Below are 115,106 nucleotides of genomic sequence, written 5' to 3'. Positions count from 1 at the left end.
AAAACGGTCAGGAAATCGCCCGCGCCGATGGACCTTACGGCGAAGAAGGCATGATCATTCAGCAGTTCTATCAACTGCCAAAATTTGGTGACAGCTATACGCTGATCGGCAGTTGGCTGATTGACGATCAACCTGCGGGAATCGGCATACGTGAAGATCGCGCGTTGATCACCCAAGATCTGTCGCGCTTCTATCCGCACACTTTTATTGAGTAATGGCTGAACCGCCCAAGTATATTGGGCGGTTCTGTTTAGCCAATCTGCACCGACATCATGCTGATCGCGCCCATTTCCATGCCTTCAACCGGAATGGTGATCGCTTCATCCGCAGCGCGCGCCCCCAGAATATACAGCAGCGGCAGATAATGCTCAGGTGTTGGGTTTGCTTGTTGTGCGTCCGGATGCTGCATAAAGTTCACCAGCGGATGATCCATGGCATCGCCCTGAAAATCCAAATTCTCACGCACGAACTGATCAAAATTCTCCGCCCACGGATAGGCAGTTTCTGCGCCCTGCCAGCGCAACATACGCAAGTTATGCACCACGTTGCCGCTAGCAACGATCATCACGCCTTCGTCACGTAAAGTCGCCAGCTTGCGGCCTAACTCAAAGTGCCACTCCGCCGGTTTGGTGCCATCGATACTGAGCTGCACCACGGGAATATCCGCTTCGGGATACATTTTTGCCAGCACGCCCCACGAACCATGATCGAAGCCCCATTCCTGATCGGCATGCACCGCAATTGGTTTTAATAAATCAATGACTTGTTGAGCCAATTCAGGCGATCCCGGCGCAGGATAACGCACATCAAACAGCGCCTGAGGAAAGCCGCCAAAATCATGAATGGTGCGGGGATTACTCATCGCCGTCACCGCAGTGCCACGGGTATACCAGTGCGCCGATACAGCAAGAATGGCGCGCGGACGCGGCAATGTCGCGCCCAAATGCTGCCACGTTTGGGTATAACGGTTATCTTCCAATACGTTCATTGGGCTGCCATGACCAAGGAACAGGGCTGGCATGCGATTGTGGCTCATGATTATTCCTCTAACGAAGTGTCGCTTTGTTAACCGCTACGATACGCGCTTTCCCTGTGGGATTAACGCTGATAAGCATGATGATCTCCATCAAGATATTTGAATGAATATTTCGTGAAACATTATCAGCAAGATTTGTCGCAATATTGTGATGGGACTTATTACATATCAGTAAGATAGGCCACTCAGTGGGTTGAGCGAGACCGGTCTTGTTACGCCACGCGGAAGGAATTCTTACACTCCACGCGATTTTATAAAAAAGAGCAGTGGAAAGTATGTTAATTCAGGGAGCAATACTTTGTTTGGCGATGAACATCTACCATGAAGCCCGCGGTGAGCCTGTGAAAGGGCAAATCGCGGTTGGAACGGTGACCATGAATCGCGCGAATTGGGATGTCAAAGAGATCTGCCCTGTGGTGTACGCACCCAAGCAGTTCTCCTGGACGTCTCTAAAGAAAAATCCTCATAGCTATCCACCCAAAGGAGATAAAAGTTGGCAACGCGCCAGGCAATTGGCAAAGAAGATTGTTGAAGGGGAATTACAAGACGTGACCAAAGGTGCAACTTATTTCCATGCACACAGCGTCAAACCGGTATGGCGTCATACTTTTCAACGTACCGTGGTGATTGGTAATCACGTGTTTTACGCCAGCCGTTAGGGCAAAAAGAGAGGCCGGATGATATTTCCGGCCTCTTTTTTTCGACATCAATTCAATTAGCTGGCTTGGCGCGTTTCACGCTGACGACGATAAGCAACCAAATCTTCAATGGTGACTACCGGCATATCATGTTGCTTGGCAAACACAATCGCTTCTGGCGCATGCGCCATGCTGCCGTCATCATTGGTCAATTCACACAGCACGCCGGCCGGCTTGAATCCAGCCAATGTCACCAGATCGATGGTGGCTTCAGTGTGGCCGCCGCGGGTTAATACGCCGCCTTCGCTGGCACGCAGCGGGAAAACATGGCCCGGACGATTGAGATCGCTCGGCTTGGTGCCATCAGCCACCGCAGTACGAATAGTCGTAATGCGATCGGCTGCTGATACACCGGTGGTCACGCCGCTTGCCGCTTCAATGGTGACGGTAAAACCGGTGCCATAAGCGCTGGTATTGGTTTCCACCATCATCGGTAATTCGAGTTGCTGACGGCGTTCTTCAGTGATGCAAAGACAAACAATACCGCTGCCGTGGCGGATAGTTAATGCCATCTGTTCTACGGTCATGGTTTCGGCGGCGAAGATCATATCGCCTTCGTTTTCACGATTTTCATCGTCAAGCACCATTACACCACGTCCATTACGTAGCGCATCAATGGCGCGTTCTACACGCTGTTCAGGCGTGCCAAATTCAGAAAGAAGCGTCTGATTCATGGTAAAAAAACCTTATATAGAAATATGAGTTACCAGAACCAGGGCGTGCTTAGGAGTGCGTACAAAACACATGGCAAAAACGAGACGCGGGCAAAGCCCGGCTGATGTCGTTACCCTCTCCCATCCGGACTCTAACCGTCGGCTCCGGAATTACACCGGATCTGCTGACCTTTCACTTTGCAGCGAAAGCGCTCGCGGGCTTTCAGCTAAAGCTGATTTACCGCCGGTGGGGAATTTCGCCCCGCCCTGAGAATAAGCGAAATAATCATAGCGCCAATCATCTGGACGGGCAATCGACAAAACTGCAATTGCTTTTGCATTTCCTGCGTTGTGGATTTCAGGTTTAACCTTTTCGTTTCAGGCATTACACTTAGTACTTATTGAGTCCGAACACGCGCAGCTATCGGCCACCGTAACCAGGAAATAATCATGATCGACACGAAAAAAATTGAACAACTGGCTCGCCAGGTACACGAAGCGATGCCGAAAGGAATCCGTGATTTTGGCGACGATGTCGAAAAGAAAATCCGTCAGGTATTGCAGGCACAGTTAACGCGCATGGACTTGGTTAACCGTGAAGAGTTCGATGTGCAGACGCAGGTGTTGCTGCGCACGCGTGAGAAATTGGCCGCGTTAGAACAACGCTTAGCCAAGCTGGAAAGTGAAAGTCCTGCGGCTCCGGCTCCAGCGGTTGTGACGCCCGATCCAGCAGGAAAGATCGATACGCCACAGTAATTTTTAGGGCGGGTGTCATCCCGCCCTTTTGCATTTAGTGGCTGCGAATGGTTTTGATGATGTTGGTAGTTGAAATGCCGTCTTCAAAATTCAGTACGCGCACATCGCCGCCATTGGCCCACACTTCCTTACTCCCCGCGATATCTTCCGGTTTGTAATCGCCACCTTTGACCAGCAGATCTGGCAATACTTCAGCAATCAAGCGCTGAGGCGTGTCTTCTTCGAACAATACCACCCAATCAACAGCTTCCAGTGCACCGAGCACAATCATGCGGTTTTCTTGCGGGTTAACCGGGCGCGTTTCGCCTTTCAAGCGCTTAGTTGAAGCATCGCTGTTCACCGCAACAATCAGACGATCGCCGAGCTTACGCGCATTGGCCAGATAGGAAACATGGCCAGCATGCAAGATGTCAAACACGCCATTGGTCATCACCACTTTCTCACCGCGTTGACGCGCCTGGGCTACAGCCGCTTTCAGTTCAGCTTCATTCATCACGCCGAATCCGCTATCTGGACGCGCATGAATTGCGTTCTCCAGTTCAACAGTGCTGACGGTTGAAGTACCCAGTTTGCCGACCACCACGCCCGCAGCGGCATTGGCAAGGAAACAAGCTTCTTCTAAGCTATCGCCCGCCGCCAGCACCGCCGCCAGCACACCAATCACGGTATCGCCAGCACCGGTGACGTCATACACTTCCTGCGCTTGCGTCGGCAGGTGCAGTGGCGCTTTGCCTGGCTGTAACAATGTCATGCCGTTTTCTGAACGCGTGACCAGCAGCGCAGAAAGATCGTAATCGGCAATTAACTGCATCCCACGGCTGACAATCTCTTCTACGGTTTTGCACTTGCCAACTACGGCTTCAAATTCAGAAAGATTTGGCGTCAATAGCGTCGCACCGCGATAGCGTTCGAAATCGGTGCCTTTTGGATCAATCAGTACTGGCACATTCGCTTCACGCGCTAACTGAATCATGGTCTGCACGCTGTTAAGCGCGCCTTTGGCGTAATCAGACAGCACCAACGCACCGGCTTGCGTCAAAGATTGGCGCATACGATCGTGAATCGGCTGTGGATCGATCTGCTCGAAACCTTCTTCAAAATCGAGTCGAATCAGCTGCTGGTTACGTGAAAGCACGCGCAGTTTGGTAATGGTGGGATGGCTTTTTAGTGCAACGAAATCGCAATCCACTTTCACCTTTTGCAACGTTTCGCTCAATACGCGTGCGGCATCATCTGCACCCGTCAGGCCAATCAAACGCGAAGCCGCGCCCAACGCAGCAATATTCATCGCGACGTTAGCCGCGCCGCCAGGGCGCTCTTCAATGGTATCCACTTTTACCACCGGCACCGGCGCTTCAGGAGAGATGCGGCTGGTAGGTCCATACCAATAGCGATCCAACATCACATCGCCAACGACCAGTACATTGGCCTTGCCAAAAGTGGGCAGTGTTACTTTCATTCAAGAGACTCCAGACTTCGGTCAAAAATAATTTCCAGATATTATCACATAAGCCATCAAGCTCATGGTTCCGCGCTGTTAGATTCGGTGGTGCTCAGCCAACGTTGCCAACTGGTGTTGACAACGGCGCGCTCGGCGGCAAACGCTTCTGGCGCAACATGGCCCGGCAGCTCTTGCAACGCCAGATGATGCAGAGCATCGCGCAGCGTGACGTAAGCATGGGTTAGCGCTTGAGCTTCTTCTTCCTGCATGATGCCGTGGCGCGCCATCAATTCAAAAATACGCACGTTATCGGACCAACGTGTTAAGGCTGGCTGAGCGGCAGCGTAATGTAGGACAAGATATTGCGCGATGAATTCAATATCGGTGATGCCGCCTTCATCGGTCTTAATTTCCCAGCGGCCTTTGTGTTTGTTACTGAGGTGCGATCGCATTTTTTCACGCATTTCACGCACTTCTTTTTGCAGCGTATTCACTTCACGCGGCAAGCAAAGAATGCCTCGACGAATGGCATCAAAACGCTCGCACAGTGCCGGTTCGCCAAACACAATGCGCGCGCGCACCAGCGCCTGATGTTCCCAGGTCCAGGCTTCGCTGCGCTGGTACTCATCAAAGGCCGAGAAAGTGCTTACCAACATACCGGCAGCGCCAGACGGGCGCAGGCGCGCATCCACTTCGTACAAAATGCCGGATGAGGTGCGAGTGCTGAACAGATGCATCACACGCTGTGCCAAACGCAGATAGAACTGGCGACCATCAATGACACGTTCGCCGTCAGTTTCTGCGTCATCCGGGCAATCGTGCAAGAACACCAAATCAAGATCTGAGCTGTAGCCCAATTCCCAACCGCCAAGTTTGCCATAGCCGACAACGGCAAAACCGCGCTCGCTGTCATTGGTGAGATGCGATGGACGACCATAACGTTGCACCATCATTTGCCAGGCTTGCTGTACCACCGATTCGATAATGGCTTCAGCTAACCAAGTTAAGTGATCGCTCACTTTCATCACCGGCAAGGTTTCAGCGATATCAGCCGCGGCAATGCGCAGATGCTGCGCTTGTTTAAATTGGCGCAGCGCTTCTAATTGCTGCTCTTCGTCATCGGTGGGAATGCGCAGCAAATACTGGCGGAGTTCATCGCGGTAAGCATCTGTCGCCGTCGCCTGATACAGCGTGGCCGGATCGAGCAATTCATCGAGCAGTAGCGGATAGCGCGCCAGTTGGCTGGCGACCATCGGCGATGCGGCGCACAGACGAATCAGGTGACGCAGCGCGCCATGATATTCGGTTAGCAGCTCAAGGTAGGTGCTGCGCGTGATTACGCCCAGCAGCAACGGCGTCAGGCGGCTGAGCAATACGTCCGCATCCTCGCGCGGACACACTTCACTCAGCAAACGCGGCATGAGTTGATCAAGTGCCAATCGTCCGCGCGGGCCAATGGTGCGACGACTGACATCCTGGCGGAAATTGTTGAGTGCATGATACAGCGCGTGGCGCTGAGCATCATCCAACTGTGGCACGACGGGAATCAGATCGCTCTCTTCCAGCGCGTCTTGCCACAAACCTGCGAATTCGGCCAACTGCGGTTGATCGTCAACATCAGGCGCGTCGTCGCCAATGAGTTCGTCAAAGATAGCGCGCACACCGGCCATTTGGCTTTCAAGCTGCACCATTAACGCATCCCAATCAGCTGCGCCCATTGCCCAGGCTAAACGCTGGCGATCAAGTTCATTTTCCGGCAGGGTTTGAGTTTGCTCGTCATTGATGCTTTGCAGCAGGTTTTCTAACCGACGCAGAATTAGGTAGGCAGCGCGCAGATGCTCGACTTGATGTGAGCTTAGTAAGGCCAGTTCGCCAATCGCTTCAAGTGTAGGCAGCAAGGAACGGAGTTGTAGTGAGCGCTCACGTCCACCACGAATGAGTTGGAAAACCTGGACGATAAATTCGGTTTCACGAATGCCGCCTGCGCCCAGTTTGATGTTGTCTTTCAAACCGCGGCGACGCACTTCGCGGGCAATCATGCCCTTCATGTTGCGCAGCGATTGAATCACGCTGAAATCGATGTAGCGGCGATAGACAAAAGGACGCAGCATTTGCTGCAATTCCTGGCTCCAATGGCCCTGATCGTCGCCCATCAGACGCGCTTTGACCATCGCATAGCGTTCCCAGTCGCGGCCTTGTTCCTGGTAATAATCCTCCAGTGCCGCGAAGCTCAACACCAGCGGGCCACTATCACCAAATGGCCGTAAACGCATATCTACGCGATAAACAAAGCCATCTACCGTAGGTTGATCCAGCACCTTAATCAGCCGCTGCCCCATGCGCGTAAAGAATTGCGCATTATCCAGTTCGCGTCGGCCACCTTGGGTAACGCCGTTTTCCGGCCAGGCAAAAATCAGATCGATATCAGAGGAGAAGTTGAGTTCACAACCGCCGAGTTTACCCATGCCAAGAATCAGCATCGGCTGAGCTTCGCCCGCGTCGTTGCACGGCGTACCAAAATCGCGGCTGCAATCCTGCCAAACCCAATCGCGTGCAGCTGCAATCAGAATTTCCGCCAGCGTGCTGAGTTGCTGCAAACTTTGCTCAGTGCTGGCATGGTGTAACGCCTGCATCCAGGCGATACGTACCAGCATATGACGGCGGAACAGACGCAGTTCGCGCATCAGAGCGTTTTCGTTAGCAACGTCTTGCAGCACGTCACTCAGCCAACTGGCGTAGTGTTGCCACTCATCCGGCACCGGCGCTTGCTGCTGCAATTGCTGCCACCATTCGGGGTGCTGCTGCAGGTTATCGAGGATAAAATCACTAAAGGTCAGCGCTCCAGCCTGCTCAGGCGTCAATGCTGAGGACGACAGATTCAATCGCTCTGCCACATTAGCTAATTGCGCCTGCATCAGCGCCGGTAACGGTAACAACATCTTCTCTCCCTGATTCGATTTTTCGTTAGCGTTTGGTTCCGCTATTAAGCCAGAACGGAGCCGGACGAATAGCAATATTCACCAGATGCATCAAACCACGCTCCTGCTTTTCGCGAATAGCATGTTGTAATTCCTGCCATCCTTCTAGCCAGCAATTCACTTCTTCGGCTGGATAAGCACCCGCCAGCAAGTTCACCGCCAGCAACTGGCGATTCAGCCGCGTAGCTTTATCCTGAAATTCATTGGCCAGTTGCACGCCATCAAAGGTTTCTCGCAGATCGGCGGCGATACGGCTCAACATAATATCGCTGAAGCGTTTAAACGAACCTTGCAGCTTGCTTTTACTCTTATCATCCAGCCAGCTTTGCCACTGAGACTCGACCAGCCAGTAAGTAAGTGCTAACTGGGCTTCAACCGAGATTAACGAGAAGCATGCCGCCTCTGCATTGTTCTCTTCTTCCGCCAGCAACTCTTCCTGACGGGTTAATTTCTGGCGCAGATCGCTACTTGCCTTGCGTGGCACCAGCGCACCAAATAATGAAAACGCCTGACGCAGCGTTTCCAGCGCTTCAATCACCGAAGCTTTAGCGGCTGCATTGCCGCGCAGCCACACTTCTTCGTGGTATTGCCAATGATTCAGTGCTGCGGTCATCGCGTTAATCATGCCCTGCTCAACCGACGCTTTCGCGGCGATTTTCTGCAATGGCAAGGTACGCAACGGGCGCGGCAGATTGCCCTGCGCCAATTGATAACCGCGCGCGGCTTTGCTCAAACTACCGAGACGCAATCCGCCCATGGCGATTAATTCTTCAGCGAATTTCAGCATGTCTTCACGCTGCCCGCTTTTCAGCTCCAGCTCCACTTCGTACAACGGCTCGCTGAACTCACCTGATGCCACTTCACCTTGGTCAAACGCCACTTCAATTTCGCTGTCGCCAAACTGCACCAACCACGCTTCGCGCTGGAAATGGGTGCTAAATAGTGGTTGTAAGCGCGATTGCAGTTCAGCGATATCGGTTCCTTGCGGCCAGATTTCTGCTGGCAAGCGCGCGATATCCAGCGTTGGCTCGGCGATATCAACGTTGTATTCCGGACGCTGATGCAGGCCACCAACGGTTTTACCGGCGGCTTTGAGCGTCATTTCATAGCGTTGGTCAACGCCACGAATGCGCAAGCCCATATCCCAACGACGCAGTTGGTTGTCGTCGGTTTCGTAATAGATGTTAGTCAGTTCGCGCGCGGCGAAGTGCTGATGTGGCCACGCGGCAAGCTTTTCCGCCAATTTTTCGGCGGCTTGCGGAGTGGCAATGAACTTTAATTCGATTTCGATGGTCATAATTTTTTATTCAATACGCTGCTGGCACTTACGAGTTTAATTTGGCGAAGAGTAATGCACCGGAAGCCCGCTGTCTCTGCTTTCTTGTGCTTTTACGACCCTTTTCGCACCAGATTGAGACCAGGATAGTTCTCATTCAGATTTATGAGAAGCGTCTCCAGACTGTGCCGGTAATTTTACGCCATTAAGAAAAAATGACATCGAATGAAAAAAATCACACTTGCTGCTCTTTCTTTGCTGGCTTTCAGCGCCATCGCTCCTGCTCACGCCGCTGACGAAAAGCGTTATATTTCAGATGAATTATCCACTTGGGTACGTAGCGGACCGGGCGATCAATATCGCCTGATCGGCAAGCTAAATGCCGGAGAGGAAGTGACCTTGCTGCAAACCAATAACGATTCTCAATATGGACAGATTCGCGATGCAGAAGGCAAGACCAACTGGATTCCCCTGTCTCAACTCAGTGCGAATCCTAGCCTGCGCACCCGCGTTCCACAGTTGGAACAACAGGTTAAAGATCTCACCGCCAAGCTGGCCAATATTGATAACAGTTGGAACCAGCGCACTTCTGAGATGCAAAACAAAGTCGCTAACAGCGACGGCACCATTGATGGCCTGAAAGCCGAAAATCAGAAGCTGAAAAATGAGCTGATTGTGGCGCAGAAGAAAGTCAGCGCCGCCAACGTACAGTTGGATGACAAGCAACGCACCATCATCATGCAGTGGTTTATGTATGGCGGCGGCGTGCTGGGCGTTGGCTTGCTGTTGGGTCTGTTGCTGCCGCACATGGTGCCGCGCCGTAAGAAAAACGATCGCTGGATGAACTAACACACCACGCAAATTTGTTCTTTTCTTTAAGGGGATCGTAAGATGCCCCTTTTGGCGTGCCCGATACTTAGCCAAAGTATGCAACAATAAAGCAACAAGCGTGCTCAGCACGCAATTTTTGATTGGCCTCTGGAGTGGTTGAGTGAAGACGTTTCTGGTCGGCGGCGCAGTGCGCGATGCCTTACTGCGATTGCCGGTAAAAGATAGAGATTGGGTGGTGGTTGGCGCTACGCCCGAAGCGATGCTGGCGGCAGGATATCAGCAGGTTGGCCGCGATTTCCCGGTGTTTTTGCATCCAGACAGCCGTGAAGAGCATGCCTTAGCGCGCACTGAACGTAAGAGCGGCAACGGTTACACCGGCTTTGTCACGCAATTCGCGCCCGATGTCACGCTGGAGCAAGATCTTCAGCGTCGCGATCTCACCATTAACGCCATCGCGCAAAGCGATGACGGTGAATTGATTGATCCTTATGGCGGTCAGCGCGATTTGGCGCAACGCCAACTGCGCCATGTCTCTGACGCATTTAATGAAGATCCGCTGCGCGTATTGCGCGTGGCACGTTTTGCTGCTCGCTTCGCCCACCTCAACTTCCGTATTGCTGATGAAACCCAGGCGTTAATGCGCGAAATGGCGGTTAGCGGCGAACTGTCGCACCTCACAGCAGAGCGCGTGTGGAAAGAGACAGAAAAAGCCTTGCTGACGCGCAATCCGCAAGTCTATTTCCAGGTGCTGCGTGATTGTGGTGCGCTACAAGTGCTGTTCCCGGAAATCGATAATCTTTACGGCATTCCGGCCCCCATCAAATGGCACCCAGAAATTGATACCGGCGTACATGCGCTGATGACGCTGACGATGTCGGCCGCGCTTTCCGATCAGCTTGATGTGCGTTTTGCCACGCTGTTTCACGATGTCGGCAAAGCCTTAACGCCGCCGGAAAAATGGCCGAGCCATCATGGCCACGGTTTGGCGGGCGTACCGATTGTTGAAGCGTTGTGCCAACGTCTGCGCGTGCCCAATCAAGTCCGCGATCTGGCATTAGTCGTCACCGAATTTCACGATGTGGTGCACACCATTGAGCGTCAGTCTGCTGAAGCGCTGATTGCCTTGTTTGATCGCATTGATGCGTGGCGCAAGCCCGAGCGGGTAGAAAAAATGGCGCTGACCAGCGAAGCCGATGCGCGCGGTCGTGCGGGATTAGAAAGCCTGCCATATCCGCAGGGCGACTATTTGCGTCAGGCATTTACCCTGACGCAAGCGGTTCCCACCAAAGAGGTGGTCGCAGCGGGTTTTAAAGGGGCGGAAGTGCGGGAAGAATTAACGCGTCGGCGTGTTGCGGTACTGCAAACAGAATTGATAGATGCGCGGCCAGCGTGACCGGCCGCGCACGGAAACTCACATAAACAGCGCGTACACCACACCCGCAACAATGAAGCGGTAGATGGCGAAGGAAACAAACGAGATCCGTTTAATCAGTTCCAGGAATACTTTGATTGCCAACAGAGCCACAACGAAAGCAGTCACGAAGCCTACCGCGAACATTGGGAAATCCTGCATCGTCAGGAAACTCATGCTCTTGTACAGATCCAAACCGGTAGCGCCAATCATCATCGGCACGGCCAGAATGAACGAGAACTCTGAAGCAGCATAACGGCTTACGCCCATCAGCATACCGCCAGAAATCGTTGCACCAGAACGTGAGAAGCCCGGCCACAGCGCCAGACACTGGAAGCAGCCAATCATAAACGCCTGAAGATAGGTAATATCATCAACGCCCACAGCTTTAGGTTGTTTCGGTTTGAAAAATTCCGCGACGAGCAGCAGTACACCACCGACAATCAACGCATACATCACGTTGATAGGATTGAATAAACTTTTAATTTGATCGTGTAACAACAAGCCAACAACCACCGCTGGCACCATACCTAACAGGATATGGATCAACGTCAATCTACCGGTGCCGACACCTTCGTGTTTGACCTCACCAAAGTGAATGCCGATCAAACCAAACAGTCGACGCCAGAACATCACTACCACAGCCAGAATGGAACCCAACTGAATCACAACTTCAAAAGTTTCGGCGGTTTGGCCTTCAAAACCCAACAAATGACCAACAATGATCATATGGCCCGTGGAAGAGACCGGCAGGAACTCCGTGAGGCCTTCTACGACCCCCAGGATTGCAGCTACCCAAAGCTGGTGAATGTCTGCCATCAAAATTTTTCCTCTATCCGTTTTAAACAGTAAAAAGGCGGTCGCAAAGGGCTACCGCCTAAAATTATGCCTGCGCCTCGCTGAAGGAAACCTTAAGAAATTCGGTAACTTCCCGCCGGTTAGCGCAACGGCCTCAAGTGAGACACACCATAATTTGGTTTGGTTTCATTGTGATGGCAATCACGTAGGATTTATTTAGGAATAGTCCCGCGCTCAATCCGCACGCCAACGCTGGCTGCTTGAGCCACAGCGCCCGGTTTTCCTACCTTTATACGTACTCCAGGCGTTTTGAAACGAATCATCAACAAATCGGCGATTTCTTCCGCCACACGTTCGACGAGGGCAAAACGCTGACCTTGCAGATGGTTAAGGATCACCTCGGTGACATCCGCGTAGCTCAAACAATCATTCACATCATCGCTAGCGGCCGCCTGGCGGTTGTCCCACGCCATTTCGACATCGAGCACCAGCTTCTGCTGCATACCCTGTTCCCAGTCGTAAACGCCAATAGTCGTGAATACGGTGAGTTGCTCGATAAATACAATATCCATGATGTCAGTCTCTGTTTTTGGCTTAGCCGGATACCACTTCCGGCGGATTATGCGTATTATCCACGCTTATCGAGAACAAAACGACCCAAAAGGAACGGTACGAAGCTATGAGTGCTATCGCGCTTGGTATGATTATTTTCGCGTATCTTTGCGGCTCGATTTCCAGTGCGATACTGGTTTGTAAACTGGCTGGTTTACCCGATCCGCGTACGCAAGGCTCAGGCAACCCTGGCGCGACCAATGTGTTGCGTATTGGTGGCAAAGCAGCCGCTGCGGCGGTACTAATTTTTGATGTAGCGAAAGGCATGTTCCCGGTGTGGATCGCTTATCTGCTGCACGTTGCACCGCTTTATCTTGGTCTCACGGCAATTGCCGCCTGCCTCGGTCACATCTATCCGGTGTTCTTTCGTTTTCGCGGCGGAAAAGGCGTGGCGACCGCATTTGGTGCGATTGCGCCGATTGGCTGGGATTTAACCGGATTGATGACCGGTACCTGGCTGCTGACGGTATTGCTGAGCGGATATTCGTCTCTCGGGGCGATTGTTAGCGCCTTGATCGCGCCGTTCTACGTTTGGTGGTTCAAGCCGCAATTCACCTTTCCGGTGTCGATGCTTTCCTGTTTGATTCTGTTGCGCCATCACGACAACATTCAGCGCCTGTGGCGCGGCCAGGAAAATAAGATCTGGAAGCGGAAGAAGAAATAAAAAAAACCGGCGCGATGCCGGTTTTTTCGTTTTAGATGGCGGGCAACTCGGCCAGCGGCCAACGTGGTCGGACGCTGACGCCCAGTTCACCGCGCGTGCCGCCTTTCAGCCGCACCATGCCCGCATAGGCAATCATCGCGCCGTTATCGGTGCAAAACTCAGGGCGCGCGTAAAATACTTCGCCGCCGCGTTTTTGCATCATTTCCGCCATACGCTCGCGTAATGTGCGATTGGCACTAACGCCACCCGCAATCACCAGACGTTTAAAACCGGTTTGCTCCAGCGCACGCTTGCACTTAATCATCAGCGTATCGACAACCGCATCTTCGAATGCGCGAGCAATATCAGCACGCGCTTGTTCGTCGCCTTGATGTTCGCGGATGGTATTCGCTGCGAAGGTTTTCAGACCGGAGAAGCTGAAATCCAGTCCTGGACGATCGGTCATTGGACGTGGGAATTTGAAGCGGTTTGGCGTGCCCTGTTGCGCCATACGCGACAGCATCGGCCCGCCCGGATAATCCAGCCCCAGCAACTTAGCGGTTTTATCAAACGCTTCGCCAGCCGCATCATCAATTGATTCGCCCAGCAAGGTGTATTCACCAATGCCGGTGACGCTAATCAACTGCGTATGACCGCCGGAAACCAGCAGCGCGACAAACGGGAATTCCGGTGGATTCTCTTCCAGCATTGGCGCCAGTAGATGCCCTTCCATATGATGAACCGGTACCGCCGGGACATTCCAGGCAAAGGCTAACGCACGACCAATGGTGGCGCCGACTAACAAAGCGCCAACTAATCCAGGTCCTGCCGTGTAGGCCACACCATCAATTTGATTGGGTTCCAGACCGGCTTCTTTTAATGCCGCCTGAATCAGTGGCACCGTTTTGCGCACGTGGTCGCGCGATGCCAATTCCGGCACCACGCCACCGTAATCGGCGTGCAGTTTTACCTGGCTATATAATTGATTTGCCAGCAGACCGGACGCATCGTCATAAATCGCGATGCCGGTTTCATCGCAGGACGTTTCAATACCCAGAACTCGCATAGCTTTTATCACCCTCTTCTCGCGGCGCGCAGTGTAGCACAGGCAAATCGTCGTCCAGAGACTTCAGCCTCGAAAAAGTGTTTTTCTGCCGCACAAAGAGTGCGCTATACTCCACGGCCTGAAAAAACCGGCAGCCGCGATGGCAATTGTCCCTGTTGGTTCTAAATTATACATGGTGCTTTACAAGTCAGCCGCGGCTGGAGTAAAATACTGCACCATTTTGAAATGTGCTGGCGCCGCAGTCAGCAGCAAAAACCGAATTTTATCGAGGTAAGAGTTACATGCCGGTAATTAAAGTACGTGAAAACGAGCCGTTCGACGTAGCACTGCGTCGCTTCAAGCGTTCATGCGAGAAAGCAGGTGTTCTGGCAGAAGTTCGTAGCCGTGAGTTCTACGAAAAGCCTACCACTGAGCGTAAGCGCGCTAAAGCATCTGCAGTTAAGCGTCATGCCAAGAAACTGGCTCGCGAAAACGCACGCCGCACTCGTCTGTACTAATTTCTTGCGGGAGTTCGCTTCCGCCGCGTGAATAACGCAGACAGAGTCAAGTAAAAGGCCGTGCTTTCCGAAAGGAAGCGCGGCTTGTTGTCGTTTATGAGCTGAAAAATCGGGGCTTATGGCTGGACGAATTCCACGCATATTTATCAACGACTTACTTGCCCGCACGGATATCGTGGATATTATCGATGCCCGCGTTAAGCTGAAGAAGCAGGGTAAGAATTACCACGCGTGCTGTCCATTTCATAACGAGAAAACCCCCTCTTTCACCGTTAGCGGCGAAAAGCAGTTCTATTACTGTTTTGGTTGTGGTGCCAAAGGCAACGCCATCGATTTCCTGATGAATCACGATCGTCTGGAATTTGTTGAGAGCGTTGAAGAGTTGGCAACACTTCATGGCTTAGAAGTGCCATATGAAGTGGGCAACGGCCCCAGCCAGATGGAACGCCATCAACGTCAAAGTCTTTATCAGTTGCTGGATGGCCTCAACGGCTTCTATCAACAAAGCCTGCGTAATCCGCAAGCGCAATCTGCACAGAACTACCTCGCCACGCGTGGTCTCAGCCTGGAAGTGATTGATCACTTCGCTATCGGCTATGCGCCCGCCGGTTGGGATAATGCATTGAAGCGCTTCGGTCAGCAAAAAGACGATCGCGAATCACTGATGGAAGCCGGCATGTTGGTCAGCAATGACTCAGGCCGCACCTATGATCGCTTCCGCGATCGTGTGATGTTTCCGATTCGCGACAAACGCGGACGTGTTATTGGCTTTGGTGGCCGCGTACTGGGCAACGATACGCCGAAGTATCTGAACTCACCGGAAACACCGATTTTCCATAAAGGCCGCCAGTTGTACGGGCTTTATGAAGCGCAGAAAAATCATCCACAACCGGCGCGATTGTTGGTTGTCGAAGGTTATATGGATGTGGTCGCGCTGGCGCAATTTGGCATCGATTATGCGGTTGCGTCATTGGGAACATCTACCACCGCCGAGCATGTGCAGCTGTTGTATCGTTCAACCGACACGGTGATTTGCTGTTACGACGGCGACCGCGCCGGACGTGAAGCCGCATGGCGTACGCTCGAGACCGCATTGCCTTACATGAATGATGGTCGTCAGCTACGCTTTATGTTTTTGCCCGATGGCGAAGACCCGGACACGTTGGTACGCAAAGAAGGCAAACAAGCTTTTGAAGCGCGGATGGAGCAGGCAACGCCGCTCTCCACGTTTTTGTTCGATAGTCTGATGCCGCAAGTGGATTTGAGCACGCGCGACGGTAAGACCAAGCTAGCGACACTGGCGCTACCGCTGATTAGTCAGATTCCCGGTGAAACGTTGCGCATTTATATGCGTCAAACATTGGGTAACAAACTTGGCATTCTTGACGATAACCAGTTAGACAAGCTGATGCCAAAGCTGGCAGAAAGCGGAGTATTGCCAACGGCACCGCCATTGAAACGCACAACAATGCGCGTGTTGATCGCTTTATTAGTGCAGAATCCGCAATTTGCCACCATCGTGCCTACACTGGATGGTCTTGAGCAGTCGAAAATGGCGGGTTTACCGCTTTTTGTCGAGTTAGTCAGTCGTTGTACAGAGAATCCTGGCCTGACAACCGGACAGCTACTAGAGTTATATCGCGGGACAAATTTTAGCCAGCCCCTTGAAACGCTGGCCACCTGGAACCACATGATAGTGGATGAAGAGGCGGAAGAGGTGTTCCAGGATTCACTGGCAAGCATTTACGATTCCGCGCTCGAACAGCGCCTTGAAGCGCTCATCGCACGCGAGCGAACAGAAGGCCTCAGCGCCACTGAACGCCGCGAATTCTGGGCTTTAAGCCAGGCATTAGCGAAAAAATAAGATTTTTAGCCAATCAGAAGGACGAGTGCTGCTAAAGCTACCTTTCTGATTGCCGATTTCGGGCTTCATCGACGCAATAAGCGAAGCCGGAATCACCACAAATTTAGGGCCGTCGGCGTCGCAGCCAGGCCCGGAAAGAATTCAGCGGCTTAAGTGCCGATTAAAGAAGGGCAAAAGCCCTGGCCGCGATGTAGGCAGCGGCAAAAACACAACGCCTTCACTGTTATTGTTGGCTTTCGCCGCCGACCGACACCAATCTAATTAACAGAAGTGTGGATACCGTCTTATGGAGCAAAACCCGCAGTCACAGCTTAAGCTACTTGTCACCCGTGGTAAGGAGCAAGGCTATCTGACCTATGCTGAGGTCAATGACCATCTGCCGGAAGATATCGTCGACTCCGATCAGATCGAAGACATCATCCAGATGATTAACGACATGGGTATTCAGGTTGTTGAAGAAGCGCCTGATGCTGATGATCTGATACTGAATGAAAACAGCTCCGACACTGACGAAGATGCCGCAGAAGCCGCCGCTCAAGTTTTATCCAGTGTTGAATCTGAAATTGGCCGTACCACCGATCCGGTGCGCATGTACATGCGCGAAATGGGTACCGTTGAACTGCTGACGCGCGAAGGCGAAATCGACATCGCTAAGCGTATTGAAGACGGCATCAACCAGGTTCAGTGCTCTGTTGCTGAATATCCAGAAGCCATCACCTATTTGCTCGATCAGTACGATCGCGTAGAAGCAGGCGATGCTCGTCTGTCAGACTTGATTATCGGCTTCATCGATCCGAACGCAGAAGAAGACATCGCGCCGACCGCGACCAACGTCGGTTCTGAGTTGTCGCAGGAAGATCGTGATGACGACGAAGAAGAAGATGAAGACGACGACGACAGCTCTGATGACGATAACTCTATCGATCCCGAACTGGCGCGCGAGAAGTTTGGTGATCTGCGTACGCAGTACGAAACCACGCGCACCGTCATCAAAGCCAAAGGCCGCAGCCACGCAGACGCCGTTGCCGAAATTCAAAATCTGTCTGAAGTGTTCAAACAGTTCCGCCTGGTACCGAAGCAATTCGATTACTTGGTGAACAGTATGCGTGTTATGATGGATCGCGTTCGTACGCAAGAACGCCTGATCATGAAGCTGTGTATTGAGCTGTGCAAAATGCCGAAGAAAAACTTCATCACGCTGTTTACCGGTAATGAAACCAATCCAAGCTGGTTTAAAGCTGCATTGGCCATGAACAAACCGTGGTCAGAAAAACTGCTGGAAGTTGAAGAAGATGTAAACCGTTCGCTGTTCAAATTGCAGCAGATCGAAGAAGAAACCGGCTTGACCATCGAGCAGGTTAAAGACATCAACCGTCGTATGTCGATCGGCGAAGCGAAAGCGCGTCGTGCGAAGAAAGAGATGGTTGAAGCAAACTTGCGTCTGGTTATTTCGATCGCCAAGAAATACACCAACCGTGGTCTGCAATTCCTTGATCTGATTCAGGAAGGTAACATCGGCCTGATGAAAGCGGTTGATAAGTTTGAATACCGTCGTGGTTATAAGTTCTCAACTTATGCAACATGGTGGATTCGTCAGGCGATCACTCGTTCTATCGCTGACCAGGCGCGTACCATCCGTATTCCGGTGCATATGATTGAGACTATTAACAAACTCAACCGTATTTCACGCCAGATGCTGCAAGAGATGGGCCGCGAGCCGACGCCAGAAGAGCTGGCTGAACGCATGCTGATGCCAGAAGATAAGATTCGCAAAGTACTGAAAATCGCTAAAGAGCCGATCTCCATGGAGACGCCGATTGGTGATGATGAAGATTCGCATCTGGGCGATTTTATCGAAGACACCACGCTGGAGCTGCCGCTGGATTCCGCTACCTCGGAAAGCCTCCGTTCAGCCACCCACGATGTGTTGGCTGGTTTGACGGCGCGTGAAGCGAAAGTTCTGCGTATGCGTTTCGGTATCGATATGAATACCGACCACACGCTGGAAGAGGTCGGCAAACAGTTTGACGTAACGCGTGAGCGTATTCGTCAGATCGAAGCCAAGGCGCTGCGTAAGCTGCGTCACCCAAGCCGCTCTGAAGTGCTGCGTAGCTTCCTCGACGATTAGTCGTTGTTGAGACGAAAAACCCCGGCTAGCCGGGGTTTTTTATTGCCATTAATAAGGTGTTAAACCTTTTTCCAACATCATCTTGCGCGCTTTGTCACTTTGCAGATATTTCACAAACTGCGCCGCCTCTTGCTTTTGCTGTGTGTTACGCGTGATCACCGCGCCATATAACGTATCCTGCTGTACAGCCTGCGGAATCAGCCCAACAATGGTAATTCCCTTCACCGCTTTAAGTTCACTGTTCTGCTGAAAACCAATTTCCGCTTTACCCTGCGCGACCGCTTCGCCGACCGGCGTTGCCGGAATTACCGCGACTTTCTGGGCAGTTTTGGGCCCTAACTCTAGCTTATCCAGCATCTTGCTTTGGATATATTTGCCACTCGCACTATCAGACACCGCGATGCTCGAAGCTTCGGTCAGCACCTGTTTAAACTTTGCCACCGTGCTAATGTCCAGCGGCGCCATGCCCTGCTTCACCGCCATCGCAATGTAGGAGTGTGCTAATACCTGATGACTTGAGCTATCTACCCAATTGGCCTGCTCAAGCGGTTTGATGGCGTAATCGACCATCACTAAAACATCAGCATTATCATGACGTTTGAGCCGATTAGGGATAGCTTGTGGCGTATCGCCCATTGATGGTGCAGCTTCCAGTTGAATGCTATTACCAGTCTGTTGCTGATAATCCTGCTTTAAACTCTCGATTACCGGATACATGCCGCCGGAACTGAATACCTTCAACGTCGCGGCCTGCGCACTGCTTTGTGTTGCCAGCAACAATGCTGTCAGCGCAATAATACCTTTCATCTTCCCTCACCTTTTTCTGCCATAAAGGATTGGGTTTAGTCAGTCACGCCATGTTAAACAACGTTTAGCTCGCACTTAGCGGAGCAAGCTCACGGGGTTTTCTGTAACCAATCATGAAGTTGCCGATAAGAGGCCGCCATCTCATCCAACGTCGCCCTGTTCAAGCCGCTGGGATTGGGCAGCACCCACAAGCTTGTTTCACCCAGCGTTTGCGGCTGCTCGCCCCACTCGACTTTGCGCTGTCGAAATGCTTTTTGAAACGCGTCCTTGCCCAACACCGCTAACGCACGCGGCTGATAATGCAAAATCTTGTGCTGCAAACGAGAACCGCCATCACGCAGCTCATCACCTGCCAATTCATTGGCTTGCACGGTTGGACGTTCAACCAGCATCGTAATGCCACATCCCGTTTCCAATAGTCGTTGCTCTTGTTCCGGCTTCAACAAATCCCGGGTGAATCCAGCTTGATAGATCACTTTCCAGAAGCGATTGCCGGGGTGCGCAAAGTGAAATCCGGTGTGTGCTGATGACTTTCCCGGATTGATGCCGCAAAACAGCACCTGTAAATCGGGCGCAATGATGTCGCGAATATCGTGCTCGCTCATGCCGTCTCCAAACCCGCGCGTTGCTTCACCGATCGGCGACTGCTTGCCAGCATCTGGCGGGCTTCTTCGGCATCGGGACACGCGCGCGCCAGCGATACGGCCCCCACCATTTCAGCCAGCATCATGGTTGCGGCTTCATCCGCCTGCGAGTGATGCAATTCATGTAAAGTCTGAACTAAACGTTGTCGCAAAAGCTCCCTGCGCTGGGAAAACAGAGCTCGCGTTTCAACAGGCAAATGCGCCATTTCACTCACCAATGCCGGCAGAGGACAGCCTTCACCCGGCGTATTGCAATGCTGCTCAGAGAGATAATGCTCGATGAGCTGATTCAGCCGCTCAGCCGGGTCCTCCAGCGCAGTGATATCCGCAAAACGTCGTGCTGAATCGGTAAACATCTCGGCGATCACCGCTTGCACTAACTCTTCGCGCGAAGCGAAATGTGCATAAAAGCCGCCGTGCGTTAAGCCTGCGCGTTTCATTAATGCTGCAACGCCAATACCTTCGGTACCGCTTTCTCGCATCACCACAGAGGCTTCATCCAGAATGCGCTGCCTGGTGCGCGCTTTATGACTCAGCTTTTCCATCAATTCCTATCCATCAATCGCTAATAGCAATCAGTGTAATTATTACGATCATCATATTCCAGCTTGACGATAAATATTATGACCGTCATATTTAACCACGTAAATATGACGACCATCATTTTAAGGAATCACTCATGTCACAGCAACTGGCTTTGATCACCGGCGCTTCAAGCGGCATCGGCGCGACGTATGCAAAACAACTGGCAGCACGCGGTAGCAACCTCATTTTGGTGGCGCGTGATGCCGCTAGATTGGACGCTCTGGCGCAATCTCTACGCGAAGAATTCAACATAGACGTTGCGGTTCTGGCTGCCGATCTAACCCATTCTGAAGGATTACAACAGGTCGACAAAGAACTGCGTGAAAACCAGCAAATTACCTGGCTGGTAAACAATGCAGGCATGGTGGTTGATGGCGAATTCGTTGACGGTGACATTGCGAATATCCAAACCATGCTGACCTTGAATATCGTTGCACTGACACAGTTGGCCCATACCGCAGCACAACAATTCCGAGCTCGACGTTCAGGAACAATTGTGAATATCGCATCGGTACTAGCGCTGGTCAGCGAGTCGGCAAATGGCGCTTACAACGCCAGTAAATCTTACGTGTTGTCTTTATCGCGCAATATGCAACGTGAATTGGCAAACAGCGGTGTTCGCGTACAGGCAGTACTGCCAGGTTTAACTCGCACGGAGATCTTCGAACGCGCAGGAAAATCCATCAATGATCTTCCCGCCGAAAAACTGATGGAAGTGGACGATTTGGTTGCCGCAGCGCTAAACGGGCTTGATACCGGCGAGTTGGTGACAATTCCATCTCTGGAAGATATGCAACTGTGGCAAGCTTATGAAAACGCACGCATCGCCATACTGCCATTCATCTCACTTAACAAGCCTGCATCGCGCTACTCACTGAACCTTCGTCTTGAATGAGCCTGGTCTCAAAAAACGGCGATGATTGTATGCTTATTGCACGTTAAAGCAGCGGATAAGGGATTTTTCTTTTTGAGATCAAAGAGTCAGCGATTGATGTAATTTTCACCATCCAAATGGCGAGCTCTGGATCACCCCAACAAGATACTCTATAATCCCCGCTCCGCTGGCCCCTTAGCTCAGTGGTTAGAGCAGGCGACTCATAATCGCTTGGTCGCTGGTTCAAACCCAGCAGGGGCCACCAAATTTAGTGATTGAATTCATATAATTAAGCCACCCATCTCATAGGTGGCTTTTTTGTTTAGGCGATTAAGTGTCGATGAAATGTCGCACCAGCCGCTACTGCATTCACTCGCGTTCCATTTCGCTTACCTGCCAGCGCACTGAACTCACTCCTTTCTCCAGGCTAATGCGGCTGACCAGGCTTTCGAGCTGATCGGTTAAGGTTGGGTTGCCAATCACTTCGGCGTTCACTTCCATGCGATGCGGCGGATTCATGTCTTCACTGTGCAGTGATTGCAGGCGCAGGCCGCTGCTGCCCAAGGTGTGCAACATCAGGCTACGCACTTGTACTTCATCTTGCGCGAGGCAGATGATTTGTACTTTGTAATGTTGAACCACTTCCGCTGGTGAGACGATGGTTTGGCGATTGATGCCAAGCGCCAGTTCGCGCAGCAGAATGTTGGCGCAAAGGATAACCATGCAGCCAATTGCCGCCTCCAGTAGTAATCCCATGCTGCACAACACGCCCACCGCGGCAGTGCACCACAGCGTTGCGGCGGTGTTCAATCCACGGATATTAAGGCCATCACGCATGATCACGCCACCGCCGAGAAATCCAATACCGGAAACAACATAAGCCGCAACACGTGAGGCATCAGCCGCGATGCCGGGCACGCTTTGCGTCATCAGAACAAAAAGACAAGCGCCTGTGCTCACCAGCGCATTAGTACGAAGTCCAGTCATGCGTTGGCGGAGTTGACGCTCACAACCAATCAGCGCGCCCAAAACCAGCGCAACAGTGACGCGCAGTAAAAAAATTTTCCAATCCATAATAAAATCCTCAAGCCGCAGAACAAACATGCGGAAAGATGAGTTAAATAAATGGATTACAGACAGTGCCAATACCGCCATTTATCGGCAGCATTTCGCTAATGCAAAGGGGGAAATTCTGGAGGGAAATCCACCGTCTTAACGCGCAGCTAAGACAGCGTGAAGGCTATCTTACCGCGAGGTCCTGCTGTAATCGTTCGGGACTTGTGTCCAATTTTTAATCCTCTTGGGTAAAAGTTCGCCGCGATTCTAAAAGCCTTTTGTCGTGATGCCAATAACAAATTGCCGTTTGTTGAGGTTGGGTTAAGCACACAAAAAACCCGCCGAAGCGGGTTTGATTAGCGTCCGGTCATCAGCCAGCGGTTTAACGTGCCAGAGTTAGCATATCCGCTAATAATGGCGGCATAGCTGTCGAAACGGTTGGTCACTTCACTCACCTGGTTATTGTACAAATCGCTCTCCGCGCTCAGCACATCCAGTAATGAACGACGTCCTAAGTGATACCACTGATCGAAGAAATCTTTGCGGATACGATCCGATTCCACAATCAAGCTCTTATACAACACCGCACGCTCCGCCGTTGAATGCGCATTCTGACTGGCTGCCCGTACGCGGTTCTCTAAATCACGGCGCTGTTCTTGCACCTGCTGACGACTGGCTTCAGCACGTTTAATTGCAGCGATTTCCTGCGCATTAGTTGAACCGCCACGGAATAGACCCCAACTGACGTTCAAGCCGGTTTGCCAGGCTTGCTGACGACCAAGCTGGTCTTCACGGGTGTTTTTGCTTACCGTCCAGTTGAGTTTTGGCAAACCAGAAGCCTTGATCGCTTCAGCTTCTTTAAATGCCGCGCGTTCTTCCGCACTGGCGCGCAAGATCAGTGGATGCACATCAAGGCTGGTTAGCTGACGATCAAGATTGCCGAACGATAATGCCCATTTATCGCTTGCGGGTAAGGTGACCCGGCTATTGCCCATCAAACGATTCAGGGTGATTTCAACATCGCGTGCGCGAGACTCCGCATTCTCCAGATAACTCTGCGCCTGCAATAAGCGCCCTTTCGCCTGAGTCAATTCGCTACGACGTCCAGTGTCCGATTGCACAATGCCGCTCAACATTTTGGTCAGTTGCGCCATGCGCGCTAAATACTGTTTGCTGATATCAATCACATGCTGCTGTTTGTTCCATTCAATCAAGGCATTGCTGACTTGCATCGCCAGATCTTCACGCTGTGCCTGCACCGATTGCAGCGCCGACTTCACCCGCTCTTCACGGCTTTCGATGGTGCGACTGGTTTGGCCGAAATCAATCAAGTTGGTTGCGACCGATACGCCTAAGGCTGGCGTATTACTTTGATATTCATAATTTTTATTTCCGCTACCAAACTCTTTAGTTGCGGATGTGGCGTTAACATCCACCTGTGGCCAACGCTGGCCTTTGGCTTCATCCACACTGGCTTCAGCCGCATCGCCTTGTGCGATGTAGGACTTTAGTGAAGGACTGATGCGCCAGGTAATACGCGCGGCAGTAAGAAACTTTTGTCTTACTTCGCTCTCCGCCACCGTTTCATCAGCAGTTCCGCTCAAAGCCACCGGCGAACTTTTGACGGCTTCTTCAGCCGCTGGCGGGCTGGCGTAATTGAAATTAGGCTCTTCACTCGGCGCTGGCACAGAAATCACCGTTTGTGGCGGTACTGCTGGCTTAACATGTTGTACTGGATTAAATGGCTGAGCCGCTGGACGTCTCTGCTCCTCAGTCAGGAACCCGCCACCTTGCACCTCGGCAGGTTGAGCTGGCCGTGGATTAGCAGGAGCCACTTGCTCCACCGGCGGGTTGCGTAGCGGAGCAACAGTAACCGGGGCTGGTGCAGGCACAGAAGGCTGAGCAAACACTGGCTCTGGTCGTTCAGCATAAACCGGCTGCTGCGCCGGTGCTGAAACCACCGGGCGAGCAACCGTTGGAGCGGGTTGAATACGCGTCGGTGCAACAGGCACTGGTGCTGGAGCCGCCGGACGCTGGCCGCTCATCTCAGCAAACATCATCAATTCATTGGTCGAATTTGCCATTACGCTGATAGCCGGAGCCATCACCACCGCGACACAAACGGCGAGCGCAGAGAGTCGACGCGCCTGTGTGTGGCGCACCTTGTTATTATTTTTCATGATTATTAACGCTCGCGGAATGCTTCTTTGGCTTTCAGGACCGGCTTCAGCAGGTAATCGAGAATGGTTTTTTCACCCGTGCGCACTTCAACGGTAGCGATCATGCCGGGAATAATCGGCAGATCTTTATTACCCGCATGCAGTGTGCTTTTATCGGTCAGGATCAGCACGCGATAGTAGGTATCATCCGGGCGCCCACTGGCCGCTTTCTGATCGTCTTTCAAGGTATCCGGACTGATGTACTCAACATGTCCATCAAGGCCACCGTAAATCGCAAAATCATAGGCAGTGATCTTAACCTTGGCGGGTAAACCAGGCCGCAAGAACGCCACATCGGAAGGACGGATCTTGCCTTCCACCAGCAGTTGTTCTTCCAGCGGCACGATCTCAAGAATGTGTTCGCCCGGCTGAATAACGCCGCCGATGGTGTTAACGCGCACGTTTTTCACCGTGCCGCGCACCGGCGCGTTAATGGTGGTGCGATCGACGATATCCGCACGACCAATCAGATTTTCACTGACCTGGCTGAGCTCCAACTCCATGCGCCCTAATTCACCATTCGCCTCAGATTGATAACGGTTACGACGCTCGACAATCTGTGCCTGAATATCATTCGCCTGGCGCTGCATACGCAGCAGCTCAACTTCTGATAGCAAGCCTTTCGCCGCCAGCGGTTCGGCTAGGTTGATCTCGCGCATCGACAACGCATAACTGCGCTGTAATGAGGTTACGCTGTCATTGAGTGCACGTTTGCGCGCTTCATAGGCTTTAGTTTCCTGCTGTACAACCGCCGGATCGCTCTTCACCTGTTCATCGAATACCAACGGCTGCGCGTAAGCTTCGGCACGCAAACGTGAAATGCTGGCTTTTAGGCCGACTACTTTGCTGAGCACTTCGCGATAGCTCGATTGCGCACGCGTTGGATCGATTTTCAGCAGCACATCACCGCGATCCACCACCGTACCTTCCCGCACATTCATTTCCGCCAGGATGCCGCCTTCCAGACTTTGGATCACCTGCTCGCGACTGCGTGAAATGACTTTGCCATCACCTTTAGTGATCTCCTCGACGCGGGCGTAATTGGCCCACGTAATGCCAACACCTAATACGGCGATGATGATCCACATCACCAACTTAGAACCAGGCGTGGTTTGGGACAGCAGAGAAGCCTGCACATCATTCATAAACTCGGCATCAGCAGCGGAGAGACCTTTCTCACGCTTACGCCACGACATTAACTTACTCATACTGCAGCCTCCTCTGCCACAGCATTAGCGGGCGCTGTCGCCGCTAACGCATCATTCGCCGGTTCTGGCGCACGCACCGGTTGTTCAACCGCCTGGCGTGGTTGCTGGCGCGCCTTATTTTTTCCTTCCAACGCTGCCAGCACCTGATCTTTTGGGCCATCTGCGACCACTTTTCCTTCTTCCACCACGATGATGCGATCAACCAGCGCCAAAATGGATGGGCGATGGGTGACGACAATCAGCGTGTGTCCTTCGCTGGCGCGGCGTAAGTGCGCAAGGAACTGGTTTTCGGTCATGCTGTCCATCGCGCTGGTAGGCTCATCCATCAGCAGCACTTTAGGGCGCGTCAGCAATGTGCGTGCCAAAGAAACCAACTGACGCTGACCACCAGACAGACCTTCACCGCCTTCGCCAACCGTCAGGTTAATGCCGCTAGGATGGCGCGCCGCAACATGATCCAAACCCGTCAGGTTCAGTACGCGCAGCAGTTCGTTGGCGGTGGCATCTGGACGGCCAATCATTACGTTTTCGCGCAGCGTGCCGTAAAACAGACGCGCATCCTGGCCCACAAAGCCGACCGTTTTGCGCCAATCCGCTGGATCGATCTGGTTTACATCCAAACCATCGGCGGAGATCTGACCTTTGACTGGCTGATACAGACGTGCCATCACACGCAGCAAGGTCGATTTTCCGCTGCCGATACGCCCCAGAATCGCAACACGTTCTCCAGCTTTAATATTCAGAGAGATATCTTTAAGGATCTCTGGATTGGGCTTCATCGGCGGTGCTGGATACGAGAAATTGACGTTGGTTAGCGAGATCTGGCCGCTCAATGGAGGATCGGTGAGATAAGTTTTGCTGCTGTCGCGATCGACCGGCATTTCCATCAACTTGTTCAATGAGGTCAACGCGGCTTTAGCTTGTTGATAACGTACCGCTAAGCCAATCACCTGGCCCAACGGGCCTGTCGCGCGGCTGGCAAGCATGACGGTAGCGATCATCGCACCCATGGTGAAGGTGCCTTCATTGATCAGATACACACCGGCCACCACCAGCATCACCGTTTGGAATTGTTGCAGGAACGTCACTACGCCGGTTGCCAGCGTCGAGTAGCGTTTGGATTTCATTGAGTTAGCGGATTGCAGTGCGCTGAAGTTTTCCCAACGACGCTGCATGTGCGCTTCTCCGCCCACCGCTTTCAGCGTTTCCATGCCTTCAACAGATTCGATCAACACGCCTTGCTTTAATGACGCATCGCGCAGGTTCTCTTTCATGATGCGTGCCAGCGGCCACTGGATCGCTGCGCTGACAATGATGATCATCGGGATCATCATCAATGGAATGATCGCCAACGGACCGCTAATAAAGAAGATCACGCCAACAAACATCAGGATGAACGGCAGATCGGAAATCGCCGCCAGCGTTGCGGATGCCACGAAATCACGCACCGATTCATATTCACGGATCTGGTTGGCGAAGGTGCCTGATGACGCCGGTTTATGCTCCATTTGAATCGACAGTGCCTGACGGAACAGCATGCTGCCGAGCACCAGATCCGCCTTCTTACCGGCCATATCCAGCAAATGCGCACGTACAAAACGGGTAATGGCTTCGAACACCATGGCAATCGTCACGCCAATCGCCAGCGACCACAGCGTGACGAACGCTTGGTTTGGCACCACGCGATCATAGACGTTCATGGTGAAGAAGATGCTGGAGAGCGCCAATACGTTGATCAGCACCGCTGCAATTGCCGCGCTGCGGTAATAACGGCGGTAACGCCACAGCGTGGTGAACAGCCAATGTCCTTTGACTTCCGGCAGCATTTCGCTGGCGCGTTCATCGACTACCGCAGCGGGTTTTGCCAGCACGGCAAAGCCTGCGTAAATCTCATTCAGCTCTGCGAGACTCAACTCGACGGCTTCTGCACTGACCTCTGGCATCACCAGTTGGAAACGCAGTTCGCGCTGCTTTTCCTCATTGGTGTGGATGCGACGTGACAGCACAATGCAGCCGCCGCCATTTTTGCGCAGCAGAATCATCGGCATTAATTGTTCAGGGAGATCCTGCAAGCGGCGCTCTACCATGCCGCCGGTTATGCCTGCATTCTCCAGTGCCGTCATGGCTTGTGAAGGTGATAACAATGTCGCTTTAGGCAAACCTGCCACCAGCGCTTCTTCGCTTTTCTCACGTTTGTAGTGTTTGCAGATCCAAGCCACGCTTTTCAGCAGCGTGTCATCCACCGTGGTTTCAATACGAGCAACAGAACGCGCATCCTGCTCCACAGCATCCTGCTTCTGGTCGACCATTTCCCGACTCCTGTAAACCTGACAAAAAAACGGTGAGCGCATAGCCCACCGTTGAACCTGTTTGAATTGGGAAAATTCTGACAGAAGGCAGGTTTCAAGCCGTCCAAGACTTGTCTCAAACGGTGTTCACTATTTGTTTAAAAGCATGTTTAAAGGCGCGAGATAGCGCTTTGAGGCGGAGAAAATTGTGCGGCTGTTGATGCTTGTCCTGGGCGTGATATCTTACTCGCTCGCTTGATAGCAATCGGACAAATAACAATGGCAAAACAGCGTGTAGGAATCGTGTTTGGTGGGAAATCGGCCGAGCATGAAGTGTCATTACAATCAGCTAAAAATATCCTTGAAGCCATTGATAAGCGCAAATTCGAGGTGGTGTTGCTGGGGATTGATAAACAGGGCGAATGGCATCTGAATGATGCGTCAGGTTTCTTACTTAATGCTGAGAATCCGAAGCTGATCGCGCTTAATCGTTCTGGTGAAAACGTTGCATTGGTGCCTGGTAGCGCATCGCAACAATTCATCACTCGCCAACAAGCACAGCCCCTGTCGCAACTGGATGTCATTTTCCCTATCGTGCACGGCACGCTGGGTGAGGACGGCTCGCTGCAAGGTTTGTTGCGCATGGCCAATTTGCCGTTTGTCGGCTCTGACGTGCTCGGTTCCGCGGTCAGCATGGATAAAGATTTCACCAAACGTTTGCTGCGTGATGCCGGACTGAATGTGGCACCGTGGCTAAGCGTGACTCAGGCGCAACGTGCGCAGGTGGATGCACAAGCGGTGATTGATCGCTTCGGCCTGCCGCTGTTTATCAAACCGGCTAATCAAGGTTCTTCGGTTGGCGTGAGTAAAGTGGATAGTCTGGACGCATTCGATGCCGCGCTGGATCTCGCTTTCACTTTTGATCGCAAAGTCTTGATCGAGCAAGGTATTAAAGGCCGCGAGATCGAGTGTGCGGTGCTGGGTAATGATGCCCCAGAAGCCAGCCCATGCGGCGAAGTGGTGGTGCACGATGCGTTCTACTCATACGACACCAAATACATCAGCGAAAGCGGTGCGCAAGTGGTGGTGCCAGCGGCGATAAGCGATGAAGCCAGCGCGGCAATTCGCGCCGTGGCGATCCGCGCATTTCAGGCGCTGGAATGCTTTGGCATGGCGCGTGTCGATGTGTTCCTGACCGAATCAGGCGAGATTATCGTCAATGAAGTGAATACCTTACCGGGCTTCACCAACATCAGCATGTATCCAAAGTTATGGCAGGCGGCGGGCCTGAGCTACAGCGATCTGATTACCCGCCTGATTGAGCTGGCGCAGCAGCGTCATCAACAAGCCAGCCAGCTTAAAAGCAGCATGTGATGAAACAGCATGACGTGGTTCACGCCACGTCATGCATGATGTTGCGCGGTTCCATTGCCGGTGAAGTTTGGTTGCGGCCATTGCGTTTGGCGAGATAGAGATTTTTATCCGCCGCCGAGACCAAACGGTTGATTACGCTCGGCCATTCGCGCTCGCTCAGAGCGCTGCCGCGCGCCAAACCTAAGCTGGCCGTCACCGTCACGGTGTTGCCCTGGATCCAGAATTTCTCTTTCACCATCGCTTGCCGCACCATCTCGGCGAGGTTGTATAACTGGCCGTGATTGTAGTCAAACACCACCACCACAAACTCTTCGCCGCCAAAGCGGCACACCATGCCGCGATTCCCCACCACTTGCTGAATACGACGCGCAATCTCTTCCAACACGCCATCGCCGGCATCATGACCAAAGTTGTCGTTAATGGCTTTGAAATAGTCGACATCCAGCATCACTACGCCCGCTTCACGCTGCAGTGAAAAAGGCTCGTTCTTCAGGCTTTCATATAAGCCGGAACGTGAAAGCAGCTGGGTGAGAAAATCAAAATTGGCGCGCAACGCCAGGCGATGATTGAGCTGGCGAATCGCATCCATGCTCACCGCCACCAGCAACGGGCTGAGCGCGACGGTCGCCACGCCAAGTCGCGCCGAGGTGAGATGGCTGATTGGCAGCAGCGCATCGTCGCCCTGAATGTTCATCACGCCATGTGATACCAGTACGATCTCGGTGATGCCGGTGATCAGGATCACCAGGCTGGTGAGCGGAATCGGTAATACAATCGCGCACCAGATTAAGGCCGGAACCGGGAATGTCAGGCTGCCAGCGCCACCAATCATCGCCCCTACGATCAACGACAACACTACCGCCGCCAACGGCAGCAGTTTGCCGGGATGGCGCAGGATGCGCGGTGAAACCGTACGTAACGGACGCGCCAGCATCACCGGCAGCAGCATTAGCGAAGTAGAGAACTGCTCACTAAACCAATCGCCCCACGCCACAATGAAACGAGCATTAAAATCAACATCTTGCGCCCAAGCGCCCCAGGTGGCGCAGGCTGCGGCCGCCAGAAAACAGGCCGGGAAAATGCGCATCGCATTGAACACCTGGCTATTGGCCGACGGGCGTTGCAGATGTTTGATCAGCATGCTGACCGCAACGAGGATAAACAGAATATTGGCGAAGTTAACCGTAAACGCGGGCAGCGCCCAGCCGGAAAATACCGTGTCGTTAAAAATCATCGCACTGAAGCACACCAAATAGCTCGAGGTGGTATGCAGATGCGGATTACGCACGATCAAACCGGCAACCAACGCATTCACTGGCCAGAACAGCGAGAACTCTTGCGGAATGCGTAAGTGGCTGCCAATAAAGCAGAAAAATAGCGTGATGAAGAACAGCGTGAGGGCATTCTTTTTAAAATTATTCTCTTCAAACAGCATAACGCGCATACGTCTGAACCCTGTAACCTGGAAATCGCTGCCATCAGCCATTGGCATCAGCAAGCATTAAACCTGAAATCACCTCACGATGATTCGGTAATTAAGCGAGTGTTCGTCATCCTACTCTGCGGCTGGACGGCGCTTAATCTGCCATGAAAGCAGAATCGGAGCCAAGTGGCATTGTGGAAACGCCAGAGATTGAGGATAAAACGTGCGGCAATTATGCCCTGCAAATAAAAAAATCGGCTATCCGAGATATCCGATTTTTGGCTTGAAAACGTGTTTTCCAGTCGAGACTTATTGCAATTTAACCGCAGTGGGCCATCGATTTAGGCGAATTCCGCGTTGTGGCGCATTCTCACCAAAGTCCTTCAGCACCGCTTTGACATCGGGATCCATGTAATCCGCATTATTGTTATCGACCACCACCACGCTGTTTTCTGGAATTTCTGCCAGCAAACCCTGCAATTTAGGGTTGTGCATAAAGGTCAGATTTTGTTGTAGGCGCAGCACGTAGTGATCGTCATGGCGCGTGAGCTGCAAGGCATTGCGATGGCTTTTATAGATGCTGCACAGAATCTGGGTGGCGATGCCCAAGCCGATGCCCGCCAACATGCCCAATACGATGATGCCGCCGATAGTGGCGAGGAATGGGACATACTGCTGTGGCCCCATGCGTATTTGCTCGACGAACAAACGCGGCGTCGCCAGTTTGTAGCCGGTGTACAGCAGCACCGCCGCCAGGCTCGCCAGTGGAATAGCGTTGAGCAGATTGCTGAACCACAAACCGCAGATCAGCAGTAGCATGCCATGCAGCAAAATAGACAATTTGGTCTGTGCCCCCACGCTGACATTCACGGAACTGCGCACGATTACCGCCGTAATCGGCATCGCACCGAGAAATCCGGCGGTTAGGTTACCGATGCCTTGGGCAAACATCTCTTTGTTTGGCGAGGGCGCAGGATGTTGCGGACGCAGCTTTTTCAGCGCTTCCTGGCTGAGCAATGTTTCGAGACTTGCCACCAACGCCAAGGTGATCGCCACTACCCACACTTGAGGATTTTGCCATGCTAGCCAATCTGGCGTTTCAAGCTCGGCGACGACTGCAGACAGGCTATCGAACGCCGGCAGCGTAATGCGCGGCAAACCTTCTGCCAGCGAAGGCAGCAAGCGATCGCCAAACACCGTGGCGGCACAGCCGAGTAATACCGCCACCAGCGGTCCCGGAATCCAACTCAAGGCTTTCACCGCTTTGATCAGCGGCGTGGTCCACAACCATAAAATCAGTAAACCCACACCAGCCACCAGCATGGCGCTGGCAGAGAATTGAAATTCGCCATTGACCAGTGAAATCAGTTCAGCATCGCCTGCCGCGCCGAATGCCACCGGAATCTGCTGCATGATCAGCAGCAGGCCAATCGCCGCCAGCATGCCTTTAATCACGCTGCTGGGCACCAGAGCGATGAAACGCCCCGCGCGCAGTAAGCCGAAAACACACTGCAATATGCCCGCCAAAATCAAGGCGGTAAGAAATGCGGAGAAACTGCCCAAGGTAGCAATAGAAGCCACCACGATGGTGACCAATCCCGCGGCAGGTCCGCTAACGGCAAAACGTGATGGGCTCAGCGAGGTGACCAACAGGCCGCCAATGACACCGGTAAGCAAACCGGCAAAAGGCGGCAATCCGCTGGCTTGAGCAATCCCCAAACACAGCGGCAAGGCGACCAGGAAAACCACCAGACCGGCAGGAAGATCCTGACGCAGCGTATTTAAATTCATGTTTACGTTTCCTTTGCATATCGAGCAACATCAAATTGGTGCTTACCGCACGGCAAAGCCCCTCTGCGATTATTCGCTAATAAGGTTTTAGGTATCGCCACAATAATCTTTTGTTAGCGCGCGGAAATAACGCTTTCCGGCTAATAGCGCTGCGAATTGGCGTATTGATACCGAGACACTGCGCGAGAAAGAAGAACTCCCTCACATAAATTGTTTATAGACGCTAATGCATAGAGTTGCACCATGCCTATATCCGCTAGCGGCAACATACCTCACTTTGTAAATTAAGGTTCAGTAACCGTATGATTTATGTAAAGTTATTTAATCAAGAAGCCATTCACAAACGCAAGTAAAAACCAATAATAACAATCAGGTAATTCCATTTTTTAATCATCCATTCTCAATGCTATTACAAAACAATACACATAATATTTTCAAGCCTATTGGTTGGATAAATAAATTAAACCTTTTGTGTTGGGATGATTCCTAATTATAAAATTTATGATTGGTGTGATTAACTGCCTGATGAGGCAATTGGTGAAATTATTCACTGAACGCACCGGGTAAAATAAGAGAGAGATAATGAAATTAATAAGAAGAATAATAATAACTGTAAAAAGTAAATTGCCGTGGCCCTGAAATCAAAATTACAGCGCCCGCAGGTGCAGGCGCTAATTCGCTTGACGAATTATTTACCGTTCCACGCTTTCATACGGTCTTCACGCACTTGCAACTGCTGCTGTGGCGTCAGTTTGTTGTAGTTTTCCGCCATACCACTTTCCCAATCGCCGTACAGTGGATTGGGCAGCACGATGAATTGCGTACCGAAACGTTGGTGATTGAGGCTGACGAACTGCTGACGCTGCGCGTTACCCTGATGCCAGGTGGCGCCGCCAAAATCATTTAGGTTGTCACCCACGTACAGCACCACGTTGTAACCGGCATTTTTCACCGCATCAAAGCGCTCTTGCTTGTTGGAATTGCCGGTGCTGAGGCGCACGGTTTTATCGCTGACGCCGCTGAAGCCTAATTTATTTAGGTTCTCCACCGTCGCGGCATAGTCTTTTTGATCGCGGTTGGAGATATAGAACATGGTGCCGCCGTGGCTGTTGACGTAATTGGCAAACTCCACTGCGCCTGGCACTGCGGTCGCCTGTCGTGCCTGGGTCCACGCTGACCAGCTTTTACCGGAGAAAGCCTTGCCGTTTTTCGCCTGCCACGCGCTGTAAGCGCTGTTGTCGATCATGGTTTCATCAAGATCGACAATCACTGCTTTGGGTTTTCCCGCCAATGAAGGGGCCTGATCAAATGCCATGCGCGCGGTGTTAAATGCCTGCCAGCTCAGCGCCTGATATTCGCCGGATTGCTGGAACCAATTCACTGCCAAAACCGATTGCTGACTAAGTTGCTGCTGCGCCAGCTCCTTTGCAGGTTGTGCACAGCCCGACAGAGCCAACGCCATGAGGCCGGACGCTGCCAGCAAGGTGGTGTTTTTCATCATTTCATCCTTAAGTGATTATGGTCAGTTTGTGTAAAGCTTTAAAAATGTAGCAGTTAACGTAAGCTGTGGGCAGAAGAATGCTGCCGTCAGTTAGAGGAGACACTTATGGCTCAGCACGAACAGCGCGGTCCTCGTTCAGCGTTGCTGGATGGATTTTCATGGCTGGAATACGCGTTTCAGCCCGCAGGTCAGCCGGTTCCAGCCGCTGCGGCGTATGGCCAGCAACGTCATAGCGCCAATGTGGTATTGGCGAGTCAAAATCTGCCGCCGAAGAGTTGTGAATCCGATGGCGTGATCGGCGAAAACGGTCTTCCCGTGGCGGTTTATACCGCAGATTGCTTGCCGGTGTTGTTTGCCGATCCACAACAACATCAAGTGGCGGCGGTACATGCGGGATTGCAAGGTACGTTAGGCGGCGTGTTGAATAGCGCCATCGATCGTTTAGTCGAGCGCGGGGCGCGCTATGAAACGCTGCGTGTAGCGATTGGGCCAGCCATCGGTCCGTGCTGTTACGAGCTCGGCAAGGATCGGATTGCGCACATGCAGGATCGCGACGATCTGCCACCGCTGCGGTGGTCAACTGAGCAGCCGCACAATGCGCAAGCCATTCGCCCGCAGGCGCGTGCGCAGCAGCAAGGCATTTGGTTCGATCTGCCACAACTGGCACGGGGATTATTGTTACAGCGCGGGCTTCTGGCGGAACATATTGAAGTGCTGGGCGTGTGTACCTATTGCATGGCGGAATCGCAATCCAGCTATCGCTACAACACCCATTTTGACAGCGGCTACCAATCGCGCTTTTCGTGGATTCGCAGCGTTGAGTAATGGCTTCACTTCCTTGTGAAGCCGCTGCGGTTTAGTGAATCACCGCGTTGAGCGCCAACACGCCAGCTAAACCCAGCACCGAGATCAGCGTTTCCATCACCGTCCAGGTTTTCAGGGTTTCGACCACGCTGAGGTTGAAATAGCCTTTGAACAGCCAAAAACCTGGATCGTTGACGTGCGAAGCGATCACGCTGCCTGATCCGACTGCCAGCACCATCAAAGCCGGATCGGCATGGGTTGCCGCAATGATCGGCGTCACGATGCCTGCGGTGGTGATCGCCGCCACCGTGGCTGAACCCAGCGCCACACGCAGCATTGCCGCTACCGTCCAGCACATCAGCAGCGGTGACAATGACGATCCTTTCATCATATCGGCGATGTAATTACCCACGCCGCTGTCCACCAGCACCTGCTTGAACGCGCCGCCGCCGGCAATGATGAAGATGATCATGGCAATCGCGGCAATCGAGTCACCGCACATATCCATTACTTCTTCCATCTTGCGACCATTGCGTAGACCGAGCGTTAACACCGCAATCACGACGGCGATGAATAGCGCCACGGCTGGATTGCCGACAAACTCAAAGAACTGACGCAACGGGTTTTCTTTTGGCGTAGTCAGCTCAAACACCGCGGCAATCGCCATCAGCACTACCGGGATAACTGCGGCAAAGATGCTGATCCAGAAACCTGGCATCTCATGTTCTTCAAAGATTTTCGGGTTATACAATCCTTCCGGCGGTGACTTCTCAAAACTCTTCAGGAACTTAGAGAAAATCGGACCGGCGATAATCACCGTCGGAATGGTGATGATCATGCCGTACAGCAGCGTGGTACCGAGATTGGCACCAAAGATGGTGGCAATCGCCGTTGGGCCGGGATGCGGCGGCAGGAAGCAGTGCGTTACGGACAACGCCGCCACCATCGGTACACCCACATACAACAGCGGCAAACCTGATGCGGCAACGATGGTGAACACCAGCGGCAACAGCAGCACAAAGCCGACTTCGTAGAACATCGCCAGGCCGACGATCAATCCGGTCAACACCAGCGCCCATTGCAGCCGCTCTTTGCCGAAAGCGGCGATCAGCGTGGTGGCAACGCGTTGCGCCGCGCCGGTATCGGACACTAAGCGCCCGAGCATGGCACCAAAGCCGAGAATCATCGCCAGGCTACCTAAGGTTGAACCAATACCTTTTTGAATCGAGGCCATAACATTCAGTGGCGTCATGCCTTCGGCAATCCCGACCACCGCAGAAACAAACACCAATGCGATAAAGCCATTGATTTTAAATACAATCATTAACACCAGCAGCAGTATCACACCCAGCACAATGATGGTTATTGGCATTTTTTATTATCCTTTTTGAATACAGAGGGGTGCTTAAGGTTTAGGCGCGGCCTGGCGATAATGCCAGCCGCGCCATGGCATTACACGGCGACGCGCATGCCACCATCAACGAACAGCAGATGTCCGTTGACGAAGTTCGAGGCACCCGATGCAAGGAATACCGCCGCACCAATCAGCTCTTCCGGCTTACCCCAACGCGCGGCGGGCGTGCGTTTCGTCAGCCAGCCGGTAAAGGCCGGATCGTCCACCAGCGCTTGCGTCATCTCCGTAACAAAGTAGCCCGGCGCAATCGCGTTGACCTGAATGTTATGGCGTGCCAATTCCACGCACATGCCGCGCGTCAGCATGGTGACGGCGCCTTTTGACGCGGCATACGGCGTGATGGTGTCGCGGCCCAGTTCGCTCTGCATTGAACCGATGTTGATGATTTTGCCCTGTTGGCGCTCGACCATCTTTTTCGCCACCGTTTGCGATACCAGGAACACCGCGGTTTGGTTTACCGCAATCACGTCATTCCAGTCTTGCTCCGGAAATTCGAGGAAAGGACGACGGCGCTGAATGCCTGCGTTGTTCACCAGCACATCAATCGCGCCCCACTCGGCTTCAATCTCGTCTACCGCCTGCTTAACCTGGTCGGATTGGGTCACGTCAAAGGCTTTGGCATGGGCGCGCAGTCCTAATTCACGCAGTTGTGCCGCGCCCTTTTCAGCCCCTTCTGGCGTCGTGGCGTTAACGATCACTTCAGCTCCGGCTTCTGCCAAGCCACGCGCTAATAAAAATCCAATGCCACGCGCCGAACCGGTGAGCAGCACACGTTTACCTTCGAGGGAAAATAACTGATTCATCGCGACTCCTTAAAAGGTCAACTGGACTTTGGCGGCCTGGGTTTTATCACCGGCAAATTGCAGCGCGGCATCAATGTCCTGCAAGGCATACGCGCCGCTGAACAGCGGCAACGGATTCACCACGCCGCTTGCCAGCCATTCAACCGCAGTATTGAATTCATGAGTGAAACGGAAGGAACCGACCAGATTAATTTCTTTGGCGATCAACGCCATGATCGGGAAGTCAGGAATGGTGCCGCCCATGCCAACCTGGACCAGCGTGCCTTTAGCGCACACCACATCAAGGCAACGCTGCAAGGAGGAAGGATGTCCTGAGGCTTCAAATGCCACATCGAAATAACCTTTGTCGGCGAGATACGGTGCGAAATCACCGTTGGCAGCATGAATCACATCAGTGGCGCCCATTTGTTGCGCCATAGCCAACGAACGCTCGCTGATATCGCTGCACACAATCGACGCCGCACCGCGCGCTTTTGCCGCCGCCGCAATCAAGCAACCAATCGGGCCTACACCAGAGATAAACACATGTTTGCCGGTGAGATCACCTGCCTGCTGCGTGGCGTGGATACACACGGCAAGCGGTTCCGCAAACACCATTACCGTTTCATCGGCTTCCTGCGGGAACGGCACACATTGTGCGCTATCCACCACTTTGTACTGGGTGAAGCCGCCATCAACGTGTGGAACATACATCGCACTGCCGAAGAAGCGCATCGTGGTGCACTGGTTTTCCTGATCGCGCTGGCAATATTTGCACTCGCCACAAGGCTTAGAAGGATTTACGGCGACTTTTTGCTTGGGCTGCAAATTTGGGTTATCACTTTCCACCACGTAACCAATCACTTCGTGGCCGAGGATCATCGGCATTTTGATTTCAAAGCTGCCGACTTTACCTTCTTGATAATAATGTAGATCTGAACCGCAGATGCCGCCGCGTGTGATGCGTACCAATGTTCCTTTGCCATCCCACTTAACTTGCTGCTGCGCGACGCTGACTTGTTTTTTACCGGTGATCACACCGGATTGCGTGTCGATATTCATAACTTTCCCATCAGTGATGTTGCAATGGGGGTTATGAAAGCGGGATATGTCGGTTGAAACTGTGACGAGCATCACCTAAAAACATGTTACGGCGGAGCTGTTACTGGGAACGTGATGTGCACGAGGCAGAAAAGGGAAGTGCTGGTGAATGGGTCACCAAAAATGGCGACCCAACGGCGAAGATCAATATCCTGACATCAAATCGTGGCTGTATTTGAATAACTCGGAATCGGAGCGCAAACCGAGTTTTTTCAACGCCGACTGCTTTTGGCCACTTACGGTTTTACGGCTGCGTTTAAACTTGACCGCAATTTGCGACACGCTCAAGCCATCGAGGAAACAACGCACCACTTCAACTTCACGCGGACTGAGGGTTTTCACCTTCTCGTACATATTGCCTTTGTGGTTGAAATCCATGTTTTCATCCAGCGACTCTTCACTCATGACATAGAGGTTTTCAACTTCATAGGCCACTTCTTTCGACAGGAATAAACGCCCTTGTGCCACCTGGCGAATCGCATGCGTAATATCCTGCATATTGTGGCTTTTACCAATAAACCCTTTCACGCCTGCGCTCAACACCATTTTGACGATGGCCGGGCTTTCCATGGATGAAGAGATCAGAATCTTTTGCTGCGGATAGTGATTGCGCAATTGCTTAACCAAGGCAAGGCCATCCAATTCTCGCTCACCTAACAAGAAATCTAATACCAATACATCAACTGGCGTGCTTCTCAGCTGATTAAACAATTCATTACTTGAAGCCCAGGTACCTACTAAATGAATGTCGGGCTCATGCTTTAAACACAACTCGAAAACAGTACGTACCATTGGGTGATCATCAAGGACAGCAACACGCACTTGTTTATTGTGTGCATATACCATTTATTTATTCCCTTATTGCAGTTCTTTCTTTGTCCAATTGTGATAACCACACCAGTTGAAGTGACCTGATGACATTAATAAGCGACAATTGAGTTCATTAATTTACCTCAACGCTTTAAACATTAAAGTTAACGTATCGACTAAATGGCAACACCGCCTGCTGGAGTCGAATATCTTTTTATACTTAAAAATTTAATGTTGCCCACTCACGTAAAAGTGCGAAAATTCTGACTTAACACAGCAACAAGACCACATAAGAATTGTCTTGAAAGGACTCATCATGATTATCACTTTGAATAACATGAATAATTAATAAAATCTTACGACACATAAATAGAATATTTTCTTCAACAAAAGTGCGTATTTTTGAGAATCGTCGCAAAATATTGGTAGTAACAAATTAGAATGCGAGAAATATCAAAATATCTTTATACTCCAATGTCCTTACTGCAACTAATGTGGTTTATCCTTTTCGAGAGAGTGCCGTGCTCAATCTGCCCGCTATTTTCCGTTTGGCAACTTTATTGTTCCTGCTGATATTATCACCGATCTTATTTGCCAATGAAAAAACATTGCAACTGCTGGCTCGATATGACACGACGCAGCCAACTTTGCAATTAGCAGAGCCTATTTCTTCGGGATTTCGTCAACAAATTATCAAAGTTGCGGTAGCAGGGCAGCCACAACCTCCGTTGTATATGGATACCGATCCGCGCCGATTTGAAGGGCTGAGCGCTGATTATCTCTCTCTGATTCAAAGTATGCTTGATACCACCATCGAACTATATCAGTACCCCAGTTACAGTGCTGCTTATAAGGCCGTGATCAGCGGTGAAATGCAGATGTTGGCTATCCATGTGGAGGTTCCCTCATCGGGACCACAAACACTCATCGCCAGCGAACCCTGGATGCTGGATTACAGTGTGGTAGGTTATAAAGCCAATCATCTCTTAAGCTTAAATAGTACGCTTGAGCAGCGCATCGCTTGGTCTGGCGCGCCATCTTTGCGCGAGTATTTAAATCACACCTACAAAAGTGATCAACTGGTACGTTATCCCAGCAATTATGATGCCGTAGCAACGGTGGCATTTGGTCAGATGGGCCAGATATGGGGCAACGCCGCCACAATGAATCATCTTAATCGTTACGTGTTTGCCAATGCTTTGAAAATTGCACCTGATCCACACAGTATTCCATTGAATGTTAGCTTTGGTATCAGTCCGCAACTGCCACAATTGGCAGAGGCCATTGATCAGGCATTAATTCAGATTCCCCTCGCTATTCGCCTACAGATAGCTAAACGCTGGCAACTTGATGCCCACCATGTTTTACAGCGTAATCCGCTGGCATTGACTCAAGAAGAGGAGCAATGGCTTAAAGAGCATCGGGAGATAGCGACCACACTTTCTCAAACTTTGGCACCTTTAAGTAGCCGCTACACCAGAATGCCTTTTCGTGGCATGATTGTGGATGTGCTAGAGCTGATCTCTAATCTCAGCGATCTGAATTTTGAATTTCAATCCACTCAAGAAACTCCGTCTAATAATGCCCCTCGTCTGTTTCCGTTAGAACTCATTGAGCGCGCGGATGAAGCACACCCAGAATTAAATACACGACCGTGGTTAGTTTCGCATTGGGTCATTATTCGCAATCAAAAACCGCGCAGCATTCTTGGTCTCGATACGTTTCCTTTTGGTACGGCATTAATCTTGAGCAATCAAGCGGTGAAAGAGTGGATGATGCAGCATTACCCGAATTTGAACCTCGTTAACAGCCAGGATCCCGTCGATGCTTTGCATAAACTTCGCGAGCACAGAGTTGATGCAGTAGTGGTGCCAAAAATATTTGCCGATTATCTGCTGCGCAATGATTTCAGTGACGGCTTAACCGTTGAAAGCACACTCGGCGCGGAACCAGCGCGTTTTGTTATGCGTGTTGAACCGGGCAATGAAATGCTGGTGAGTATTCTTAATAAAGCGCTGTTAGCTATTCCACCTGAAACATTATTTAAGTTGTTAGCGCATTGGCGGCAGGCTGAGACGCCTTTTCTCAGCGCATCCTGGCAGAATTATAAACAGGCAATCTTAATTATTGTGCTGATTTCAGCCGGAGTCATTGTGCTGATTCTGTTGTGGAACCGCCATTTACGGAAGGTCATTCAGCAACGAATTCAAGCTGAAAACGCGCTGAAGAATCAGCTTAATTTTACGCATACTCTTTTTAACGATTCGCCGGTTGCGATGTACATTCGCGACAAGAAAGCCCGATTAGTTGACTGTAACAAAGCCTATCTTCGCTTTATGAATTTCCGCCGCGAGGAAGTCATCGGTAAACGCCTTTCAGACGTGCTAACCGGCAAAAATTCCAGCATTCACAGCATTGAAGATGGCTATTTGCAAACCTTACAGGACGGTGAAGCGGTTATGCGCGATATACAAATGGCGTTTAATCAACAAACGTTCCAGCTTTATCACTGGACGCTTCCTTTTCGCGATCGGCATGGCGATGTTGCCGGGGTAATTGGCGGTTGGTTAGATATCACTGAACGCAACGCTTTATTACAAGAGCTTCAATTGGCAAAGGACGCAGCAGACAAGGCAAATCGCTCTAAAAGTGCCTTTCTCGCCAGCATGAGTCATGAAATCCGCACCCCGTTACATGCCATTATTGGCTTGCTGGAATTGGAAACGCGATCGCAACCAGCCGATTCACTGTCAGAAAACATTCGCGTGGCATACAGTTCAGCGCATGCTCTGCTGTCATTAATTGGCGATGTACTCGATTTATCAAAGATCGAATCTGGCTTATATCAACCCACGCTGGAAACCGTTTATTTACCGGACGTGATTGAACAGGCTGTGGCACTGTTTCGTAATAAGGCGGAAAGCAAAGGGCTGAATCTGCTGATTGAAATGGACATCGCCGCTTATTGGGTCAAAACCGATCCACTGATGATTAATCAAATTCTCTCTAACCTCTTAAGCAACGCTATAAAATTCACCGATGAAGGCACGGTAACCGTGGTGTTGATGCAGGGCATTGCTCAAGAGGAAGAAGGCAACGAATTCGTCATTGAAGTGAGCGATAACGGCTGTGGGATGACGGAAGATCAGCAGCATGCCATCTTCGAACCTTTCGTTCAGGTTGGCGAGCGACATCAACAGCAGCTTGGCACCGGCCTGGGACTTAGCATCTGTCACAATCTTGCCCACCTTTTGGACGGTGAATTGATAGTAGAGAGCGCACCTGGCGAAGGTGCGGTTTTCTCGTTCTATTTTCGCGCTCAGCAAGGCGAACCGCGCGATCAAACACAACCTCATCTATCGCAACCACAGCTATCAGACAAGCTTTCGGTATTAGTGATAGACGATCATGCGCCCAATCGCCTGTTATTGGGTAAACAGCTTGAGTTGGCAGATCATCAAGTGGTGGTCAGTGAGAGTGCAGCAGAAGCGTTAGCACTGTGGCAACGGAATCCGCTCCGTTTTGATTTAATCATCACCGACTGCAATATGCCCGGCATGAACGGTTTCCAGTTTGCTGAGGCATTACGCGAATATGAGCATCAACATCATTTGCCGCCAATTATGCTCTATGGTCTGACAGCTTCTGCTGAGGAGCACATTTTGCAGCGCTGCTTGCAATCTGGCATGAATGACTGCTTATTTAAGCCATTGAATTTAGATAAATTACTTGGAAAAATTGCGTATTGCATTCACCGTGACTCAGATAAGGTTATGACAGGTGAGGTAGTAGAAACGGTTGAAATGCTCGAAAGAGTAGAGAGGGTCGAAACAGGCATAACAATTTTTCCGCCTCTGTTAACGCAATTGGCTGAACGCGATCCTGATAGCTGTTTGGCATTAATTACCAGCATCCGCACCAGCCACCAACAACTGTTGGTAGAATTGCAGCAATCTCAGCGAGCCAGTGCGTTATCGCAATTGGGTCATAAACTTAAGGGTGGCGCAGCCATGATCAATGCGAATGCATTGATGCAGTTGGGACGTCGCCTGGAGAATTATGAAGAAGTAGATACGCAGCTGATAATAGAGGAAATTACTCTAGAAATAGATCGCGTAGATCAGGCATTAATTGAATTCGTAACGTCTCGCTTGAAAAAACAGCAGATTTTCTAGAATCATAATCTTAACGAGACATTTCTCGGTTCGCCCTATTAATCCGCCGGACATAATAACCGTCAACGTTATCATTACGGTGACGTTAAAGGGAGAGATATGTTTAATGCAAAAATTCTCATCATTGATGAGCATCGGTTGGCGGCCGCGGGTGTACAGGCATTATTATTGATGAATGGTTTTAATTGTGTCACTACTGCACACACAATTAACGATGGTATAGATGATATCATTCATCATCACATTGATATATTGATATTGGATCCAGATTTCAAAGAAAAAAATGGTATCGCATTTTTACGCGATATCGTTAAATCAAAAGCCTGGATGAAGGTCATCCTGATAAGTCAGGGCGGTAACAACCACCCTTCCATACAATCACTTAGCCAGGGAGTAAATGGATTCATATCCACATATGATCCTATTCAAACCCTGATTGCAGCCATTGGCTGTGTATCCAATAATGTTAATTATCTTCCTGGTGATATCTTAGATAAACTTCAGCGCTACACGAATGAGCAAGATATGCTTTCTCGATTAACAGATCGTGAAAATTTAATCTTGCGTCAACTCGCGCAAGGAAAATCAAATAAAATCATCGCTTGTGAATTAGGGTTAAATAATAAAACCATTAGCACCTATAAAACAAAGATATTCCAAAAACTTGAATCAAAAAACCTGGTAGATATTATTGAACTCGCCCGCCGCAACGGTGCATGCTAAGCAAAAAATCAAGACTAGTCTTGCGGATTAATAGTGCTAAACCGTGGCATGATGTGCCTCGTTCATACCTCGAACAGTTTTTAAAAGATTGAGTCTTAACAGAATTAATAACCACAGAGCTAATTTATTAGCCCCTTCTTCATGCTATTACAGGGCGAGCTGGTTTCTTCCCGTGCCTGGCGAAGGCAATCCGATGCTTTCGTCTGCGACTGGCCGCCCTGCTTTTTTTTGATGCTTCTCACAGGCTGAACGCCGCACACTTTCTTCCCGCTAAAATCCCGCTAGAGTTCACTCATCCGACCACTTTATGAGTATGTGATCATGTCTGAGCACTATGCCCACCTTTTTGCCCCGCTGGATTTGGGCTTTACCCAACTGAAAAACCGTTTCCTGATGGGTTCAATGCATACCGGATTGGAAGAGCATGCAGATGGCGCTGAACGCTTAGCCGCTTTTTATGCCGAACGCGCACGCGAAGGCGTGGCGCTGATTGTCACAGGCGGCATTGCCCCCAATCCGCAAGGTGTGGTGGCACACGGCGGAGCGATGCTCAATCAAGAAGATCAATGCGGCTGGCACCGCGTCATCACCGATGCGGTGCATGCTGAAGGCGGGAAAATTGCGCTGCAAATTCTGCATGCCGGGCGCTACAGTTATCAACGCGATTTGGTCGCCCCTTCACCGTTACAAGCGCCCATCAACCCTTTCACGCCGCATGCGTTAAGCGACGCTGAGATTCGCCAAACCATTCAAGACTTCGCGCACTGCGCCAAATTGGCACAACAAGCGGGTTACGACGGCGTTGAAATCATGGGCTCGGAAGGCTATCTGATTAATCAGTTTTTAGTGGCGCACACCAATCAGCGTGATGATGATTGGGGCGGCGATATTGAGCGGCGACAACGCTTCGCGTTGGAAGTGACTCAGGCAGTGCGCAGTGCGGTCGGTCGCGAATTCATCATTATTTTCCGTCTCTCGATGCTCGATCTGGTCAATAACGGCAGTTCACTTGAAGAGACGTTAGCGCTGGCGAGCAAACTTGAGCAGTGCGGTGTGACCCTCTTCAACAGCGGCATTGGCTGGCATGAAGCGCGCATTCCTACTATCGCCACCTGCGTGCCGCGTGCTGGGTTTGCCTGGGTAACGCAGCATCTGCGCGAACAGGTTTCGGTGCCGGTGATTGCCACCAACCGCATCAATCATCCGGAGGTAGCAGAACAACTGCTGCGCGATGGCATTGCCGATATGGTATCGATGGCGCGCCCTTTCCTCGCCGACGCCGCGTTTGTCCGCAAAGCGCAATCTGGTCAGCCGGATGCAATCAATACCTGCATTGCCTGCAATCAAGCCTGCCTTGATCAGATTTTTGTCGGCAAAGTGACCTCTTGCCTGGTGAATCCGCGTGCCTGCCACGAAACCTTGATGCCAGTGAGCAACGCTGAAAAACCGAAAAAATTAGCTGTTGTCGGTGCAGGTCCCGCAGGCATGGCTTTCGCGCTACAGGCGGCGCAGCGCGGCCATCAGGTTGCTCTGTATGAAGCGGATGCGCAGATTGGCGGACAATTTAATATCGCTCGACAGATTCCCGGCAAAGAGGAGTTCAGCGAAACGCTGCGCTATTTCCGCCACCAATTAGCGGCGGCTGGCGTAACGATTCATACCAACCAACGCGTCTCCGCTAATGACCTCGAATCAGCCGATGAAGTGATCATCGCCACCGGCATTGTGCCGCGCCAGCTCACCCTGCCCGGCATCGATCATCCCAGCGTGCTCAGCTACCTCGACGTCATTCGCGATAAAAAACCGGTCGGCAAACGCGTGGCGATTATTGGCGCAGGCGGCATTGGCTTTGATACTGCTGAGTTTTTGCTGCATCAATCCAGCCATGAGGATTTCTACCAAAGCTGGGGCATCGACCACAGCTTGCAAGCGCGCGGCGGTTTGATCGTACCCAAGCCGCAACCTGCCGACCGCGAAATCTGGCTGCTGCAACGCAAATCCGGCAAACCGGGCGCGGGATTGGCGAAAACCACCGGCTGGATTCATCGCGCCAGTTTGCAAGCGCACGGCGTAAAATTGTGGGGCGATGTGGAGTATCTGAAGATTGATGATGCGGGCCTGCATCTACGCCATCAAGGCGAAGCCATTACGTTGGCGGTGGATAACGTGGTGATTTGTGCTGGCCAGGAACCGCTGCGGCTATTGGCAGATCAACTCAGCGCGCGCGGCAAAACGGTGCGGCTGATTGGTGGAGCAGATGTGGCGCAGGAGCTGGATGCTCGCCGCGCCATCGCTCAGGCGACCGAACTGGCGCTGAGTGTGTAATTAGCGCAGTTTGACCGAACGCAGTACCACGAACTTGGCGTTAGAGGCCACCAGTTCGCAGTTGCCAAACAGCTTTTTCATTTTGACGTGATAACCGAGGTGGCGGTTGCCGACGATGCGCAACTCGCCGCCATATTGCAGGCAACGCTTGGCATCGCGCAGCATTTGCCACGCCAGATGATCGGTAACCGCGTGCTGCTGATGGAATGGCGGATTGCACAGTACCGCATGCAGACGATCCGACGGGAAGCCGCTCAGCACGTTGTTAACGCGGAACTGGCAACGCGCCAAGTCCTGCGGACGGTTCACTTCCACGTTCAGCTGGCTGGATGCCACTGCCATGTAAGATTCGTCATAGAACAGCACGTCCGCATTCGGGTTCTGCTCCAGCGCCAGCAAACCAATCACGCCATTGCCGCAACCCAGATCGAGAATCTCACCTTCAATATCAAACGGCAGATGCTGCATAAAGAAGCGTGCACCGACATCCAGCGACGCACGCGAGAAGACGTTGGCGTGGTTGTGAATCTGGTAGGCTGAATCGTCGAGCGGCCAAACGGTGGTTTCAGACTGCTCGGCCAGTTTTGGCGCGGTGTAACGGCTGTAAATCAGGCGCGCTTTTTTCCATGCCAGTGAGGTTTTGCTCTCACCGAGGATGCGCTCGAACAGTTGCAGTGTGGAGTTATGAATATCTTTGGCTTTCGCCGCGGCCAGAATCAGCGTTTCCGGCGTCACCACTTCACGCAGCGCACGCAACTGGTGTTCCAGCAGCGCCAGCGCTTTAGGGATTTTGATCAACACCACCGCCGGAGCAGCCGGCAATGGCGCAAGGCTATCGAGAAAGTGCACCTGATCCTCGTCCATCTCATTGAGACGCAGGTTTTGTTTCGCCGCCTGCTCACTCAGCAGCGAATCACTGACATGCCACACTGGACGTTCGCCCAAGCCGCAAGTCAACGCACCAAAGCTGTCGTTGAACACCAGCACCGGTCCTTCTGGCAGCTCTTGCTGCAACAGGTATTCATCGGCGGAATCCCACGCCTGTAGCGGGCTTTCCTCGCGCATAGGCGGGAAGCGGTGCAGCGTCAGCGTGCGATTGGTCAGTTCAAGTTGGCTCATGGAATCTCCGGCGTGGTACACTTTGCGCGATTTTCGCCCTAAAAAGGGGGCGCAGTATACTGTCTTTCGCCGGGAATCCCAATGTCATTAATTTACTTACAGGGTTACCCTGAAAACATCCTCGAACAAGTGCAGACTTTAATCGAACATCAGCGATTAGGTGCCTTTTTGCAGGAACGCTATCCCGATACCCATAATATCGTTAGCGATCGCGCGCTTTATGATTACACCCAAAAACTGAAAAACCGTTACATGCGCAGCGCACCGCCGGTAAGCAAAGTGATTTGGGATAATAAAATCAAGGTGATGAAGCATGCGTTGGGTTTGCATACTGCGATTTCACGCGTGCAAGGTGGCAACCTGAAAGCCAAAGCCGAGATTCGTATCTCGACTTTCTTCCGCCTCGCGCCAGAACCGTTTTTGCGCATGATCGTGGTGCACGAACTGGCGCATCTGAAAGAAAAAGATCACGACAAAGCGTTCTATCAACTCTGCTGCCACATGGAACCGGATTACCATCAACTGGAATTTGACGCTCGCCTGTGGATGACCGATCAGGCGATGCGCGGCAACGCGGCTTAAAGAAACTCCTGCGCTTTTTGGATCAGACTGGTTTTCGTCAGCGCGCCCATAAAACGGCGCTCTTGCGGATTATTCAGCACCGGCAAACGCTCCAGCGTCACGCGAGCAAACGCTTCCCAACCTTCACGCATACTTTGATTCTGGTAAATACAGGGAAAATCGTTGTCCATCACGCTGCTCACCGGCGAATGCAAGGTGATCTCCTCGGCCAGCACTTTGCGTGAGATATCGTGAATCGACACCACGCCGAGAAATTGCCCGGCACCGTTAATCACATAAACATAACGCTCACGTTTCAGTGAACTTACCGCCAGCGCTTGCCCCACCGACTCTTCCGGTTGTAACGCCGCGCCGGGAATGATCAACTGGTCGACGCGCATATTGTCGAAATCGTACTTAGCATCGGAACGACTGAAGTGATTGCTCACCACCGGATAAGTGCTGGTCGATTGCAGGCGATACACCACCATCGAGGCTAAAACCGAGGCGATCATTATTGGGAACAGCAGGCTGCTATTTAGCGTCATTTCTAACACCATCAACATCGCCATCAACGGCGCCTGGCTGACCGCCGCCAATACCGCCGCCATGCCAATCGCCGCGTACAGCAAAGTATTGCCAACCGGCAAATGAAGCATTACGCCAATTTGGGCCAACGCCACGCCGAGCAGTGCGCCGATCAATAATGAAGGTGTAAACAACCCGCCAACCGCGTTGGAGCCAACCGATAAGGTGGTCGCCAGCGTTTTCAACACCAGCAATCCCAGCAAGCCCATTAATAGATAGTGGCCTTCGATGATTTTGACGATCACTTCATAACCGTTGCCGAGAATATCGGTGGAGATCAGCGCCAAAAAGCCCACCGCTAAACCGCCAGCGCCGAGACGTAATGGCAGCGATTGCACGCGCGCAAACAACGCCTTGCTGCGCGCAATCAGTTTGATCAGCAGCCAGCCCGCCAATCCGGCGACAAAACCAATTACCATGGTCATCAGCAAACTACTGACATCCATCTGGAATAGCGCATCTGATAATGGATATAGCGCGCTGCGAAAACCCAGCGACCACATGGTCATCACTGCAACTGCCGATGCCACAATCAGCGGAATCAGCCGTTGCAGCGCCGAGATACCAAAGGCAATTTCCGCGACAAAAATCGCCGAAGCCAGCGGAGCGTGATACACCGATGAGAGTCCGGCAGCGGCAGCCATCGCCACCACATCGCTATTGCGCAGATTCAATGACGCTGGCAACCAGCGGCCAATCAAGCTGCCGCTGAGCGCCGAAAGCTGCACCATCGGCCCTTCTTTACCAATCGACGCACCGCTGCCGATACTGGCAATTGACGATAGCGCCCGGAACAGCGAAGTTTTGGTCGGCACCGCATCAAGACGCGCGTTGATCACTTCCAGATAATCGGTTTGCACCGTTTCCTGTTTTTCAATCGTCACCGCATAACACAGGAACCAGCCAGCCAGCAAACCGCCCGCGCCCACCAGCAGCGGCCAGAAAATCCACGGCCAAACGTGCATCGCCACGGTGATTTCGTTATCACTGTTGAACAACAGGCGGTTAATCACATCGATCACACCGCGAAAAGCCAGCGTGACCAGCGAATCCACACATCCAACGGGAATGGCGATCAGTAATGTGGTCCAGTTCAGAGCATGTTTACTTCCACTCACCCGCGCGTCCCCGATCAGTCGGTTAAAAAGTTGTGCGGCATCATCATATTGGAATGCGGATCTCAGGATCAAATTTCGCCTGCCAACCTGCCAAATGAACATGCTACTCTGCCGCTTTACTTTAGCAGGAGAGTAGCACGTGATTCGTTTCGCCATTGTGGGAACCAACTGGATTACCCGCCAGTTTATCGACGCCGCACATGAAACCGGCAAGATGAAACTCAGCGGAGTCTATTCACGCAATCAGCAGCAGGCCGACGCGTTTGTGGCGGATTATCCTTGCCAGCTGACCTTCACCTCATTGGATGAACTGGCCGCCAGCAGCGAGATCGATGCGGTTTACATCGCCAGCCCCAACGCATTGCACAGCGAGCAGGCAATTCTGTTTATGTCGCACGGCAAGCATGTGATTTGCGAAAAACCGATGGCTTCCAACTTGCGTGAAGCCGAAGCGATGATCGCCTGTGCGCGTCAGCATCAGGTCGTGCTGTTCGAAGCTTTTAAAACCGCCAGTTTGCCAACCTTCCTGCAACTGCAAAAAACCTTGCCGCAGTTGGGCAAGCTGCGCAAAGCCTTGATTAACTATTGCCAATATTCATCGCGTTATCAGCGTTATCTGGATGGCGAGAACCCGAATACCTTTAATCCGCGCTGGTCGAACGGTTCGATCATGGATATCGGCTTTTACTGCCTCGCCGCCGCCGTCACGTTGTGGGGCGCGCCGCAGCAGGTGCAAGCGCAAGCTTCACTGCTGGAAAGTGGCGTTGATGCACACGGCGTGGTGGTCTTGGGCTACGGCGATTTTGATGTCACTTTGTTGCACTCAAAAGTCAGCGACTCGCTGATCCCCAGTGAGATTCAGGGCGAAGCGGGATCATTGGTGATCGACAAGATCTCCGAATGCCAGCAACTGCGCTTTATTCCGCGCGGCGGCGAGAGCCAGAACCTGACGCAACCGCAGCACATCAACACTATGCTGTACGAAGCAGAAACCTTCGCCAGATTGGTGGAAGCCGGAGAAGTGGAGCATCCAGCGCTAGAAACGTCGCGCATTACCGCACAACTGCTAACAGAAATTCGTCGCCAGACCGGCGTGGTGTTCCCGGCGGATCAGGCAGAAGTGTAAATATTGCAAAACATTTCCAGTGCCCTCTTGCCAGCAACAATGGTCGTAAGTATCTTGAGCGCTGCAAAGGGGAGTAACTTCTACGCTGATTGATCGTCATTACGATGCGTTGCTAATGCATCCGGTCATCAGGCAACCCGGAATCTATTCTGAGTTGTAAGTGAGACCTTGCCGGAAGGCGAGGTTTGCTTGCAGCACGATCAAAGCGGCTGACGTCTTCTGACTCCAGCCGCTTTTTTATTTTCAGAACAGGAGACTACGATGCAATCAGTAGGCACACCGTTACTCTGGGGCAGCTTTGCTGTCGTTGTTGTCATCATGCTTGCCATCGACTTGTTATTACAGGGTCGGCGTGGCGCGCAAACCATGTCATTCAAACAAGCGGCTGTCTGGTCGCTGATTTGGGTATCCATTTCACTGCTGTTCAGCGCGGCGTTCTGGTGGTATCTCGACGGCACTGTTGGCCGTGAAGTGGCAACCGCACAAACCCTCGCCTTTCTCACCGGCTACGTTTTAGAAAAAGCGCTGGCGGTGGATAACGTCTTCGTCTGGCTGATGCTGTTTAGCTACTTTGCTATTCCAGCGCATCTGCAACGCCGGGTACTGATTTATGGCGTATTAGGCGCGATCGTGCTGCGAACCCTCATGATTTTCGCTGGCAGCTATTTGGTGACGCAGTTCAGTTGGATCCTTTACATCTTCGGTGCGTTCTTGCTGTTCACCGGCCTGAAAATGGCGCTGGCGAAGGAAGAAGATGGCAGCGCCGTCGGCGAAAAACCGGTGGTGCGTTGGCTGCGCAAACATCTGCGTATGACGGATGATCTGGATGGCGAAAAGTTTTTCACGCGCAAAAACGGCATATTATTTGCGACGCCGCTGTTGCTGGTGCTGATTATGGTGGAACTCAGCGACGTGATTTTCGCCGTTGATAGCATCCCGGCCATCTTCGCGGTGACCACCGATCCGTTCATTGTGCTGACCTCAAATCTGTTCGCGATTCTCGGCCTGCGTGCGATGTATTTCCTGTTGGCGAACGTGGCAGAGCGCTTCTCAATGTTGAAGTACGGATTGGCGATTGTGTTGGTGTTTATCGGCATCAAAATGCTGATCGTCGAGTTCTATCATATTCCGGTAGCGATCTCGTTAACGGTGGTGGGCGTGATTCTTGGCGGTACGCTGCTGATTAACGCGTGGGTTAACCATAGAAACGACCAAAAGAACATCTCACCATAATCTTCTACAGGGGCGCAAATCGCCCCTGCTTTATTTCGCCAGTAGCAAACTTTACCTTTTATATGTCTGTCACATTTCCCCTCATTAGCAGATCAAAAAACCGACCTGCCGCGCAAGCTCAGAATTATCTCTTTCATCATCAACTCTTTTCCTTATACTCCGCCGGGCAAACCGTTGGGCGTGGTGGAATTGCGCACAACACTCATGACCACAATAAAAAGACCTGTGATATGCAAAACAACTTTATTGGACGTCTGGGCGCGCTGTTCGCAGGAAGCCTGGTAAAACAAATTATGATCGGCCTGGTGGCTGGCGTGGCGCTAGCGTGGTTCTCACGCGATGCGGCATTAGCCGTTGGCTTGCTGGGTGAACTGTTCGTGCGCGCACTGAAAGCTGTCGCGCCGTTGCTGGTATTGGTGTTGGTGATCTCCTCGATTGCCAACCATCAGCAGGGACAAAAAACCAATATCCGCCCGATCATCATGCTCTATCTGCTCAGTACCTTCTTCGCCGCAGTCGTGGCAGTGATCTTCAGTCATTTGTTCCCACAAACGCTGTCGATGAACGTCGGTGCCACGCAGATCACGCCGCCGTCGGGCATCACCGAAGTGCTGCATGGCTTGTTGATGAGCATGGTGTCGAACCCAATTGAAGCGCTGATGAACGCTAACTACATCGGCATTTTGGTGTGGGCGCTGGGATTAGGTTTGGCGTTTCGTCATGCCAGCCCAAGCAGCAAAGCGTTTCTTAACGACGCGTCCAACGCTGCAACCTGGGTGGTACGCTGCGTGATTCGTTGTGCGCCAGTAGGGATTTTTGGTCTGGTGGCATCGATTTTGGCTTCAACCGGCTTCGATGCAATTTGGGAATACGCCAATCTGCTGGCGCTGTTGTTAGGTTGCATGCTGATTATGGCACTGGTGGTCAACCCCATGTTGGTGTTCCAGAAAATTCGCCGCAATCCTTATCCATTAGTGTTCACCTGCCTGCGTGAAAGTGGCGTTACTGCCTTCTTCACCCGCAGCTCAGCGGCCAATATTCCGGTCAATATGGCGCTGGCGAAACGCCTGAATCTGGATGAAGACACCTATTCCGTGTCGATTCCGCTCGGTGCCACCATCAGCATGGCGGGTGCGTCGATCACCATCACCGTGTTGACGCTGGCGGCGGTGCATACGCTGGGAATTTCTGTTGATGTGCCAACCGCGATTCTACTGAGTTTGGTGGCCTCGCTGTGTGCCTGTGGCGCATCCGGCGTGGCGGGCGGTTCGCTGCTGTTGATTCCGGTTGCCTGCAATATGTTTGGTATTCCAAATGATCTGGCGATGCAGGTAGTGGCGGTCGGCTTTATTATTGGCGTGCTGCAAGATTCCGCCGAGACTGCGCTGAATTCATCAACAGATATTCTGTTTACTGCGGCGGTATGCCAGGCAGAAGCCGAACGCGAACCGCGTCGTACGGTGTCAGAATCGGAATAATTGCCCAGGTCACCATGAATGGCGACCCTACAGATATGTGGCGAGATTTCGTAGGGTGCGCATTCATGCGCACCTGGTTTTAAAGCGTAACGCCGCTTTTAAAGATGGCTAACTCGCGGAAATCATTGGTTTCATTCCGTGCAGGTTGGCCATTCGCAATCGCCACAATCATATCGACAAAATCCGCCAACATCTCCGGCATGCTCATCCCTTCAATCAAACGCCCGGCATTGAAATCGATCCAGTGCGGTTTCTTCTCGGCTAACTGCGTATTGGTGGCAATCTTCACGGTCGGCACAAATCCGCCATACGGCGTGCCGCGTCCGGTGGTGAACAACACCATATGACAACCGGCGCCTGCCAGCGCGCTGGTTGCTACCGCATCGTTGCCCGGCGCACTGAGCAAATTCAGCCCCGGCGTGTGCAGGCGTTCACCATATTTCAGCACATCGACCACCTGACTTTGCCCAGCTTTCTGCGTGCAGCCGAGTGACTTCTCTTCCAGCGTGGTGATGCCGCCCGCTTTGTTGCCCGGCGAAGGGTTCTCGTAAATCGGCTGCTGATGATCGATAAAATAGCGCTTGAAATCGTTGATCATCGCCACGGTTTTCTCGAAGGTGGCTTCATCGCGACAGCGGCTCATCAAAATGCGTTCGGCACCAAACATTTCCGGCACTTCCGTCAATACCGTGGTGCCGCCGTTGGCGATCATTTGGTCGGAGAAACAACCAAGCATCGGATTCGCGGTGATGCCGGAGAAGCCATCCGAACCGCCGCATTCCAGACCGAACTTCAGCTCGCTGAGTTTGCCCGGCTGGCGCTGATCCTGACGCATCACCTGATAAAGTGCGTGCAAGCGTTCCAGCCCCGCTTCCACTTCATCATCCTGTTTTTGGCACTCCATAAACTGCACGCGATCGCTGTCGAAGCCGCCGAGCGTGTCGCGGAATACATCAACCTGATTATTCTCGCAGCCAAGACCAATCACCAATACCGCGCCCGCATTGGGATGGCGCACCATGTTTTGCAGCATGGTGCGAGTGTTTTCATGGTCCTGACCGAGTTGCGAGCAGCCAAACGGGTGGCTGAACAGGTGCACGCCATCAATCCCGGCAGCGTCATCGGTCTCTTTCATAAAGCGCGTGAGGATTTGTCGCGCGATACCGTTGACGCAACCCACGGTTGGCAAGATCCACAGCTCATTGCGAATGCCCACTTCGCCGCTGGCGCGACGATAAATCTGCACCTCGCGATCGCCGGCTTGCGGCGGCAGATCAAGAAAGTCAGGCTGATAATCGTATTCATCGACATCGCTGAGATTGGTGCGCGCGTTGCTGGAGTGAATGATCTCACCCGCTGCAATGGGCTGCGTGGCATGCGCAATCGGCAAACCGTACTTAATCACCAGCGCGTCGCTGGCTAACGGCTGCAAAGCAAACTTATGCCCGCGCCCAACCTCTTGCTGCAAGGTCACCGCGACGTCATCAATAACCACAGAACTGTTCGCCGCCAAATCGCGCAGCGCCACCGCAACGTTGTCGCGGGTATGAATTTTGATCGCATCTTGCATAGCGTTATCTCAGTTGTGTCAACGCCGTCCGCATCCCGTGGACGATGATGTTTTGCAGGTGTTGGCTTACCGCAGCCACTAATTCCGGCCGCTGAGTGAGATCTTCGCCCCAATGGTTGGCATCGCTGAGTACCGCGCGCACCAACTGTTCTGGCGTTTGTTGATCGCTGTTAACCGCCGGCCACAGCTCGGCAAAACGTTGTAGCCAGTGTTCATCGTCCTGCAACGGCCAGTGGCGATCGCCCTGCTCACCGCGATAAAACGCCAGCAAAGCCGCCAAGGCGAACGTCAGGCGCTCGGGCCATTTGCCGGTTTGCTGGTGTGACAAAAGCAGTTGTGGCAGCAAGCGAGTGCGGAATTTGGTCATGCCGTTGAGCGCAATCGACAGCAACGCATGCCGAATAAATGGATTACGGAAGCGGCGTTGCACTGCATCGGCGAAGGTGTGCAATTCCTCCCGAGGCAGATCCAATGTGGGAATCACCTCTTCGCGTAGCAACGCGTCAACAAAGCTGGCCATTTGCGTGTCATCCATCGCTTCGCCAACGCTGACTAATCCAGCCTGAAACGCAACCGGCACCAGCGCGGTGTGCGCGCCGTTGAGGATCGCCACTTTCTGCGCTTTGTAAGGCGTGATGTCATCGACCATCTTCACTTCAGGCGCCAGCGCGTGCAGCTTGAGTTCTTGCGCCAGCGCATCCGTCCCTTGAATCACAAACTGGTAATAGACTTCACCTGCCACTAAATAACGATCTTCGTAGCCTAATTGCGCGCTGATCGCAGAGCCGTCTTCGGGATAACCGGTGACAATACGATCCACCAGCGTGTTGTAAAACGCGCAATGATCCTGCACCCAGCGGGCGAATTCGGCTGGCAACTGCCAATGTTGGCTGTATTGCAATACCCGCGCTCGCAGCGTGTCGCCGTTGTTGTCGATAAGCTCACACGGCACCACCAACCAACCTTTATCGCTGGCGGCGGCAAAGTGGTTGAAGCGCGCCCACAACAGTTGCGTCAGCTTGCCGGGGAAGGACGATGCGGGGGCATCATCCAGTTGATCCTGCGGGTTAAAGACAATCCCGGCTTCGGTGGTGTTGGAAAACACAAACCGCATTTGCGGTGCGTGAGCGAGTGCGAGGAATGCATCAAACTGCTGATAAGGCTGGATTTCACGGTTAATCGTGCGAATTAGCCGGGTTTCGCTCACTCGCTCACCTGCCGCGTTGAGCCCGCGAATCAAGGTGGTATATAAACCATCTTGCTGATTGAGCGAATCATCAACCACGCGATTACGCGGTCGAACCACCACTACACCCGCATCGGTGGCTTGGTGTTGATTCAACCAATCAAGCTGCCAATCAATAAACGCGCGTAAAAAATTACCTTCGCCAAACTGAATGACGCGATCGGTGTAGTGCGCGCCGGGAAAATCATTCCGGTTCAACCGCTGCATACTCACTTCCTCAATTCCGTCGCTATCGAATAATAAAACAAAAGTTATCATACCAAATTTTAGAATTGACAGAATTGTTTGCGATGCAGTTCACAATAATGATGATTATATTGTGGGTAATAAGCAGTATTGAATTTTAAATTCATTAATAACAACATGATAAGTAAAACCCGCATTACTCACCTTTCGGTACGCAACTTCTTATCATGTATAACAACTCGTCCATTTCGCTCTTCTCATTATTTCCCTACAAAGCATTAGCAGGCGTTTCTTGCTTCCAGAGACGTACACGCCAATCCGTTTCCTCAAAGCCGCCAAAGTGGTATAACAACTCAACTTTTTTCACACAGTGGAGCGCGTGATGGACCTCAACGAATCCCGTCGCCTGTATCAACAACTCGCCAGCGATTTGAAACGCCGTATTGAAGCGGGCGATTACGCCGTTGGCGACAAACTGCCAGCCGAGCGCTTGATTGCGGAAGAGATGCAAGTCAGCCGCACCGTGGTACGTGAAGCGATCATCATGCTGGAAGTAGAAGGTTACGTGGAGGTGCGCAAAGGCTCTGGCATTCATGTGATCAGCAGTCAGCAGCAGAATCGCGTGGCGACGCCCAGCCAGCTTGAGTTCGCCCATTTCGGCCCATTTGAACTGTTACAAGCGCGGCAATTAATTGAGAGCAATGTGGCGGAGTTTGCTGCCACCCAAGTGACGCGCCAGGACATCGTGGCGTTGATGGCGATCCAGGAAAAAGCCCGCCAGGAAGATCATTCACGTGATTCCAGCTGGGATATGGAGTTTCACGTGCGCATTGCTCAGGCGACGCAAAACAGCGCACTGGCGGCGATTGTCGAGAAGATGTGGCTGCATCGACTGCACAATCCCTATTGGCTCAAACTGCACGAACACATTGATGCCAAAAACATCACCAGTTGGTGTGATGATCATGACCAGATTCTGAAAGCACTGATACGCAAAGATCCGGCCGCCAGTAAGTTGGCAATGTGGCAACATCTGGAAAATACTAAGCAGATGCTGTTCAATGCCACCACTGACGATTTTGAATTTAATGTGGATCGTTACATGTTTGCGGAAAATCCGGTCATCCTGCCGGAAGGCAGTGACCACCCACGCTGATCCTGCTTATTTTTCAGGCATTTTGCTGCTGAAAAAGTCAGTTAGTCTGCAATAGTGTCAGCTCATGTAAAGCTCCTTTGGACCATCCGCGTCTAAAGGTAAAACTCCTGTGGGCAGGCACTTTCCCCTGTCTGGATAACGTTATTTTTGTTACAGTTATCGCCCTTTTATTACCCTTTGCGACAGGGCTGTAAAAAGTCGCTGATTTAACAATCAATTCTGGAAGGACCCGGAAAATCCTGCTCAGGCTGCTTATCTAAAATGTATAACCAACGCCAGTCTGCGCCTAAGCCCCTCACGGGCACGTTTAACAATGATGTTCAGGAATGATTGATGGATATTTTGAAAGCATTGCTGCATGCCTTATGGCAGCAGGATTACGAAATGCTCTCCGACCCGACATTGGTTTGGGCCATTTACGGCGTGTTGTTCATGATCCTGTTTTTGGAAAATGGACTGCTGCCAGCCGCATTTCTGCCGGGCGACAGCTTACTGATTTTAGTTGGCGTGCTGATTGCCAAAGGCACCATGAGTTTCCCACTGACCATTTTGATTTTGACCACCGGCGCCAGCTTGGGCTGCTGGGTCAGTTACATTCAGGGCCGATGGCTGGGTAATACGCCCACCGTACAAAATTGGTTATCGCATCTGCCCGCACAATATCACCAACGCGCACACGCCCTGTTCCATCGCCACGGTTTATCAGCGCTGTTAATTGGCCGCTTTATCGCCTTCGTGCGCACCTTGCTGCCGACCATTGCTGGGCTGTCTGGCCTGAGCAACGCGCGTTTCCAGTTCTTTAACTGGATGAGCGGTTTCCTGTGGGTGGTGATCCTCACCGTGCTGGGCTTTGCATTAGGCAAGACGCCGATTTTCCGCCGTTACGAAGAAGAGCTAACGTTGGGACTGATGCTGTTGCCGCTGGTGTTGCTGGTGATTGGTTTGGTGGGCTCTCTTGTGGTGCTATGGCGCAAACGCCAGTCAAATCGCAAAGGGAATTCACAACCATGATCAAATTCAGCGGATTCCCAAGGCGCTATCTACCTTGGGCGTTGGGTGGTGCGTTGGCATTACTGGCGGTGTGTTTTATTCCGGCCATGATGCAGCATGAAACCGTGGTGCAAATCCGAGTTTCAAACAACAGCACTAATTTACCTGACGGTTTTTACCTTTATCAGCAACTTTCGGCGCAGGGCGTGCGTATCAAAAGCATTACGCCTTCTGGCGATGCGCTGGTGATTCATTTTGACAATGAAGAGCAAAGTATCGCCGCGCAGAAAGTATTGAAACGCCTGTTGCCACAAGGTTTTGTCGTGGCCGCTGGCCCGCAAGCGTCACAACAAAATTCTGATAGTAATCGCCCAACCTACAGCTAATCTTTGCCGCCTGCGCGATAAGCCAGGCGGCGAGTTAATCCTCGCTATCCCCGCGTCTTCTTTGAATTTTTTCGTCTGCTGACTATCCTTAGAGGTAGCGTAAGCCTAAGACATGCTGGGATGCCCTTTTGCCCGTGTATGGCAAGTCATCAACAATGGAAGGTCACAACCTGATGAAACATCAATTACTGCTAGGTGCTATTCTTTTCTCTCTTTCAGGTTCGCTTTTGGCAGCTGAATCCCTTTGCCAGCAAAAGGAGCAGGACATTCAGCGTGAAATTGATATGGCGAAACAGCACAACAACCAGCGCCGCGTCACCGGGCTGGAACGCGCGCTGACCGAAGTCCGCGCCGGCTGCACCGATGAGAAATTGAAATCTGCTCATAGCGAACGTATCGCGGCGCAAAAACACAAAATTGCTGAGCGCGAGCGTGAACTGAAGGAAGAGCGTCAGGATGGTGACAAAGACAAGATTGAGAAGCGCGAACGTAAGCTAGAAGAGGCGCAGCACGAGCTTAAAAAGCTTGAGACTGAATCTTATTAATCGGACTTAACTACATGCTGTAAAAGGAGATTTCCATGGCTAAAGAATCATCATCTGAACATCTGCGCGCTGAACTGAAAAATCTGGCGGATACCCTGGAAGAAGTGCTGAGCAGCTCAGCGGACAAATCCAAAACCGAACTCGACAAACTGCGCAGCAAAGCGCGTGGTGCAATCGAAAGCTCGCGTGAACGCCTCGGCGACTCCGGCGAACGTATCGCGCAAACCACGCGTGAAGCGGCGGAAAAAGCCGATGAATACGTGCGTGATAATCCATGGCACGGCGTAGGTATCGGTGCAGCGGTAGGCATTTTAATCGGCATTCTAATCTCACGGCGTTAATGATGAGTGATAGTCAGCAAAGCCACGGCCCCGGCAAAGGGGTCTTTAACATTGGTCAGCGCATCGTAACCACGCTGGTTAGCATGGTCGAAACCCGTGTTCGACTGGCGATTGTCGAGCTGGAAGAAGAGAAGGCGAACCTGATTCAGATGCTGATGATGGTTGGCCTGACCATGTTGTTTACCGCTTTCGGTTTGATGAGTTTGATGGTGCTGATCATCTGGGCGGTGGATGCGCAATATCGTCTGATGGCGATTGCCATCACCACTGGCGTGCTGTTTGCCTTAGCGCTGATCTTCGGACTGTGGACGTTACACAAATCGCGCCAATCAACGCTATTACGCCACACACGTAAAGAGCTGGATACCGATCGCAAATTGCTGGAGGAGCATCGCTCATGAGCCGCCGCGAACGTGAAGCGCGTATTCACGAACTGCTTAATCAGGTTCAGCAACAGCGGCTCGATCTCAGTGCTGGCCGCCGCGATTGGCTGGCGGGCACAGCGCAGTACGATCGTGGCTGGCTGACACTGATTGGCATGCGTCGTTATCTGGCGATTGGCAGCAGCGCTCTGGCGATTTGGTCGATTCGCAGCCCCAACCGTTTGCTGCGCTGGGCGAAGCGCGGTTTTGGCGCCTGGAGCACCTGGCGCATGATCAAATCCACGCTGGATACGCGATAAATCTCTCTATTAAAGGCCGGGCCGAAAAGGTTCGGTTTTACTCCATCAAAATCCCTGAACAACATTAACAGTTTATCTCGCTTACAACTCTTTCAGCCTGCGATTATCATCTCCCTCCATCAGCCCAATGAACTTATTTAAGCGGTTCAACGGGATTCAAACCCCGCAGGCCAACAACCTGCAACAAAAACCTTGTTGGAGTAGATGATGAAAAAATTCGAAGACTCAGGCCTGTTGGCAGCACGTATCTTAATGACCATTCTGTTTATTACTGCAGGCTGGGGCAAAATCACCGGTTACGCTGGCACCGCACAATACATGCAAGCCATGGGCGTTCCGGGCTTCTTCCTGCCGCTGGTTATCCTGTTGGAGTTTGGTGGCGGTCTGGCAATTCTGTTCGGTTTCCTGACGCGTTTCACCGCACTGTTCACCGCGGGCTTCACGCTGCTGACAGCATTCCTGTTCCACAGCAACTTCGCTGAAGGCGTTAACCAGCTGATGTTCATGAAAAACCTGTCCATCGCCGGTGGTTTCCTGGTGCTGGGTCTGGTTGGTCCAGGTGCTTACAGCATTGACCGTCTGATTCGCCAGCGCTTCCAGCCGGCAGCAGCACGCTAAACGCGGCAACACCACATATACTGATTGTCAGGGGCGGGGATTTTCCTCGCCCCATTTTTTTTATGGAGGGCTTATGGGACAGCTGATTGACGGTGTCTGGCACGACACTTGGTACGATACGAAGTCAACCGGTGGCCGCTTCAAACGCACTGAAGCCGTGTGGCGTAACTGGATCACCGCTGATGGCAGCGCTGGCCCAACCGGCAAAGCGGGTTTCGCCGCCGAACGCGATCGCTATCATCTGTATGTCTCACTCGCCTGCCCGTGGGCGCATCGCACTTTACTCATGCGCCAGTTGAAAGGGTTGGAAGAGATGATCTCCGTTTCGGTGGTGCATCCGCTGATGCTGGAAAACGGCTGGACCTTCGACATTGATTTCCCGGCCGCAACCGGCGATGCCTTGTATCAAAAAGAGTTCTTATACCAACTCTATCTGCATGCCGACGCGCAATATACCGGCCGCGTGACCGTGCCGGTGCTGTGGGACAAGCAGCAACAAACCATCGTCAGCAATGAATCCGCCGATATCATGCGTATGTTGAACAGCGCGTTCGATGCACAAGGTGCACGTGCTGGTGATTACTATCCCGCGGAACTGCGTGACAAGATTGATGAGGTGAATAGCTGGGTTTACGACACCGTGAACAACGGCGTGTACAAAAGCGGTTTCGCTACCTCACAGGCGGCTTACGACGAAGCGGTGACGGCGCTGTTCCATTCGTTAGCGCGACTTGAGCAGATTCTCGGCCAGCATCGTTATCTCACTGGCAATCAGCTGACCGAAGCCGATTTACGCCTGTGGACCACCTTGGTGCGCTTCGATCCGGTCTACGTCACCCACTTTAAGTGCGATCGCCACCGCATCAGTGATTTCCGCAATCTGAGCGGCTTCCTGCGCGACATTTACCAAATGCCGGGTATCGCCGATACGGTAAATCTGCCGCACATCCGCCATCACTATTATTGCAGCCATAAAACCATCAACCCCAGCGGCGTGATCTCGCTCGGCCCCGCTTTTGATTGGGATGAGCCACACGGCCGAGATTGATGGATGCATTCACCTCTCCACTCGAGAGGTGAATTATTTTAGGCAAATTTAATCAGTACCATGCCGGCCAGTAGCAATGCCACACCCAACCAGCCAACGCGGCTCAGCCGTTGTCCAAACAGAATCCAGCCCGCCGCCACCGTGGCGACTAAACCTAATCCGCCCCATAAAGCGTAAGCGACAGTCAGATCGATACCTTTTACCGCCTGTGCCAGTGCACTGAACGCCGCCAACACTGCCGCTAGCGATAGCACGCCAAACAACGGGCGGCGAAAACCGTTGGAGTATTTCAGGAAGATATTCGCGGCAATTTCCAGTACCACCGCCAGCACTAACCACGCAATGTGCAATCCGTTAAACGTTGCCATGACGCAGCTCCTTGCGGGTTAACGTGCCGGATTTAATCAACACAATGCCAAGCACTAATGTCAGCAAACCGGCAACTTTCGCCACGGAGAGGGTTTCATCGAACAATAGCACGCTAAACAGCGTAATAAACAGAATGCCGATACCTTCCCACATGGCATACGCCACGCCGAGCGCGATTCGTTTGATAGCAAAAGACAAGAGAATATAAGACAGCGCGATCATCACCAGCATAAAAATATAACCAGCGTTGCCGCCGTTGACGCTGGCCCATTTCATTGACACCGTGCCGATAATTTCCGCCACGATTGCCAGAGCTAATAAAATCCAATACAGCATGATTTCTCTCCTAACGAGAAATAAACGCCAGCCACGCGAAAAATAAGCGTGTTAGCCAATTAAATTAAAAATGTAGATAAGGAGAGAACGAGACTAAAGCGCGAAGCGCCAGTGCTGATCGCAGATAGAGCAGTTGGAGGTAAAGAGAGATGAGAATAGTGATGCTTTAAAGGGTGCGAACATTTTGTCCATAAAATTACAACTTATCCACGTTGTTGCTTCTCGTCAGTGTGGATTAAATTTGTCCTCAGTAGTTAAACACGCGCTTATTCTGGCACAGGCGAAATCTTGTTTTCTGGTATTTTCAATTCTTTACGTGCCGGGAATTTAATTAACCATGTGTTTACTGATGCCCTCAATATTAACTAATCGCTCGATCGGTCCCTTCTCCCGCCTGCGGGAGAAGGCTAGGATGAGGGCTAGCGTGCACCCAGCGACACAAAGTAAAACGCCCACAAGATTTCTCTTGCGGGCGTCTTTTTCGAAAAGTCGAAACTGACCGATAAGCCGGGTTCTGTCGTGGACAGTCATTCATCTAGGCCAGCAATCGCTCACTGGCTCAAGCAGCCTACCCGGGTTCAGTACGGGCCGTACCTAGTGAACCCCTATTTGGCCTTGCTCCGGGTGGAGTTTACCGTGCCACGAACTGTTGCCAGCCGCGCGGTGCGCTCTTACCGCACCCTTTCACCCTTACCTGATCCCATTACTGGGCCATCGGCGGTTTGCTCTCTGTTGCACTGGTCGTAGGCTTGCGCCCCCCAGGCGTTACCTGGCACCCTGCCCTATGGAGCCCGGACTTTCCTCCCCTTTGCCCGTCTCCCCCCGAAAGAGGACGACGACAAAGCGGCGACTGTCTGGTCAGCTTCGGCGCGGGATAATAGGCGATCCGCCGCCGTTTGTCACGCCTCTTGCTGCTCGAGCGCGTACTTATACAGAGCGTTCTTCTTAACGCCATGAATTTCTGCCGTTAGCGCAGCGGCTTTCTTTAATGGCAGCTCTTTTTGCAGCAGCGCCAGCGTGCGCAACGCTTCGGCAGGCAGGGCTTCTTCATCGGCTTTATGGCCTTCAACAATCAGCACCATTTCGCCTTTGCGGCGATTTTCATCCTCCAGCACCCACGCCAGCAGTTCGCCGACCGGTGCACCTTGAATCGATTCCCAGGTTTTGGTGATCTCACGCGCCAGCACCACATAACGATCGCCGCCCCACACGCTGACCATATCTTGCAAGCTATCGATCAGGCGATGCGTCGATTCATAGAAAATCAGCGTGCGCGGCTCCTCGCCAAGCGCGCGCAGCACATCGCAACGCCCTTTGCTTTTGGCCGGTAGAAATCCTTCGTAACAGAAACGATCGGACGGTAATCCCGCTGCGCTTAATGCTGTGATGGCCGCGCAAGCCCCCGGCAATGGCACCACGCGCACACCGGCTTCACGGCAGCGACGCACCAGATGGTAGCCCGGATCGTTGATTAATGGCGTGCCCGCATCGGAGACCAGCGCGATGCTCTGGCCCTCTTGCAGCTTGGCTAACAGCACTTCGGCTTTCTGCTGTTCGTTGTGGTCGTGTAATGCGAAGAGTCGCGCATTGATGGCGAAATGTTGTAGCAACAGCCCGGTATGACGTGTATCTTCCGCTGCGACGAGATCGACGCTGGCGAGCACCGTTAACGCTCGTTGCGTAATATCACCCAGGTTACCGATCGGGGTAGGAACGATATAGAGCGTGCTGGCAGAAATCTCTGCCCGATCGAGTTGTTTCATTGTTTCATCCGAATTGCCGATTTAATATTGAGCATCTTGAAAAAAACATCACTGGATACAGTATGCTTCCTTCAAAAGTCGTACGTCATAAAGCAGGACGCTTAGTACCTGTTCTTCTTGCTGGGCTGATTTTAGCCGCTTGTAGTGGTCAGGGACCGCAACAAACCTCCAACGTCAATATTCAGGGTCCTGCGACGGGTCGATCTGACTATTATCTGCAACAGGTGCAGCAAAGCAGCGATGATAGCAAGACCGACTGGCAATTACTTGCCATCCGTGCCCTGTTGAAGGAAGGAAAGTATCCGCAGGCCGCAAATCAGATCTCGCAACTGCCGCAACAACTCTCCGATGTGCAACAGCAAGAACTGCTGCTGCTGCGGGCGCAGATGCAGATTGGTCAGCAAGATTACAACGGCGCGCAACAGTTACTCAGCCAGGTGAAAACCGGCGGACTGTCGCAGGATCAGCAGGTACGCTTCTATGCACTGCAAATCGCGGCGGCGCAGAATCGCCCTTCACTCGCCCTTTTGCGTGCCTATATTGCGCAGGAACCGCTGCTGAAAGGTGCCGATCACCAAACCAATATCGATGCCACCTGGCAAGCGCTGACGCAAATGACCACCGATCAGGTCAACAGTCTGGTGATCAATGCCGATGAAAACACGCTGCAAGGCTGGCTGGATCTGCTCAACACCTGGCGCGCTAACAGCCAGGATCCACAAATGCTGAAAGCGGCGATTCAGGATTGGCAAACGCGCTATCCGCAGAATCCGGGCGCGAAAACGCTGCCAACCCAACTCAGCCAAGTGCAGAACTTCACCAAAGCCTCCACCAATACCATCGCCCTGCTGCTGCCGCTGAACGGCCAGGCGCAAGTGTTTGCCAACGCGATTCAGAAAGGTTTTAACGATGCGCGTAATGGCGTGTTGAGTGCGCCAGCGCCGCAACCCGCGCCTGCGGCCGCTCCAGCGGATGCCAACGCGCAACCCGCCGCTGACGCCAATGCCAATACCGATGCCAACAGTGTGGTGAGTCCAGCCGTTGCGGGCAACACGCCGCAGCAACCTGAGCAACCGCAGCCAGCCGCGCAGCCTGCTGCCGCACAAGCCGACAGCAATGCGCAGGTGAAGGTGTATGACACCAGCAGCCAGCCGATTGCCCAGGTGATGCAGCAAGCACAGCAGGATGGCGCCACCATTGTGGTTGGCCCGTTACTGAAGAATGATGTTGAGACGGTGGCTAACAGCAATACCGCGCTCAACGTGCTGGCGCTCAACGAGCCAGAACAGATCCAGAACCATCCGAATATTTGTTACTTTGCGCTTTCTCCTGAAGACGAAGCGCGCGATGCCGCGCACCATATCTACGATCAAGGCAAGCGCCAGCCATTATTGTTGGTGCCGCGTAGCAGCTATGGCGATCGCATCAGCAAAGCCTTTGCGCAAGAGTGGCAAAAACTGGGCGGCTCAACCGTGCTGCAACAGCGTTTTGGTGGCGTTGCGGAGTTGAAGCAAGGCATCAACAGCGGTGCCGGTATCGCATTGAGCGGTACGCCGCTGAATGTCGCGCCGGATCAAGCACAGAACGTGGCGATTGCCGGTCTGACAATTCCCGCGCCGCAAACCAGCGCGCCAGCTCCAGCGGCTGATGCCAGTAGCGGCAGCGTCGATTCGGTTTACATCGTTGCTAGCCAGGATGAGTTGCAGCTGATCAAGCCGATGATTGCGATGCGCACCAGCAGCCGCAACAACACTGCGCTGTATGCCAGTTCGCGCAGCGCGCAGGCCGGTGCCGGTCCGGACTTCCGTCTGGAAATGGATGGTCTGCAATTCAGTGATATTCCGCTGCTCTCCGGCAGCAATCCGGGCCTGATGCAGCAGGCGGCGAAGTCGTTTAACAACGATTACTCGCTGGTTCGCCTCTACGCGATGGGCATTGATGCCTGGACGCTGGCGAATCATTTTAACCAGATGCGTCAGGTGCCTGGCTTTGCCATTGATGGCAACACCGGCAAGTTAAACGCCGACGCGGATTGCGTGATCAACAGGAAGTTGGCATGGAACCAGTATCGTCAAGGACAGATCGTTCCGGTGCAGTAAACCGCCAGCGCATCGGCGCTGAGCAGGAACAACTGGCGCGCCGCTATCTGGAGCACGCCGGGCTGCGCTGGTTCGCCAGCAACGTGCGTTGTCGCAGCGGTGAAATTGACCTGATCATGCGCGACGCCGATTGCTGGGTATTTGTAGAAGTGCGCTATCGTCGCGATGCGCGTTTTGGCGGTGCCGCCGCCAGCGTGACGCGACAGAAACAACAAAAGCTGTTACGTGCTGCAGCAATTTGGCTGTTAGCACGTGGCGGCAGTTTTGATACGGTGAATTGCCGATTTGACATCATTGCCATTACCGGGTGTGAGCTGGAGTGGCTACCCGATGCCTTTAATGCCGATGGATAGAACCAGGTGGTCTTGTGCAGGACAGAATTAAAGCGTGTTTTACCGAAAGTATTCAGACGCAAATCGCCGCAGCCGAAGCGCTGCCAGATGCGATTTCGCGCGCCGCGATGACGCTGGTGCAATCGCTGCTGAACGGTAACAAAATCCTCAGCTGCGGAAACGGCGCTTCATCGGCCAATGCCCAACATTTTGCCGCCAGCATGATTAACCGTTTTGAGACCGAGCGTCCAAGCCTGCCGGCGCTGGCGCTGAGTGCCGATAATGTGATGCTGACGGCGATTGGCAACGATCGTCTGCATGATGAAATTTATGCCAAGCAGGTTCGAGCGCTTGGTCAGGCTGGCGATGTACTGCTGGCCATTTCCACCCGTGGCAACACCCGCGATATCGTCAAAGCGGTTGAAGCTGCGGTTACCCGCGATATGACCATCGTTGCGCTCACCGGCCATGACGGCGGCGAGCTGGCGGGCCTGTTGGGTCCGCATGATGTGGAAATTCGCATTCCATCACATCGCAGTGCACGCATTCAGGAGATGCATATGCTGACGCTGAATTGCCTGTGTGATTTGATTGATAACACTTTATTCCCACACCAGGAATGACTGAAGGAGCTCAAATGAAAGCATTGAACGCTGTCGCCATTCTACTCACCGCCATGATGCTGCAAGGCTGTGTTGCCGTCGTTGCTGGCGGCGCCGCTGTTGCCACCAAAACCGCTACCGATCCGCGCACCGTAGGTACGCAGGTTGATGATGGCACGCTTGAGCTGCGCGTCACTAACGCGCTGGCAAAAGATGAACAAATCAAAAGCCAGGCGCGCGTCGTCGTAACCGCTTATCAGGGCAAAGTACTGCTGACCGGCCAATCACCAACGCCAGATCTGGCGAGCCGTGCGAAACAGATCGCCATGGGCGTTGATGGTGCCACCGAGGTGTATAACGAAATCCGTAGCGGCCAGAAAGTCAGCCTCGGCACCTCGTCATCTGATACCTGGATCACCACCAAAATCCGCTCACAGCTGCTGGGTAGCGATCAGGTGAAATCTTCGAACGTGAAAGTAACCACCGAAAACGGTGAAGTGTTCCTGCTGGGTCTGGTGACACCACAGGAAGCGCAGGCAGCGGCTGATGTTGCCAGCCGTGTCAGCGGCGTGAAACACGTCACGACTGCCTTCACTATTCTCAAATAAGCGCGTTTAGCTGCATAAAAAAGGGTTCATGCAAAACATGAACCCTTTTTTTATCGCTGCGATTAGCGTGACTTGCGACGCCTCACAAAGATCCCTCCGCCAACCAACAAAAGTACTACCGCCGCTGCACCCGCCATCATGGCATACAGCGTATTGGTCGGATTGGCTCCGCCAGCACGCAAGGTCGCGACACGCTCGGGAGTGATAGTGACATCAGGATTGCCAAAAGTGCCTGTAACAAAGTTCGCAATCTCTGACACCTCGTCATCACTCAAAGTATCGCCCATCGCAGGCATCAGGCGAGTATTGCCCTGCGTGGTAATACTTACACCATTAAGAATGGTCGCCACCAGATTATCGCCGTTACCACCGACCGCCGAGTTGTGCACCAAAGAGGGCCAGGCGTGATCTGGCGTACCTTGGCCATTAGTTTGATGGCAACTGGCGCAATTCGCGCTATATAGCTGTGCTCCGCTGGTTAACTGGGCGTAGCCTGGCTGGTTTTTGTGATACTCAATGCCCGGATTGTTGGCGCGTAAAGCGGGCTCAAAGTTCTTGCCGTTACCTGCCCAGCTATAATCCGCTTTGAGGTCTTTCGCATTGCGAATCGGCGGCGTGGCTTTCAGGTAAGTGGCGATAGCGCTGATGTCTTCATCGGTCAGATATTGCAGGCTTTTCTCAATCGCTTCCGCCATGCCGCCCGCCGCCTGACCTTTATTGGCGACCGCGCCGGTACGCAAGTATTGCACCAGTTCCTGATGCGACCAGCCACCGATGCCGCTAATCGGATCCGAGGTGATGTTCGGCGCATACCATGCGCCCACCTCGCCGCCCGCCAGCGCCTTGCCACTCTCTTCACCCATAGCGATGTTGCGCGGCGTATGGCAAGCATCGCAGTGCCCCAACGCATCAACCAGATAACGCCCACGATTCCACTCCGGACTTTTACTCTCGTCGTTAACCCGCGGTTTGCCGTTGGCAAACAGCATATTCCAGCCAAACATCAGCCAGCGCTGGTTAAACGGGAAAGCTAATTGCGTCGCAGGCGGCGCGGCGTCAACCGGTTTCACGCCCTGCATGAACCAGAAGTAGAGTGCGTGCATGTCGTCATCACTGATTCCAGTGTAGGAAGGATACGGCATCGCCGGATAGAGATGTTCACCTTTGGCATTCACGCCTTCGCGCACCGCACGGGCAAACTGCGCTTCGCTGTAGTCGCCAATGCCGAACTGTTTGGAAGGCGTGATATTGCTGGAGTAGATCTCACCAAACGGTGAAGCAATCGGCAATCCACCCGCCAGCGGTTTGTCGCCAGAAACGCTGTGGCAGGCGGCGCAATCTGCGGCGGTCGCCAGATATTGGCCGCGCGCCAGCAGCGTGGCGTCAGCTGATGTATCCGCAAATGCCGTGCTGCTCAGCAGCAGCAGCGCCAACCCGGTAATACCGCATCGAATCCCTGTTTTTGGCATCTTGGCTCGCCTCCGCTTATCCATGAAGAAGCTCTGATTTAATGGTGTCGGCCACACGCAATGCGATGGCGGCAACCGTCAAGGTTGGGTTGCCGGTGCCCGTCGAGTTGAACACCGCGCTGGAAGCAAAATAGAGATTCTTTTGTTCGTGCGAGCGGCACTCTTTATCACACACCGAGGTGGCCGGATCGTTGCCCATTAACGCGCCGCCCATCGGGTGATCCTGTGCGGCAAACTTGAGTGGATTATTGGCATCGGGGATGTACAAAATATCCGTCGCGCCCATGCCACGGAAAATGTCGTCATACATCTCAATGGTGCGGCGTGCACTCTTGCGTGTGTACTCATCAATCAAGTAATAGACTTTAGGGAACGGAATGCCGAGAACGTCTTTTTTCTCCGACAACGTCAGGCGGTTTTCTGGGTTTGGCAGCACCGCATGATGGGTTGAAAGCTCAATGCGGTGTGCCGCGCCATGACGAATTTCTTCATCCAGGGCTTTGCCGACCAGGCCCATACTCAACGCACGCTGCGTGGCGTAGGTGGTTTGGTTGGTGTCATCAATGCGGGTAATGGCGGCGGCCATTTCACTGCGCCACGGGCCGTCACGTAAACTGTCAATCGCCGCGGTATGTTGCGGCCCTTGCCCCATCCACACCGGATCGCGCGTAGTGAACTGCACTTCCGTTCCCGCATGTTCCATCATATAGCGCCCAACCTGATCGGTTTTATTCGCCAGGCCATTCGGATTCTTGTCGTCTTTCGACATCAGCAACAGCTTCACGCTTTCGATGTTGTGCGCGGCGAGGATGAAAGCTTTGCCGGTCACGCGATAACTTTTCTTGTTGGGATCGTAGAAATGAACCGCTACCACTGCGCCGTTGGAAGCATCGGTTTCGATGTAGTAAACCACCGAGTTTTCCATCACGCGCGCACCGGCTTTTTCCGCTTTCAGCACGCTTTCCATGCCGTTATACATCGCACCGATCGGGCAAATCGGCATGCAGTTGTTATTACCACCGCAGGCAGGACGGCCATCATACGGCTGAACGTTGCGCGCTTCCGGTTCGTGGATCAGACGGTAATCGGTGTATTTTGCCACCGCGTCGGCGAACACCCGGCTGGTATACGTCCAAGGCATTTCTGGCATCGGATAAGGTTGGCTACGCGGCGATCCCAAATCCACGCCGCCACGCGACGGATCCGGGCCGCACACGCCCATCGCCAACTCAGCACGGTAATAATAAGGTTCTAATTCGGCATAACTCACCGGCCAGTCGCGGCCCACGCCATACATCGATTGCAGACGGAAATCGTTCGGCAAATGTCGCCATGCGCAGCCCGCCCAGTGCCAGGTGGTGCCGCCGACTAAGCGCAGATAATCGGTTTGATATGCGTAACCGTCTGGGCCATCGACCTGTAAATAGTCCAACGCGGTGCCATCAACATCGTTGAACGGCGCCAGCGCCCAAGGTTTAGGTGGATACGGTGTGGTTAATGCGCGCGTGGTGGCGGGCGCATTGCGGAAGTTCTCCACGATTTCGCCGCGTGTGACGCGCGGTCCAGCGTCCAATACCAACACCGATAAACCGCTGCTTGCCAGCTCCAATGCGGAGAGACTGCCTGCAACACCTGCGCCGATAATCACGACATCGGCTGAGAGTGCTTCTTCCTTGCTCATAAAAGTGATCCAAATGAATTGATAGTGACTGTTTTTAAATTATTTTTTACGCAGGGTTCGGTGGCTGGGAGTTCGCCCAATTCAATGGGCCACCGCGCGTATAGCTTGGCGGGCTGAGCACATCGTGCGTTGGCCGATACATCAACGCGCCTTCGTAGGCATAAGTGCGATGGTCAACAATCCCGGTATACCGGGCCGCTACCATGCTGTGCACGGTGGCCAGCAATTGCGGCTGTTGGCCGCTTTTCAGTGCATCAACCAGCGATTCAATGGTGAGATTGGCCTGAGTGGTGACCATTTTTGCCAGCACGCGCAAGTGTTCATCCAACGCAGGATTGCCGGGTTTTAACGCGGCATACAGCGCCGCACCGGTTTGTGGCGATAAAGGTTCAGCGCTGATTAACTGCGATACCTGCATAAACAAACCAAGTTGGTCGATTTGCGCGGCAGCCCAACCGGCAGAAACGGGGGAGATAAGTGATAACGTTGCCAGCGCGACGCCTGCTGTAACAAAGCGGCGACGGCTTAATCCCGCTGGCGGGTGTGCAAAACGCATGAGGAGTTCCTTTCGATAGCAACACATCGATGTGTGGTTTGTTGCTGGGGATAATGTGAAAGCCCGCGGGTTCCAGCGGAATTTTAACGTGAGTACACCACGCGAAAATGCAGTTCTGGCCTGAGAGATCTGTAGGGGAGAGATGAATATTTGTCGGATGAGGCTTACAGCGAAAATTTACGCACAAAAAAACCGATCGCCACAGCGATCGGTTCTTGTTGATTCAAGAGTGTTTTCCTAGCGGAATCAAACTGGAATATCAATCACCAGCGCACGCAGCGGCGTGGTGGCTTGCAGCGTAATCTGCTGCTCATCACTGAGAAACGCGCCATCGCCACAGCCGAGTGGTTCTTGATTGGCGCTGCTGGCTTGCAGATCCAGCGATCCATGGATCGATTGCAAGTAGGCGCGCGGTCCATGCAACTTCACGCTGCACTGCTCGCCCGGCGCTAGCGTGATCTGGTGCACCCACACTTGCTGGCGTAGTTGTAAGCTGCCCTCCGCACCATCGGGTGAAGCGATCAGCACGCTGGTTTTCTGCGGCAGTTCGAGTTTCTGCAACAGCGGATTTTCCCGATCCGGGCAGGCGGCTAACCACAGTTGCATACGCGTCAGCGGGCGATCTTTGCTGAGGTTAATTTCGCTGTAATTCACGCCCTGGCGCGCCGAAAGCAGCATTGCTTCGCCTTCCTGCGCCACAAGATGATTCCCTTCGCTATCGCGATATTCGGCTTCACCTTGCAGCACCAGATTCAGCACATCCACCTGCGGATAGCTTCGCGGTTGAAACGCCGCGCCTGGTGCAAGAATTTCCTGATTGAGCACGCGCAATGAGGCGTAGCCCATCAATTTTGGATCAAAATAGTGGCCAAATGAGAAGCTGTAGCGCGCCTGCAACCAACCGAAATCGGCCTGGCCACATGCGGACGCGCAGCGGGTTGTCATCATGATAATCCTCCGACGCGCTGCGGTGAGATTCGACCGCAGGCTTTATAAGGATCATGGTAAAAGTCTGGACGCCGGATTGTAAGCCAGTTAATCTGCCTGGCATGTTCAAATTTACTGACAGAGAATCGGCATGGCAAAAGACCGCGCGTTAACCCTTGAAGCTTTACGTGTGATGGATGCTATTGACCGCCGTGGCAGTTTTGCCGCCGCGGCCGATGAACTGGGCCGCGTCCCTTCTGCGCTGAGCTACACCATGCAGAAGCTGGAAGAGGAGTTGGATGTGGTGCTGTTTGACCGCTCTGGCCATCGCACCAAGTTCACCAACGTAGGACGTATGCTGCTGGAGCGCGGCCGCGTGCTGCTGGAAGCCGCCGATAAACTCACCACCGATGCCGAAGCGCTGGCGCGCGGCTGGGAAACCCATCTCACCATCGTCGCCGAAGCGCTGATTCCCACCGAACGTCTGTTTCCGCTGGTTGAGAAGCTGGCAGAAAAAGCCAACACCCAGATTTCGCTGGTGACTGAAGTGCTGGCTGGCGCGTGGGAACGATTGGAACAAGGGCGCGCTGATATCGTGATTGCACCGGATATGCACTTCCGCGCCTCGACGGAGATCAACACCCGTAAGCTGTACAGCATGATGAGCGTGTATGTCGCCAGCCCGGATCACCCGATTCATCAGGAAGCCGAGCCGCTGTCTGAAGTGACGCGCGTGAAATATCGCGGCATTGCGGTGGCCGATACCGCGCGTGAACGTCCGGTGTTGACGGTGCAATTGCTGGATAAACAGCAACGTCTGACGGTGAGCAGCATGGATGATAAACGTCGCGCGCTGTTGGCCGGTTTGGGCGTGGCAACCATGCCGTATCCGATGGTTGAGCAGGATATTGCTGAAGGTCGTTTACGTGTGGTGAGCGCCGAATATACGCGCGAAGTGGATATTATTATGGCCTGGCGTCGCGACAGCATGGGCGAAGCCAAGGCGTGGTGCTTACGCGAGATTCCGAGATTGTTGGCGAAGCGCGGATAGGTTTAGCGGTCACCATTAATGGCGCCCCTACGGATTTGGCGTGTTTTGTAGGGTCACCATTTATGGTGAGCTGGTTAACTCCACTCCAATCACAACCTACTCAAACAATCGATCGCCACCGCTTTAAAACTGACGAAATCGGCGCAATCTCGCAGCCGTGCCGTGGCCCTTTCGCGCAGGAAAGTCACGAACAAATCGTAAATCGCCATCGCCTCTTCATATTCGCTTTTGCTGATTGCCAGCAAGAAAATCACCGAGGCCGTTTCATCGCCCCAACTCACGCCATGCGGTGCCAGCACCGTATACACCACGGTTTTCTTCGCCAATAAACCCAGTGAGTGTGGCAGCGCGATGCCCTCACCTAACATAGTACTGACAATCGCTTCGCGCTCTTCCACCGACGGGCAAAAATCCGCATCGACATACTCTTCGGCTTGCAGCTGATCGCACAGCAGGCGGAACAGATCAGCCTGCGCCATCGGCTTATCCAGCACCATAAAATGCTGCGCGTCGAAGTACTTCTCCAGCATGTAAGGACGGGTGCGATCCACCAGCACCAGCTTGCCCAGTTGCTCAAGCTGAAACTCGGTGGGGAATGGCGACATCACCACAATCGGCTTGTTCTTTTCCGTCAAACGCGCGGTGGAGATTACAAAATCTTCGTCGATATGTTGGCGTAGTTCGTAGTCACGTTGCGACAGTCGTGCGGTGACGACAAGTTGCGGGTATTTGCGTAGCAACAGCGCTTCAATCATGCGTAACGTCGAGTTGCCGCTGTCGCAAACCAGCAACACCTGTGGATGTCGTTGATAGCCGACATCGTAATGTCGCTCCAACCCGACGCCGATGTGCAGCACCAGAAAACCGATCTCGTTCTCACTGATGGTGTAAGGGGTGTATTTTCCCCAGCTGGTGACCGCGGCCAGCGTCACATCGTAGGCCATTGGATAGTGCTGCTTGATGTTGCCGAGCAGTGGATTGGGAATGTGAATCTGGTAGCGCACCCGCGTAATCATGGTTTTGATATGGGTGAGCAGATCGGCGCGCAACTGTTCATCGTGTTGCAGCCGATAGTTGTAATGGGTGTTGATATAATTCAGCAGGTAATCGACCAGCGCATCCGCGTCATCGGCATTGATGGTGCTGGGTGCCAGCGCCTGAATCTGGCGCGCGGCGATGTTGACCCGCAGCCAATTCTCTTCCGCCTGAGAGATCGGTTTGCCGACCAGCGGACGCATCAGATTGACCAAATCATGTGCCGCTTCACGCACTTCCTCGCCAACATCTTCCGCGCCGGGATCGTTAAGCGGGAAACCTTCGCTAATCCGTCGCACCGCCACCGCGCAGTAGATTTGCAAATAACGATCGCCTTCATCGCTGAGGCGAATCGCATGTTGGGCAAAACACTGTTGCAGCAACGGTTCGAGCTGCTCCAGCATGCCGCTGTGCAGCGCTTCCACCGTCAGCAGCGGACTATCCGGCGTTTCCTGATCGATCTGCCACAGCAAGTCGGTTAAGCAAGTACGAATCGCCGCCTCGCTACCGAACAGCTTCATGCCGTAATGCGGTTTGGTTTCGATATTGAGGTGATAACGGTTCAGCCATTCGCGCACTTCCGCCATATCACTTTGCAGCGTGGCGCGACTGACAAACCACTCTTCCGACAGATCTTCCAGCTTGATGGAATACGCCGCGGTGAGGAAACGCGTTAGCAGATAGCGCACGCGCTCCTGCGAGGTGCGCGGCACCCGCAGCGGCGTGGCACTCTCTGCTTGCAAGCGGCCAAAGCGCGCCGCATCGTCAATCTTCAGTTGATATCCCGCGCCACGCGCCAGCACGAACTGCGCGCCATGCTGTTCCAGCAGCGCATTCAGCGCGGTGATATCGGTGCGCACCGTGCGCGTCGAAACGGAAAAGCGGCGTGCCAGCTCATCCTGCGGCAGCGTTTCATTTTGCAGCGCAGCGAAAAGCTGAGTCAGACGCTGATTGGGAAATCTCACGGAGCCTCACCTGTTACTAAATTGTTACAGCAGTTTCTTGCACGTTGCCAGAAGCTGGCGCACATCGTCAATACGCGTGTCGCCGGTTGCGCTATCTATAATCGAACTGTAGACGTGCGGAATCACTTTGCTGACACCCGCATCGAGCGCAATACGTACAATCTCTTCAAAATTGTTGAGATCGATGCCGCCAGTAGGTTCCAGCCAGAAGTCGTGGCGTGCACAGGCTTCCGCCACTGCACGATACTCATTCACCGCTTTCAGTCCGCCCATCGGGAAGTATTTTACCGAGCTGCCGCCCATGTCCTGCAACATGGCGATGGCGCTGTCGATTGGCACAATGGCATCAGCACCTTGCGAACTGCGCGGCCCGGTAGAAATCTTCACCCTGCCCGGCGTGCCGGTTGGTGAGATCAAACCATTGACCACCGTTTGATTCTGGCCGAGCAGCGCTCGGCTGGTCGCCACGCCGGTGAATACCTGATTGACGTGCTGGGGTTGCAGCACCGCAGAAATTTCACTCACCATCGCCGACTGATTAGGATCGCCCGCGCCCAAACCCACCGACAACGCATTGTCGATCAATGCCGCGTACTCGCGCATGTCGGCAATCGCCTCTTCGTTGCTGGCGTAGTTTTTTGACAACACGCCAACCAGCACATGACCTTCCGCCGCTTGCCAGATCTCTTTGGCATTTTGCTTTGATCCGGCCAGCACGTTCAGGCACAAACGGCCCTGATAGAAATTCGGGTTCAGACTCATGCGCGTTTTCCTCCGCTGATTAACGCCTGGATACGACTAAAGATGATGTGTAGCTGATCGGCGCTGACGCTGCGCACATCGGCCTCAATGATGCCTTCGTTGGCTTTGTAGCCACGGAAATAGATGGCGATGTCGCCGGTTTTCAGTGCCTGCACCAGTTCGCCGGTTGGCCAGCCGGTTACCGCTTCATCGAACTTGATTTCAGCGCGCGCGATATCACGTCCAGCGGCATCCCACACCACGCGGGCGGTAACGCCGTTGAGCGTGTTGAGGTTGTCGATAAATGGCGTCATGTTTGCCACCATTTCCGCGCCGGTGGTTTTGGCGTTAACCAGATAGTTTTCAATCGCCTGGGTCAGCCCAAGAATGCCCTCTTTGCCGACTTTCATTGCGCGGCCAATGCCATTGCTTTGACGTTTTACCCACTCAACGTACTGTGTGCGACCAATGACCAAGCCGCTGGTTGGCCCTTCAATCGCTTTGGCGCCGCTGTAAATCACCAGATCCGCGCCCATTTGGTAATAGCACTGCAAATCTTCTTCAGCAGCCGCATCAACAATCAACGGAATGCCGTGCTTGCGCGCGACAACCGCCGCTTGCTCCACGCTGAGATGACTTTTCTGCACGCAGTGATGTGATTTGATGTACAGCAATGCCGCCGTGGTTGGGGTGATCGCTGCTGCCAGCTGTTCTGGCGAACATTCGTTGCTGTAGCCGGCTTCGATCAAACGACCGCCGCCGAGTGCCACCATAGTGCCGACCGGCGCGCCAAAGTTTACGTTGTGGCCTTTCGGCACCACGATATCGTGCGGCACGCTAAGCGGCGCGGCGTGCAGGTTTTCCAGCAGCCAATCGTTATCTTTAACGATCACCGCCGCCACGCTTTGTGCAATGCCCGCCGAGGCGCAAGACACCACCACCGCATTTTCCACATCCAGCAATTTAGCGATGTAAGCGCCGGTTTTATTGACCAGATCTTTTATTTCGAAATAGTGATTCAGGCCGTAGCTGACGGTTTCCACCACGTCGGCGGACGGCGTGGAAACGCCGAGAATGGTCATGCGGCCAGACGCGTTGATGACCTGCTTCAGGTCATATTTTTCATAAATCGAAGACATGATTCGCTTTCCCTTCATCAGTCAGATGCCAGTGACCGGCGATAACCACGGCCTGCGGCAGAATATGTTGCTCACCCAAAACCCGTTCGCCTTCAGCATCGACGAACGGGCGGGCTTCCTCTTTGACGGTAAAAATGGTCAGGTCGGCGTCATAACCCACGGTTAAGCGCCCTTTGCCGGCCAGTCGCAGGCCAGCGGCAGCATTGGCGGTAACGCATTCGATAATCTGCGGCAGCGTCATGCCAATGCTGAAGAATTTCGACATCACGTGCGCAAGGCTGTGCACCGGGCCGTTAATGCGGTTGCGGCAATAAATGTCGGAGCTGATGGTGTCGGGCAGAATGCCCTGAGCAATCGCCTGGCGTGCCACTTCAAAGCTGAAGCTGGCGCTGCCGTGGCCGATATCCAGCTTCACGCCACGCGCGATGGCATTTTTCACCGCTGCTTTCAGCTCGCCCTGCGGCGACAGAATACGGTTCGGTTTGCCGTTGAAGCAGTGAGTGATGATGTCGCCAGAGGTCAGCAGATCGGCGATCTCTTCCAGTACCGGTGGATTGTTGCCGATGTGCACCATCAACGGCAGATTGCCCGCCGCCTGTTGAATCGCTTTGGCACGAATCAGCGGCTTAATGCCGTTTTCGCCCACCACGCTGCTGCTCATGCGTGCTTTCAGGCCAACAATAAAATCGGGACGGCGTTTTACCGCCTGCACCACCGCATCGCTGTCGATCTGCGCCATATCAGCCAGTTCGTTCTGCGTCACAATGCCGCTGCGCGAGATGTTGATCAGCGCACGCACTTCGGTAGTGGCGGCGCGGGTGATTTGGTAGAAGTCGTCGATATCATCAGCGCCGGTGCTGCCCGCGTCGATCACCGTGGTGACGCCTTGCGCCATGCCGATGGCATCCGCTTCATCGTGATAAATCGGTGACTTGGGATAACAGTGCACGTGGCTATCAATCCAGCCCGCGCTGACGTAAAAACGCCCAGCCAGATCGCGTTCCTGCTGGGCCGGGCCGCTCACCTCACCAACGGCGGCAATTTTGCCGTGCTGGATGGCGATATCCACCCGTTGTTCGTCGCACAAACGCGCGCGGCGCAGAATCAGATCAAACATGCAAACTCCTTTCTTTCAAAGCGCTCATATCGTAGCGACGCGATTTATCGCGCAATAAATTGCGCCGCTACGGATGTGTGCGGTTATTGGGCCGCAAACCACATCACAGCGAAATCGGGAACATCGCACCCAACACCATCGCGCCCAAAATCGCGCCGCCGGTGATCGGCTTATTCCACAGGTAGAACAACAGCGCGCCAACCAGCGAACCGAGACCAATTGGAATCGATGCCGCCATCGCCGACAGGATAATCAGCGGACCGAGGAAGCGACCGGAAGCGTTACCCGCGCCCATCATCACATCAGCGCCGTAAGTCGAATCGCTTTGGTTGATGGTGAATTTACGCGCCAGGATAATCAGATAACCAATCGCTAAGCCCACCACCAAACCGGTTGCCAGCGATGCGGCGAAGTTAGCCACCGGGAACACGATCCCTGCGCCGAGCAACAGCGCCGGAACGCCCAAGCCCACGCCGGTTTGAATCGCGCCGCCGATATCCAAAATCCCCACCAGCGAACCTTCGATGATGCGCGCAAACAGGAAGCTGGCACCAAATGCCGCCACCGCGCCATACACGCCGGTTTCCATCCCGGAACGCAGCATCGAAACAAACGCCACTTCGTTAAACGCGCCAATGCCGTACAGGTAATACATGTGCGTACCGGCAAACACACCGGCGGAGAGCAAGCCAACAAAAATCGGGAATGACCAGTCGGCGTACCAGAACCCTTTGTTTTCGGTTTCGTTCATGCTGATGGCTCCTTATTTGCCGCTGACGCTGTTGTGAATCATATCCAGCCAACCCGGAATACCCAGTTGGAAGGATTGCAGCAGTTTCATGTCGAAACCGCGGAAGAAGCCGCTCAAGGCAAACAGCAGCACAATGGCAAACATCATCACTTTGGTGACTTTGTTCCAGCCGCTCTCTTCCACGCCTTTACCAATCAGGATGCCGAGGACTAAACCTGGCACGGCGTTGCCCATGATCAGCTGCGCTAAACCACCGAAAATCGTGGCCCAGAAGCCTGATTTCTTACCGGCATCAATCGCTGCCAGCCAGAAGATCACTGGCATCACGGTGTTCACCAGCAGGTTTGCCGCCGGAACCAGCACTTTGACTGCGGTAACCTGCAACGCTGCCGGAACCGCCGATGCGGTGCTGTTGAGGAACGCCACCACGATCATGCCGATGATGCCGCAGGCAATCGCCATGCGTTTCGGGTTGTGCAGGGTTTCTGCTACGTTGCGATTTTTTACCATCAACGCCGCCGCGCCCCAGTTCGGCAAAATACGGTGGTCAACGTCCTGCGTGAAAGAGCCCGCAGCAACGGATGATGCCCAAGCGTTAAAGAAGAAGCCGAGACCAAAGGAGAAGTGCGATGCCGGATCGCCTTCGCACGAATTGAGTTCACCTAAGGTACGGAACGCGCCCATACCTTGGGTGGTGGGTGCGTGGAACATACGTGCCGCCCCCGCGCCAACGCCCACACCCACCAATCCGCCAATGATTAACGACTTAAACAAAATGATTAAAAACATGTCGTTGTGCCCTTGTTGTCGTTTTTTTAAGCCGTGATAAATTCCACCTTGTCGGTGTCAATCACGGTGACGCTAACGGTAATTTCCAGCTCGACGCTGTAACTCCGTCGTTCGCGCGCGAGGAAGAAGAACAAGAATTTCTCCTTGCGCACGCTCTCCTGCGCGCGCAGCACCCGCACATCCATGGGTTCAATGCGCAACAGAATCTTTTGGCTGGTACGCAGCACTTGCTGCTGCACCTTACTCAGCGCATCGGCAAAGGCTTTTGCTTTACTGTCGCCTTTGCCTTGCACCGTAACTTGCGTCTCGTATTGCTGTTTCATACTTAGCTGCCGTGTTTTTTGTTCCAGGCCTGAACCAAACGCTCGCCCAGCTCTTCTTTATCCATAAAGCCAAAGCCCAGCACGGTGGCGCCTTCGTTGATGGCGGTCACGCCTTCGTCAATCGAGCGCATGCCGTGTTTGGCTTTGTAGCCATATTTGTTCTGTGCGGTAATCGCACCTGCGCCGCCGCTGCCGCAGAAAGAGATGCCGAAGTCGGCGTTTTCCGCTTTCATCACGTCGCCCAGCTTCATGTCGGCTGCCACGCCCGGCACCACCACCGCACGGCCACCCGCTTTCTCGATGCCCGCTGCTACTTTCTGACCTTTACCCAGACGATCGCCAATCACTACAGTTACCATGTTGAATTCCTCTTATTGATGCTCAATGCTGCACGGATGCTGCTGCCAGACGGGCGCGCTGAAGCACGCCCCTACAGGTGCAGACCTCATTTAATCTTCGTTGGCACGCGCCACTTCTATGTGAACGGATAACAGCCAGGCTTCCTCTTTTGGCAGATTGCCAAACAAATCCACCACCTGCTGCGCCAGCGCCATGGTTTCAGGCGAGATATCTTCAAACAGTTCAGCTTCGACTTCCGGCAGCGCTTCGCCGGTGAGCGAACGCGAGGCCATCGCACGAACATGTGAAGCCAGCATTTGCTGTTGCACGGCGTTGGCTTCGATGTGGTGTGCGCGGTAGATCGCGGCAATTTGGTTCAATACGTTATCCGCCAGCGCCTGAATCGCTTCCGGCGTGCTCTGTTTCAGCGGGACAGCTTCACTCCTCACCTTGTTACTCCTGTTAACAGCGGACAATTACAGATATTTCTCGTTGATAAGAAAGTACGCTTTCCACTTCAGGCTGTTGAGACGCATCTTTTCCACCTTGAAGTGGAAATCCCACGGGCGAGTGTGCGCCAGATCTCAGGACGCACGAAGTGTGCGAAATCGGTCACAAAATGCGTAATAAGTTGAGTAAATAGGGAGTAAAGCGGTGAAGTGGTTACAGCCGAGAGGGAGAAATAAGGCCAGCCAAGGGGCTGGCCGGTGTATCAGCGGAATTTCTTATGGTTGGCGTTGCGAATATCTTCCAGTTTCTTCGCTTCAGCCTTGGCTTCGTCCAGCTTGTTCGCTTGAGCCAATTGATCGACTACATCGATCTGCGCGATCAATGAATCCAGACCGGCGTGATAATCCTTGATCTGCGCGCTATCAGCCGCCTGACCTTCCAGTTTTTCCGGCGTGGATTTTTTCGCATCCGTCGCCGCCTGGCGCATCTTGCCCAACGCGGTGTGCATTTCCTGCGCGTCAGAGGTTTTCTTCACAACGCTCAAACCATCCTTCAGAGCGTCCATATCTTTCTCCAGGTCAGCGGCAAATACGCTAGCCGAGGAGAACAACAGCGAGAGAGATAACATTGCAACGACATGCTTACGCATAAAATTTATCCTTTTTATTGTCGGGCGAAAAAAAAAGCAGCCTTGCGGGCTGCTTTCAAGAAGCGATGAATTTATTGTCCGGCGATTTTCATCTCCGGCAGCAGCACCGAACCGCATTGTATATTGCTGCGGGTTTCAATGTCGTTACCGACAGTTACCATATTGAGCCACATGTCTTTCAGGTTGCCGGCGATTGTGATCTCGCTCACAGGATATTGAATCTCACCGTTTTCCACCCAGAAGCCGGATGCGCCGCGTGAATAATCACCGGTCATCGCGCTGACGCTGGAACCCATCATCTCGGTCACCACCAAGCCGGTTCCCATCTGCTTCAGCATGTCGTCGAAGCTATGGCCTTGTCCGGCGATGCGCCAGTTATGAATACCGCCCGCGTGCCCGGTGCTCTGCAAGCCCAACTTGCGTGCCGAGTAGCTGGTTAACAGCCAGTTTTGCAGCACGCCATCTTTAATGATGTCGCGCGATTGGGTACGCACACCTTCGCTGTCGAACGGCGTAGACGCCAATCCTTTCAGCAAATGTGGATGCTCTTCGATGGTCAGCCAATCCGGCAAAATCTGCTTGCCGAGTGAATCCAGCAGGAAAGTGGATTTACGGTAAACGCTGCTGCCGCTGATCATGCCAACCAGATGGCCGAACAAGCCAGTCGCCACTTCCGGCGCGAAGATCACCGGCGCTTTCATGGTAGACAGTTTACGCGGCGACAAACGCGACAGCGTACGACGAGCGCACTCGGCACCAACCCATTCTGGACTTTGCAAATCTTCAAACGCGCGGCCGATGGTGTAGGCGTAATCGCGTTCCATGTCGCCGTTGTGTTCGGCAATCACGCAGCTGGAGAGCGAATGGCGGCTCGAGCAGTAGCTCTGCAACATGCCGTGGCTGTTACCAAACACTTTGATGCCGACGTGGCTATTGAAGCTGCCGCCTTCGGTATTGGTGATGCGTTTGTCGGCTTCTAACGAAGCTTGTTCCGCTTTGGCTGCCAGTTCGATAGCGCGATCGGCATCGATCTCCCACGGATGGTAAAGATCAAGATCCGGCGCTTCAAAAGCCAGCAATTCGGGATCGGCCGGAGCGCCAAACGGATCCACTGAGGTGTAGCGCGCAATGTCGATCGCCGCCTGCACGGTGCGTTTAATCGCATCCGGGCTAAGATCGGTAGAAGAGGCGCTGCCTTTACGATTTTGATGATAGACGGTGATGCCAAGCGCACCATCGCTGTTGAATTCGACGTTTTCCACTTCGCCATAACGGGTACTGACGCCGATGCCGGTAGTTTTCGTGACCGCCACTTCAGCGCCATCGGTGCTGGCTTTTGCCAGTTCCAACGCCTGCGCGACAGCCTGTTCCAACACTTTACGTTGTTCTGCAACCTGAGTAGATACGTTCATCGACCTGCCGTCTAATCTTAAGTATGAATTGTTTGAGTCTATCAGACTCAGAGAACAATTTCGCAGTCGCCCGATAAACTGGTAGGATTAGCCTCTTTTTTTTGGGAGCCAAGAGATGACCAAGCAGCCCGATGACTGGCTCGACGATGTGCCGGATAATAATGACGAAGAAGACGAAGAGATTATCTGGGTCAGCAAAAGCGAAATTAAACGCGATGCCGAAGAGCTGAAACGCCTTGGCGCCGAGTTAGTTGATTTGGGGAAAAATTCCCTCGACAAGATTCCACTCGACGAACAACTGCGTGACGCGATTGAACTGGCGCAGCGCATTAAGAAAGAAGGCCGTCGCCGCCAATTGCAGCTGATCGGTAAGATGTTGCGCGCACGCGATGAAGATCCGATTCGTCAGGCGTTGGATAAGCTGAAGAATCGTCATAATCAGCAAGTGGCTTTGTTCCACAAACTGGAGATATTGCGCGATCGTTTGATCGAGCAAGGTGATGACGCGGTAGCCGAAGTGTTTAACCTCTATCCGCATGCCGATCGTCAGCAACTGCGCAGTATGATCCGCAATGCGCAGAAAGAGAAAGCCACCAACAAGCCGCCAAAATCAGCGCGCCTGATTTTCCAGTACCTGCGCGAGTTGGCAGAAGCTTAAGTTTTCTGCGGACATAAAAAAGGTCGGCATGAATGCCGACCCTACAATGTTCCGTTGTAGGGTGGCCATTTATGGCCACCGCTAATTACCGCCCCAACCGCTCCAGCAGTTTCTGGTGAATGCCACCAAATCCGCCGTTACTCATCACCAGAATCGAATCGCCTGGCTGGGCTTTCTTCGCCACCATTTCCACCAGCGTATCGATATCCGCGCTCCACTGTGCCGGTTGCATGCAGGCTTCTGCAACATCTGAAACCTGCCACGGAATGTGGTGCGGCTGGAACAGGAACACTTCATCCGCACGGCCCAGCGAAGGTGCCAGCTCGTTTTTGCTTACGCCCATTTTCATGGTGTTAGAGCGCGGCTCGAGCACCGCCAAAATGCGCGCAGTGCCGCCTACTTTGCTGCGCAATGCCGCTAGCGTGGCGAGAATCGCAGTGGGATGATGGGCAAAATCGTCATACACCTTAATCGCATTCACTTCGCCGCGTAGTTCCAGGCGACGACGCGCATTGATAAAGCTGCTCAACGCTTCGCCCGCATCCGAAGGCTTCACGCCAACGTGACGCGCAGCCGCAACCGCCATCAAGCCGTTGTGCATGTTGTGTTCGCCGACCAGCGCCCAGTTCACTTCGCCTGCTTTCTCGCCGTCGAGCCAGATTTCCCAATGCGAAGAATCCGGCGTCAGCTTTTTCGCCTGCCAATGACCGTTATCGCCGACCGTTTCCTGCTCGCTCCAGCAGCCCATCGCCATCACTTGCTTGAGATTGTTGTCATGCTCTGGCAACAGGATCTTGCCCTGGCCTGGCACAATACGGATCAAGTGATGGAACTGCTTCTGAATCGCACGCAGATCGTCAAAGATGTCGGCATGATCGAATTCGAGGTTGTTGAGGATCAATGTGCGCGGGCAGTAATGGACAAATTTGGAACGCTTGTCGAAGAACGCGCTGTCGTATTCATCCGCTTCAATCACGAAGAATGGACTTTTTCCTAATTTTGCCGAAACCTCAAAGTTTCCTGGCACACCACCGATGATAAAGCCCGGTTCAAGGCCGCAAGCCTCGAGAATCCACGCTGCCATACCGGCTGTGGTGGTTTTACCGTGTGTGCCGGCAACGGCCAGCACCCAGCGATCGCGCAACACGAAATCGTGCAGCCATTGCGGGCCAGAGAGGTAAGGAATATTGCGTTCCAGCACCGCTTCGACACACGGATTGCCGCGCGTCATTGCGTTACCGATGATCACCAAATCCGGTTGCGGTTCGAGCTGAGTCGCATCGTAACCTTCTGTTAATTCAATACCTTGCTGTTCCAGCAACGTGCTCATCGGCGGGTAGACGTTGGCGTCTGAGCCGGTGACTTCGTGTCCCAGCGAGCGTGCCAGCATCGCCAGTCCGCCCATGAAAGTGCCACAAATCCCAAGGATGTGAATACGCATAAAGAGATCCATTACTCAAAAGTTCGGCGCACAGTGTAACGCCGAGTTGAGAGGGAAGAAACGGATTAGGACTATGGTTTTTAAAGTTCAATCGGCTAAACTGCGCTCATACGTTGGTAGCTTGTTACAGCTGCTGCCACTCCATCGTAGATTCAGGGAATGTGTTATGAAAACGTTAGGCGAATTCATCGTCGAGAAGCAACACGACTTTCCACACGCCACAGGTGAACTGACGGCGCTGATTTCTTCCATTAAGCTTGGCGCTAAAATTATCCACCGCGACATCAACAAAGCGGGTCTGGTGGATATTCTGGGTGCCAGCGGCGTGGAAAACGTGCAGGGCGAGCAGCAAATGAAGCTCGACCTGTTCGCGAACGAAAAGCTGAAAGCAGCTTTGAAAGCGCGTGGCGTGGTGGCGGGTATCGCCTCTGAAGAAGAAGACGAGTTCGTGATCTTCGAAGGTTCCGAGAACGGTAAATACGTGGTGCTGATGGATCCGCTGGACGGCTCATCCAACATCGACGTTAACGTGTCTGTCGGCACCATCTTCTCCATTTATCACCGTATCAGCGAGCCAGGCACGCCGATTACCGAAGCTGACTTCATGCAGCCGGGTAGCAAGCAGGTGGCTGCCGGTTATGTGGTGTACGGTTCTTCGACCATGATGGTGTACACCACCGGCGTGGGCGTGCATGCGTTTACTTACGATCCGTCGCTGGGCGTGTTCTGCCTGAGCCACGAACGCATGACCTTCCCGGAGAAGGGTTACACCTACTCGATTAACGAAGGTAACTACATTCGCTTCCCGCAGGGCGTGAAGAAATACCTGAAGTTCTGTCAGGAAGAAGATGCCGCGACTAAGCGTCCGTACACCTCGCGCTACATCGGTTCATTGGTGGCAGACTTCCACCGTAACCTGCTGAAAGGCGGCATCTATTTGTATCCAAGCACCGCGAGCCATCCGAAAGGCAAGCTGCGTCTGCTGTACGAATGCAACCCGATGGCCTTCCTCGCCGAGCAAGCTGGCGGTAAAGCCAGCGATGGTGCCAATCGTATCCTCGATATCCAGCCAGAAACGCTGCACCAGCGCTGCCCGTTCTTCTGCGGCAACGACGCAATGGTCGGTGACGTTGAGCGCTTTATCCGTGAATTCCCGGACGATCACTCAGCGTAAGTTGCTTTAGCTTAGAAAAGCCCGCCTCCGTGCGGGCTTTTTGTTGGCGCGCAGAAATGCGCGCCCTACGAATGCAGCGCTGCGACTACGCGGAATTGCGCCATCGATTCCTGCAACTGCTGCGACTGCGCTTCCAGCGATTGCGTGGCGGCGCTGGCTTCCTCGACCAATGCGGCGTTCTGCTGCGCGGCTTCATCCATCTGCGTCACCGCCTGATTCACCTGCTCGATGCCCCGACTTTGTTCTTCGGAAGCAATGGAGATCTCTTTCATCAGCGTGGTCACGCGCATCACTTCGCTGGAGATTTCATCCATGGTTTCGCCAGCGCGCGTTGCCATGTCGCTGCCCTCTTTCACCCGCGTTTGCGATTCCGCAATCAACTCGCGAATCTCTTTGGCGGCGGTGGCGCTGCGTCCTGCCAGCGTGCGTACTTCGTTAGCGACCACGGCAAATCCGCGCCCTTGTTCACCCGCACGTGCGGCTTCCACTGAAGCGTTCAGCGCAAGGATGTTGGTTTGGAAAGCGATGCCATCGATTACGCTCAGGATATCGCCGATGCGGTTGGAGCTTTGGGTGATCTCCTGCATCTTCTCCATCACATACCCCACCACTTCGGCCCCGCGATCGGCGCTGCCGGAGACATTGCTAGCGAGTTGGTTGGCTTCTTTGGCGTTGCTGGCATTGAGGCGCACGGTGGCGGTGAGCTGTTCCATGCTGGCAGCGGTTTGCTCCAGCGAAGCGGCTGACTCTTCGGTACGTTGCGAAAGATGCACGGTTCCGGCAGCGAGTTCACGACTGCCGACATCGATTTGCAAACTGGCTTCACGCACCTGGCTAACCGAATTGCTCAGTGATAACTGCATGTTGGCCAGCGCTTGATTCAAGCGGCCCAGTTCGTTTTTGCCGGCTTGCGGCAGCGGCTGGGATAAATCACCGGCGGCAATCTGCTCCAGATGCTCAATCGCGCCATCCAACGGACGCAGCAGCAAGCGGCGCAGCAACTGCCAGGCCAGCACGATCAGCAGCAGCGTTAACGCCATCGAAACACCAATCAGGATCTTCATGCGCGTTTCGTTTTCGGCTGCTTGTTGTAGACGCGAGCTGGAGACTTCGTCGGCATATTTGCTGAAATCATTGACCGCTTTGGAGTAGTTCGCCGCCAGCTGCGACTGCTTACCTTCCAAAACCTGGTAATACTCATCGGTGTACTGTTTTTGCAGTGCGGCGATCATCGGCGTGATGCCTTCTTTCTCGTACGCGGCGTAGGTCGCAACAATCGCATCGGCCAAGGTTTTACCGTGCGCAGTGACGGTGCCCGCCGCGACAAAGGCGTCTAAGAATTTACGCGAACTTTCCACCGCCGCCTGCGATTGCTTAGTGACAACGGCGCCATCATCCAGTAATCCAATTTCAATTTTGCGCACCGCTAAGGCGGCGTTGGCACGCGCACGCATCAGCTCGGAGCGGCTTTGGAATAAGCTGTTAAGCTCAATGCCCTGAATGCGGTTAATGGCATCCAACGATTGGTTGCCGGCGTTGATGGCAGAAATGCCCATGGCGCTGACTGCCAATAGCAGCAGCGTCATAAAGGCCAATAGAGCGAGTAGTGCGGTACGAATTGATAGCTGTTTCATCATGATTATCCCCGTATGCAAGAAAAGGCAGAAATCCGCTAGCCCTAAAACGGAGAGATTATCGGCAATGTCACCCGGAAACTTTATCGCGTGTTGATGGTCAATTGGCTGACGATCACTTACGCTTCAAATTTACTGAAGTCCGCTGCATCAAAATTAAGGAATGAAATGATGAAAAAATGGCTCCCGATTGCGTTTTTGTTGGCCAGCGGCGTTGCCGTGGCGCAGCAGAACCCCATCGACCAGCAGCTTGAACAGTGTCTGAACAAGGAATCCAGCACCGCGGGCATGTCCCAATGCTACGGCAATGCCAATAAGGCATGGGATAAAGAGATGAATGCGCAGTACACCCAAGTGATGAAAAAATTAACTGGTGCACCTAAAGACAAATTGCGCAATGCACAGCGCGCGTGGCTGGCTTATCGCGATAACTGGCTTGATGCCAGCCGCAGCTATTTCCTCAGCAGCCAGGGCAGCATGGCGGCGCTGTCTGTCGGCGCGCAAGGGGTAAGTTTGGTGCGCAATCAAGCACTCATGTTGCAATCAATTAACAAAGGCAGTTGCGCCAATCCCGATGATTGTTGATAAATGGAAGCGTTAAACACGCTTAGCGCTGGTATTTGCCAGCGCGCCCATTAATCCTCAGGGAGAAATCATGGCTGCTTATGCCTCCACCATCATTCTGGTTTGCCTCGCCGTTCTCAGCTATTTCGTCCATAACAGCGCTGTTACCATTTCGATTCTGATTCTGTTAGCCATCAAGCTGACGCCGCTGGCGCAGTTCTTCCCGTACGTGGAAAAACAGGGCATTCAAATTGGCATCATAATCCTCACCGTGGCGGTGATGGCACCGCTGGCCAGCGGATCGCTGCCGGCCTCTTCGCTGCTGAAATCTTTCGCTAATTGGCAATCGATTGTGGCGATTGTGGTCGGCGTTTTTGTCGCCTGGCTGGGCGGACGCGGTGTGAATTTTATGAGTGTGCAACCGTCGGTGATTGGTGGGCTGTTAATTGGTACGGTGATTGGCGTGGCGTTCTTCCGTGGCGTACCGGTCGGACCACTGATTGCTGCGGGGATCGTCTCGCTGTTTGTCACTGCGAAGTAGCGGGTTGGAGCATTCCGAAACGCCAAAAAGGGGGCATACTTTCAGAGTCAGTTGGCTATAATAGCCGTCACTCAACATATGACTAATGAAGGAAAGCCAGATGAGTTTGAACCAGGTGCCTGCAGGTAAAGAGTTGCCAGAAGATATCTATGTTGTCATCGAGATCCCGGCGAATGCCGATCCGATCAAATATGAAGTCGACAAAGAATCTGGTGCCCTGTTTGTAGACCGTTTCATGTCTACCGCCATGTTCTATCCGTGCAACTACGGTTACATCAACCACACCCTGTCTCTGGATGGTGATCCGGTTGACGTGCTGGTGCCAACCCCGTATCCACTGGTGCCGGGCTCAGTGATTCGCTGCCGTCCAGTTGGCGTGCTGAAAATGACCGATGAGTCTGGCGAAGATGCCAAACTGGTTGCGGTTCCGCACACCAAACTGAGCAAAGAGTACGATCACATCAAAGATGTGAACGACCTGCCAGAACTGCTGAAAGCGCAGATCACCCATTTCTTCGAGCAATACAAAGCTCTGGAAGCAGGCAAATGGGTGAAAGTTGACGGCTGGGATAACGCAGCAGCGGCCAAAGCTGAAATCCTGACCTCTTTCGAGCGCGCTAAGCAGAAATAAGTTTCTTCTCTGCCACGCCGATAAAAAAACACCGCCCATTGGGCGGTGTTTTTATTTATGCCTGTTCACCATCGCGGTTTAGCCAATCGCCGCTCGCGATATGCGTGCGTCCAGCCACCGAACGTTGATAGACATACAGCCAGGCGCTGCCGTAAGGGGTTTGGATCAGCTGGCGTTTGTATTCGCCATTCTTGGTGCGCAAGGCATCAAGCTCGCCGAGCGTGCTGGCGTCGATGCGATAAACCTCGCAATAGACGCTGCCTTCACCCGCAATCACGCCCGGATAGTGACCCAGATTGTAGAGATCAAACCCTGCAATCTGGTGGTCGCCGAGCCATTGCGCATTCGTCATCCAATGACTGTTTCCCTGTTTGCGCCGTAAACTGCCGTAGACAATTATTCGCATTGCTAAAACTCAAACTGATAGAGCAAATCCAATGCCTGGTCGAGACCGGACACGGCTTCAAGATAGAGTTTGGGCATCAGGCGATAACGCAAGGTTAAGGTCGCCAGTGAATCAAAGATGCCGACACCGTATTTTACTTGTAGACCTGGCAGCACATAACCACTCACCTGCACTTGCTGGCTGTCGCCGACGCCTGCGGTATCAAGTGCGAGGTTACTCACGCCGAATGTCTCGCCGATTTTACCCACAACCTGACCACTTTGCGCAACCCCCAAACCGACAAGCGCGGAAGTTAATGCGTTACTGTCGCCATCGCTACCCAATCCCTGGCCGCGTAACAGGTAAGAAAGCGCCTCTTGCTGCGACATCGCCGGGTCGGAGAACACTTCCACTTTCGGCTCATCTGCCAATCCTGTCACGCGCAAACCAGCCGTCACATCATCTTCGGTGGCTTCCGGATTACGGATTGCTTCGAGGTTAACGTACGGCTGATCCGGCGGCCCGGCGAACTGCAATTCACCTTTACGCACCAGCAAGTCCTGACCATACGCATGGAAACGACCGGATGGAATATTGATTTGTCCGTTTAAGCCGAGGCCATTTTTATCCTGCACCAGCTTGAGATCGCCATTCAGCTTAGCTTTCAGACCAAACGCTGAGAGACGCACATCGTTGCCAACGTGAATCACCAGATTGCTGTTGATTGGGATGGCGGCGGTTTTCGGTTGAATCGGCTTCAGCTGTTTATCCAGCATCACTTCATCCGACGACACGCCGGTGGCGCTTTCCGGCACTTCCTGCACCGTAATGCGCGCCCACGGGATATCAACTTTGCCGTCAAGGTTGAAGGCGGCTGGCGTGGCTTCGAATACCAGATCCGGCGAGACATCCATGCGCACCATCGGCGGCACGGTGACGCGCACACGGCTGCCTTGGGCGGCTACGCGCGCGCGCCAGTTATCCAGACGGCTCCAGTCAGCATCGCCGCTGAGATTGATGTTGCCTTGCGCGGTTTGAATCAGGCCGTTGAGCGTTGAGCTCATGCCGTTGAACACCATGTTGAGATTAGCCGAGGTGAGATCGACCGGCATAAAGCTGGCGTCCATATCGACATCGCTCAATCCCAACTGACCAAAAATCTGCGGCTGTTGCAGCGAACCGCCAAGGCGCAGATTGGTATTCAGGTTGCCTTTGATCTTCTCGCCCTGCATCAGCGCCGGATTAAGCATCGCCAGCGAAATATTGCTGATACCGATGTTGCCCGAAAGCTGACGGCGATTCTGTGGATCGGCGATCTGCACATTGCCGCTTAACTGGCCGTTGTTGACGATATGAATCAGCCAATCCAGCTGTGCGCGGCCGTTACGCATCGCCGCATTCAGGTTCAGCGTATCGAAGGCGATCGGCAAGGTGTTGCCTTGCACGTCCTGCTCAACTTTCACGCCGTTGCCTTTCAGCGCTATGGTGCCGGTTGGCAGCGCGCCATCGGCGGTCCAGTTAACGCGCGCATCACCGCTGAACACGCCATTCAGTTTGGTGGCGTCGGTGAGGAACGGTTTGATCATCGCCAAATCAAAGCGATTCAGCACCACGTGCGCATGCCCGCTGGCACCGGCTTCAATCGGTTCCGGCACGCACAGTTGCGCGTTCGGGTTTTGCCAGCAATGCGGGCCAATCGTCGCGGTTTGCTTGCTGTTGAGGTAATCAATCGCCATCGCGCGGGTCAAACGCCATTCGCCGACCGGTGTGTCAAAGCGCGTGTTGTTGAGATTGCCCTGCCAGCGCTCAGTTTTGCGATCAAAGCTGCCGTTAAGCGCCAACTGACCGGAAACCGGTTCGCCCTGCACATTGAGTTTCAGCTGATGCTGCTTTTCATTGCCGTCGGCGTTCAGCGTCAGCAAGTTCACTTTCAGCGCATCCTGCTGTAACTGTTCAACGCGCAATTGCAGCTTACCGGCGATTTGATCGCTGGATTTCACATCGCCCTGCAAGGCGACGCGACGGATTTGCAGCTGCTGCCAGCGCAAACCGGTGGCGGTGAGATCGGCCAGCAGCTGCGGCGCCTGCAAAGTGCCACGTGCTTTGATAGTGCCTTTGGCGACGCCGCCCAGCCCCGGCAGCGCGTTATCCAGATTGGGCGCATCAATGTTGGCATCGAGATTGAGCGCATCGCCCAATTCGCCTTTTACATCCAGATGGTTACGACCTAGCGCAATGTTGAGGCCGGGGATTTTCCATTGGTTGTAGCTGTTGCCGGTTAAGGTGCCTTTGGCGCTCACCGCGTTCTGTTTAACGTTCCCTTTCAGCTCCAACTGCGGCACGCTGAGTTGCCAGCTTCCACCGTACAGGCTGCCGCGCGTGGCGATTTTGCCATCCAGTTTGGCTGGCCAATCCGGATACTGTTTGGCGGTGTTGATGCCGGAAAGCGTCAACTCGCTGCGCCAGCTAATGGCTTTGCTCCAGTCCACCAGCGCCGTCAGATCGATATTGCCCTGCAATGCCGCGACGCGCAGTTTATCGAGGTTAAACTGCTGCTCGTTGCCTTTACCGTCCAGCGCAATGTTGGCCGGCGGCACGCCTTCGCCTTTCACCGCGGTACGCAGCGACATCACGTAATCAGTGGCTTTGCCTTTGAACTGGTAATCGAGATTATCCGCCTGATACTGCACCGGACCGGTCAGCGGCCAACGCAGCTGCGGGCTGGTGAGTTGCAGCGACAGTGGCAAACCGGCGACCGCCGGTTGCGCGCGGGCATCCAACTGCGCACGCACCGGCCCCGAGAGATTCAGCCCCAGTTTCAGCTCGTCGCGCATCGCACCCGCGAGGTTCATCTTGATCTTCTCGCCCTTGATCGGGTCGAGATTGAGCGTGCCGTTGAGCGCAAAATTCACCGGCCAGTTGTCGGCTAAAGTCGCTTCCCCGCTGGCATTCACCTGCCCTTGCGGCGAATCGACATCAAAAGTTTCGAGCTGCAAATGGCGATCGGCGGTTTTTGCTTTTAGCAGCAAACGCGTAATGGAAACATCGGTGTCGCCAGTGACACGCAGCTGTTCGCCCAGCAACTCCTGCACGGTGATATCCAGCGGTAACTGGAAGTCCGGTAATTCAGGCAACAATGGCTTGGCGAACATCGCTTGCAGCGTTTCACCCAGCGGTTTTTCATCCGGCTGCGGCTGCTGCACTTTGGGTTGCACCACTTGCTCATCCACTACTTTGGCGGCTTTTGGCAAGGCAATCAGCAGGCTTTGGATATGCGTCGGCGACAGCGTCAGCGCGCGTTCCTGCCATTGCAATCCGGTGGTGAAATCCAGCAACGAAATCGCGGTGTCATCCACTTTGACGTTGATGTTATGCAAACCGACTTTGCTCAGCGTGATCGGATACGGCGTGCTGAGATTCAGGCTGCCGCTCTCTTCTTCCGGCGGCGGTGCGGCGGCTGGCGTCATTTTTTTACTGTCGACCACCACGCTGACATCTTTTAAATCAATGTCGTTAACGCACACTGAGGAGTGCAGCAGGCAGTTAAGATTCAGTGCCAGATGAAAACGTCCGGCATCTACGCTGACGCCCGGCATCTCATATTTCACGCCGCTCAGCGTCAAATCGCGCCAGCCACCTTCAACCTGTTTGATGGATAAACCCGGCACCCAACGATCGGCGCCTTTCAGCAATAAATGCAAACCCGGCGTGGTGCCAACTAAAAACGCCACGCTGCCCAACAGCAGCACCAGAAAAATAGCGATGCCAATCAGGACCTTTTTCCACAGCTTCATAGTTCAGGCCCCAACCCGATGTAAAATTGCAATCCGTGTTCCTTGTCATCACCAATCGGCCGCGCGATATCGAATTTGATCGGCCCAACCGGAGAAGACCAGCGCACACCGAAACCTGCGCCGGTTTTGAAGTCACTCTGTTTGATGTCGTTAACCGCTTCTCCGGAATCGACAAACACCGCGCCCCACCACTTGCCGGTCACGTTGTATTGATATTCCAGCGATCCAGTGGCCATTTTCGACGCACCGGTTAACTTGCCGTTGTCATCGCGTGGTGAAATGTCTTTGTATTTGTAGCCACGAATACTGCGGTCGCCACCGGCGAAGAAGCGCAGATCTGGCGGCACTTTGTCGAAGTCGTTGGTTTCGATCCAACCGAGATTACCGCGCGCCACAAAGCGATGTTTATCGGCGAGCGTACGGATCCAGACGTTTTGCGCCTGCAAGATCAGGAAATCAACGTCCGATCCCCACGTGGTATCCGACACATCCACCGAGTAACGTTGTGAATCGCCCCATGTCGGCATTAATCCGCCGCGCGAACGGGTGCGGTTCAGGCTGACGCCCGGATAAAGCAGCATGGTGGTGTTGGTGACGCTGGCTTGGGTAAAGTGATCGAGGCTCCAGCGTAAGTTGACGGCTTTTTGCCAGCCGCTGCTGCTGTCCCAGTTACGCGACATCGCCAATGTGGTGGTATCGGATTTGGTGTCGTTGAGGTCGGTGCGCTTCAGACCGCCAGAGAAGGTGTAATACTGCTCGAGCGGACTTTTCAGCAGCGGCACTTTGTAGCTGAGATCAAGCTGCTGCTCTGGCGCAGAGATATAGGCGCTGGAGGTCAAGCTGTGACCGCTGCTGTTCACCCACGGCTTTTTCCACGTGCCTTTCAAGCGCGGGCCGACATCCGTCGAGTAACCAACCCCGGTTTCTAAGGTGTTTTCCACGCGTGGCGAAACAGCAGCATTGAGCGGCAACACTTTGGTTTTGCGCCCTTTATCGAACTCAGGCGCCACCACCACCGAATTAAACCAGCCGGTGGCAGATAAACGGCGATTGAGTTCAGCCAGATCGCGCGAGCTATAGTGATCGCCCTTTTTGAACGGCACCAGATTTCTTAGGTAGGCTTCGTCGATTTGCGATCCCTGGAAGCTGACATCACCAAAACGGTAACGCGGGCCGCTGTCGTAATCGATATCCCAAAACGCTTCACGCCGTTCCACTGATACGCCAAGCTGGCTTTGCTTAAAGTCACCGTCGAAGTAACCATTACGCAGTGCCAGGCTGGAGAAGCCGTTTTTGAATTTGTCGTAATCGCCGTGATTAAGCTGGGTGCCGACTTTCGGCGTGCCCTGTTTCACCCAGGCTTTATAATCGGCATCGTCTTTCGCTTCGCCCTGAATCACGATAGTGCTGCCGCCAATTTTCACCGGTTCACCCGGCGTGACGTGGGCAATCAATACCGGACGGCCACCTTGCGGCGGTGCAGGACGTGATTCGAAATCAATCTGCGGTTCGTAATAACCCAGCGCGCGCAGACCTTCCTTGATCGCTTCGGATACGCGCGCCTGAAAACGCCCATCGTTCGACACCTCGTCACTGCTAATGGTCGACAAGCGTGCCCTGGCGTTCTTCTGTAATTCCCCGGAAAGGCCTTCCAGCTGCAAGCGCACTTTCGCTGCCTCGACGGCAGGTGCGGCAAGCATCAGGCTAGCCAAACAATAAATATGCAATCGTGGCACGCTTACTCCTGTTAATAATGCCGGCCCCTATTCCGCGGGGCGTTTATGCTATCGAAGGGCACGTGTACCCATCAGCATAGCCGCTGTTTATGACGCGCAACGGCGGAAACACAGCGACTAAGCCAAATTGTGACCTATTGTCGGCAAATGGACGAAACGATACAACAACCAAGCAGATGTTCTGCCTGTTCCAGCCATTCACTCGGATTAATCCGAGCCCATAACGCGCCGTGCTAGCGGCATGATAAGCGCTGCTGCTATAATCAGCGACCAGCAGGCCTCGCCTGCACCCTTTCTGCCCCGACGTTAACCTTATCTTGTCGAAATGGCGCAGACATTTTTGGCACGGATAGCCTGTTTGACTGGCAATACCGGATGTACGCCCACTCCCGCGCTGCCCAGGCCAAAAATGACAAGTGTTTAACCCAACGGACCTTTTATGCTCGATAGCTTACTTGTCATTCTTTTACTGATACTCATCAGTTCATTCTTTTCCCTTTCGGAGATCTCGCTGGCAGCCGCCCGTAAGATCAAGCTGAAGCTGCTGGCTGACGAAGGCAATATCAACGCACAACGCGTATTGAAGATGCAGGAACAACCTGGCATGTTCTTCACCGTGGTGCAGATTGGCCTGAATGCGGTTGCCATCCTCGGCGGTATTGTTGGCGATGCGGCCTTCTCGCCCGCCTTTAATAGCCTGTTTAGCCGCTTTATGGCACCGGATTTGGCTGAACAACTCAGCTTTATCTGCTCCTTCACCATCGTCACCAGCCTGTTCATTCTGTTTGCCGATCTGACACCAAAACGCGTCGGCATGATTGCGCCAGAAGCGGTTGCGCTGCGTATCATCAACCCGATGCGTTTCTGCCTGGTGGTGCTGCGTCCGCTGGTGTGGCTGTTCAACGGCTTAGCCAATGTCTTCTTCCGCCTCTTCAAATTGCCGATGGTGCGCAAAGACGACATCACTTCTGACGATATTTATGCGGTAGTTGAAGCCGGCGCCTTAGCGGGCGTGCTGCGTAAGCAGGAACATGAACTGATCGAGAACGTGTTTGAGCTGGAATCACGTACCGTGCCGTCATCCATGACCTCGCGCGAAAACGTGGTGTGGTTCGATCTGCACGAAGATGAAACCACGCTGAAAAATAAAATCGCCCAGCACCCGCATTCGAAATTCATTGTTTGCGATGGCGATATCGACCACATCGTTGGTTATGTCGATTCCAAAGAGTTGCTGCTGCGCGTGTTGGGTAACCAAAGCCTGACGCTCAGTAGCGGCGTACAGATTCGTTCAGCGCTGATTGTGCCGGATACCTTGACGCTGTCTGAAGCGCTGGAAAGCTTCAAAACCGCCGGTGAAGATTTCGCGGTGATCATGAACGAATATGCGCTGGTGGTCGGCATCATTACGCTGAATGACGTGATGACGACGCTGATGGGCGATTTGGTCGGCCAAGGTCAGGAAGAGCAGATCGTGGCGCGTGATGAGAATTCGTGGCTGGTTGAAGGCGGTACGCCAATTGATGATGTGATGCGCGTGCTGGATATCGACGATTTCCCGCAGTCGGGCAACTACGAAACCATCGGCGGCTTCATGATGTATATGCTGCGCAAGATTCCGAAACGTACCGATTTCGTGAAGTTCTCAGGCTACAAGTTTGAAGTGGTGGATATTGATAGCTATCGCATCGACCAGTTACTGGTGACGCGTATTGATGAACGCCCGCCAGTGCTGAATGTGACTAAAAACGCGGTGGATGAAACTGAGACGCCAGCAGGTTAACGCTTTGTTGGGTCGCCATTTATGGTGACCTGGAAAAAATAAAGGCGCGATAAATCGCGCCGCTACGGGGCGCCAACGGCGCCCTTTTTCATGCTGACTCAGTTGTACTTGGCTTGCAATCGCAGAACCTGACGATTGATTTCAGACATCACGCTTAGATGCTGTTTATCTTTGACGCGCGGCAACATCACTTTGCCTTTATCAAACTCAAACGCGCCAACATCCTTGATGTACAACCTTCCTTTAAATAGCGTTTTTACATATTTCGCAATTTGCAGCGGATTATAGCGCTGGAAGATCTTCATGCTGTTTAACTCCTGAACAGATGTAATACGCTCCGTCGTTACCAAATTTGGAACGAAACCATGAAGCGCAAATGAGGCATAACTATAGAGCATCCTTTCTTACCAATGTTCCGAAAAGGTGAATTATTTACTGAATTGACACATCATTACAGAACACTCTGTTATCAGCCTCACAAAACTCAGTATAAACCTTCACTCATTATGGATTTGTGGCATAGGTTGCAAACCTGTTAACTCATTGCGACAGACGCATCATCCACACCTAATATTGCAGGAACATGAATGACTGGTCGGATCACTAAGGAGCATAAGAAATGCGTTTGGCACACACTGTGATAGCTCTGGCACTGCTAATGCCTGGATTGGCATCAGCACATGCATTTAAATTAGGTGAACGCGTACCGGCGGTTGGCGTTAATGACCGAGGTGAGCTGCTATATCAACAAGATAAGTTTAGCTATAAATCGTGGAATAGCGCGCAACTGAGTGGAAAAGTGCGCGTCATCTTACATATTGCTGGCCGCTCTTCTGCCAAAGAGCAAAATGCCGCGTTGATTGAAGCGATTAAAGCGGCGCACCTGCCACACGATCGCTATCAAACCACCACCATTGTGAATACCGACGATGCGATTCCCGGCACCGGCATGTTCGTGCGCAGCAGCATTGAGAGCAATAAGCAACAATATCCGTGGTCGCAATTTATTGTCGACAGCAACGGCAATGCGCGTCAGGCGTGGCAGTTAGAGAAAGGCGGTTCGGCGATTGTGATTCTGGATAACAGCGCGCATGTGCGTTATGCCAAAGAGGGCGCATTGACCCAGGATGAAGTGCAGCAGGCGATGACGTTGATTCACGAATTGTTGAAACAGTGATTGCAGGTCGCCAGCAATGGCGACCTGACAATCGGTTAAAACAGGGAGACGCGGAAACCGGGATTCAGGAACGATTCACGCGGCGTGTAATCCAGCGTTTTTCCCTGCCAGTCATGCACATGCGCGCCTGCGGCAATCGCCACGGCGTGGCCTGCACCGGTATCCCAAATGTTGGTTGGCCCGAAGCGCGGATAGAGTTGCGCCGCACCTTCGGCCACCAAACAGAACTTGAGCGAAGAGCCAATCGCGGTAGTTTGATGCTCACCAAGTTGATGCAAATACTCTTGCAGCTCTTGGTCGCTATCGAAATGCGAACGGCTCACCACCACTAACGGTGGACGCGCTTCACGTGCATGAATCTGCGCGCGTTGACCATTTTCTTCTTTCCAGGCTTTGCCTTCGGCGGCGGAATACATCACGCCGAGCGCAGGCGCATAAACCACACCCAGCACCGGTTTACCCTTTTCAATCAGCGCGATGTTCACGGTGAATTCGCCGTTGCGTTTGATGAACTCTTTGGTGCCATCCAGCGGATCAACCAACCAATATTTTTGCCAATGCTGACGCACTTCCCAGCTCGGCGGATCTTCTTCCGACAAAACTGGCACATCCGGCGTTAACGCATTCAATCCTTGCAGAATCACGCCGTGTGCCGCGAGATCGGCCGCAGTGACCGGCGAATCATCCGATTTACGCGTCACATCCATTGGCTGCGCGCCATCGTAAACCTGCATGATGGCATCGCCCGCGTCACGCGCCAGCTGACAAATTTTATCTAACATTGTTGACCTCTTTTCCGTTGATGCTGCCTGCCAGACTGCAACAGCCCATCTGTTCTTATTTTAGCAGTAGTGCTCTAACCGCTTGCGGCTGCGCGTTGTGGAACGGCAATTTATATGATTATCAATACCATAGTTCGTCAGCGGCGGCTATGGCGCGATGCTGAATGCGCAATCGTCTGAGCACGGCGCCAGATATTGGGCGAAAGTCAGAGCCTCATCACAAATTGAAATGATAATTCGTCATGTTTTTACATTATTTTGAGAGGCCCATTGGACCGAACAAGGAGCAAGCGATGTTTAAAGCGAGCATGTCGTTATTGGCACTGTGTATTACTGCCGCCACGGTACAGGCTACTACGGTGGATCTGCGCATTCTGGAAACCACTGACTTGCACAGCAATATGATGGATTTCGATTATTACAAAGACACGCCAACGGCGAAGTTTGGCCTGGTACGCACCGCAACATTGATTCAGCAGGCACGCGCTGAGGCAAAAAACAGCGTGCTGGTTGATAACGGCGATATCATTCAGGGCAGTCCGCTGGGTGATTACATGGCGGCGAAAGGATTGAAATCCGGCGAAGTGCATCCGGTTTATAAAGCGATGAACACGCTGGATTACACCGTCGGCAATCTCGGCAATCACGAATTCAATTACGGTTTGCCGTATCTGCAAAAAGCGTTGGCGGGTGCACGCTTTCCCTACGTCAATGCCAACATTATCGATGAAAAGAGCGGGGAACCGCTGTTTACACCCTACTTAATCAAAGAAACCACAGTGGTAGACAGTGATGGTCAGCAACATCGGTTAAAAATTGGTTACATCGGCTTCGTTCCGCCGCAGATTATGGTGTGGGATTGCAACAATCTGCAGGGAAAAGTGCGAGTTGATGACATCACGGAAACAGCGAAGCGCTATGTGCCGGAAATGCGCGCAAAAGGTGCTGAAATAATCATCGCTATTCCGCACTCCGGTTTGAGCAGCGAGCCTTATCACGCCATGGCTGAAAATTCGGTCTACTACCTCAGTCAGGTTCCGGGCATCAACGCCATTATGTTTGGTCACGCCCATGCGGTATTCCCCAGCAAAGAGTTTGCGGCGATCAAAGGCGCGGATATCGCGCAAGGGACACTGAACGGCGTTCCAGCGGTAATGCCAGGCATGTGGGGCGATCATCTTGGTGTGGTTGATTTGGTACTGAGCAACCAAGCCGGAAGCTGGCAAGTCACCCAGGGCAAAGCTGAAGCGCGGCCCATTTATGATAGCGTGGCGAAAAAATCGCTGGCTACTGAAGATGCTGATTTAGTGAAAGTGCTGGATCAGGATCATCGCGCCACGCGCGAGTTTGTCGCCAAGCCAATCGGCAAATCGGCTGACGTGATGTATAGCTATTTGTCGCTGGTGCAGGACGATCCTACAGTGCAGATCGTCAATAATGCGCAACGCGCTTACGTTGAGCACTTTATTCAGGGCGATCCCGATTTAGGCCGCTTACCAGTGCTCTCGGCCGCCGCACCGTTTAAAGCGGGCGGACGTAAAAACGATCCCGCCAGTTATGTCGAAGTGGAAAAAGGCAACCTCACCTTCCGCAATGCCGCCGATCTTTACCTCTATCCAAACACTTTGGTGGTGATGAAAGTCAGTGGTGCGCAGGTGAAAGAGTGGCTGGAGTGTTCCGCCGCGCAGTTTAATCAGATCGATCCGCGCAGTAGCAAGCCGCAATCGCTGATTAACTGGGATTTCCGCACCTACAACTTTGATGTGATTGATGGCGTGCAGTACCAAATCGATGTGACACAACCGGCACGCTACGACGCGGAATGCACGCTAATCAATAAAGACGCCTCGCGCATTAAAGACCTGACGTGGCAAGGCAAGCCAATCGATCCTAACGCTACCTTCCTGGTCGCCACCAATAACTATCGCGCGTATGGCGGCAAGTTTGCCGGCACCGGCGATAAATATGTGGCCTTCGCCTCACCGGATGAGAACCGCTCGGTGGTTGCCGCCTATATCAGCAGCGAAACCAAAGCGCACGGCGAAGTGAAACCGCAAGCGGATCACAACTGGCGTTTAGCACCGATAAGCAGCACCACGCCGCTGGATATCCGTTTTGAAACCGCGCCTGGCGCGAAAGCCACGACATTTATTGAGCAGCATGCCGATTATCCGATGAAAGCGGTTGGCAGCGATGAGATAGGTTTTGCGTTGTGGCAGGTGGATTTGCAGAAGAGATAACCGCAAAGGGCGGCAATCGCCGCCCTCTTAAACTTACAGAATTTCCAGCAGCTCAACTTCGAAGATCAAGGTGCTGAATGGTGGGATAGAGGCACCCGCACCGCGCTCGCCGTAGGCGAGGTTATGTGGAATCGCCAGTTCCCATTTGGAACCGACTGGCATCAGCGTCAGCGCTTCAATCCAGCCCGCGATTACACCGCTTACCGGGAATTCAGCCGGTTCGCCGCGCGCCACTGAGCTATCAAACACGGTGCCGTCGATCAGCTTACCGGTGTAGTGTACGCGCACACGATCCTGACGCGATGGGATTGGGCCTTCGCCTTGGGTCAGCACGCTGAATTGCAGACCGGTTTCGGTGCTGCTCACACCTTCACGCTGCGCGTTCTGCTCCAGGAATTTCTGGCCTTCTGCGGCCATAGCTTCTACACGCTCACGACGCACGCCTTCGGCACGTTCGTGCACTTCACGCAGCGCGCGATGTACCACATCAACCGGGACCGCCGGTGAGTTCCCTTCCAGCGCGTCGCGCAGGCCGGCGAGCAGTGCTTCCGGCTGCAAACCTTGCAGTCCAGACTCTTGCAACTGCTGGCCTACCTGTAAACCGATACCGTAACTTGCTTGTGATTCGACGCTGTCGAATGAAGGGGTCGTCATCTTGATTCCTTAATCCCGGAGAAAAAAATAGAACCGGCAGCATACCAGCGCAGGCGCGTGGCGTAAAATCTCGCGCGCCGCAGATGACATTTCTCAGCGAAAAGGAAACAATACACGCGTCAAATTGTTCAATGCTGGCAGGCACTTCCCGCCCGTATTGCCCATACTATAGCTGTGGCGAGATTTTCATCCGTCATCGTCGAAACAAGAGAGAATTCATGGGCCAGATCGCCCCACGACGTCGCAGGACGCGCGCACCGCGTACTTTATTACCTTGGTTGCAACGTTGGCTGCAGCGCATGCCGCGCAAAAAAGCCGCCAGCGAGGAGGATTCACGAATGGCTTCCGATCACCCTTCCCGCGTTCCCGTCGCACTGCAACGCGTCTGGCATTTGCTGGATGATGTGCGCTGGATGGATCCGCTGCCAGCTCTACATCGTCGTGGCATTGTGATTGCCCTGCTGGTGCTGTTGCTGGCGTTTCTCTGGCCGAGCAGTACGCCACAATATCCGGTTGAACGCCCAGCTGATAACGCTGGAAAAGAAGTGCCGATGCAGGCGGAGATTTACGATAACCAACAGCAAAAGCAGCAGAATACGCCACCTAAAACCGATTCACAGGGCGAATGGCGCACCTACAGCGTGGCATCAGGCCAAACGCTGGCGCAGTTGTTCCGCGACAATAATTTGCCGGTCAATGATGTGTTTGCCATGGCGCGAGTGGAAGGTGATGGGCAACCGTTGAGTGCATTGCAGAACGGCCAACAGGTGAAGATTCGCCAGAATGCGCAAGGCGTGGTGACAGGATTAACCGTGGATAGCAGCAACGGCCCGGTGCTGTTTACCCGTCAACCTGACGGCAGCTTTATCCGCGCGCAATAAATCGCAGAAACAAAAACGCCGGCACAGGGCCGGCGTCTTCGCATTACCGAGTAAAATTACTCAGCAACTACATTCACAACCAGCTTAGCGAATACTTCGCTATGGATCTGGAAGTCAACTTCATGCTCACCGGTGGTGCGCAGAACGCCTTCTGGAAGACGAACTTCGCTTTTAGCCACTTCAACGCCTGCTGCAGTTACTGCATCAGCGATGTCACGGGTACCGATGGAACCGAACAGTTTACCAGCGTCGCCTGATTTAGACACGATGGTTACATTGCCCAGTGCGTTGATTTTCTCTGCACGTGCGTTAGCAGCAGCCAGAACGTCAGCCAGTTTGGCTTCCAGTTCAGCGCGACGTGTTTCGAAGAACTCAACGTTTTTCTTGGTAGCAGGAACAGCTTTACCTTGTGGAACCAGGAAGTTACGAGCGTAGCCCGCTTTAACGTTAACCTGATCACCCAGGCTGCCCAGGTTTGCTACTTTATCAAGCAGAATAACTTGCATTACCTTATCCTCTTAAAGTCGTTAATGGACAGCTACCGATTACTGATGACGATCAGTGTACGGCAGCAGGGACAGGTAGCGAGCGCGCTTGATGCAACGAGCGAGCTGGCGCTGGTATTTTGCACGAGTACCGGTGATACGGCTCGGGACAATTTTACCGCTTTCGGTAATGTAGTTTTTCAGTGTAGCGATATCTTTGTAATCAATCTCTACAACGCCTTCCGCGGTGAAACGGCAGAACTTGCGACGACGGAAATAACGTGCCATTAGGCTAGTCTCCAGAATCTATCAAATCAATCTGCTCGGCATGTAACACCATTCTACTCTGCCCATTGCGTGCCTGATGGCAGCTAATGAAACCTTCGAGAGTGAGTTGCGTGCCGACCGTTATATGTTGAGTAATCACCTGATGGGTGCTGCCGCTGATAATCACCGGCATTTGACACCAGGCTTGCCGGTGGAAACCGGCTTCCTCTTGCACAGAACGATGCTCAAGCACGAACTGGCAATGAGGAATCCCTGACGGGCTGACTTTTCGAACTGGCGTCTTGCACACAGTGCCAGACAGGCGCAGCCGATTTGCCGTCATGTCGGATTACTCTTCAGAATCCCCAGCATCTGAGTCATCAGCCGATTCGTTAGCAAAGTCTTCGCGACGATCACGACGCTCATCTTTCGCTTTAACCATCGGAGATGCTTCAGTTACCGCGTGCTTAACGCGCATAACCATGCTGCGGATAACGGCGTCGTTGAAGCGGAAGTTAGTTTCCAGCTCGTCAATCACTTCCTGCGGAGCTTCTACGTTCATCAGAACATAGTGTGCTTTGTGCAGTTTGTTGATTGGGTAAGCCAGCTGACGGCGGCCCCAGTCTTCCAGACGGTGGATCGTGCCTTGTGCACCGGTGATAGCACCAGTGTAACGCTCGATCATACCTGGAACCTGTTCGCTCTGGTCAGGATGGACCATAAATACGATTTCGTAATGACGCATCGATAGCTCCTTACGGATTATTCAGCCTCCTGTCGGGGTCAGCTGCGGCCCATGGAAGCAAGGAACGTTATAGGTGGTGGATCATTGCAATGAATGAAACACACCTCTGAATGCAGCTGAAAAATTGACGCGTAATCATACTGGCGTCTTGCTTGAAACTCAAGCGCACAATTCATCAAATCGCGGGGTTCGTGCTAGGCGCTAACACCTTTTGTGCTAAGCATTGTGATTCAGCGGGTTAAGTCGCGATGGTTCAAATTCTCTGAACGAGGCGTTCAACAGGACGATCTGGCAGCAATGTGGCGAAGAACTACACTATTTACAGGCGCAACGGTTTGGCCAATTTGTCGCGTCTGAGAGTGAATTCCCTGTGAGTTTGGAGTCGATTATGAAAACTATCATTATCGCCACTTTACTGGGTCTCTTCCTGTCTCCACCCGCTTTTGCCAGCTCCGCTGACTATGCGCAGCAGATGAGAAGTAACAGCAATGCGGCTTCAGGCTATGTCTACGTCAACCGGCTGGATGCGCCTGCCAATACTAACCCAGTCAGTGCCAATAGTAGTGCGGCCGATCGGTTGTCGTCACAACTGTAATCCGGCTTGTCGTAACAGGCTGGCGTTCATCGCGCCAGCCTGATGTTTTTCTATAAATGATGTTTAAAGAAACTCACCAACGCCGTTAATGCCGCTGGCGTGATTTTATGGCCGATATGTTTCTCGGATAATGACGTCAGATGCTGATCTAACGCGGCTTCACGCAACGCTTTATCCAGTCGCGCCGTTTCGGCGAATGGCACCACTTCATCCGCTTCACCGTGCCACAGCAGCAAAGGTCGATTGGCCAATTTATCTAAATGTTGGCTAGGATCGTAAGGCGCTAACGGAGCCAGACGCGCAGCGAGCGTCTCTTTTTGTTCTGCCGTACGCGCCACCAGCGGCGGAAACAGCGTTTGGCTGAGCTGCATAAAGTAGCCGGACCCCATCATGCACGCCACACTGTGGATCTGCGGATAGCGTGCCATCGCGCCCAACGCGGTCATGCCGCCCATCGAAGCGCCCGCCACCGCGAAGCGTTCATCGGCGATCCAGTCGTGCTCACGCAGCGCAGCTTCCAGCAGCGCCACTTCGTCGATGTTCTGTTTGAGGATCTCCCAGAAATGCGTCATGCGCGCTTCGGTATCACCGTTGTAGCGTGCGCCGTGCATATCCGCATCCGGCATGATGACGCGAAAACCGGCTTGCGCCAGCGCCACCGCAAAATAGCTGTACACCTCTTTAGATGAGGTGAACCCGTGATAGAACAACACCGTTGGTAACCGCGATTGCCGCTGTCCGGCCGGTGCCGCATGAATGCATTCGATCCCCGCCAGATTCTCCGTTGCCAACTCAATCATACCGCCTCCGTTGAGAATGATTATCACTGGACACAGTGTAAGTGCTACACGACAAAACGCGAGCCACTTCACATTTAATTCGAATAATTTCCGCACTAAACTTTTTGTGCTTTTTGCCGTTGATCTTGTACCCCTTCAATAATTTCAAAAAAGGTACTTTATGAAGCGTCTTTCTCTCAGCGCCATGGGTCTCGGAATTAAGCTGTCTGTATTGACGTCTTTGAGCGTGGCAATTGTGCTGTTTACTCTGACCTTAACCCTGAGCCATAACGCCGCGCGTCAGCTTGAACAGCTGGCAACCGATGATATGCAGAACCAGGTGCTAGGCATTAATGAAATGGCCACCATGTTCAACGCCACACTCTCGGAAGAGGTGGCCAACTACACCAAACTGTTCCAAAGCTTCCTGCCAAAGCGTTTTAGCCGTGATGAAAGCGAGCGCATTCAGGTCGGCGAGCTCAGCACGCCCACGCTGCGTGCCGGATTAAAAACCCTCAATCTTGATCAGATTGCGGTGGATGATTTCCTTGATCGTACCGGCGCAGTCTCGACCATTTTCGTGCGCGATGGCGACGACTTCATTCGCATCGCGACGTCGTTGAAGAAAGAGGATGGCAATCGCGCCGTTGGCACCAAGCTGGATCGCAGCAGCGCGGCGTGGCGCAGCATCAATCAAGGCCAGGTTTTTCGCGGCCTGGCAACGCTGTTCGGCCATCGCTACATCACGCAGTATCAGCCGGTGCAAGACAATGACGGCGCGGTGATCGCTATTCTGTTTGTTGGCGTGCAGATTGATGCGCAGTACACCTTGATGCGCGACAAAGTACTGGCACGCCATTTAGGTGACAGCGGCAAGTTCTTTGTGCTGAACGGCGCGCCGGGCAGCAACCAAGGGCAATATCTGTTTGATCGTCAAAACGAAGGCAAGCTGCCACTGTGGGATAACGCCATTCAGCAACAATTATTGGGTCAGCCTAAAGGGTTGATATCACTTGAATTGGATGGCGAAACCAAACTGTTGGCATGGCAACAACTGCCTGGCTGGAACTGGATTATTGCCGGAGAAGTCAGCCGCGCGAGTCTGCTGGCGCCGATCACACACAGTCGCAATCTGTTTATGGCGATAGGTTTGGCGCTGGTTATTGCCTTTGCGCTGGGCTTCATCTGGTACAGCCGCCGCGCCATTACACGTCCGCTGCAACAGGTGATTCATCTGGCCGAGCAGTACGCCGCCGGTAATTTGCAGGCGCATCTCCAATCCAGCCGTCGTGACGAAATCGGCCAGTTGGTCAGCGCGATCAACGGTATTGGCGACGGGTTGGAGAAAGTGGTGAGCCAGGTGCGTGCGGCCGCGCGCGATATCAGCAGCGGCACCGACAGCATCGCCGCCGGCAGTTCGAGTATTAGCGAGCAGATTGGCCGCCAGGCCAGCAGCGTGGAAGAAACCTCGGCTAGCATGGAACAGTTTGGTGCCACGGTGGCGCAGACTGCGGCCAACGTGCGTCAGGCAATGGCGTTGGTCGGTGAAGCGGCGAATACCGTCAATCACGGCGGCAGCACCGTGGCGCGCTCGGTGGAAACCATGTCGGAGATTCGCGTTGCTTCACAAAGTATCGCCGATATTACCCATGTGATTGAATCGATCGCCTTCCAGACCAACATTCTGGCGTTGAATGCCGCGGTTGAAGCGGCGCGTGCTGGCGAACACGGCAAAGGCTTTGCGGTGGTGGCGGCGGAAGTGCGCGCGCTGGCACAACGCAGCGCTAATGCCGCTAAAGAGATTGATGGGCTGATTGCCACGTCGATCGACAAGGTGGCAGCGGGACACGCGCTGTCCGAGCAAACGCGCGATGCGATGAGCCACATCGTCAATCATATCGAGCAGGTTAAAACCTTGATGGGCGAGATTAATATTGCCGCACAGGAACAAGCGGCGGGTATTGGTCAGGTTAATCTGGCGATGAACCACATCAGCCAGGCAACCCATCAAAGCAGCGATATGGTTAATCAGTCGGAAACCACTGCCAATCATTTGAGTCAGAAAGGTCATCATCTGACGCAGTTGGTGAGCATTTTTCATCTGAAGGACTAAAAGCGGCAGGAAGATGGCTTACACTTGAGCCATCTTCCCGATTCAGGAATTGCTATGCGCACTCTATTTCTGGCGTTGTCTTTACTGTTGAGCGGATGTTCTGCTTTTACCACCACGCCACAAGCTCCACCCGCACCGAGCAAGCATGCGCAGGAAATCACCCGCGCACAAAGCTATGGCTTGCCGAAACTTGGCAATATCACCGCCACCACACGCGGTTCACCGGATGATGCCCAGCGCGCCATTGCGGCCAAAGCCAATCAAGCCGGTGCGGTTTACTACCAAATCCTGATGCTGGATGAAACCACCATTCCCAGCTTCTGGTACGCCACGGCGATTCTGTATGGCGCGCCTTCAGCCAGCGCTGGTGCGCAGCAGTAAGCGCGAGCAGAGATCCTCGCTCAACGCGCGATGCCCGCGCGTATCCAATTGCTGCTGGCACCATGCATCGGCCAGCGGCGGTTCCGCCACTTTCAGCAAAATTGCCGCCGTCGCCAGCTGATACAGCTCGCGGGTAATTTCGCGCGCTTGCCCTTCGCGCGGATTGGCAAGCTGCAAACGCAATTGCCGCCAACGGCGATCAAAATGACGATTGCTGCCTTTCACCGCATCAAACTCATCGTGCAGCATGGTCATCACTTCAACATGACGGCCCATCACGCGCAGCACATCGAGACACATCACATTGCCAGAGCCTTCCCAAATGCTGTTCACCGGCATTTCACGATACAAGCGCGGCAACTCGCTCTCTTCGCAGTAACCAATCCCGCCTAACACTTCCATCGCTTCCGCTACAAACGGCATGCCCGCCTGGCACACCACGAACTTGGCGGCGGGCGTGAATAAGCGTGCATATAAACGTTCATGCTGATTCGCGGGCGTTGACCAGGCACGCGCCAGCCGCATCAACAATGCCGTTTGCCCCTCCAGTTGCAGCGCCTGCTGCGCAAGCACTGCGCGCATCAAAGGCTGATCGCTGAGATTTTTGCCCATCAACTGACGCTGCTGTGCATGATGCACCGCAATGGATAGCGCACGGCGCATTTGTCCGTGGCTACCCAACGCACAATCAAAGCGTGTCATGCCGCCCATTTTCAGGATCAGCCGCACGCCCTCGCCTTCCTCGCCCATCAGCCAACCGATGGCATCCTGAAATTCCACTTCGGCGCTGGCATTCGAGCGATTGCCCAACTTGTTTTTCAGACGTTCAAGGCGGATGGCGTTACGCGTGCCGTCGGGCAGCAAGCGTGGCAGGAAGAAGCAACTCAGTCCTTGCGCGGTTTGCGCCAGAATCAGATGCGCATCGCTTTGCGGCACCGAGAAGAACCATTTGTGGCCGGTGATACGATACGCTTCGCCCGGCCCACGAATGCCTAAAGGTTCAGCGCGCGTGGTGTTACTGAGCACATCGGTCCCGCCCTGTTTTTCCGTCATGCCCATACCAATCAACAGACCACGCTTTTTATTGCCGGGCAGATGATGGGCATCGTAACGATCGCTGAGCAGCGTATCGCACCAATCTTCGTAGGTTTGAGGAAGGTGATTTTGCAGCAGCGGAATGGCGGCGTGCGTCATGGTGACCGGACAAAGCGAACCGGCTTCAACTTGCGCATGCAACATAAAGCGCGCCGCACGCGCCACCATCGCATGCGGCTGCACATCGGGTTGCCAACTCAGATTGTGTAAGCGGCTGGCGCACAATCCCTGCATTAACAAATGCCACGCCGGGTGAAAACGCACTTCGTCGAGACGTTCACCGCGCGCATCGTAACGCAGCAGTTCCGGCGGCTCGGCGTTCGCCAGGCGGCCAAGTTCCAGCGATTCGGCGCTGCCAAGTTGCAAACCTACCGAAGCCAGCCATTCACGGTCCCAGCTGGCGCCTTCGCGTGCCACGGCCTCGCACAAGGCGATATCGCGGGTAAACAGATTGCTGTTGCTGAGTGGATGTGGCTGATTGAATACGGTGTGGGTATTCCAGTTCATTGAGCATTCCCCTTCATACGTATTTCTAAAGTATGAAGGGGATTTGTAGTTATGCCTGGCCTGGAAAATCTTTTGCGGCGAGGATCACGCCTGGCGCTGGCGTACCGCTTCGAACAAGCAAACGCCAGTGGCAACCGACACATTCAGAGAAGAAACGCTGCCAGCCATTGGAATGCTGATCAACTCATCGCAGTGTTCACGGGTTAAACGACGCATGCCTTCACCTTCTGCGCCCATCACCAGCGCCATTGGGCCGGTCATTTTGCTTTGGTAAACAGTATGATCGGCTTCGCCGGCGGTGCCCACCACCCAAATGTTGTATTCCTGCAACAGACGCAAGGTACGCGCCAGATTGGTGACGCGAATCAACGGCACGTTTTCCGCCGCGCCGCTCGCCACTTTTTTGGCGGTGGCATTCAGCGGGGCCGCACGATCTTTTGGCACAATCACCGCGTGCACGCCAGCCGCATCAGCACTGCGCAGGCAGGCGCCAAGGTTGTGCGGATCGGTAACGCCATCCAGCACCAGCAAGAATGGCTTTTCCAGGCTTTGCAGCAGATCCGGCAGATCGCCTTCCTGGTACTGCTTGCCCGGTTTCACGCGCGCCACGATCCCCTGATGCACGCCGCCTTCAACCTGGCTATCGAGCCATTGGCGATTGGCAACTTGCACCGGAATGCCCTGAGCTTCCAGCGCGAGGATCAGCGGATGCAGGCGACGATCGTCACGGCCTTTGAGGATAAAGACTTCCTGAAAACGCTGAGGATCGCGCTCCAGCAACGCCTGCACGGCATGAATACCAAAAATTATTTCACTCATTACTTTGCTCAAGGTTGGATGTAGATCGTTGAATTCAGTGCCATTAAAAGGTGCGCAAAAATGCGCACCCTACAACGGTTTCGTAGGGTCGCCATTAATGGCGACCAAACTATTAAGCTTCGTCAGGTTGCTTCTTCGACGCGCGCTTGGCTTTGGTAGCGGCGGCGATTTTACGGGTTTTATCCGAGACTTTTTTGCCTTTTTTCTCAGTTTTCACCACGGGCTCAGCAACGGCCGGTTTTTTCTTGCCGCCTTTTGCTGCCTGAGCGGCGACTGCGGGTTTCTTCTTGTCACCACGGAAAGCAGAGTCTGGCTCAAAGGTGCCTTTCTTACCGGCATCGCGACGGCGTTTGGCTGGCGGTTTGCCGCCACGTTTTTCGCGCTCGCGTTCGGTTTTACCTTCGCCGCGCGGCACGCGTTTGCTGGAGATCAGCGCAAAGTCGATTTTGCGTTCATCCATATGCACCGCATCGACACGCACTTCTACTGCGTCGCCAAGACGATAAGTACGGCCACCGGATTCGCCAATCAGACGCTGGCCCACCGGATCGAAGCGATAGTAATCGTTATCCAGCGTGGAGACGTGCACCAAGCCATCGATGAACAGGTCATTAAGGCGTACGAAGAAACCAAAACCGGTGACGCTGGAGATCACACCGTTGAACACGTTTCCGACCTGATCCTGCATGAAGTCACACTTCAGCCAGTCAGCAACATCGCGTGTGGCTTCATCCGCACGGCGCTCAGTCAACGAACAGTGCTGACCGAGTTGCAGCATCTGCTGCATGTCGTAGTGATAGCCGCCGGTTGGCGTGGTAATACCATCCACTTCGCCGCGCTCTTTCGCCAGCAGATATTTGATGGCGCGATGTAGCAGCAGATCCGGATAACGACGAATCGGCGAGGTAAAGTGCGCATACGAAGCCAGCGCCAGACCAAAGTGGCCGCGGTTTTCAGGATCGTAAACCGCTTGTTTCATCGAGCGCAGCAACATAGTTTGCAGCATTTCTGCGTCCGGACGATCGGCCACTTGTTTCAGCAAATCGGCATAATCAATCGGCTGCGGTTTCGCACCGCCCGGCAGGCTCAAGCCCAACTCGTTCAACACCGTGCGGAAGCTCTTAATGCTGTCTTCGCTTGGACGATCGTGATCGCGGAACAGCGCGGGCTCTTGGTTTTTCTCAACAAAACGCGCCGAAGCGATGTTGGCGAGAATCATGCACTCTTCAATCAGCTTATGCGCATCATTACGCGAAGTGCGCTCAACACGCTCAATGCGACGTTCGGCGTTGAAGATGAACTTGGCTTCTTCCGTTTCGAACGAAATGCCGCCACGTTGCTCACGCGCAGTTTCCAGCACTTGATACATGTTGTGCAGTTCATGCAGATGTGGAACCTGCGCCGCATATTGCTCGCTCAGCTCGGCATCGCCTTGCAGAATGCTCCACACTTTGTTGTAAGTCAGGCGTGCATGAGAATTCATCACCGCTTCATAGTGTTTGAAGCCAGTGAGTTTGCCGCTCGAGGAGATGGTCATCTCGCACACCATGCACAGGCGATCCACCTGCGGATTCAGTGAGCACAAACCGTTCGAGAGGATTTCCGGCAGCATCGGGATAACCTGCGACGGGAAATACACCGAGGTGCCGCGCTGATGCGCTTCGTCATCCAACGGCGTGCCCGGACGCACGTAGTAACTGACATCAGCAATCGCCACCCACAGGCGCCAGCCGCCACCACGTTTCTTCTCACAGAACACCGCGTCATCGAAGTCACGCGCGTCTTCGCCGTCGATGGTAACCAACGGCAACTTGCGCAGATCGATACGGCCTTGTTTCGCTTCTTCCGGCACTTCTTCTTTCAGTTTGGCGATCTGTTTTTCAACTTCTTCCGGCCAGGTGTGCGGAATTTCATGGGTGCGCACCGCCATATCGACGGCAAGGCTGGTACCCATATCATCGCCCAGCAGCTCGGTGATTTTACCCAGCGCTTTGGTGCGACGCGTGGCGCGTTGGGTGATTTCCACCACCACCACTGAGCCCATGCGCGCATTCAACGTTTCTTCTTGTGGAATCAGGATGTCGAAGCTTAAGCGGCTGTCGTCTGGCACCACAAACGCGGTGCCCGCATCCGTGAAGAAGCGGCCGACGATTTGGCTGTTACGCGGCTCCAGCACGCGTACTACGCGCGCTTCACGGCGACCTTTACGATCGGCGCTGCCTGGCTGCGCCAGAATCACATCGCCGTGCAGACAGAATTTCATCTGCTCAGCGGAGAGATAGAAATCATCTTTCTGGCCTTCCACACGCAGGAAGCCATAACCATCGCGGTGACCAATCACTTTGCCACGCAGCAAATCGAGACGTTCAGGCAAGGCATAGCATTGGCGGCGAGTGAACACCAACTGACCGTCGCGCTCCATGGCGCGTAGACGGCGGCGCAGCGCTTCGAGCTGCTCTTCGCTGGTGATGTTGAGTTCCTGCGCGATGTCATCGCGGTTGGTCGGTTTTTCCCGTTTTTCTAACAGTGCCAGGATAAATTCGCGGCTTGGAATAGGGTTTTCGTACTTTTCAGCTTCTCTATCCTGGAAAGGATCTTTTGACATTACGGTTCCTCCGATGTCATTTAATTTGAATTGCCACCGGCGGTTCGGACAATAAAAGTTGGTACAGCGAGTCGTTGTTTTTGACCAAATCGGCCAGCGTGTATTTGTCCAGTTCCTTGAGGAATAGCTGGACCGCGTCGTACAGCGCTTTGCGTAAGCGACAAGCTGGGGTAATCACGCACTCATCACAGTTCACCAGCTGCAATGGTTCCATTTTTCTCACCACGTCGCCGATCACAATTTTTTCCGGGTCCATGCCTAAACGAATTCCGCCGTTTTTACCGCGTGTTGCGGCAACAAAGCCTGCCCGGCTGAGTTGGTTGATGATCTTAACCATGTGATTTCGCGACACCCCGTAGGTATCGGTGACTTCGGTGATGTTGGTCTGCTTACCTTCCGGTAACGTCGCCATGTAAATCAGCGCACGCAGACCATAATCGGTAAAACTTGTTAGCTGCACATATACCTCAAAGAATCATCGGTCGTTATGGTTATGCGCCGGTCGGCGTGATGTTTAAGTATGATGATAAACCAGAGCGTGGAGGCCGGTGCGT

General features: G+C 53.3%; 106 protein-coding genes, 1 tRNA gene, 1 other RNA gene and 1 riboswitch (1 of these 109 only partly in view). Of the genes, 46 read left to right on the top strand and 62 right to left on the bottom strand.

Annotation, left to right across the window (positions count from 1 at the left end; translation table 11 throughout):
• Positions 1–215, top strand: partial view of a glutathionylspermidine synthase family protein gene (locus ACPUC7_RS05425; protein WP_494922048.1) — the 3' portion only. It extends 949 nt beyond the left edge of the window; the window shows 215 of its 1,164 coding nt (coding positions 950–1,164); its start codon lies beyond the left edge, outside the window; it ends in the stop codon at positions 213–215.
• Between the two features lie 35 nt (positions 216–250).
• Here ACPUC7_RS05425 and ygiD read toward each other — a convergent pair whose 3' ends face one another.
• Positions 251–1,036, bottom strand: coding sequence for a 4,5-DOPA-extradiol-dioxygenase (gene ygiD, locus ACPUC7_RS05420; RefSeq protein WP_494922047.1), 786 nt, complete (start codon positions 1,034–1,036; stop codon positions 251–253).
• Positions 1,037–1,311: 275 nt separating this feature from the next.
• On the opposite strand from ygiD, the gene ACPUC7_RS05415 reads away from it, so the two are divergent.
• Entirely contained in the window at positions 1,312–1,695 is a 384-nt protein-coding gene (locus ACPUC7_RS05415; RefSeq protein ID WP_494922046.1) for a cell wall hydrolase, read from the top strand.
• A 56-nt stretch (positions 1,696–1,751) separates the two neighbouring features.
• Here ACPUC7_RS05415 and ribB read toward each other — a convergent pair whose 3' ends face one another.
• The gene (ribB, locus tag ACPUC7_RS05410; protein ID WP_494922045.1) at positions 1,752–2,408 is read right to left on the bottom strand and encodes a 3,4-dihydroxy-2-butanone-4-phosphate synthase; all 657 of its coding nucleotides are present in this window, start codon (positions 2,406–2,408) and stop codon (positions 1,752–1,754) included.
• 108 nt (positions 2,409–2,516) lie between these two features.
• Positions 2,517–2,666: riboswitch (FMN riboswitch) on the bottom strand.
• 171 nt (positions 2,667–2,837) lie between these two features.
• Between ribB and ubiK the strand changes: the two genes are divergently transcribed.
• Entirely contained in the window at positions 2,838–3,143 is a 306-nt protein-coding gene (ubiK, locus tag ACPUC7_RS05405; RefSeq protein ID WP_034828368.1) for a ubiquinone biosynthesis accessory factor UbiK, read from the top strand.
• 34 nt (positions 3,144–3,177) lie between these two features.
• Here the strand turns inward: ubiK and hldE are convergent, their stop codons facing one another.
• The 3 genes from hldE to ACPUC7_RS05390 form a co-directional block, all read right to left on the bottom strand.
• Positions 3,178–4,602 carry a bifunctional D-glycero-beta-D-manno-heptose-7-phosphate kinase/D-glycero-beta-D-manno-heptose 1-phosphate adenylyltransferase HldE gene (gene hldE / locus ACPUC7_RS05400; protein WP_494922044.1) on the bottom strand — a complete coding sequence of 475 codons (1,425 nt, stop codon included), beginning with the start codon at positions 4,600–4,602 and terminating at the stop codon, positions 3,178–3,180.
• A 62-nt stretch (positions 4,603–4,664) separates the two neighbouring features.
• Positions 4,665–7,523 (bottom strand): bifunctional [glutamate--ammonia ligase]-adenylyl-L-tyrosine phosphorylase/[glutamate--ammonia-ligase] adenylyltransferase, encoded by a 2,859-nt coding sequence (gene glnE, locus ACPUC7_RS05395; RefSeq protein WP_494922043.1) that lies wholly within the window; start codon positions 7,521–7,523, stop codon positions 4,665–4,667.
• Between the two features lie 25 nt (positions 7,524–7,548).
• Complete coding sequence (locus ACPUC7_RS05390; RefSeq protein WP_494922042.1) at positions 7,549–8,859, bottom strand: CYTH domain-containing protein; 1,311 nt, start codon at positions 8,857–8,859, stop codon at positions 7,549–7,551.
• Between the two features lie 204 nt (positions 8,860–9,063).
• On the opposite strand from ACPUC7_RS05390, the gene ACPUC7_RS05385 reads away from it, so the two are divergent.
• Both ACPUC7_RS05385 and ACPUC7_RS05380 read left to right on the top strand, forming a co-directional pair.
• Positions 9,064–9,687, top strand: coding sequence for a TIGR04211 family SH3 domain-containing protein (locus tag ACPUC7_RS05385; RefSeq protein ID WP_494922041.1), 624 nt, complete (start codon positions 9,064–9,066; stop codon positions 9,685–9,687).
• Between the two features lie 142 nt (positions 9,688–9,829).
• Positions 9,830–11,062: a multifunctional CCA addition/repair protein gene (locus ACPUC7_RS05380; RefSeq protein ID WP_494922040.1), complete on the top strand. Its 1,233-nt coding sequence runs from the start codon at positions 9,830–9,832 to the stop codon at positions 11,060–11,062.
• Between the two features lie 18 nt (positions 11,063–11,080).
• Here ACPUC7_RS05380 and bacA read toward each other — a convergent pair whose 3' ends face one another.
• Together bacA and folB are read right to left on the bottom strand one after the other, a co-directional pair.
• On the bottom strand, positions 11,081–11,899 hold the full coding sequence (gene bacA / locus ACPUC7_RS05375) for an undecaprenyl-diphosphate phosphatase (protein ID WP_494922039.1): 819 nt from the start codon (positions 11,897–11,899) through the stop codon (positions 11,081–11,083).
• Between the two features lie 191 nt (positions 11,900–12,090).
• Positions 12,091–12,450: a bifunctional dihydroneopterin aldolase/7,8-dihydroneopterin epimerase gene (gene folB / locus ACPUC7_RS05370; protein WP_494922038.1), complete on the bottom strand. Its 360-nt coding sequence runs from the start codon at positions 12,448–12,450 to the stop codon at positions 12,091–12,093.
• 107 nt (positions 12,451–12,557) lie between these two features.
• Between folB and plsY the strand changes: the two genes are divergently transcribed.
• The gene (gene plsY / locus ACPUC7_RS05365) at positions 12,558–13,154 is read left to right on the top strand and encodes a glycerol-3-phosphate 1-O-acyltransferase PlsY (RefSeq protein ID WP_494922037.1); all 597 of its coding nucleotides are present in this window, start codon (positions 12,558–12,560) and stop codon (positions 13,152–13,154) included.
• Between the two features lie 31 nt (positions 13,155–13,185).
• On the opposite strand, the gene tsaD is transcribed toward plsY, so the two are convergent.
• The gene (tsaD, locus tag ACPUC7_RS05360) at positions 13,186–14,199 is read right to left on the bottom strand and encodes a tRNA (adenosine(37)-N6)-threonylcarbamoyltransferase complex transferase subunit TsaD (RefSeq protein WP_494922036.1); all 1,014 of its coding nucleotides are present in this window, start codon (positions 14,197–14,199) and stop codon (positions 13,186–13,188) included.
• A gap of 281 nt (positions 14,200–14,480) precedes the next feature.
• Here tsaD and rpsU point away from each other — a divergent pair, with 281 nt between their 5' ends.
• The 3 genes from rpsU to rpoD all read left to right on the top strand — a co-directional run bounded on the left by rpsU (position 14,481) and on the right by rpoD (position 18,688).
• The gene (gene rpsU, locus ACPUC7_RS05355) at positions 14,481–14,696 is read left to right on the top strand and encodes a 30S ribosomal protein S21 (RefSeq protein ID WP_008103436.1); all 216 of its coding nucleotides are present in this window, start codon (positions 14,481–14,483) and stop codon (positions 14,694–14,696) included.
• 118 nt (positions 14,697–14,814) lie between these two features.
• Positions 14,815–16,560: a DNA primase gene (dnaG, locus tag ACPUC7_RS05350; RefSeq protein ID WP_494922035.1), complete on the top strand. Its 1,746-nt coding sequence runs from the start codon at positions 14,815–14,817 to the stop codon at positions 16,558–16,560.
• 286 nt (positions 16,561–16,846) lie between these two features.
• On the top strand, positions 16,847–18,688 hold the full coding sequence (rpoD, locus tag ACPUC7_RS05345; RefSeq protein ID WP_343550710.1) for an RNA polymerase sigma factor RpoD: 1,842 nt from the start codon (positions 16,847–16,849) through the stop codon (positions 18,686–18,688).
• 48 nt (positions 18,689–18,736) lie between these two features.
• On the opposite strand, the gene ACPUC7_RS05340 is transcribed toward rpoD, so the two are convergent.
• The 3 genes from ACPUC7_RS05340 to ACPUC7_RS05330 form a co-directional block, all read right to left on the bottom strand.
• Positions 18,737–19,495, bottom strand: coding sequence for a substrate-binding domain-containing protein (locus ACPUC7_RS05340; protein ID WP_494922034.1), 759 nt, complete (start codon positions 19,493–19,495; stop codon positions 18,737–18,739).
• A gap of 89 nt (positions 19,496–19,584) precedes the next feature.
• Positions 19,585–20,100: a G/U mismatch-specific DNA glycosylase gene (gene mug / locus ACPUC7_RS05335; RefSeq protein ID WP_494922033.1), complete on the bottom strand. Its 516-nt coding sequence runs from the start codon at positions 20,098–20,100 to the stop codon at positions 19,585–19,587.
• A complete protein-coding gene (locus ACPUC7_RS05330; RefSeq protein ID WP_494922032.1) occupies positions 20,097–20,684 on the bottom strand; it encodes a TetR/AcrR family transcriptional regulator in 588 nt (195 codons plus the stop codon). The genes mug and ACPUC7_RS05330 overlap by 4 nt, the downstream gene beginning before the upstream one ends.
• A gap of 134 nt (positions 20,685–20,818) precedes the next feature.
• On the opposite strand from ACPUC7_RS05330, the gene ACPUC7_RS05325 reads away from it, so the two are divergent.
• Together ACPUC7_RS05325 and ACPUC7_RS05320 are read left to right on the top strand one after the other, a co-directional pair.
• Positions 20,819–21,619: an SDR family NAD(P)-dependent oxidoreductase gene (locus ACPUC7_RS05325; RefSeq protein WP_494922031.1), complete on the top strand. Its 801-nt coding sequence runs from the start codon at positions 20,819–20,821 to the stop codon at positions 21,617–21,619.
• A 168-nt stretch (positions 21,620–21,787) separates the two neighbouring features.
• Positions 21,788–21,863, top strand: a tRNA-Ile gene (locus ACPUC7_RS05320).
• A gap of 104 nt (positions 21,864–21,967) precedes the next feature.
• Here ACPUC7_RS05320 and ACPUC7_RS05315 read toward each other — a convergent pair.
• From ACPUC7_RS05315 to ACPUC7_RS05300, 4 genes are all read right to left on the bottom strand, one after another.
• On the bottom strand, positions 21,968–22,672 hold the full coding sequence (locus ACPUC7_RS05315; protein WP_494922030.1) for an MgtC/SapB family protein: 705 nt from the start codon (positions 22,670–22,672) through the stop codon (positions 21,968–21,970).
• Positions 22,673–23,010: 338 nt separating this feature from the next.
• Positions 23,011–24,834, bottom strand: a complete 1,824-nt coding sequence (locus tag ACPUC7_RS05310) for a TolC family protein (protein ID WP_494922029.1) — start codon at positions 24,832–24,834, stop codon at positions 23,011–23,013.
• A 5-nt stretch (positions 24,835–24,839) separates the two neighbouring features.
• Complete coding sequence (locus tag ACPUC7_RS05305) at positions 24,840–26,081, bottom strand: HlyD family type I secretion periplasmic adaptor subunit (RefSeq protein WP_494922028.1); 1,242 nt, start codon at positions 26,079–26,081, stop codon at positions 24,840–24,842.
• Positions 26,078–28,390: a type I secretion system permease/ATPase gene (locus ACPUC7_RS05300; protein ID WP_494922027.1), complete on the bottom strand. Its 2,313-nt coding sequence runs from the start codon at positions 28,388–28,390 to the stop codon at positions 26,078–26,080. Before ACPUC7_RS05300 ends, ACPUC7_RS05305 begins: the two co-directional genes overlap by 4 nt.
• Before the next feature lie 258 nt (positions 28,391–28,648).
• On the opposite strand from ACPUC7_RS05300, the gene ddlA reads away from it, so the two are divergent.
• Positions 28,649–29,743, top strand: coding sequence for a D-alanine--D-alanine ligase (ddlA, locus tag ACPUC7_RS05295; protein ID WP_494922026.1), 1,095 nt, complete (start codon positions 28,649–28,651; stop codon positions 29,741–29,743).
• Positions 29,744–29,762: 19 nt separating this feature from the next.
• Here ddlA and ACPUC7_RS05290 read toward each other — a convergent pair whose 3' ends face one another.
• The 3 genes from ACPUC7_RS05290 to ACPUC7_RS05280 form a co-directional block, all read right to left on the bottom strand.
• On the bottom strand, positions 29,763–31,187 hold the full coding sequence (locus ACPUC7_RS05290) for a GGDEF domain-containing protein (RefSeq protein ID WP_494922025.1): 1,425 nt from the start codon (positions 31,185–31,187) through the stop codon (positions 29,763–29,765).
• Between the two features lie 288 nt (positions 31,188–31,475).
• Positions 31,476–32,957, bottom strand: a complete 1,482-nt coding sequence (locus ACPUC7_RS05285; protein ID WP_494922024.1) for a SulP family inorganic anion transporter — start codon at positions 32,955–32,957, stop codon at positions 31,476–31,478.
• Positions 32,958–33,645: 688 nt separating this feature from the next.
• Entirely contained in the window at positions 33,646–34,455 is an 810-nt protein-coding gene (locus ACPUC7_RS05280; protein WP_494922375.1) for a 5'-nucleotidase, lipoprotein e(P4) family, read from the bottom strand.
• Positions 34,456–34,563: 108 nt separating this feature from the next.
• On the opposite strand from ACPUC7_RS05280, the gene ACPUC7_RS05275 reads away from it, so the two are divergent.
• Positions 34,564–35,283 carry a purine nucleoside phosphorylase YfiH/LACC1 family protein gene (locus ACPUC7_RS05275; RefSeq protein ID WP_494922023.1) on the top strand — a complete coding sequence of 240 codons (720 nt, stop codon included), beginning with the start codon at positions 34,564–34,566 and terminating at the stop codon, positions 35,281–35,283.
• A 31-nt stretch (positions 35,284–35,314) separates the two neighbouring features.
• Here the strand turns inward: ACPUC7_RS05275 and ACPUC7_RS05270 are convergent, their stop codons facing one another.
• The 4 genes from ACPUC7_RS05270 to ACPUC7_RS05255 form a co-directional block, all read right to left on the bottom strand.
• Positions 35,315–36,634, bottom strand: a complete 1,320-nt coding sequence (locus ACPUC7_RS05270) for a gluconate:H+ symporter (protein ID WP_494922022.1) — start codon at positions 36,632–36,634, stop codon at positions 35,315–35,317.
• Positions 36,635–36,714: 80 nt separating this feature from the next.
• Positions 36,715–37,479 carry a gluconate 5-dehydrogenase gene (gene idnO / locus ACPUC7_RS05265; protein WP_494922021.1) on the bottom strand — a complete coding sequence of 255 codons (765 nt, stop codon included), beginning with the start codon at positions 37,477–37,479 and terminating at the stop codon, positions 36,715–36,717.
• Positions 37,480–37,488: 9 nt separating this feature from the next.
• The gene (idnD, locus tag ACPUC7_RS05260; protein WP_494922020.1) at positions 37,489–38,520 is read right to left on the bottom strand and encodes an L-idonate 5-dehydrogenase; all 1,032 of its coding nucleotides are present in this window, start codon (positions 38,518–38,520) and stop codon (positions 37,489–37,491) included.
• A 183-nt stretch (positions 38,521–38,703) separates the two neighbouring features.
• Positions 38,704–39,405, bottom strand: coding sequence for a response regulator (locus ACPUC7_RS05255; RefSeq protein ID WP_494922019.1), 702 nt, complete (start codon positions 39,403–39,405; stop codon positions 38,704–38,706).
• 485 nt (positions 39,406–39,890) lie between these two features.
• Between ACPUC7_RS05255 and ACPUC7_RS05250 the strand changes: the two genes are divergently transcribed.
• The 3 genes from ACPUC7_RS05250 (at position 39,891) to ACPUC7_RS05240 (ending at position 46,592) form a co-directional block, all read left to right on the top strand.
• Positions 39,891–43,544 (top strand): ATP-binding protein, encoded by a 3,654-nt coding sequence (locus ACPUC7_RS05250; RefSeq protein ID WP_494922018.1) that lies wholly within the window; start codon positions 39,891–39,893, stop codon positions 43,542–43,544.
• Between the two features lie 99 nt (positions 43,545–43,643).
• Complete coding sequence (locus ACPUC7_RS05245) at positions 43,644–44,267, top strand: LuxR C-terminal-related transcriptional regulator (RefSeq protein WP_343550682.1); 624 nt, start codon at positions 43,644–43,646, stop codon at positions 44,265–44,267.
• Positions 44,268–44,588: 321 nt separating this feature from the next.
• Complete coding sequence (locus ACPUC7_RS05240) at positions 44,589–46,592, top strand: oxidoreductase (protein ID WP_494922017.1); 2,004 nt, start codon at positions 44,589–44,591, stop codon at positions 46,590–46,592.
• On the opposite strand, the gene rlmG is transcribed toward ACPUC7_RS05240, so the two are convergent.
• Complete coding sequence (gene rlmG / locus ACPUC7_RS05235) at positions 46,593–47,711, bottom strand: 23S rRNA (guanine(1835)-N(2))-methyltransferase RlmG (RefSeq protein WP_494922016.1); 1,119 nt, start codon at positions 47,709–47,711, stop codon at positions 46,593–46,595.
• An 81-nt stretch (positions 47,712–47,792) separates the two neighbouring features.
• Between rlmG and ACPUC7_RS05230 the strand changes: the two genes are divergently transcribed.
• Entirely contained in the window at positions 47,793–48,293 is a 501-nt protein-coding gene (locus tag ACPUC7_RS05230; protein ID WP_343550679.1) for a M48 family metallopeptidase, read from the top strand.
• Here the strand turns inward: ACPUC7_RS05230 and ACPUC7_RS05225 are convergent.
• Entirely contained in the window at positions 48,290–49,978 is a 1,689-nt protein-coding gene (locus ACPUC7_RS05225) for a chloride channel protein (protein ID WP_494922015.1), read from the bottom strand. The genes ACPUC7_RS05230 and ACPUC7_RS05225 overlap by 4 nt on opposite strands.
• 139 nt (positions 49,979–50,117) lie before the next feature.
• Here ACPUC7_RS05225 and ACPUC7_RS05220 point away from each other — a divergent pair, with 139 nt between their 5' ends.
• The 3 genes from ACPUC7_RS05220 (at position 50,118) to sstT (ending at position 53,815) form a co-directional block, all read left to right on the top strand.
• Positions 50,118–51,104 carry a Gfo/Idh/MocA family protein gene (locus ACPUC7_RS05220; RefSeq protein WP_494922014.1) on the top strand — a complete coding sequence of 329 codons (987 nt, stop codon included), beginning with the start codon at positions 50,118–50,120 and terminating at the stop codon, positions 51,102–51,104.
• Positions 51,105–51,365: 261 nt separating this feature from the next.
• A complete protein-coding gene (locus ACPUC7_RS05215; RefSeq protein WP_494922013.1) occupies positions 51,366–52,337 on the top strand; it encodes a TerC family protein in 972 nt (323 codons plus the stop codon).
• 230 nt (positions 52,338–52,567) lie between these two features.
• Entirely contained in the window at positions 52,568–53,815 is a 1,248-nt protein-coding gene (gene sstT, locus ACPUC7_RS05210) for a serine/threonine transporter SstT (protein ID WP_494922012.1), read from the top strand.
• A 79-nt stretch (positions 53,816–53,894) separates the two neighbouring features.
• Here the strand turns inward: sstT and ACPUC7_RS05205 are convergent, their stop codons facing one another.
• Positions 53,895–55,385: a UxaA family hydrolase gene (locus tag ACPUC7_RS05205; protein WP_343550674.1), complete on the bottom strand. Its 1,491-nt coding sequence runs from the start codon at positions 55,383–55,385 to the stop codon at positions 53,895–53,897.
• Between the two features lie 4 nt (positions 55,386–55,389).
• Positions 55,390–56,838 (bottom strand): tagaturonate reductase, encoded by a 1,449-nt coding sequence (locus ACPUC7_RS05200; protein WP_494922011.1) that lies wholly within the window; start codon positions 56,836–56,838, stop codon positions 55,390–55,392.
• Positions 56,839–57,199: 361 nt separating this feature from the next.
• On the opposite strand from ACPUC7_RS05200, the gene exuR reads away from it, so the two are divergent.
• The 9 genes from exuR (at position 57,200) to ACPUC7_RS05155 (ending at position 62,583) form a co-directional block, all read left to right on the top strand.
• Complete coding sequence (gene exuR / locus ACPUC7_RS05195; protein ID WP_494922010.1) at positions 57,200–57,973, top strand: transcriptional regulator ExuR; 774 nt, start codon at positions 57,200–57,202, stop codon at positions 57,971–57,973.
• Between the two features lie 333 nt (positions 57,974–58,306).
• Positions 58,307–58,984 carry a DedA family protein gene (locus tag ACPUC7_RS05190; RefSeq protein WP_343550671.1) on the top strand — a complete coding sequence of 226 codons (678 nt, stop codon included), beginning with the start codon at positions 58,307–58,309 and terminating at the stop codon, positions 58,982–58,984.
• Positions 58,981–59,349 carry an EnvZ/OmpR regulon moderator MzrA gene (gene mzrA / locus ACPUC7_RS05185; RefSeq protein ID WP_494922009.1) on the top strand — a complete coding sequence of 123 codons (369 nt, stop codon included), beginning with the start codon at positions 58,981–58,983 and terminating at the stop codon, positions 59,347–59,349. The genes ACPUC7_RS05190 and mzrA overlap by 4 nt, the downstream gene beginning before the upstream one ends.
• Before the next feature lie 173 nt (positions 59,350–59,522).
• Positions 59,523–59,894 (top strand): DUF1090 domain-containing protein, encoded by a 372-nt coding sequence (locus ACPUC7_RS05180; protein WP_494922008.1) that lies wholly within the window; start codon positions 59,523–59,525, stop codon positions 59,892–59,894.
• A gap of 35 nt (positions 59,895–59,929) precedes the next feature.
• Positions 59,930–60,235: an ElaB/YgaM/YqjD family protein gene (locus tag ACPUC7_RS05175; RefSeq protein WP_343550668.1), complete on the top strand. Its 306-nt coding sequence runs from the start codon at positions 59,930–59,932 to the stop codon at positions 60,233–60,235.
• A gap of 2 nt (positions 60,236–60,237) precedes the next feature.
• Positions 60,238–60,636, top strand: a complete 399-nt coding sequence (locus tag ACPUC7_RS05170; protein ID WP_343550667.1) for a phage holin family protein — start codon at positions 60,238–60,240, stop codon at positions 60,634–60,636.
• On the top strand, positions 60,633–60,917 hold the full coding sequence (locus ACPUC7_RS05165) for a YqjK-like family protein (RefSeq protein ID WP_494922007.1): 285 nt from the start codon (positions 60,633–60,635) through the stop codon (positions 60,915–60,917). The genes ACPUC7_RS05170 and ACPUC7_RS05165 overlap by 4 nt, the downstream gene beginning before the upstream one ends.
• A 207-nt stretch (positions 60,918–61,124) precedes the next feature.
• On the top strand, positions 61,125–61,535 hold the full coding sequence (locus tag ACPUC7_RS05160; protein ID WP_343550665.1) for a DoxX family protein: 411 nt from the start codon (positions 61,125–61,127) through the stop codon (positions 61,533–61,535).
• A 73-nt stretch (positions 61,536–61,608) separates the two neighbouring features.
• Positions 61,609–62,583: a glutathione S-transferase family protein gene (locus tag ACPUC7_RS05155; RefSeq protein WP_494922006.1), complete on the top strand. Its 975-nt coding sequence runs from the start codon at positions 61,609–61,611 to the stop codon at positions 62,581–62,583.
• 38 nt (positions 62,584–62,621) lie between these two features.
• On the opposite strand, the gene mdtI is transcribed toward ACPUC7_RS05155, so the two are convergent.
• From mdtI to rsmI, 4 genes are all read right to left on the bottom strand, one after another.
• Positions 62,622–62,951, bottom strand: a complete 330-nt coding sequence (gene mdtI / locus ACPUC7_RS05150; RefSeq protein ID WP_494922005.1) for a multidrug/spermidine efflux SMR transporter subunit MdtI — start codon at positions 62,949–62,951, stop codon at positions 62,622–62,624.
• Entirely contained in the window at positions 62,938–63,288 is a 351-nt protein-coding gene (gene mdtJ / locus ACPUC7_RS05145; protein ID WP_494922004.1) for a multidrug/spermidine efflux SMR transporter subunit MdtJ, read from the bottom strand. Before mdtJ ends, mdtI begins: the two co-directional genes overlap by 14 nt.
• A gap of 487 nt (positions 63,289–63,775) precedes the next feature.
• An RNA gene (gene rnpB / locus ACPUC7_RS05140) (RNase P RNA component class A) lies at positions 63,776–64,154 on the bottom strand.
• Positions 64,155–64,187: 33 nt separating this feature from the next.
• Positions 64,188–65,051, bottom strand: coding sequence for a 16S rRNA (cytidine(1402)-2'-O)-methyltransferase (gene rsmI / locus ACPUC7_RS05135; RefSeq protein WP_494922003.1), 864 nt, complete (start codon positions 65,049–65,051; stop codon positions 64,188–64,190).
• Positions 65,052–65,113: 62 nt separating this feature from the next.
• Here rsmI and ACPUC7_RS05130 point away from each other — a divergent pair, with 62 nt between their 5' ends.
• The 4 genes from ACPUC7_RS05130 to dolP are packed head-to-tail and all read left to right on the top strand — an operon-like array spanning position 65,114 to position 68,692.
• Complete coding sequence (locus tag ACPUC7_RS05130; protein WP_494922002.1) at positions 65,114–67,150, top strand: penicillin-binding protein activator; 2,037 nt, start codon at positions 65,114–65,116, stop codon at positions 67,148–67,150.
• Entirely contained in the window at positions 67,108–67,503 is a 396-nt protein-coding gene (locus tag ACPUC7_RS05125) for a YraN family protein (RefSeq protein ID WP_494922001.1), read from the top strand. The genes ACPUC7_RS05130 and ACPUC7_RS05125 overlap by 43 nt, the downstream gene beginning before the upstream one ends.
• A 14-nt stretch (positions 67,504–67,517) precedes the next feature.
• Entirely contained in the window at positions 67,518–68,105 is a 588-nt protein-coding gene (gene diaA / locus ACPUC7_RS05120) for a DnaA initiator-associating protein DiaA (RefSeq protein ID WP_007890352.1), read from the top strand.
• Between the two features lie 14 nt (positions 68,106–68,119).
• Positions 68,120–68,692, top strand: coding sequence for a division/outer membrane stress-associated lipid-binding lipoprotein (gene dolP, locus ACPUC7_RS05115; RefSeq protein ID WP_343554431.1), 573 nt, complete (start codon positions 68,120–68,122; stop codon positions 68,690–68,692).
• Between the two features lie 62 nt (positions 68,693–68,754).
• Here the strand turns inward: dolP and ACPUC7_RS05110 are convergent, their stop codons facing one another.
• The 4 genes from ACPUC7_RS05110 to ACPUC7_RS05095 all read right to left on the bottom strand — a co-directional run bounded on the left by ACPUC7_RS05110 (position 68,755) and on the right by ACPUC7_RS05095 (position 73,346).
• Complete coding sequence (locus ACPUC7_RS05110; protein WP_494922000.1) at positions 68,755–70,161, bottom strand: c-type cytochrome; 1,407 nt, start codon at positions 70,159–70,161, stop codon at positions 68,755–68,757.
• Positions 70,162–70,177: 16 nt separating this feature from the next.
• Positions 70,178–71,842, bottom strand: a complete 1,665-nt coding sequence (locus tag ACPUC7_RS05105) for a GMC family oxidoreductase (RefSeq protein WP_494921999.1) — start codon at positions 71,840–71,842, stop codon at positions 70,178–70,180.
• Between the two features lie 46 nt (positions 71,843–71,888).
• Complete coding sequence (locus ACPUC7_RS05100; protein ID WP_494921998.1) at positions 71,889–72,398, bottom strand: sugar dehydrogenase complex small subunit; 510 nt, start codon at positions 72,396–72,398, stop codon at positions 71,889–71,891.
• Positions 72,399–72,644: 246 nt separating this feature from the next.
• Positions 72,645–73,346: a pirin family protein gene (locus ACPUC7_RS05095; RefSeq protein WP_494921997.1), complete on the bottom strand. Its 702-nt coding sequence runs from the start codon at positions 73,344–73,346 to the stop codon at positions 72,645–72,647.
• A 130-nt stretch (positions 73,347–73,476) separates the two neighbouring features.
• On the opposite strand from ACPUC7_RS05095, the gene ACPUC7_RS05090 reads away from it, so the two are divergent.
• Entirely contained in the window at positions 73,477–74,376 is a 900-nt protein-coding gene (locus ACPUC7_RS05090) for a LysR family transcriptional regulator (protein ID WP_343554426.1), read from the top strand.
• A gap of 89 nt (positions 74,377–74,465) precedes the next feature.
• On the opposite strand, the gene ACPUC7_RS05085 is transcribed toward ACPUC7_RS05090, so the two are convergent.
• From ACPUC7_RS05085 to pmbA, 11 genes are all read right to left on the bottom strand, one after another.
• On the bottom strand, positions 74,466–76,376 hold the full coding sequence (locus ACPUC7_RS05085; protein WP_494921996.1) for a BglG family transcription antiterminator: 1,911 nt from the start codon (positions 76,374–76,376) through the stop codon (positions 74,466–74,468).
• A gap of 24 nt (positions 76,377–76,400) precedes the next feature.
• Positions 76,401–77,138 (bottom strand): 2-dehydro-3-deoxy-phosphogluconate aldolase, encoded by a 738-nt coding sequence (gene dagF, locus ACPUC7_RS05080; protein ID WP_494921995.1) that lies wholly within the window; start codon positions 77,136–77,138, stop codon positions 76,401–76,403.
• Positions 77,135–78,256, bottom strand: a complete 1,122-nt coding sequence (locus tag ACPUC7_RS05075) for a DgaE family pyridoxal phosphate-dependent ammonia lyase (RefSeq protein ID WP_343554423.1) — start codon at positions 78,254–78,256, stop codon at positions 77,135–77,137. The genes dagF and ACPUC7_RS05075 overlap by 4 nt, the downstream gene beginning before the upstream one ends.
• On the bottom strand, positions 78,240–79,373 hold the full coding sequence (locus ACPUC7_RS05070; protein WP_494921994.1) for an amidohydrolase/deacetylase family metallohydrolase: 1,134 nt from the start codon (positions 79,371–79,373) through the stop codon (positions 78,240–78,242). Before ACPUC7_RS05070 ends, ACPUC7_RS05075 begins: the two co-directional genes overlap by 17 nt.
• A gap of 103 nt (positions 79,374–79,476) precedes the next feature.
• The gene (locus ACPUC7_RS05065) at positions 79,477–80,124 is read right to left on the bottom strand and encodes a DUF4310 family protein (RefSeq protein WP_039331390.1); all 648 of its coding nucleotides are present in this window, start codon (positions 80,122–80,124) and stop codon (positions 79,477–79,479) included.
• 12 nt (positions 80,125–80,136) lie between these two features.
• Positions 80,137–80,913 carry a DUF4311 domain-containing protein gene (locus tag ACPUC7_RS05060; protein WP_007892190.1) on the bottom strand — a complete coding sequence of 259 codons (777 nt, stop codon included), beginning with the start codon at positions 80,911–80,913 and terminating at the stop codon, positions 80,137–80,139.
• A 26-nt stretch (positions 80,914–80,939) separates the two neighbouring features.
• Entirely contained in the window at positions 80,940–81,236 is a 297-nt protein-coding gene (locus ACPUC7_RS05055) for a DUF4312 family protein (protein ID WP_494921993.1), read from the bottom strand.
• A 2-nt stretch (positions 81,237–81,238) separates the two neighbouring features.
• On the bottom strand, positions 81,239–81,595 hold the full coding sequence (locus ACPUC7_RS05050) for an SFCGS family glycine-rich protein (RefSeq protein WP_009087404.1): 357 nt from the start codon (positions 81,593–81,595) through the stop codon (positions 81,239–81,241).
• A gap of 90 nt (positions 81,596–81,685) precedes the next feature.
• Positions 81,686–82,024 carry a glycine dehydrogenase gene (locus tag ACPUC7_RS05045; protein WP_343554420.1) on the bottom strand — a complete coding sequence of 113 codons (339 nt, stop codon included), beginning with the start codon at positions 82,022–82,024 and terminating at the stop codon, positions 81,686–81,688.
• Between the two features lie 263 nt (positions 82,025–82,287).
• Entirely contained in the window at positions 82,288–82,674 is a 387-nt protein-coding gene (gene cybC, locus ACPUC7_RS05040; RefSeq protein WP_343554419.1) for a cytochrome b562, read from the bottom strand.
• Between the two features lie 71 nt (positions 82,675–82,745).
• A complete protein-coding gene (gene pmbA / locus ACPUC7_RS05035; protein WP_343554418.1) occupies positions 82,746–84,086 on the bottom strand; it encodes a metalloprotease PmbA in 1,341 nt (446 codons plus the stop codon).
• Positions 84,087–84,201: 115 nt separating this feature from the next.
• On the opposite strand from pmbA, the gene yjgA reads away from it, so the two are divergent.
• Positions 84,202–84,744 carry a ribosome biogenesis factor YjgA gene (yjgA, locus tag ACPUC7_RS05030; protein ID WP_258144047.1) on the top strand — a complete coding sequence of 181 codons (543 nt, stop codon included), beginning with the start codon at positions 84,202–84,204 and terminating at the stop codon, positions 84,742–84,744.
• Positions 84,745–84,829: 85 nt separating this feature from the next.
• Here the strand turns inward: yjgA and mpl are convergent, their stop codons facing one another.
• Complete coding sequence (gene mpl / locus ACPUC7_RS05025) at positions 84,830–86,185, bottom strand: UDP-N-acetylmuramate:L-alanyl-gamma-D-glutamyl-meso-diaminopimelate ligase (protein WP_494921992.1); 1,356 nt, start codon at positions 86,183–86,185, stop codon at positions 84,830–84,832.
• Positions 86,186–86,351: 166 nt separating this feature from the next.
• Between mpl and fbp the strand changes: the two genes are divergently transcribed.
• On the top strand, positions 86,352–87,359 hold the full coding sequence (fbp, locus tag ACPUC7_RS05020; protein ID WP_343554564.1) for a class 1 fructose-bisphosphatase: 1,008 nt from the start codon (positions 86,352–86,354) through the stop codon (positions 87,357–87,359).
• Positions 87,360–87,424: 65 nt separating this feature from the next.
• On the opposite strand, the gene ACPUC7_RS05015 is transcribed toward fbp, so the two are convergent.
• A complete protein-coding gene (locus ACPUC7_RS05015) occupies positions 87,425–88,993 on the bottom strand; it encodes a methyl-accepting chemotaxis protein (RefSeq protein ID WP_494922374.1) in 1,569 nt (522 codons plus the stop codon).
• Between the two features lie 171 nt (positions 88,994–89,164).
• On the opposite strand from ACPUC7_RS05015, the gene ACPUC7_RS05010 reads away from it, so the two are divergent.
• The 3 genes from ACPUC7_RS05010 (at position 89,165) to ppa (ending at position 90,729) form a co-directional block, all read left to right on the top strand.
• Positions 89,165–89,578 (top strand): lysozyme inhibitor LprI family protein, encoded by a 414-nt coding sequence (locus ACPUC7_RS05010; protein WP_494921991.1) that lies wholly within the window; start codon positions 89,165–89,167, stop codon positions 89,576–89,578.
• Between the two features lie 70 nt (positions 89,579–89,648).
• Positions 89,649–90,098 carry a DUF441 domain-containing protein gene (locus ACPUC7_RS05005; protein ID WP_343554562.1) on the top strand — a complete coding sequence of 150 codons (450 nt, stop codon included), beginning with the start codon at positions 89,649–89,651 and terminating at the stop codon, positions 90,096–90,098.
• 100 nt (positions 90,099–90,198) lie between these two features.
• A complete protein-coding gene (gene ppa / locus ACPUC7_RS05000; protein ID WP_343554561.1) occupies positions 90,199–90,729 on the top strand; it encodes an inorganic diphosphatase in 531 nt (176 codons plus the stop codon).
• A gap of 55 nt (positions 90,730–90,784) precedes the next feature.
• Here ppa and ACPUC7_RS04995 read toward each other — a convergent pair whose 3' ends face one another.
• The 3 genes from ACPUC7_RS04995 to tamA are packed head-to-tail and all read right to left on the bottom strand — an operon-like array spanning position 90,785 to position 96,644.
• Positions 90,785–91,135: a gamma-glutamylcyclotransferase family protein gene (locus ACPUC7_RS04995; protein WP_343554560.1), complete on the bottom strand. Its 351-nt coding sequence runs from the start codon at positions 91,133–91,135 to the stop codon at positions 90,785–90,787.
• A gap of 2 nt (positions 91,136–91,137) precedes the next feature.
• Positions 91,138–94,908, bottom strand: coding sequence for an autotransporter assembly complex protein TamB (tamB, locus tag ACPUC7_RS04990; protein ID WP_494921990.1), 3,771 nt, complete (start codon positions 94,906–94,908; stop codon positions 91,138–91,140).
• Complete coding sequence (gene tamA, locus ACPUC7_RS04985; RefSeq protein ID WP_494921989.1) at positions 94,905–96,644, bottom strand: autotransporter assembly complex protein TamA; 1,740 nt, start codon at positions 96,642–96,644, stop codon at positions 94,905–94,907. The genes tamB and tamA overlap by 4 nt, the downstream gene beginning before the upstream one ends.
• Before the next feature lie 439 nt (positions 96,645–97,083).
• Here tamA and paeA point away from each other — a divergent pair, with 439 nt between their 5' ends.
• The gene (gene paeA / locus ACPUC7_RS04980; protein WP_343554558.1) at positions 97,084–98,427 is read left to right on the top strand and encodes a polyamine export protein PaeA; all 1,344 of its coding nucleotides are present in this window, start codon (positions 97,084–97,086) and stop codon (positions 98,425–98,427) included.
• A 98-nt stretch (positions 98,428–98,525) separates the two neighbouring features.
• On the opposite strand, the gene ACPUC7_RS04975 is transcribed toward paeA, so the two are convergent.
• Complete coding sequence (locus ACPUC7_RS04975) at positions 98,526–98,732, bottom strand: DUF1107 domain-containing protein (protein ID WP_494921988.1); 207 nt, start codon at positions 98,730–98,732, stop codon at positions 98,526–98,528.
• A 314-nt stretch (positions 98,733–99,046) separates the two neighbouring features.
• On the opposite strand from ACPUC7_RS04975, the gene ACPUC7_RS04970 reads away from it, so the two are divergent.
• Complete coding sequence (locus tag ACPUC7_RS04970; RefSeq protein ID WP_494921987.1) at positions 99,047–99,604, top strand: YtfJ family protein; 558 nt, start codon at positions 99,047–99,049, stop codon at positions 99,602–99,604.
• 35 nt (positions 99,605–99,639) lie between these two features.
• On the opposite strand, the gene cysQ is transcribed toward ACPUC7_RS04970, so the two are convergent.
• Positions 99,640–100,386: a 3'(2'),5'-bisphosphate nucleotidase CysQ gene (gene cysQ / locus ACPUC7_RS04965; protein ID WP_494921986.1), complete on the bottom strand. Its 747-nt coding sequence runs from the start codon at positions 100,384–100,386 to the stop codon at positions 99,640–99,642.
• A gap of 293 nt (positions 100,387–100,679) precedes the next feature.
• Between cysQ and ACPUC7_RS04960 the strand changes: the two genes are divergently transcribed.
• Positions 100,680–102,626, top strand: a complete 1,947-nt coding sequence (locus ACPUC7_RS04960) for a bifunctional 2',3'-cyclic-nucleotide 2'-phosphodiesterase/3'-nucleotidase (RefSeq protein ID WP_494921985.1) — start codon at positions 100,680–100,682, stop codon at positions 102,624–102,626.
• A 33-nt stretch (positions 102,627–102,659) separates the two neighbouring features.
• On the opposite strand, the gene bamJ is transcribed toward ACPUC7_RS04960, so the two are convergent.
• Positions 102,660–103,280, bottom strand: coding sequence for a BamJ family beta-barrel-assembly machinery protein (gene bamJ, locus ACPUC7_RS04955; protein WP_343554552.1), 621 nt, complete (start codon positions 103,278–103,280; stop codon positions 102,660–102,662).
• Positions 103,281–103,498: 218 nt separating this feature from the next.
• Between bamJ and ACPUC7_RS04950 the strand changes: the two genes are divergently transcribed.
• The gene (locus tag ACPUC7_RS04950) at positions 103,499–104,161 is read left to right on the top strand and encodes a LysM-like peptidoglycan-binding domain-containing protein (RefSeq protein WP_494921984.1); all 663 of its coding nucleotides are present in this window, start codon (positions 103,499–103,501) and stop codon (positions 104,159–104,161) included.
• 56 nt (positions 104,162–104,217) lie between these two features.
• Here the strand turns inward: ACPUC7_RS04950 and rplI are convergent, their stop codons facing one another.
• From rplI to rpsF, 4 genes are read right to left on the bottom strand one after another with little or no spacing between them, the layout of a single operon-like run.
• A complete protein-coding gene (gene rplI / locus ACPUC7_RS04945; protein ID WP_343554565.1) occupies positions 104,218–104,667 on the bottom strand; it encodes a 50S ribosomal protein L9 in 450 nt (149 codons plus the stop codon).
• 39 nt (positions 104,668–104,706) lie between these two features.
• On the bottom strand, positions 104,707–104,934 hold the full coding sequence (gene rpsR, locus ACPUC7_RS04940; RefSeq protein ID WP_002210155.1) for a 30S ribosomal protein S18: 228 nt from the start codon (positions 104,932–104,934) through the stop codon (positions 104,707–104,709).
• 4 nt (positions 104,935–104,938) lie between these two features.
• A complete protein-coding gene (gene priB / locus ACPUC7_RS04935) occupies positions 104,939–105,256 on the bottom strand; it encodes a primosomal replication protein N (RefSeq protein WP_007892027.1) in 318 nt (105 codons plus the stop codon).
• Between the two features lie 6 nt (positions 105,257–105,262).
• A complete protein-coding gene (gene rpsF / locus ACPUC7_RS04930; protein WP_101762874.1) occupies positions 105,263–105,658 on the bottom strand; it encodes a 30S ribosomal protein S6 in 396 nt (131 codons plus the stop codon).
• A 388-nt stretch (positions 105,659–106,046) separates the two neighbouring features.
• On the opposite strand from rpsF, the gene ACPUC7_RS04925 reads away from it, so the two are divergent.
• Positions 106,047–106,253, top strand: coding sequence for a hypothetical protein (locus ACPUC7_RS04925; RefSeq protein WP_343553022.1), 207 nt, complete (start codon positions 106,047–106,049; stop codon positions 106,251–106,253).
• A gap of 50 nt (positions 106,254–106,303) precedes the next feature.
• Here ACPUC7_RS04925 and yjfP read toward each other — a convergent pair whose 3' ends face one another.
• Positions 106,304–107,053, bottom strand: coding sequence for an esterase (yjfP, locus tag ACPUC7_RS04920; RefSeq protein ID WP_494921983.1), 750 nt, complete (start codon positions 107,051–107,053; stop codon positions 106,304–106,306).
• Between the two features lie 160 nt (positions 107,054–107,213).
• On the opposite strand from yjfP, the gene ACPUC7_RS04915 reads away from it, so the two are divergent.
• Together ACPUC7_RS04915 and bsmA are read left to right on the top strand one after the other, a co-directional pair.
• A complete protein-coding gene (locus ACPUC7_RS04915; RefSeq protein WP_494921982.1) occupies positions 107,214–109,145 on the top strand; it encodes a methyl-accepting chemotaxis protein in 1,932 nt (643 codons plus the stop codon).
• A 54-nt stretch (positions 109,146–109,199) separates the two neighbouring features.
• Entirely contained in the window at positions 109,200–109,526 is a 327-nt protein-coding gene (bsmA, locus tag ACPUC7_RS04910; protein WP_494921981.1) for a biofilm peroxide resistance protein BsmA, read from the top strand.
• Here bsmA and ACPUC7_RS04905 read toward each other — a convergent pair.
• The 4 genes from ACPUC7_RS04905 to nsrR form a co-directional block, all read right to left on the bottom strand.
• Entirely contained in the window at positions 109,500–111,128 is a 1,629-nt protein-coding gene (locus ACPUC7_RS04905; RefSeq protein WP_494921980.1) for an isovaleryl-CoA dehydrogenase, read from the bottom strand. The genes bsmA and ACPUC7_RS04905 overlap by 27 nt on opposite strands.
• An 84-nt stretch (positions 111,129–111,212) precedes the next feature.
• Positions 111,213–111,947 (bottom strand): 23S rRNA (guanosine(2251)-2'-O)-methyltransferase RlmB, encoded by a 735-nt coding sequence (gene rlmB / locus ACPUC7_RS04900; protein ID WP_343553027.1) that lies wholly within the window; start codon positions 111,945–111,947, stop codon positions 111,213–111,215.
• A gap of 112 nt (positions 111,948–112,059) precedes the next feature.
• Complete coding sequence (gene rnr, locus ACPUC7_RS04895) at positions 112,060–114,552, bottom strand: ribonuclease R (RefSeq protein WP_494921979.1); 2,493 nt, start codon at positions 114,550–114,552, stop codon at positions 112,060–112,062.
• 16 nt (positions 114,553–114,568) lie between these two features.
• Positions 114,569–115,012 (bottom strand): nitric oxide-sensing transcriptional repressor NsrR, encoded by a 444-nt coding sequence (nsrR, locus tag ACPUC7_RS04890; RefSeq protein ID WP_343553029.1) that lies wholly within the window; start codon positions 115,010–115,012, stop codon positions 114,569–114,571.
• Positions 115,013–115,106: the final 94 nt, after the last annotated feature.

This window comes from Pantoea sp. CFCC18179 (assembly GCF_059412405.1).
This window is presented reverse-complemented; position numbering and strand designations above follow the sequence as displayed.

Excerpts from the sequence above, each read along its gene's own strand:
- ACPUC7_RS04915 (WP_494921982.1), top strand. The coding sequence starts at position 107,214 with ATGAAGCGTCTTTCTCTCAGCGCCATGGGTCTCGGAATTAAGCTGTCT.
- ACPUC7_RS05190 (WP_343550671.1), top strand. The coding sequence starts at position 58,307 with ATGGATATTTTGAAAGCATTGCTGCATGCCTTATGGCAGCAGGATTAC.
- ACPUC7_RS05215 (WP_494922013.1), top strand. The coding sequence starts at position 51,366 with ATGCAATCAGTAGGCACACCGTTACTCTGGGGCAGCTTTGCTGTCGTT.
- ACPUC7_RS05200 (WP_494922011.1), bottom strand. The coding sequence starts at position 56,838 with ATGCAGCGGTTGAACCGGAATGATTTTCCCGGCGCGCACTACACCGAT.
- plsY (WP_494922037.1), top strand. The coding sequence starts at position 12,558 with ATGAGTGCTATCGCGCTTGGTATGATTATTTTCGCGTATCTTTGCGGC.
- ACPUC7_RS05005 (WP_343554562.1), top strand. The coding sequence starts at position 89,649 with ATGGCTGCTTATGCCTCCACCATCATTCTGGTTTGCCTCGCCGTTCTC.
- cysQ (WP_494921986.1), bottom strand. The coding sequence starts at position 100,386 with ATGTTAGATAAAATTTGTCAGCTGGCGCGTGACGCGGGCGATGCCATC.
- glnE (WP_494922043.1), bottom strand. The coding sequence starts at position 7,523 with ATGTTGTTACCGTTACCGGCGCTGATGCAGGCGCAATTAGCTAATGTG.
- ACPUC7_RS05340 (WP_494922034.1), bottom strand. The coding sequence starts at position 19,495 with ATGAAAGGTATTATTGCGCTGACAGCATTGTTGCTGGCAACACAAAGC.
- folB (WP_494922038.1), bottom strand. The coding sequence starts at position 12,450 with ATGGATATTGTATTTATCGAGCAACTCACCGTATTCACGACTATTGGC.
- rpsR (WP_002210155.1), bottom strand. The coding sequence starts at position 104,934 with ATGGCACGTTATTTCCGTCGTCGCAAGTTCTGCCGTTTCACCGCGGAA.
- ACPUC7_RS05010 (WP_494921991.1), top strand. The coding sequence starts at position 89,165 with ATGAAAAAATGGCTCCCGATTGCGTTTTTGTTGGCCAGCGGCGTTGCC.
- ACPUC7_RS05050 (WP_009087404.1), bottom strand. The coding sequence starts at position 81,595 with ATGGTAACTGTAGTGATTGGCGATCGTCTGGGTAAAGGTCAGAAAGTA.
- ACPUC7_RS05165 (WP_494922007.1), top strand. The coding sequence starts at position 60,633 with ATGAGCCGCCGCGAACGTGAAGCGCGTATTCACGAACTGCTTAATCAG.
- dnaG (WP_494922035.1), top strand. The coding sequence starts at position 14,815 with ATGGCTGGACGAATTCCACGCATATTTATCAACGACTTACTTGCCCGC.
- fbp (WP_343554564.1), top strand. The coding sequence starts at position 86,352 with ATGAAAACGTTAGGCGAATTCATCGTCGAGAAGCAACACGACTTTCCA.
- rpoD (WP_343550710.1), top strand. The coding sequence starts at position 16,847 with ATGGAGCAAAACCCGCAGTCACAGCTTAAGCTACTTGTCACCCGTGGT.
- ACPUC7_RS05105 (WP_494921999.1), bottom strand. The coding sequence starts at position 71,842 with ATGAGCAAGGAAGAAGCACTCTCAGCCGATGTCGTGATTATCGGCGCA.
- ACPUC7_RS04950 (WP_494921984.1), top strand. The coding sequence starts at position 103,499 with ATGGGCCAGATCGCCCCACGACGTCGCAGGACGCGCGCACCGCGTACT.
- cybC (WP_343554419.1), bottom strand. The coding sequence starts at position 82,674 with ATGCGTAAGCATGTCGTTGCAATGTTATCTCTCTCGCTGTTGTTCTCC.
- ACPUC7_RS05275 (WP_494922023.1), top strand. The coding sequence starts at position 34,564 with ATGGCTCAGCACGAACAGCGCGGTCCTCGTTCAGCGTTGCTGGATGGA.
- ACPUC7_RS05015 (WP_494922374.1), bottom strand. The coding sequence starts at position 88,993 with ATGAAACAGCTATCAATTCGTACCGCACTACTCGCTCTATTGGCCTTT.
- ACPUC7_RS05090 (WP_343554426.1), top strand. The coding sequence starts at position 73,477 with ATGGCAAAAGACCGCGCGTTAACCCTTGAAGCTTTACGTGTGATGGAT.
- tamB (WP_494921990.1), bottom strand. The coding sequence starts at position 94,908 with ATGAAGCTGTGGAAAAAGGTCCTGATTGGCATCGCTATTTTTCTGGTG.
- idnO (WP_494922021.1), bottom strand. The coding sequence starts at position 37,479 with ATGAATCAGTTATTTTCCCTCGAAGGTAAACGTGTGCTGCTCACCGGT.
- mpl (WP_494921992.1), bottom strand. The coding sequence starts at position 86,185 with ATGCGTATTCACATCCTTGGGATTTGTGGCACTTTCATGGGCGGACTG.
- ACPUC7_RS05255 (WP_494922019.1), bottom strand. The coding sequence starts at position 39,405 with ATGGTATATGCACACAATAAACAAGTGCGTGTTGCTGTCCTTGATGAT.
- ACPUC7_RS05065 (WP_039331390.1), bottom strand. The coding sequence starts at position 80,124 with ATGAACGAAACCGAAAACAAAGGGTTCTGGTACGCCGACTGGTCATTC.
- rpsU (WP_008103436.1), top strand. The coding sequence starts at position 14,481 with ATGCCGGTAATTAAAGTACGTGAAAACGAGCCGTTCGACGTAGCACTG.
- ACPUC7_RS05280 (WP_494922375.1), bottom strand. The coding sequence starts at position 34,455 with ATGAAAAACACCACCTTGCTGGCAGCGTCCGGCCTCATGGCGTTGGCT.
- ACPUC7_RS05110 (WP_494922000.1), bottom strand. The coding sequence starts at position 70,161 with ATGCCAAAAACAGGGATTCGATGCGGTATTACCGGGTTGGCGCTGCTG.
- ACPUC7_RS05300 (WP_494922027.1), bottom strand. The coding sequence starts at position 28,390 with ATGGTCGACCAGAAGCAGGATGCTGTGGAGCAGGATGCGCGTTCTGTT.
- rlmG (WP_494922016.1), bottom strand. The coding sequence starts at position 47,711 with ATGAGCCAACTTGAACTGACCAATCGCACGCTGACGCTGCACCGCTTC.
- ACPUC7_RS05130 (WP_494922002.1), top strand. The coding sequence starts at position 65,114 with ATGCTTCCTTCAAAAGTCGTACGTCATAAAGCAGGACGCTTAGTACCT.
- ACPUC7_RS05100 (WP_494921998.1), bottom strand. The coding sequence starts at position 72,398 with ATGCGTTTTGCACACCCGCCAGCGGGATTAAGCCGTCGCCGCTTTGTT.
- ACPUC7_RS05290 (WP_494922025.1), bottom strand. The coding sequence starts at position 31,187 with ATGCGCGTTATGCTGTTTGAAGAGAATAATTTTAAAAAGAATGCCCTC.
- tsaD (WP_494922036.1), bottom strand. The coding sequence starts at position 14,199 with ATGCGAGTTCTGGGTATTGAAACGTCCTGCGATGAAACCGGCATCGCG.
- ACPUC7_RS05155 (WP_494922006.1), top strand. The coding sequence starts at position 61,609 with ATGGGACAGCTGATTGACGGTGTCTGGCACGACACTTGGTACGATACG.
- priB (WP_007892027.1), bottom strand. The coding sequence starts at position 105,256 with ATGACGGCAAATCGGCTGCGCCTGTCTGGCACTGTGTGCAAGACGCCA.
- dagF (WP_494921995.1), bottom strand. The coding sequence starts at position 77,138 with ATGAGTCTGAACCCGAATTTCTATCAGGGCCGTTTGTGCCTGAACGTG.
- ACPUC7_RS05175 (WP_343550668.1), top strand. The coding sequence starts at position 59,930 with ATGGCTAAAGAATCATCATCTGAACATCTGCGCGCTGAACTGAAAAAT.
- idnD (WP_494922020.1), bottom strand. The coding sequence starts at position 38,520 with ATGAATATCGACACGCAATCCGGTGTGATCACCGGTAAAAAACAAGTC.
- ACPUC7_RS05240 (WP_494922017.1), top strand. The coding sequence starts at position 44,589 with ATGTCTGAGCACTATGCCCACCTTTTTGCCCCGCTGGATTTGGGCTTT.
- rsmI (WP_494922003.1), bottom strand. The coding sequence starts at position 65,051 with ATGAAACAACTCGATCGGGCAGAGATTTCTGCCAGCACGCTCTATATC.
- ACPUC7_RS05270 (WP_494922022.1), bottom strand. The coding sequence starts at position 36,634 with ATGCCAATAACCATCATTGTGCTGGGTGTGATACTGCTGCTGGTGTTA.
- ACPUC7_RS05245 (WP_343550682.1), top strand. The coding sequence starts at position 43,644 with ATGTTTAATGCAAAAATTCTCATCATTGATGAGCATCGGTTGGCGGCC.
- bsmA (WP_494921981.1), top strand. The coding sequence starts at position 109,200 with ATGCGCACTCTATTTCTGGCGTTGTCTTTACTGTTGAGCGGATGTTCT.
- ACPUC7_RS05315 (WP_494922030.1), bottom strand. The coding sequence starts at position 22,672 with ATGGATTGGAAAATTTTTTTACTGCGCGTCACTGTTGCGCTGGTTTTG.
- ACPUC7_RS05285 (WP_494922024.1), bottom strand. The coding sequence starts at position 32,957 with ATGAATTTAAATACGCTGCGTCAGGATCTTCCTGCCGGTCTGGTGGTT.
- ACPUC7_RS05160 (WP_343550665.1), top strand. The coding sequence starts at position 61,125 with ATGAAAAAATTCGAAGACTCAGGCCTGTTGGCAGCACGTATCTTAATG.
- ACPUC7_RS05305 (WP_494922028.1), bottom strand. The coding sequence starts at position 26,081 with ATGAGTAAGTTAATGTCGTGGCGTAAGCGTGAGAAAGGTCTCTCCGCT.
- ACPUC7_RS04995 (WP_343554560.1), bottom strand. The coding sequence starts at position 91,135 with ATGCGAATAATTGTCTACGGCAGTTTACGGCGCAAACAGGGAAACAGT.
- rlmB (WP_343553027.1), bottom strand. The coding sequence starts at position 111,947 with ATGAGTGAAATAATTTTTGGTATTCATGCCGTGCAGGCGTTGCTGGAG.
- sstT (WP_494922012.1), top strand. The coding sequence starts at position 52,568 with ATGCAAAACAACTTTATTGGACGTCTGGGCGCGCTGTTCGCAGGAAGC.
- ACPUC7_RS04925 (WP_343553022.1), top strand. The coding sequence starts at position 106,047 with ATGAAAACTATCATTATCGCCACTTTACTGGGTCTCTTCCTGTCTCCA.
- ACPUC7_RS04905 (WP_494921980.1), bottom strand. The coding sequence starts at position 111,128 with ATGAACTGGAATACCCACACCGTATTCAATCAGCCACATCCACTCAGC.
- ACPUC7_RS05205 (WP_343550674.1), bottom strand. The coding sequence starts at position 55,385 with ATGCAAGATGCGATCAAAATTCATACCCGCGACAACGTTGCGGTGGCG.
- ACPUC7_RS05415 (WP_494922046.1), top strand. The coding sequence starts at position 1,312 with ATGTTAATTCAGGGAGCAATACTTTGTTTGGCGATGAACATCTACCAT.
- ygiD (WP_494922047.1), bottom strand. The coding sequence starts at position 1,036 with ATGAGCCACAATCGCATGCCAGCCCTGTTCCTTGGTCATGGCAGCCCA.
- ACPUC7_RS05330 (WP_494922032.1), bottom strand. The coding sequence starts at position 20,684 with ATGGAAAAGCTGAGTCATAAAGCGCGCACCAGGCAGCGCATTCTGGAT.
- ACPUC7_RS05075 (WP_343554423.1), bottom strand. The coding sequence starts at position 78,256 with ATGTCTTCGATTTATGAAAAATATGACCTGAAGCAGGTCATCAACGCG.
- ACPUC7_RS05055 (WP_494921993.1), bottom strand. The coding sequence starts at position 81,236 with ATGAAACAGCAATACGAGACGCAAGTTACGGTGCAAGGCAAAGGCGAC.
- ACPUC7_RS05385 (WP_494922041.1), top strand. The coding sequence starts at position 9,064 with ATGAAAAAAATCACACTTGCTGCTCTTTCTTTGCTGGCTTTCAGCGCC.
- bacA (WP_494922039.1), bottom strand. The coding sequence starts at position 11,899 with ATGGCAGACATTCACCAGCTTTGGGTAGCTGCAATCCTGGGGGTCGTA.
- ACPUC7_RS04975 (WP_494921988.1), bottom strand. The coding sequence starts at position 98,732 with ATGAAGATCTTCCAGCGCTATAATCCGCTGCAAATTGCGAAATATGTA.
- yjgA (WP_258144047.1), top strand. The coding sequence starts at position 84,202 with ATGACCAAGCAGCCCGATGACTGGCTCGACGATGTGCCGGATAATAAT.
- ppa (WP_343554561.1), top strand. The coding sequence starts at position 90,199 with ATGAGTTTGAACCAGGTGCCTGCAGGTAAAGAGTTGCCAGAAGATATC.
- ddlA (WP_494922026.1), top strand. The coding sequence starts at position 28,649 with ATGGCAAAACAGCGTGTAGGAATCGTGTTTGGTGGGAAATCGGCCGAG.
- pmbA (WP_343554418.1), bottom strand. The coding sequence starts at position 84,086 with ATGAACGTATCTACTCAGGTTGCAGAACAACGTAAAGTGTTGGAACAG.
- rpsF (WP_101762874.1), bottom strand. The coding sequence starts at position 105,658 with ATGCGTCATTACGAAATCGTATTTATGGTCCATCCTGACCAGAGCGAA.
- ubiK (WP_034828368.1), top strand. The coding sequence starts at position 2,838 with ATGATCGACACGAAAAAAATTGAACAACTGGCTCGCCAGGTACACGAA.
- paeA (WP_343554558.1), top strand. The coding sequence starts at position 97,084 with ATGCTCGATAGCTTACTTGTCATTCTTTTACTGATACTCATCAGTTCA.
- ACPUC7_RS05325 (WP_494922031.1), top strand. The coding sequence starts at position 20,819 with ATGTCACAGCAACTGGCTTTGATCACCGGCGCTTCAAGCGGCATCGGC.
- rplI (WP_343554565.1), bottom strand. The coding sequence starts at position 104,667 with ATGCAAGTTATTCTGCTTGATAAAGTAGCAAACCTGGGCAGCCTGGGT.
- ACPUC7_RS05310 (WP_494922029.1), bottom strand. The coding sequence starts at position 24,834 with ATGAAAAATAATAACAAGGTGCGCCACACACAGGCGCGTCGACTCTCT.
- exuR (WP_494922010.1), top strand. The coding sequence starts at position 57,200 with ATGGACCTCAACGAATCCCGTCGCCTGTATCAACAACTCGCCAGCGAT.
- ACPUC7_RS05390 (WP_494922042.1), bottom strand. The coding sequence starts at position 8,859 with ATGACCATCGAAATCGAATTAAAGTTCATTGCCACTCCGCAAGCCGCC.
- ACPUC7_RS05070 (WP_494921994.1), bottom strand. The coding sequence starts at position 79,373 with ATGTTTGATCTGATTCTGCGCCGCGCGCGTTTGTGCGACGAACAACGG.
- ACPUC7_RS05060 (WP_007892190.1), bottom strand. The coding sequence starts at position 80,913 with ATGTTTTTAATCATTTTGTTTAAGTCGTTAATCATTGGCGGATTGGTG.
- ACPUC7_RS05095 (WP_494921997.1), bottom strand. The coding sequence starts at position 73,346 with ATGATGACAACCCGCTGCGCGTCCGCATGTGGCCAGGCCGATTTCGGT.
- ACPUC7_RS05125 (WP_494922001.1), top strand. The coding sequence starts at position 67,108 with ATGGAACCAGTATCGTCAAGGACAGATCGTTCCGGTGCAGTAAACCGC.
- ribB (WP_494922045.1), bottom strand. The coding sequence starts at position 2,408 with ATGAATCAGACGCTTCTTTCTGAATTTGGCACGCCTGAACAGCGTGTA.
- dolP (WP_343554431.1), top strand. The coding sequence starts at position 68,120 with ATGAAAGCATTGAACGCTGTCGCCATTCTACTCACCGCCATGATGCTG.
- ACPUC7_RS05180 (WP_494922008.1), top strand. The coding sequence starts at position 59,523 with ATGAAACATCAATTACTGCTAGGTGCTATTCTTTTCTCTCTTTCAGGT.
- ACPUC7_RS05170 (WP_343550667.1), top strand. The coding sequence starts at position 60,238 with ATGAGTGATAGTCAGCAAAGCCACGGCCCCGGCAAAGGGGTCTTTAAC.
- mzrA (WP_494922009.1), top strand. The coding sequence starts at position 58,981 with ATGATCAAATTCAGCGGATTCCCAAGGCGCTATCTACCTTGGGCGTTG.
- rnr (WP_494921979.1), bottom strand. The coding sequence starts at position 114,552 with ATGTCAAAAGATCCTTTCCAGGATAGAGAAGCTGAAAAGTACGAAAAC.
- ACPUC7_RS04970 (WP_494921987.1), top strand. The coding sequence starts at position 99,047 with ATGCGTTTGGCACACACTGTGATAGCTCTGGCACTGCTAATGCCTGGA.
- hldE (WP_494922044.1), bottom strand. The coding sequence starts at position 4,602 with ATGAAAGTAACACTGCCCACTTTTGGCAAGGCCAATGTACTGGTCGTT.
- ACPUC7_RS04960 (WP_494921985.1), top strand. The coding sequence starts at position 100,680 with ATGTTTAAAGCGAGCATGTCGTTATTGGCACTGTGTATTACTGCCGCC.
- mdtI (WP_494922005.1), bottom strand. The coding sequence starts at position 62,951 with ATGGCAACGTTTAACGGATTGCACATTGCGTGGTTAGTGCTGGCGGTG.
- bamJ (WP_343554552.1), bottom strand. The coding sequence starts at position 103,280 with ATGACGACCCCTTCATTCGACAGCGTCGAATCACAAGCAAGTTACGGT.
- mdtJ (WP_494922004.1), bottom strand. The coding sequence starts at position 63,288 with ATGCTGTATTGGATTTTATTAGCTCTGGCAATCGTGGCGGAAATTATC.
- yjfP (WP_494921983.1), bottom strand. The coding sequence starts at position 107,053 with ATGATTGAGTTGGCAACGGAGAATCTGGCGGGGATCGAATGCATTCAT.
- mug (WP_494922033.1), bottom strand. The coding sequence starts at position 20,100 with ATGAGCGAGCACGATATTCGCGACATCATTGCGCCCGATTTACAGGTG.
- ACPUC7_RS05230 (WP_343550679.1), top strand. The coding sequence starts at position 47,793 with ATGTCATTAATTTACTTACAGGGTTACCCTGAAAACATCCTCGAACAA.